The sequence below is a fragment of the Pontibacter actiniarum genome (assembly GCF_003585765.1).
Taxonomy (GTDB): domain Bacteria; phylum Bacteroidota; class Bacteroidia; order Cytophagales; family Hymenobacteraceae; genus Pontibacter; species Pontibacter actiniarum.
The window spans coordinates 3,219,068-3,334,410 of sequence record NZ_CP021235.1 but is presented as its reverse complement, the minus strand read 5'-3'; the positions used below and the strand labels follow the sequence as shown (position 1 = coordinate 3,334,410).

The window sequence follows — 115,343 nt, the reverse complement described above, 5'->3', positions numbered from 1 at the left end:
CGGGTACATGAAGATGATTTCCACATCAAACAGTACAAACAGGATGGCCGTCATGAAATACTTGTAGGAGATAGGGGTACGGGCGTCTCCCACAGATTCGATACCGCTTTCCCAGGCAGCGCCTTTTACCTCGCTATTTCTTTTGGGGCCCAGCAGGTGCGTAAGCGTCAGCGCAAAAATCACAAAGCCCAGGGCTGCCGCAAACTGGATGAGGATAGGTAAATAGTCCGATGGTATGTACTGATGTACAGCTGATTCCATAACTCTTTCGTGCTTTCTTAAATTAGAGAGCAAAATTAGGTATAAATCATCAACAATCAAAAGTATACCATAGGTGTAAAACACGCTGCCAGCGAGGTGTTTTGGGGGATAGAGGTTATTTTTATCGATTCTAAATAACAAAAGTGTGTTTATACATCTTTCAACGCAAGAGGCCGCGTCCTCTGCAGAACGCGGCCTCTGTTACAGCTGTTTTTCAGCGGTGTATATTACTTGTTCTCGCCCAGGAACGGGTAGCGGTAGTCTACCGGCGGAACGAAGGTTTCTTTGATAGAGCGGGCAGACACCCAGCGCAGCAGGTTCAGCATGGAACCGGCCTTGTCGTTTGTGCCGGAAGCGCGCGCGCCACCGAATGGCTGCTGGCCCACCACGGCGCCTGTCGGCTTATCGTTGATGTAGAAGTTGCCGGCCGCCTGGTCGAGCTTCTTCGTGGCGTAGTCAATAATGTAGCGGTCCTGGCTGAAGATGGCTCCCGTCAGGGCGTACGGCGATGTGCTGTTTACCAGCTCCAGCGTGTCGTCGAAGTTGTTCTCGTCGTACACGTAGATGGTGATAACCGGCCCGAAGATCTCCTCGCACATGGTGGTGTACTGCGGGTTGTGCGACAGCAGCACCGTCGGCTCAATAAAGTAGCCTTTGGACTTGTCGTAGTTACCGCCGGCGATAATCTCCACCTCGTTGCTTTCCTTCGCGCCGTCGATGTAGCGAGCGATCTTGTCGAAAGACTTCTCGTCGATCACGGCGTTAATGAAGTTCGAGAAATCCTCCGGTGCGCCCATCTTAAACGACTTCAGGTCCTCGATCACATAGCCTTTTACCTCTTCCCAAAGGTTGCTTGGGATGTAGGCCCGCGAGGCGGCAGAGCACTTCTGGCCCTGGAACTCGAACGCGCCGCGGGAGATGGCTGTTGCCAGTGCCTTGGCGTTGGCAGACCTGTGCGCAAGTATAAAGTCTTTACCGCCGGTTTCGCCTACAATGCGTGGGTAGGATTTATACTTGTGGATGTTGTTGCCAATGGTCTTCCAGATGTTCTGGAACACGCCTGTGCTACCGGTAAAGTGGATGCCGGCGAAGTCAGAGTGGCCGAAAACCACGTCTCCGGTGGTAGGGCCATCTACGTAAACCAGGTTGATAACACCGTCAGGCAGGCCTGCTTCGCGGAACAGCTCCATGATCATGTGCGCCGCGTAGATCTGCGTGTGTGCTGGCTTCCAAACCACCACGTTACCCATCATGGCAACGCAGGAAGGCAGGTTGCCGGCGATGGCGGTGAAGTTAAACGGCGTCAGGGCGAACACGAAACCCTCGAGCGGGCGGTGCTCCATACGGTTCCAAACGCCCGGCGAAGACTCCGGCTGCATCTGGTAGATCTCGGTCATGTAGTGCACGTTAAAGCGCAGGAAATCCACCAGTTCGCAGGCAGAGTCGATCTCCGCCTGGTAGGCGTTTTTAGACTGGCCCAGCATGGTGGCTGCGTTCAGCCTGTCCCTCCAGGGGCCGGCCAGCAGGTCGGCGGCTTTCAGGAAAATGCTGGCGCGGTGCTCCCAGCTCATGTTTGCCCAGTCTTCGCGGGCTGCCAGCGCCGCGTTGATGGCTTGTTCCACGTGGGACGCGTCGCCTTCGCTGAAGTGGCCCAGGATGTGCTGGTGGTCGTGCGGCTGCAGCATCGGCTGCTTGTTATCGGTGTAAACTTTGTCGCCGCCAATGTACATGGGCACATCCAGCTGCTTCGACTTGAGCTCTTTATAGGTGCGCAGCAGGCTCTCCTTTTCAGGTGAGCCAGGAGCGTAAGACTTTACGGGTTCGTTAACAGGGGTTGGTACTCTAAAAAATCCGGTTGCCATTTACGTTATAGTTACAGATTTAAAATAGATGATTCTCTTGGTACCTCTACGGAGGGTACCCTAACAAAGGTAAGGTTATAATTTGATTTTGCTGCATGAAGGGGGAGGGGTTTGGGCAGTTGCCTGCCAGATCGCCTTTCTGCCGTGTTTGAGCCGCCTTTTGGCCTGTGGGTTTCCTGTTGCACCCCCGCCGTGCACAGCTGCCGCCAGGGTAGGCCACTAACGGAGGGGCAGGGCCAGAGGAGCCGAACGTACGGGGTTTGCCGCTCCGTAACATTTTTATTTTCAGCTTGTGATGACTTAGGACCGATATTTGTACCTATGAGTTTTTGCGCTGTCGGATACAGCGCCGCATTTAATACACTGACTATGAGAAATCCCCATACCACATACGCCAAAGTGCTGCTGATCGGCGCGCTGGCATTTTCTTTTGCCGCAGAGGCCGCCCATTATACGTTCGCTGACGCCCCCGCATCTTCTTTAAAGAAGGCTGCGTCGCAGGACACCATGCAGCAGTGGCAGAAGAAGCTGCTGGGCCCGTATGCCAACATTGACATGCTTTCGGCCTATAACCTGCGCTCGGCGTACATTTCGCTGCTCGAGCATGCGCACGCGCAGCACAGCGGCTGGTCCGATGCCGACTGGCAGCAGGCGAAGGCCGTGCTTGATAAGATGGATAGCAAGAAAGGTACCCTCGAGAGCCAGCTGACTCTGGATGATAAGGCCAAGATTAAAGTGATGCAGGCAGAGTTCAGGGCGCTGGAGACGGCGGGCAATGTGAGAGACTAAGTGCCGGTCGGGCATAAAAAAAGGAGACAGGGCTAATCTGTCTCCTTTTTTTATGCCCGAATGTGGCCGCCCGGTTACAGGATCTGCTTTAGTTCGCTCAGGCAGCTGATCTCATAGGTGGGAGCCGGGCGCTTGCGGCCTTTAGACTTCTCCGGGATAAAGTATACCTGGTCTATGCCGGCGTCCCGGGCACCCTCTATATCGCATTCGTAGTTATCGCCGATCATCAGGCAGTCCTCCGGTTTCACCTTTATGCGGTCCAGCAGGTGCTCAAACATACGGCGGTCCGGCTTCTTATAGCCGCAGCACTCCGACGTAATCACCTCCTGAAAGTAGCCATGCAGCTTGGAGGAGTTCATCTTTACGTGCTGCACCTCCCTAAACCCGTTGGTAATGATGTGCAGGCCGTACTTCGGCTGCAGGTAAGCCAGCACCTCATGCGCATGGGGGAATAGCGCTGTCTTGGTCGGGCACATCTCAATATAGGCTTCGGCTATGCCCTCCGGCAGTTCATGCTCCGCCAGCCCCAACCCGAGCAGCGTTTTAACGAAGCGGTTCTCGCGCAGCTCCTTCTGGTTAATTCTTCCTTTATTATAGAGGTCCCAGAGGCGGGTGTTAACGAACTTATACTTGCGGTAAAACGAGTCGCAGTCGAACTTGCCGTGCCTGCTAAGCTCAAACTGGTCGTACAAAGTATAAAGCGTTTCCTCGGAGTTCTTCTCAAAGTCCCAAAGCGTGTGGTCCAGGTCGAAGAGGATGTGGGTGTATGTCTTCATGTGCATGATAACGGGGTCAGGTAAATGTAGAACGGGCAAGCAGGCCGGATGTTGTGGCAAGCCCGGAAGGGGAGGCCGCGCGGAACTGTAATACTAAAAGCCGGGTTCGGGAGTTATACCTGGCGTGGCCTTTAGCTTGTTAGATCGTGGTCCAGCGCCGGTTCTGTAGTTTGGTCACCGCCAGCTCGCGGTTGGAGTGCAGTATTTCATACACCTCCTGGTCTTTTTGCAGGGTGGTGTCGCGCTCCATGTACGCCAGAATCTGGTTCACGAAGTCAGCGCCCTCCTCTTTGATGGAGTAATACACCCACTGGTCGAGCTTTCGGGGCACCACCAGCCCGGCGTTGCGCAGGTAAGAAAGGTGGCGCGACGTCTTGGTCTGTGTGAAGTCCAGCACCTGCTCCAGGTCCGAAGTGCACATCTCTTTGTTGCGCAGAATCAGGTGGAGGATGCGAAGCCTCGATTCATCGGCCAGTGCTTTGAGCACCTGCTGTCCGAAGGCCAGACTGAAGTGTTTTAGTCTCATAATGTGTAGGTAGTAGCGGCAGGCAGTGTGAACAAAATTAGACAAAAGCTGCTACTATAAAAGAATAAATAAGTATAATTGTATCATATGACGCTTTCCCTCCGTACGCCTGCTTCTCTTACCCAACTGCCAAAGTGGATGCTGTTTCCGTTGCTGGGCCTGCTGCTCTTTCTGCTGATGCCAGGGCAGGCGCAGGCGCAGACGAAGCAGCGTGTGGTGCAGCTGTCGGGCTTTGTGGCCACCGGTGACAGCCTCTACGGAGTGGCCGGGGCCGGCGTGTATGTGCCGGGCACTACGCGAGGCACGATCACCAACGAATACGGCTATTTCTCCACGCCGGTGCTGGCCGGCGACAGCGTGCTTTTTAACTCCCTTGGCTTTAAGCCGCAGTACCTCATCATCCCGCAGGACTACGAGAGCCAGAGCTACTCCATTATTATGCAGATGCAGGAAGACCCGACCGAGCTGCCAACGGTAGACGTGTTCCCCTGGGCGACCGAGCGCGACTTTAAGGAGGCGGTGGCAAACGTGCGGATACCGGAGCCCGGCAACGCCATCCTGACCAAGAGCCTGGACCCGCGCTACCTCGACGAGCTGGCCCGGATAACCCCGATGAGCGATGCCCAGAACTTCCGCTTCTGGAACCAGCAGCAGGTACAGCTGCAGCAAAACCGCTACATGTTCCCGTCGCAGGTTAACATGATGGCCATCCCCGGCCTGCTGAAGTCGCTGCTGAACGGCGACTTTAAAAAGAGCGGCAACTGAACCCGGCGCCCGCGGTGTGCAATTTGCTTGCCGTCCGGCATGCATCCATAAGTATGATTTGTGCCGCTGCAGTGCGCTGCAGGAGGCTTTTGGCAACTAACAAATGTGCGCTGCGTTATTTGCCAATGTAGTGTTTTGCGTATACATTACAATGCGACGGTGTCATTCTATTGGCCTTGCCGTTGCCAACACTAAACAGATCATACTATGCTTGAACCAGAACAATTATCCCTTAATATACCGGATACCACAAAGCCGCGCGTCGTTATCATTGGCGGGGGCTTTGGGGGTATAAACCTCGCTAAGAAGTTATCGGGCAAGGATTTTCAGGTGGTGATGTTTGACAGGCAGAACTACCACGGCTTCTGGCCACTGCTCTACCAGGTGGCCACGGGCGGCCTGGAGCCCGACTCCATCGCGGAGCCGCTCCGCAAGATGTTCGGCTCCGACGACTACGAAGACTTTCACTTCCGCCTGGTGAAGGTAACACAGGTTCACCCGGAGACAAAAACCGTGTCTACCATCATCGGAGACATTGCCTACGATTACCTGGTGATTGCCACGGGCACCAAGCCAAACTACTTCGGCAACGACCAGATCAAGAAGTTTGCTTTCCCGCTCAAGCAGGTGCCGGAGGCGCTGAACCTGCGCAGCCAGGTGCTGCAGTGCTTTGAGCAGGCCAACATGACCAAGGACCCGGCCACCCGGCGCAGCCTGATGAACTTTGTGATTGTGGGCGGAGGCCCAACAGGGGTGGAGCTAGCCGGTGCCCTGGCCGAAATGCGCAAGCACGTGCTGCCCACAGACTACCCGAGCCTGGACTTTAACCAGATGAAGATCATCCTGGTGGAGGGCATGGACCGCGTGCTGCCGCCCATGTCGGAGGAGGCCAGCGCAAAGACCTATAAATACCTGAAGGAGCTGGGGGTAGACATGAGGCTGGGCACGCTGGTACAATCTTACGACGGGCAGGTGGCTACGTTCAAAAGCGGGGACCAGATCGAAACCAACACGCTCATCTGGGCTGCCGGTGTAGCCGGAGCCCTAATAGACGGCCTCCCTGAGACGTCGGTGGAGCGGGGGCGCATCCTGGTAAACGAATACAACCAGGTGCTGGGCTTCGATAACATCTTTGCCATCGGCGACATTGCCTTCATGAAGACGCCGGAGTACCCGAAAGGGCACCCGGGGGTGGCGCAGCCGGCGATTCAGCAGGGCAAGCTGCTGGGCAAGAACCTGAAGCGCATCCTGCGCAACGAACAGCCGGAGCCGTTTAAGTACAAAGACAAAGGCTCCCTGGCTATTATCGGGCGTAACCGCGCCGTTGCCGACCTGCCGGGGAACACACACTTCGGGGGCTTTCTGGCCTGGTTTATCTGGCTCTTTGTGCACGTGATGGCATTAGTGGGCTTCCGTAACAAACTGGTCGTGCTCAGCAACTGGGTGTATAAGTTCTTTACCTATGAGAACGGCACCCGGCTGATCATTCGCCCTTTCTACCGTCGGGACGAGCGCTCTAAACGTAAGTTCTTCGAGAAGTACGACGCGGATTAAGCGGCGCACCAGGGCTACGGCAAAACAAAAAAGGCCTGCAGGTTTGTCCTGCAGGCCTTTTTTGTTTTGCCGTCGGAAGTATAAACTACCTGCCGCCGCTGGTGGTGTTGCGGCTGCTGGTAGCGCGCTCGCGCTGCATTGGGTTTTTATTGTCTTTCTGCTGCTGGAAAATCTCAAAGCGAGACGGAGCCATGCGGCGAGGGAAGTAGTTGTTCGACAGGTCCGTGTCTGCCGTCTGCAGGTACGGGTCCAGCTCAAAGTTTACTACCGGCTTTTCCGTAATAAACACCTTGGTGATCTCTTCGTTGTTGTAGCGCCAGATCTCGGCCGGGATGTTCACAACTTCCTCTGAGCCGTCCTCATACTGCATGCGTACAATCAGCGGCATTACCAGGCCTCCCTGGTTCTTGAAGCCCACCTCGTAGAAGTTCAGGCCTGAGTTCAGGGTCTCTTTTTGCTCCGGCGTCAGCTGGCTCATAAACTGCTTGTAGCTCTGCTCATCGGCGGCAGTTGTCGCCAGCGGATCATAGCTGTTGTAGAAGTCCTTCAGCTGCGGCTTCATCTCCACCAGCGTTTTCGGGATGTCCTTCAGGTTGCGCTGCTGCGAGAGGGTCTTAGGAGCCTTGTTCTGCTGCTCACGCACCTGTGCATTCACAAAAGCAGGGTCCTGCGAGTCGATTGTGTACCATTTTACGTCGTCAATGGCAATGTCGGTGTGGTCGGTGGTGTAGAACCAGCCTCTCCAGAACCAGTCCAGGTCCACGCCGGAGGCATCTTCCATCGTGCGGAAGAAGTCGGCCGGCATCGGGTGCTTAAAGGCCCAGCGGTTGGCATACTCCTTAAACGCGTAGTCGAACAGTTCGCGGCCCATTACGGTTTCGCGCAGGATGTTCAGGGCTGTGGCAGGCTTGCCGTAAGCGTTGTTGCCGAACTGCAGCACAGACTCTGAGTTGGTCATGATCGGCACCATGGTGTTCGGGGCGCTTTTCATGTACTCTACGATATCCTGCGGTTCGCCGCGGCGCGATGGGTAGTTGCGTTCCCATTCCTGCTCCGAAAGGTACTGCATAAAGGTGTTCAGGCCTTCGTCCATCCACGTCCACTGGCGCTCATCGGAGTTGATGATCATCGGGAAGAAGTTGTGCCCTACCTCGTGGATAATCACTGAGATCAGGCCGTACTTGGTGCGGTCAGAGTAAGTGCCGTCAGCCTCCGGGCGATAGCCGTTAAACGACAGCATCGGGTACTCCATGCCGCCTACCGGGCCGTGTACCGAAATCGCCACCGGATAAGGGTAGTCAATGGTGTGCTTTGAGTAAGTTTTCAGGGTGTGGCCTACCGCCTCGGTAGAGTACTGCCCCCAAAGCGGGTTCGCCTCTTTCGGGTAGTAAGACATGGCCAGTACGTTTTTGCCGCCCACGTTCACGTTCATGGCATCCCAGATAAACTTGCGGGAGCTGGCCCATGCGAAATCGCGCACGTTATCGGCCTGGTATACCCAGGTTTTCTTGTTTGTGGCTTTGTCCTTTTCGGCTTTCGTCGCTTCTTCCTGCGTTACAATTACCACCGGCTTATCGCTTTTGGCGGCTTGTGCCCAGCGCTTCTGCTGTGTAGAGGTAAGTACCTGACTGGCGTTCTGCAGTTCGCCGGTGCCGGCCACCACGTGGTCGGCAGGCACGGTAATGCTTACTTTGTAGTCGCCGAAAGGCAGGGCAAACTCACCGCTGCCCAGAAACTGCTTGTGCTGCCACCCGTTCACGTCGTCATACACGGCCATGCGGGGGAACCACTGCGCCATCTCGTACAGGTAGTTGTCATCTTCCGGAAAGTACTCGTAGCCAGAGCGGCCGCCCAGTGTTTTCTGGTTGTTGATGTTGTGCTTCCAGTCGATGTTGAAGGAGAAGCTCTGGTTTGGCTTCAGCGGCGAAGGCAGGTCTACACGCATCATGGTGTTGTTGATGGTGTAGTGCAGCGGTTTGCCGCTGCGGTCGGTTACCTTGCTGATCTTAAAGCCGCCGTCAAACTTCTCACGCGTCATGTACTCCACGGCGCGCAGCGGTATATCCTTCTGCAGCTCCGCCGTGCGCGTCAGGTTGCTCATGGAGTTCGGCTCGAAGATGTTCTGGTCCAGCTGCACCCACACGTAGCTCAGTACATCCGGTGAGTTGTTGGTGTAGTTGATGGTTTCAGAGCCGGTGATGGATTGGTTGGTATCGTCCAGCTCCACTTTTATAGTATAATCGGCTCGTTGCTGCCAGTACTGATGCCCCGGCGCACCCGATGCGGTGCGGTAGGTGTTCGGTGTCGGCAACTCCTGCCCCAGTTGGGCGAATTTGGTGTCCTGTGCCAGTGCCGCTAACGGGCCTGCCACCAAGCCAGCCATCGCCAAACCTGCTATAAATTTCCTCATGTGGTTTCGGTTAAGGTAGATTGCTATGGTTGTAAAAGTAATAGTTGCTACAGTGCGTGTATAAACGCTAAAATATACTGGTTTCCATCATCAAAATCAAGGAGATGCCAGCTGCCGCACTGGACAAAACCATGATCCAGTCGCGTTTTTTTGCCCTGAAAAGGTGCATAGCCAGGAAGCCTAGTACAAGAATGATGCCTACGATCAGGAGCTGGCCCAGCTCAATGCCGATGTTAAAGGCCAGCAGCTGCTGCCAGATGTTGCCGTTGCGCCCGAGCATCTGCCGCAGGAAGTTTGAGAAACCCATCCCGTGGATCAGCCCGAAAAAGACCGCCATCAGGTTGTGCAGCGAAAAGATGGTAGGCTGTTTGGCGGCGGCGCCCTTCAGCTTAAAGAAATTGGTAACGCAGGTGAGAAGGATGGTTACCGGTATCAGGAACTCGATAAGTGCCGTGTCGAACTGGATGATCTTGAAGGTCGCCAACGCCAGGGTAATGCTGTGCCCGATGGTGAAGCTGGTGACCAGGGCAATCACCTTGCGCCAGTCCTGCAGGGTGTAAATTGCGCTCAGGGCCAGCAGGAAAAGCATGTGGTCGTACGCCTTGAAGTCGAAGATGTGGTGAAACCCCAGCTCGATGTAGGTAGAAAAAACAGATGACACCGTAACGGTTAGTTTAGATTTAAGATAAAGGTAAGTGGCAAATTACGCAGGAGTGCTTAAACATGCAACGCACAAGTGCGTTAGTATGGCTGCACCTGCGCATTGCCTGCGTTTAAATCGACGAACAGGGGATTTTGCTCTATTAGCTGGTTTATGATTATTGCTTGCCGCTGGTGAGGTAGCAGCCTCTGCCTCTTACGGGGGCTGGTGTCGTAGTTTTTTTGTACTTTAAGTTCACGGTTTCAGAACCTTGAGCCTCTCGCTTTCGCTGGCAACAACAAAAAGCGCTCTTGCTTTATACACAGGTAAACGGCTACAGGCCACTTGCGGCAGGCAGGGGCGGCTGTGTTGCCTTAGAAGTATTTTTATACCTTTAGCACAGTATCATCTCATCTGCCTTGCTTTAGGTGCCGGAGCGTTTTTTGCAAACAACCGAAGCAGGCTACACCATGAAACAACCTCACATGCAGAAACCCTTTAACCAAATCCAAAGAAACCTTGTACACAGAGCAGCGCTGGGCCTGACTGCCCTTGCCCTGGCCTTTAGCGGTTGTACAGCAGCCAATGACCAGCAGGCAGCAGCAGCGGTAACTGAACCTGAAACGATGAAAACAGCTATGGTCTATGTTGGCACTTACGCCGAACCCGATGCCGAGAGTATCTTTCTGTACAGCCTTAACCCGGAGACGGGCGAACTGACGCGTGTGCGCGGCATGAAAGGCGGCGAGAACCCGTCGTACCTGGCGCTCAGCCCCGACAAGCGGCACTTGTACGCGGTAAACGAAACCACGGAGTATGAGGGGGAGAAGAGCGGAGCCGTGAGCGCCTTTGCAGTGGGAGAGCAAGGCGACAGCCTACACCTGCTAAGCAAAGCCGCTTCGAAGGGAGGCGCACCGTGCTATGTGTCCCTGCAGGGGAACACGGTGCTGGTCGCCAACTACGTGGGCGGTAATGTAACGGCCTACCCGGTGCAGGAGAACGGACAGCTAGGGGAGGGGAACACTGTGCAGCACCAGGGTACCGGCCCTAACGCCAAGCGGCAGGATGCGCCACATGCCCACTTTATTGCACCGAGCCCGGACGGGAAGTACAGCTTTGCCGTGGACTTAGGGGCGGATAAAGTGTTTGCGTATAAGCTGCAGGAGGGCCGACTGGTGCCGCATGCGCCTGCCGTAGCCTATGCCGCGGCACCCGGTTCCGGACCGCGCCACCTGGCGTTCCACCCGAACGGCAAGTACGCTTACTTAATTCACGAGCTGAACTCGACCGTAACCGCACTGGCGTACAATGCTGCGCATGGCACCTTTACTGAGCTGCAAACGCTGGGTACGCTTCCTCCGGACTTTGAGGGCGAAAGCTACCCGGCCGCTGTCAAAGTATCCCCGGACGGAAAGTTCCTGTACGGCTCCAACCGCGGGCACAACAGCATGGTGGTGTATGCCATCGACGAAGCAGCGGGAAAACTGACGCTGGTGCAGCATGTGAGTACCGGTGGCGACTGGCCCCGTGATTTCTCAATCGACCCCTCCGGCCGGGTATTGTTGGTGGCAAACCAGCGCTCCGATAACATCACCTCCTTTAAAATAGACACGGCCACCGGTAAGCTAACGGCCACCGGCCACGAAGCGCAGGTGCAAAAGCCGGTGAACCTGGTGTTTCGGTAACTAAAGTGAAGCACAGCAGAAATAAAAACGGCAAAGGCCAGCTATTGCAGCTGGCCTTTGCCGTTTTTACAAATGTATGTCTGAGGCTTTAATTTCCTGGCGGCTTCTCTGTGCAGGAGGAGTTTGGTGGCCTTTGCGTACTCTGGTGGAGGTTTATTTTAGAACGCGCTGCAGGGTGGTTCTTGTCTGGCCGTCTTTGGTGGCGTGTATCATCCTGTCGGCACCGTCCCACGAAACCAGCGCGGTGTCTATGTGGGTGCCGTACCGGATGCTGAGGATCTGGCTTTCCGGGTTGTAGTAGTAGCCCCCGTGCAGGCCCCGGCCATCCGGGCCCAGCTCCATGGTAAACTGCCCCGACTCCTCAAACACAAACCGCATCGTACTTTGGCGCAGGGTGCTGTCGATGTCACTGTCGGCCTTTGCCTGTGCATCGCTGCCAATCTGCATGTCCACCAGCTGCCAGCTCCCGACAATGGAGTAGCTCTGTTGCTGCCCGGGAAAGGTAAAGCCAGCGAAAGTGCAAAGTATAAAAAGGGCGGCAAACGGTAGAAAAAGCTTCATGAAGGGGTGTGTATGATAAACAGCAGCTGCTGTATGGTAGTATAAGCGTTTTAACAGCCTTTCGGGTTCCTCGCCAGAGAGCCCCGGTGCAGGCTGTGGTTTTGCATAAGTGCGTACTAAACTTACGTAAGTATAGCTGTTGCTATCGGGAGTTGCTGGGTTTTATTTTAAAACGCGGTGCGCCGGCTCTGGAAACTCCTCCGGGGCAGAGGCTGGCAGCGCCGCAAAACAACAAAGGATATTATGCTGGAAGTACTGAAAGAAACAGAGGGAGACATGCTGGCCGTTCGGGTGAGCGGCGAACTGACCAACGAGGATTTTGACCTTTACCGCGAACTGATCCGTGACAGGATGAAGCGGTACGGAAGCGCGCGCTTATACTATGAAATGGTGAGCCTAAGCTGGGTAAAGCCTGGCGCAGCGCTGGAAAACGGCTTGTTCGACGTGGTGCACGGGCGGGAGTACGGCCGCGTGGCCATGGTTGGCGAGAAGGTATGGCAGGAGTGGGCGGCTAAGCTCATCAGCCCGTTCAAAAAGAAGGGCGTGCAGTACTATGACCTGCACGAACGGGAGCAGGCCATGCGGTGGGTGCAGGAGGGGGAGTAGGCTTTCTATTCCCCTCCTGCACCAGGTGGTGCTTTACTGGGCCTGGCTTGAAAGAGCCGTAGCCGCGGCGGCCTGCGCTTTCTGGAAGAACAGCAGGTGGTACTCCAGTGCATTACTCCAGTAGGCCCAGGAGTGAGCGCCGGGGCGTTCGATGTAGTCATGCGGGACTTGCTCATACACCATGCGCCGGTGCAGCTCGCGGTTGTCCTCGATCAGAAAGTCATCCACGCCGCAATCAATAATAAACTGCACGCCGCTGGCCTTTAGCTGTGGCACCATGTGCACGACAGAGTTTTGGCGGAAGCGCTCTGTGTTGTCTTCCTTGGGGCCGAGTACCGCCTCCAGGCTGGGCTTCAGGTTCTGGCGCTCTATACCGGCAATGTTTACCGAGCCGCTCATGCTACCGGCGGCCAGGTACAGCTCGGGGTGGCGGGCGGCCAGGTAAAGCGCCCCGTGCCCGCCCATGCTCAGGCCGGAGATAAAGCGCCCTCCTTTTGCCGGGATGGTTTTATAGGTGGCGTCCACCTCCTGCACCAGCTCTTTGGTAATGTAGGTTTCGTACTGGCTCGCCTTGTCAACGGGGCTGTCAAAATACCAGCTGCTGTAGCTGCCCTCCGGCGTTACAATAATCAGGTCATACTTATCTGCCATTGTTTGCAGCAGGTCTTGCGGCTTGGTTACTTTTAGCCAGTTGCTGAAGTTGCCGCTGTACCCGTGCAGCAGGTACAGCACCGGGTAAGGGCCGTTCTTCTTCTTGCCGTAGCTTTTAGGGGTCACCACGCCTGCTTTCAGCGTTTTCTGCATCGAAGGGCTCTGGATCGCCAGTGTATCGACTTTCGCCTGTGCCGTAAGTACAGTTAAAGTGAGGAGGAGTAGAAGGGTGTAGCGTATTTTTTGCATCGTGTTGGAGTTGTTGCTGCTGCAAAGTATAGAATTCTGTTACCTGTTTCAAGCTTTTAGCCGGCGTTACTTTGCAATGCCGTGCGTAGGCTACTCGCCTCACACAAAACCACTGGCTGAAAGCTCACGGCAGCGGGCACCTAAAAACAAAAAGCCACACCAAACGGTGGGGCTTTTGCTCAACTAAACTCTAAACTTAATCTACTTTTATCGCTCTGTCGGAATTTCGACGTCGATGTTATTAAAACGAATCTTGCCGCCGTCTAGTACCGCCTCGACCACAGAATCTTTGTTGATCTTGCCGGACAATATCTCCTTAGACAGCTCGTTGAGCACCTGGCGCTGAATAACGCGCTTCAGCGGACGGGCACCAAACTGCGGGTCGAAGCCCTGCTCGCCCAGGTAGTCCAGCACCTCGTCGGTGGCCACCAGTTGTATGCCGGCTTCTTCCAGGCGCTGCTGGATGTGGCGGAACTGAATGTTGACGATCTTGCGGATATCGCCGCGGCTCAGCGGACGGAACATCACCAGCTCGTCGATACGGTTCAGGAACTCCGGCCTCACCGACTTCTTCAGCAGATCAAACACTTCCTCTTTCGTCTGCTCAATCACCTCGTCGTGGTTCAGTGGCGTCATCTTCTCAAAATTAGATTGGATGATGTGCGAACCGATGTTCGAGGTCATGATGATGATGGTGTTCTTGAAGTTCACCACGCGGCCTTTGCTATCGGTCAAACGGCCGTCGTCGAGCACCTGCAGCAGGATGTTGAACACGTCCGGGTGCGCTTTCTCAATCTCATCGAGCAGCACCACAGAGTACGGCTTGCGCCGGATTGCCTCCGTCAGCTGGCCACCTTCATCGTAGCCCACGTATCCCGGAGGCGCTCCGATCAGCCTACTTACCGCGTGGCGCTCCTGGTACTCACTCATGTCGATGCGCACCATGGCGTTGTCGTCGTTGAACAGGTAATCGGCCAGCGCCTTGGCCAGCTCGGTTTTACCCACACCCGTGGTACCCAGGAAGATGAACGAGCCGATTGGGCGTTTCGGGTCCTGCATACCGGCACGGCTGCGGCGCACGGCATCGGAAATGGCCTCGATCGCCTCCTCCTGGCCCGCTACGCGCTTGCCCAGCTCCTGCTCCAGGTGCAACAGCTTTTCGCGGTCGCTTTGCAGCATTTTGCTAACCGGGATGCCTGTCCATTTGGCCACCACCTCGGCAATATCCTCCGCGTTTACCTCCTCTTTCAGCATCGGGTTCTCGCCCTGCATCTCGCGCACCTGCTCCTGCAGCTGCTTCAGCTTGGCCTCGGCCTCCTGGATTTTGCCGTAGCGCAGCTCCGCCACACGGCCATAGTCGCCGCTGCGCTCTGCCTGCTCGGCCTCCAGCTTATAGTTCTCGATGTTCTCTTTCTCTTTCTGGATGCCCTCGATGATCTGTTTTTCGTTCTGCCATTTGGCCTTTAGGTCATCGCGCTTGCCGCTCAGGTCGGCAATCTCCTTCGAAAGAACCGACTCTTTATCCTTGTCGTTCTCACGGCGGATAGCCTCCCGCTCAATCTCCAGCTGCATGATGCGGCGCTGCAATTCGTCCAGCTCCACTGGCAGCGAGTCGATCTCGATGCGCAGTTTGGCTGCCGCCTCATCCATCAGGTCAATGGCCTTGTCTGGCAAAAAGCGGTCAGAGATGTAGCGGTTCGACAGCTCCACAGAGGCAATGATGGCATCGTCCTTGATGCGCACGCCGTGGTGCAGCTCGTACTTGTCTTTGATACCGCGCAGGATCGAAATGGCATCCGGCACGCTCGGCTCGTCCACCATCACCGCCTGGAAACGACGCTCCAGCGCTTTATCCTTCTCGATGTACTTCTGGTACTCTTTGAGCGTCGTCGCACCGATGGCATGCAGCTCACCGCGCGCCAGTGCTGGCTTCAGCAGGTTGGCAGCGTCCATGGCGCTCTCACCGCCGGCTCCGGCTCCGATCAAAGTATGGATCTCGTCGATGAAGAGGATGATCTCACCCTCGGCATCTGTCACCTCTTTGATCACAGCCTTCAGGCGCTCCTCAAACTCTCCTTTATACTTGGCACCGGCTACCAGCAGGCCCATGTCGAGGCTCATCAGCGTCTTGTTCTTCAGGTTTTCCGGCACGTCGCCAGACACCATCCGCTGGGCCAGGCCCTCCACGATGGCGGTTTTACCCACACCGGGCTCACCCAGCAACACCGGGTTGTTCTTGGTGCGGCGGCTCAGGATCTGCAGCACGCGGCGGATCTCCTCATCGCGGCCAATCACCGGGTCGATTTTACCGGCGCGGGCCAGCTCGTTCAGGTTTTTAGCGTAGCGCTTCAGCGAGTTATACTTGGCTTCTGCATTCTGGTCGGTTACCTTGGCACCTCCGCGCAGCTCTTTAATGGCTTTTTTGAGGTCTTTCTCGTTAAAGCCCACATCCTTCATCAGGCCCGCCACTTTATCGCGGCCAGCCAGCAGGCCCAGCAGCATGTGCTCAATGGCTACGTACTCGTCGCCAAACTCTTTCAGGTAAGCTGTGGCCTTCTGTAAAGCCGCCGCTGCATCGTTCGCCAGGTAGGGGCTGCCGCCGCTCACTTTGGGGTAAGCCGCTACAACCTCATCCAGCTTGCTGTGCAGGATGTTACCGTTGATGTTCAGCTTCTGGAGCAGGAAATTGGTTACGTTCTCGTCGGTCTCCAGAATAGCTTTTAAAATGTGCCCGGTCTCGATAGCCTGCTGCTGGTTGCCGCCTGCTATCTCAGTGGCCTTCTGGATGGCCTCCTGGGCTTTGATGGTATAGTTATTAAAGTTCATAATTCCCTTTGTCTGTTTTCCTTTGTTCTAGTTCTACGAGCTGTATAGCAAAGGATACACCAATGGTACTTTCAGGTGGTTTTGCTGTAATTATGTCATGTTTATGCGTGGTGTTTTAAAGGAAACCAGCCAAAATGTCTGAATCAGGATTCGCGGGATGGGGAAGGATAGGCAGGATTAGTTTGGATGAAAAGGAAGTCATCAGGATGATTTAAACTGATTATTGAACACTTTCTTGTACTGAAGACTGAGGGCACCGAAATTTATGAGCAGGCCAACAGGAAAGTTATAGGCGACGGTGTAGTTTTTAGCTTGTGCTAAGTGAATGTTTTCCAGATTGACTATCGCTTTTAATTCTACCACAATTTTGTTTTCGACGATAAAGTCAGCCCTTCTGCTCCCTACCTCTACACCATTATAATGTATCAACTGCTCCTTTTCCCGTTCAAAACTCAGTCCAGCCTGCTGCAGTTCAATAGCAAGACAGCGTTGGTAAATCACTTCCTGAAACCCACTGCCAAGCGAGTTATGCACTTTCATGGCACATCCTATAACCCTATAAGTTACCTCGTCTAACTCCATTATGTGTTAATAACTTATCGAATCCTCCAAATTACTTCATCTCATTAAATCCTGCTTATCCTTCCTCATCCTGCAAATCCTGATTCAGACATCCTTCTTGAACACTGCCGCATAATGGTCTGCCAGTCGGGTTGGCTCGGGCAGTTTATACTTGGTGGCGCAGTTTAAGGCGATTTCTGTGGCTGATTGCAGGTCCATTAAGTGCCCCGGCGACACGAACACAGGCTTAATGTTGTCCTTTGTCCGAAGCACGTTGGCGACCACCTCGCCTTTGTGCTCCAGCGGCGCGACTGCCCCCTTGGCTGTGCCCGGCTCTTTGTACTTGCCCACCAATACTTTCTTGGCCACACCCATGGTCGGTTTGTTCAGTTGCAGGCCCAGGTGCGTGGCAATGCCCAGGCGGCGCGGGTGCGAAATGCCGTGGCCGTCTACCATGATCAGGTCTGGCTGCTGCTGCAGCTTTTCGTAAGCTTTGAGCAGGTTCGGGGCCTCGCGGAAGGACAGGAAGCCGGGAATGTACGGAAGCTCCACCGGGCCATGGTGCCACACCTTCTCCACCACCTCCAGCTCAGGGTAGGTCAGCAGTATAAAGGCAGAGAGTATCGTGTCTTCGCCTATAAAGGAGGAATCGCAGCCGGCAATCAGCTTCAGCTCAAAGTCGGGTTTCTGGAGGATGATACGCTCCTGCATCTGCCGCTGCTGCTCTGTCAGCGCCTGCAGCACCTTTGGGTCGGGTGGGGGAGCATCGAATCTTCTGTAGTAAGCCATCTGTTTAATTATGAATGATGCATTAAAAATCATGAATGGTGTACGGAGGAACGCCATACTTGCTCATAAGTTGAGATCTTATCCACTCAACCACTCATTCAAAACTCAGTCATTCAGTTATTCAGAATTCCAATCACGCGCTGCAGGGCACGCGGAGGTCAGCGAAGAGGAGCCGCCAGCGGCCGTTGCGGTAGCCGAAGTGGAAGCGGTAGGAGGTGCCGGTGTGCAGTACCGTTGCCTCTACCTGCTGCTGCATTTCCTGCACTTGCTGCGCCTGCTGCTCGGTAAGGTTGGCGTACTGCCACATGTCCGAGTTTTGGAAGCCGGAGGTATTGGTGGTGTAAAAGCATCCATCTTCGGCGTAGCCCGAAGCGCCCTGGTCCATGTCGGCGCAGTCAAACTCCGGGAATGCCTCGCGCTGCTGCAGCTGGCACTGCTTTAGCTGCTGGTTTATACTTGTAAAAGGCCGCTGCTGGTACTGCCGCTTTACCTCCTGCACCTTACTAAAGTGGGTGTAAGACGGCAAGGCGCCCGGCTGCTCAATCAGCCACAGGCCCTGTTCCGGGTCTATAAAAGCATTTAGGGCCGCCGTGTCGCCGGACTGCAGCGCGTTAAAGAACTGGTCGAAAGCCTGCTGGAAAGCCGCCGTATCGGGCGCTGCGGTGTTTTGCTGCCTGACGGGCTCTTCCTGCACTGCCTCCAGCGATGCTGCGTGTCCATCTGCCGTAGTGCCGTTGTTTTGCCCGCCGTTGCCGCAGCTGCAAAGTATACAGGCCAGGCCAAGGAGTGTGAGTAAGTGTCGCATAAGTATGTGTCGCCTTTCTTGGAAGTACGGTGCGCCGGCACCGGAGAGTTATACTTTCTGAACTTTGGCTATGCCCGGTCGTAGTTCTTAGTAGGTAACCAGAGGGTTTGCCTGCAACAACAAAAACAAGTTATGACAAACTATAATACTTTCAACGACAGCGTCCGCATTGATGTGCAGGGCGTTTCCCTGGTGGGTGATTTGGCTATTCCGGAGGGAGCCTTCGGGTTGATTATTTTCTCGCACGGCAGTGGCAGCAGCCGCCTTAGCCCCCGCAACCGCTTTGTGGCCGAGCACCTGCAGCGGTCGGGCTTTGCCACGCTGCTCTTCGATCTGCTGACGGAGGAGGAGGACCAGGACACCCGAAACCGCTTCGATATACCAAAGCTGACCCAGCGCCTCATCGACACTACTTATTGGGTGCAGAAAGACCCGCGCACGCAGGACTTGAACATCGGCTTTTTCGGGGCCAGCACCGGTGCCGCCTCTGCCATAGGTGCCGCCGCCGGCGAGGGACCTGACATCATCAAAGCCGTCGTGAGCCGCGGTGGCCGCCCTGACTTGGCTGATACCGTATTGCCCGACCTGATGGTGCCCACACTGCTGATCGTGGGCGGGAAAGACGAGTCTGTGCTGGAGATGAACATGCAGGCGCAGAACCAGATGCGCTGCATTAAAGACCTGGAGCTTGTGCCCGACGCCACGCACCTGTTCGAGGAGCCCGGCGCCCTGGAGATGGCGGCGCAGCTTGCCACCGACTGGTTCCGCAAATACCTGAAGCCCGACAAGCAGCAGCCGCTGCACCAGAACAGGCCGTGAGCGAACTTCGGATTCTGAAAAGGTGAATGACTGCATCGGTAAAGAACAAAAACTCGCAGGCCTTTGCTCTTCATACTTTAAGCGCAGCGAAGGAGCCCTTTAGCGTGTGGTTTCCCCTTATTCAACTATTCAAAATTGAGTTACTCAAAAACTGAACGAATATGGAGCAGATCAGAAACAGAAAAGAGGCCGCAGAACTCCTGGCGCAGCGACTGGAGAAATACAGGGGGGAGCAGGGGGTGGTGCTGGCTATTCCGCGCGGGGGCGTACCCATCGGGGCGGATATCGCCAGGAAGCTGGGGATGCCGCTGGAGGTTACCTTAGCCAAAAAGATCGGCCACCCCATGAACGCCGAGTTTGCCATTGGCGCCGTAAGCCTGGATAGTGTGGCGGTGGACGAGCGGGCAGAGGTGCCGCAGGAGTACATCGACGCCGAGGTGGGGCGTATCCGGCAGAGCCTGAAGCAGAAGTACGACCTGTTTATGGGGAACCGCCAGCACATTCCGCTCAAAGGCCGCGTGGTGCTCATCGTGGACGACGGCATTGCCACCGGCAAAACGCTGGAGGCCACGATAAAGCTGGTCGGGAAGGAGCAGCCGCGGAAAATTGTGGTTGCCGTGCCTGTTGCCCCGCCTGCCGCCGCAGCACACTTTAGCCAGCTGGCCGACGACTTTGTGTGCCTGCTGGTGCCGTCGTCTTTCCAGGCGGTAGGGCAGTTTTATGAGGAGTTCGGGCAGGTGAGCGACGACCTGGTGATAAAGCTACTGCAGGAGCAGGATGCCGCCTAGGCTAGCGCTCCACAATAAACTCGCTCTGGAACGTCTGGCTTTCCGTGGCAATGCGCACCAGGTACAGGCCGGCCCCCGCTAACCGGTGGATGGGGATCAACGCGCGGATAACGCCGTTGACGCTCCTGATATCCTCCTGCAGGTGCACCAGCTTCCCATCCGAGGTAAAAACGTGCAGGTCGGCATCCGTTGTGGGGTCGCTGTGCTGCAGGTGGAGCGAAACGCTGTGCCCTCCGTTGCTGCTGGTTGGGTAAACCTGTAAGGCCTGCGCCCTTTCCGGCACCTGTACCTGCACTACTTTGGAGGTGCTGCTGGTGCCGTCCGTATCCACTTGCTTTAGCCTGTAGTAGGTGCCTCCTTCGGTGGCGGCCGAGTCGGTAAACGTGTAGTTTGTAACGGAAACTGTTGTGCCTGCGCCTGCTACGCGGCCTATGGCTGCGAACGCTCTCCCGTCTGTAGAGCGCTGCACCTCAAAGTAAGCGTTGTTTTTTTCGGTGGCCGTTTGCCAGTGCAGCTGCACGTGCCCTTCGGAGGCCAGTTGTGCACTGAAGGAGGAGAGCTCGACAGGGAGTGGTGTAATGGCTTCCTGTATGGCGCCAAACCAGATTTGCGCCATCTTCTCTTCACCGCTTGCGTTAGGGTGTACGCCGTCCCAGGTGTCTACCCCGGTGGTGGCGTCAAACCCCGTGTTCTGGTCTACCACTACAACACGAGAGGTCACAGTGCTTAGCTCTTCTGCCAGCGCCGGAATCCTTTTGTTCAGTTCACTAATGTTGGAGGCTGTTTCGGGCCCTACTTTCTGATCATAAGCAGGAATTAGCTGTGCAACCAGTACGATGACGTTCGGGTTCTTTTCCTGTATCTGCTGTATAACCGTTTTAAGCTCGTTTATGGTCTCCTGGTAACATGCTTTGTCAGGAGATACGCCGCCACTACACTGCTTAAACATATCGTTGGTGCCCAGGTGCACAAGTGCAATGTCAGGGTTGTACGACTGCAGCCACTGCGTGAGGTTGCCTTTTCCGTCTCGGCCGTTAAGTACTTCATCGGCGGTCCAGCCCCAGTGGCCTTCGTTGCGGTTGGTATAGGTCTGGCCCCTGTACACGGTGCCTTTCACAGCTGGTGTGCCTCCTTCGTTCACATCGTGGGAGCCAACCAGCTCTATGCTGTTCCCTTTATCGAGCAGCTTTTGCCACAGCCTGTACCGGTATCCCGGGTTCTCCAGGTTACCCTGCGTAATGGAGTTGCCCAGGCACATGATCTTATACTGTGCTGTGGAGGGGATAGCGATAGAGGCAAAAAAGAAGACGAGCAGGTACCGAAACAGGTAAAAGTGTATGAAAGAGAAAAGTGGTGCCATGTAGGATGCGTTATTATCGTATACTCAAGCTTAGCTCGACGTTGATACTACGGTACTGTTTCATCTGCTGTTATATTTTGAGCCAGTGCATTACCTGGTAAAGGGAACATGCGGGGTAATTTTGGGCAGGCACCTGCGCCCGGCGTACGGCGCGAAAGCCCGATGCCGCACTAACCTTTCTCAAAAAAGACTCTTATATTTGCTAATAACTTGAGTTCACTTCCCTGGTTGGAGGTAGTATAACCTATAACTGAAAGAATAAAATGACTGAAAAATCAACAAGAATTATTTATACCATCACGGATGAGGCGCCAGCCCTGGCAACGCGTTCTTTCTTACCTATCGTTCAGACTTTCACAAAGGCTGCCGGCATCGAGGTAGAAACAAGAGATATTTCACTGGCAGGCCGTATACTCGCTACTTTCCCAGAGAAGCTTTCAGAAGAGCAGAAGCAGAGCGACGACCTGGCTTACCTGGGCGATTTGGCTAAAACTCCAGAGGCGAACATCATCAAGCTTCCAAATATTAGTGCTTCTATACCTCAGCTTACTGCTGCTATCAAAGAGCTGCAGGAGCAAGGATACAACATTCCTAACTATCCATCTGAGCCTAAAAACGACGAAGAGAAAGAGACGAAGGCACGTTATGCTAAGATTTTAGGTAGTGCTGTAAACCCTGTGTTGCGCGAAGGTAACTCTGACCGCCGTGTGGCTGATGCCGTGAAGCAGTATGCCAAGAGCCACCCGCACTCTATGGGCGAGTGGTCATCAGACTCTAAAACGCACGTGGCTCACATGGAGAGCGGCGACTTCTACGGCAGCGAGCAGTCTGTTGTGGTAGATAAAGCGACAGATGTACGCATTGAGTTTGTTGGCGCTAACGGCGAAACAAAAGTACTGAAAGAGAAAGTGGCGCTGAAAGCAGGAGAGGTAATGGATTCTTCTGTGATGCATGTAAAGGAACTGAACGCCTTCTTTGAAAAAGCAATTGCCGAGGCGAAGGAGCAAGGTATACTTTTATCGCTGCACCTGAAGGCTACTATGATGAAGGTGTCTGACCCTATCATGTTTGGCCACGCGGTTAAAGTTTTCTTTAAAGACGTGTTTGAGAAGCACGGCGCTACATTTAAAGAAATCGGCGTTGACGCGAACAACGGTCTAGGCGATGTGTACAACAAAATCAAGAGCCTGCCAGAAGATAAGCGTGCTGAAATAGAAGCTGACATCAAAGCGGAGTATGCGAAGCGTCCTGAACTGGCGATGGTAAACTCTGATAAAGGCATCACTAACCTGCACGTACCAAGCGATGTGATCATCGACGCATCTATGCCTGCAGCAATCCGTTCTTCAGGCAAAATGTGGGGCCCGGATGGTAAACTACACGACACAGTGGCTATCATACCTGATCGTTCTTATGCCGGTATTTACCAAGAGGTGATCAAGTTCAACAAAGAGAACGGAGCCTTCGACCCAACAACGATGGGTACAGTGCCGAACATCGGTCTGATGGCGCAGAAAGCAGAAGAGTATGGCTCACATGACAAAACTTTCGAGATGACTGCCGCTGGTACTGTACGCATGGTAGATGCTGACGGAAACGCGCTGATGGAGCAGAAAGTAGAACAGGGCGATATTTTCAGAGCTTGCCAGACGAAAGACGTAGCGATTCAGGACTGGGTGAAGCTGGCGGTAACAAGAGCCCGCATTACGAATACGCCTGCAATCTTCTGGCTTGACCCGCAGCGCGCGCACGATGCCAACCTGATCAAGAAAGTAGAGAAGTACCTGCAGGACCACGACACAAACGGCTTGGAGATTAAGATCATGTCTCCGGTTGAGGCTATGCGCTATACGTGCGAGCGTGCTAAAGCTGGTAAAGACACTATCTCAGTAACTGGTAACGTGCTGCGCGACTACCTGACGGACCTGTTCCCGATCATCGAGTTAGGCACAAGTGCTAAAATGCTGTCTATCGTTCCGTTGCTGGATGGCGGTGGCCTGTTCGAAACAGGTGCCGGTGGATCTGCACCAAAGCACGTAGAGCAGTTTATTGAAGAGAACTACCTGCGTTGGGATTCTCTTGGCGAATTCCTGGCACTGGCAGTATCGCTGGAAGACCTGGCTTACAAAACCAACAACGATAAAGCAAAGGTACTGGCTGAGGCCTTGAACAAAGCAAACGCTGAGTTCCTGGAGAAAGACAAATCGCCTTCTCGTAAAGTAGGCGGCATCGACAACCGTGGTAGCCATTTCTACCTGGCGCTGTACTGGGCTCAGGCGCTAGCCGAGCAAAACGATGATCAGGAGCTGAAGGAGCGTTTCTCTAAACTAGCAAAAGAACTAGGCGAGAACGAGCAGAAAATCGTTGACGAGCAAATCGCAGCACAAGGCAAGCCTGTTGACATCGGTGGTTACTTCCACCCAGATGAAGAAAAGACAAGCAAAGCCATGCGCCCAAGCGAGACGCTGAACAACGCTTTAGCCAGCTTCTAATCTGAAGTATAAAGTATAAAAAGGAAAGGCTGCCTGAGAGATCGGGCAGCCTTTCCTCTTTATACTTTTGCTTGTCCTTGACACTCCGTATGCCGCAAGTTTAGCGGAGCGTAACTTGTGGCTATGTATGATGCCAGTTTGTAACTGGTGCATAACTAAAACTGAATCTTTGCCAGTTACAAACTGGCACTATATTATACCACCAGTTACCGCTGCGCTCAAACTGGCGGTATGGTTAGCTTAGAAGTATGATATCAACCATGCCCTTCTCACCTGCATAGTCTATTGCACTGCTATAGGGATAATTCTGCGGCTCCCACACGAAACCAGCTTCCACAGGATTTTGATGGATGTAATCTAGCTTCTGCTCTATTAGAGAATTTGAATTTAGCTCGATAGGCTGGTTGTGCTGCTGCCAAAACTGAAAAGTCTGATTGTTGCTGTTTAGCCTTCCGGCACGCTCAAACATCCAGAGCATCCATTCCTTACGACTTTCCTGCGGGTTATCGGCAATAGCTTTGAGTATAGTTTTAGAGGTGTGCTTTTTAAGGTCGCGGATAATACCTGACTGGTTTTCTGTTGTGAACCAATAATAAGATGAACGTGATTGGACATAAGGCACCAGGCGTACACTTCTAAGCCTTTGTTCCGAACACAGTAGTTCAGGCTATCAACTACAATGGCCTTATAGGCAGGTCTGGTAAAGACATCTATCCAATTTACAGTGGCAAATGAAATGAAGTGCAGTTGGCTCTGGTCGTTGATCTTGTAGTTTCGGCTCATGATAATCTATACGAATACACACGAACATACCGCCAGTTTGAGCGCAGCGGTAAAGGTAGTTGGTATGAGGCCCGTTTGTAACTGGCACTAATCCACATTTATTCTTTCGCCAGTTACAAACTGGCATCATACGTAGCCACAAGTTGCGCGGCATGGCAGGTTGCAGCCCTTCTACCAACAACCTTTCCCGCACAACGCTGTTACAGCAAAGGAACAGAGAGGCAAGTATGGAAATTGAAAATACAGCACAGCAGGCAACAATAGTACTAGCGGGAGCCACCGGTGACCTAGGTGGCCGTATCGCCCAGGCGCTTCTGGAGCGTGGGGCAAATGTGAGGGTACTGGTGCGACCTAGCAGTAACAAGGAGAAAGTAAAGGCACTAAAGCGGGCGGGTGCCAGTATTTATGAGGTTGATTTTCATAATGCAGCTGAGTTGGCAAAGGCTTGTGAGGGTGCTAGCTGTGTTGTTTCTGCATTATCGGGGCTGCACTATGTAATGGTGGGCATACAGAAGCTGCTATTGGATGCAGCCGTAACTGCTGGAGTGCCACGATTTATACCTTCTGATTTTTCGATAGATTTTACAAAGCTCCCTTACGGCAACAACCGCAACCTTGACTTGCGGAAGGAGTTTACAGAACGTCTTGATAAAGCCCCTATTGCGGTTACTTCTATCCTGAATGGCATGTTCACAGACTTGCTGACGGGGCAAGCGCCGGTTGTGCTTTTCCCAATAAAGAGGGTGATGTACTACGGCGATCCAAACCAACTCATGGATTTTACTACTATTCAGAATACAGCTGATTATACTGCGGCTGCGGCCCTTGATCCGGCCACGCCACGGTACCTTCGCATTGCAGGCGACGTACGCAGTGCCGAAGGGTTAAAAGAAGCTGCCAGCCAAGTAACCGGAGAAGAGTTTAAGCTGCTTCGGGTTGGTGGAGTAGGTATGCTTACGACTATCAGCAACATCACGAAAGCCCTTACTCCTAAAAGTAAAGAGGTGTTTCCCGCTTGGCAAGGCATGCAGTACATGCGCGATATGTTCAGCGGCTTACCAAAGCTGAAGCCCTTGGATAATGATCGCTACCCGGAGATTAAATGGACCAGTGTAACCGAAGTACTTGAAAAGCGATAACTGGAAAGACATTACAGGTTATACACTGTATGCTTGTATTTCTTATGCAACCAGCTGCTCTTACATTAGCTGGCGCGAGCTTGCAGCTCGTGCCTTCTCTTATGAATAACTGGGCAGTACGAGCTACAAGCCCGCACTAGCATAAAGCAAAAGGGGGCAGCCATACTTGGCTGCCCCCTTCGTTTTTAAGTCTAGCATCTAAGTACTAGCATCTAAAGTCTAACCTTAGTATCCAAAAAGCTCTTCCAGCTTCAGCTGCTTTACCTTTCCGTACTTCTCCAGAGCCTTGAAGTTCAGCTTGTCTTTTGAGCCGATCACAAGTATAGCCTGTGGCTGGGCCTTTACATATTTCTGCTGGAACTCCTGCAGTTGGTCAAAGGTCATGCTGTTGGCGCTTTGGTACACATCCTGGCGGATATCGTAGTTCAGGCCAAGCTTTTTTGCGCGCTCGTAGTCGAACAGGATGCCTGCTTTGGTGATGCGCTCCGTAGAGATGCTGTTGCGCAAGGAGGCGCGTGCGTTCTGGAAGTTGGCATCAGCGAGCGGCATGTCCGTCAGCAGGGTTTGCATGCCGGCCATGGCCTCCTCCAGCTTATCAGACTGTGCCCCGATGTACGAGATCAGGTAATTGGCGCGGCCTTTCTTCGTGGCGGGGCTGTAATAAGAGTAGGTAGAGTAAGCCAGTGCTTTAGACTCGCGCAGGTCCTGGAACACGATGCCGCCCATGTACTCGTTGTACAGCCTTACCACAGGCACAATATCCTTGTTATAAGGCACAGACTTGCTCAGGAACAGCATCTCGGCCTGTACCATATCGTAATCCGCCCAGTAAACGGTTGGCTCTTTGAAGTCGATCTCGGCATACACCTTCTCAGCAGGTACCGGCTTCAGGGTGGCTGGTACGGTGTGTCCCTCGTTCAGCGCGGCAATCAGGTTGTCGGTTTCACGTGGACCATAGTACAGCACGCGGTGCTCATAGGTAGGAATGCTCTTGATGATGCTTACCAGCTCCTGCGGTTTCACGGCCTTCAGCTCCTTCTCGCTTAGCAGCGTGTTGAACGGGTTCTTTTTGCCGTACTTGGCATAGTTAACCATGGCCTGCTGCAGAATGACGCCCTTGTTTTTCTTGGCGTCGGCACGCGCCTTCAGCATGCCCGCCACCATGTCGTTCAGGGCCTGCTGGTTTGGTTTGGCGTTTGCCAGCACACTCTCAAACAGGTTCAGGCCCTGCTCAAAGTTTTCGTCAAGACCTGTCAGGCTCACGTACACCTGGTCGCCGGAAGAGAACACGTCAAACGAGGTGCCCAGCTTGTAGAACTCCTTCTGAAGCTCTTCTGCCGTGTACTTATCGGTGCCCAGGTACTTGAGGTAGTTCACGGCCATCCCCAGTTTCTGGTCGTTATTGGTGCCCATGTCCAGGATGTAGTAGAGCTGGAACAGGCCATTGTCCTTGTTCTGGGTGTACAGCAGCGGAATATCCTGCTTCAACTTTGTCTCCACCAGGTCTTTGGTGTAGTCGACAAACACAGGCTGTAGCGGCTGCACATCCTTCGCCATAAACTCTTTGTAGTAGTCCGACTGCGCATCGCGGTTAACGGCTACCGGCGTAATGGCGGGCTTTTCTACCTTCTGCGCGTTCGGGTCTTTGCCGTTGCGCTTGTACACCAGCACATAGTTGTTGTTGAAGTACTTTTTGGCCACATCCATTACCTCCTGCTTTGTGATGCGGGCAAACTCGTCGCGGCGGTTCACAAACTTCTGCCACGGCATGTCATAGATAAAGGCTGTCACGAAGGCATCTGCACGGTCGCTGTTGTCTTCGTAGGCTTTCATGGTGTTGATCTTGTCGTTGTTCACCACCGCCTGCATCAGCGACTCATCAAAGGCCCCTTTCTTGATCATATCAAGCTGCTGCAGCAAGAGGTCGCGCACCTGGTCCAGCGACTGGCCCTGGCGTGGCATGCCCGTCATCCGGAAGGTGCCGTAGTCTTTCATGGGGGTGTCGTACGCATACGATTGCAGCACCTTCTGCTGCTGGTTCAGGTTCAGGTCTATCAGGCCCGCCTGTCCGTTGTAGAGCAGGTTGCTGATCATCTGCACCACCAGCGCCTCGCGCTCGTTAATGCCCGGCGTGCGGTAAGCAAGCGATACGCTTTCGGCGTCAGGGCCCAGCACTTCGCGCACAATCGGCTGCTGGATCGGCTGCTCCTGTGCCACGGTAAAGCTCGGCACCTGGCGCTCCTCAATGCCCCCCCAGTACTTGTCAATCAGGCGGATGGTCTGGTCAAAGTCAATGTCTCCGGACATAGCAATGGCCATGTTGTTGGGCACATAATACTTGTCGAAGTAGTTTTTGATGGCTGTAACAGACGGGTTCTTCAGGTGCTCAACGGTACCGATGGTTGTCTGCGTGCCGTACTGGTGCGTCGGGAAAAGCTCGGTGTTGATCACCTCGGCTACTTTGCGCCCGTCGCTGTCCAGCGTGCGGTTTTTCTCCTCGTACACTGCCTCCAGCTCCGTGTGGAACAGGCGCGGCACCATCTCCTGGAAGCGGTCTGCCTCCAGCTCCAGCCAGCGCTCCAGCTGGTTGCTCGGGATGTCGTTGGTGTACACCGTCTGGTCTACCCAGGTATAGGCGTTCGTGCCTTTCGCGCCGATAGCCGTCAGTAGTTTATCGTACTCGTTGGCGATGGCATAGGTCGCGGCTACGCCGGAAACAGAGTCGATCTGGTGGTAAATCTGCTTGCGGGCAGCCTCATCCGAGGTGTTTCTGTACTTCTCGTACAGCGCCTCGATCTTGGCCAGTTCCTCCTGCTCTTTCTGCCAGTCGGCCGTGCCCAGCTGGGTAGTGCCTTTAAACACCATGTGCTCCAGGTAGTGGGCCAGGCCGGTGGCATCGGCAGGGTCGTTTTTGCTTCCGGCACGCACGGCAATAAAAGTCTGGATGCGCGGGGCCTCCTCGTAGTCCGACAAGTATACCTTCAGGCCGTTGTCCAGGGTATAGATGCGGGCGTTTAGCGGGTCACCGGGCACTGTTTCGTAGGTGTACTCTTTCTCGGCAGGAGCCGTGGAGGCAGCCGCCGTCGCGTCGGTGGCAGACTGCTGTTGGTATGTCTCGTTCTTGCACTGCGTGAATGTGAGGCCCAGCGCAAGCAATAACAAAGAGGAACCTCTTTTTATAGCCATAGTTTTGATTGTAGTTTACTTATAAATATAGTGTAAATTTTAATTTAATGAAACTTTGAGCACCGGTTAGTTAGCTGCCTGAACTGGCGTAGCGGCTGCCGGTGCGGGCCTGCAATTAGTTTCTGCAGCCGTTGCCCGGTATAACTCCTGCGCTGCAGGTAAAAGCTGCTCCTGCCCATAAAGCAGCCGCCCCTTCTCCTAAAGAAAAGGGGCGGCTGCTTTGTACGTATGCTGCCTTGTGTCTTAAAAATCAGCATCGAGGCCGAAACGCTGCTTCAGGTCTACGAGCACGGGGTACTTTTCGGCAAGGTAGTTAAACTTGTCTGCTGACGTGTAGAGCTTGCGGCCCTCGTCCTGCGGCTCCACCACCTCGGCGGTCAGCTTTATACTTCTGTTGCCCAGCTGCTGCTTCAGCTCCCGCAGGATGTCCGGGCGAAGCGCCGTGAACTGGTCCATCATTACGTGGTTCTCCAGGTGAAGTATAACCTCGTTTTCGGGGCCGATGTGGTACTGGCGGTTGAGGAGCGTAAACTCCATCATGTTCTCGGCTTTCTTGCGGCGCAGGATGGCATGCCACACATTCTTTAGCCTTGCCTCGTCTACCGGCACAACGGCGCCATAGTTCGTGTCTTCCTCCTCTTCGGCTACGGCTACCTCGGCCACAGCGGCCTGTGGGCTCTGGAGGTCCTTCAGGCTCGGCAGCTTGCCTAGCTTCTTTGGGGGCGGCAGCTGCAGGCCTGCCCGCGGTTTATCCGGGGCAGCGGCAGGCATAGGGGGCGCCACTGCCTTCGGTGGCGAGATGTGCGCATCGGGCGTTACTTCCTGCTGCTTCGGAGGCTGTTGCAGGCCCTCCGACGGCAGGCGGTTCTGCTCATGGGGCTGCTGCAGCCGCTCCGACGGTACTGTGCCGGGGCTAGGCTGCTGCATGTCCTGCGATGGAACAGCGGCAGGGGCATGCGGTGCTTGCATGGCTGCTGCTGGTGTAGTGGCACCTGCTGAACCGGTAGCGGCTGGCGCCGGAGCCGCTACCTTAGCTTTTTTTGACCCTTCTCCCTCCTGGGCAAAACTCAGGGCTGCATTCAGGTGCGCCATCTTCATCAGGCACAGTTCCACGTGCAACCGCTGGTTTTTGCTGCTCTTGTAATTGGTGTCGCAGGTGCTAACCAGGTTCAGCCCGGAAAGCAGGAACGATACGCTGGCTTTCTGCGACTGCTCGGCATACTTGGCCTTGATGTTATCCGACACCTCCAGCAGCTGCACCGTTTGCGGGTCTTTGCATACCAGCAGGCTACGGAAGTGCTCGCCAATGCCGATCAGGAAGTTGTGGGCGTCGAACCCGTTCTTCAGAATCTCGTCGAACAGCAGCAGCGAGCCCGACAGCTGCTGTGTTAGCAGGTGGTCGGTCAGGCGGAAGTAGTAATCATAGTCCAGGATGTGGAGGTTCTCCACCGTAGACTTGTAAGTAACGTTGCTGCCCGAGAAGGTCACCATCTGGTCGAAAATCGACAGGGCGTCGCGCAGGGCTCCGTCGGCTTTCTGTGAGATCAGGTGCAGGGCGTCTGGCTCGGCCTGTATACTTTCTTTTTGGGCGATGCTGCCCAGGTGGCGCACCATGTCCTCGATCCTGATCCGGTTAAAGTCGAAGATCTGGCAGCGCGAAAGTATGGTCGGGATGATCTTGTGGCGCTCTGTGGTGGCCAGGATGAAAATGGCATAGGAAGGCGGCTCCTCCAGCGTCTTCAGAAAAGCGTTGAAGGCCTGGTTCGAGAGCATGTGCACCTCATCTATGATATAGATCTTGTACTTGCCCGTTTGCGGCGCGTAACGCACCTGCTCCACCAGGTTCCGGATATCCTCCACCGAGTTGTTGGAGGCGGCATCGAGCTCATGGATGTTAAACGAGCTGTTGCTGTTAAAGCTGCGGCAGGATTCGCACTCGTTGCAGGCTTCTATCTCCGGGGTGATGTTCTGGCAGTTGATGGTCTTGGCCAGGATACGGGCACAGGTGGTTTTGCCCACCCCGCGTGGCCCGCAGAAAAGAAAGGCCTGCGCCAAATGGTGGCTGCTGATGGCGTTCTTAAGGGTATTGGTTATATGATGCTGCCCCACCACGCTGTCGAACGTGGTCGGACGGTATTTACGCGCTGATACTACAAAATTTTCCATTACTACAAAGATAATCAATCCGAAGCTGAGATGGGAGTGCTTTTATCCAGTACTTATCCAGATACTTATCCACCAATCACTGTAAGTATAACAGTAGGTGTATGGCGTTTGGTTTGGTTCCGGGTCCTGTAAAAGGAAGCTTTTTGGAGCAGGGCGGTTATGAGCAGGCAAAGGAGTGGGGAAGCACGGTAGGGCAGGCGCAACAGGCGCTGCTTGTGCTGGTTTGTTAAATTGGACTATAGTGGTGCCGGAAAGTTGTGATAACATTGGGGTTTACACAGCGAAGTACAAGCCGTGTTGCGTGTTTATGGTGTGTAACAGCTGTGTGAAGCTTGTTTGTATCCGTATATATAGATGTTCTGTAGCTGTATGTAAGGTAGGTGTAAAATAGAAATAAAGCAATAGGTGAAATCGTGTTTTTGGCTATAACTATACTTTAATACAGGACGTACACAGTTGAATTAATCCTAGTTAAACTATATCCTGTCAAAATTATGGGCAAAAATCTACGCGCGTACACGCGGCTGGCTCTTGTAGTGGCCATGCTGTTCGGGAGCATTGTTTCTTATGGCCAGGGAAACAGCAAATCCGAGAAAAAACAAGTGCCACAGGCTGCGCTTGATCACATCAAAAAAAACAAGCAGAAACTGGAGGTAACCGAGGAAGACATTGCGGACCTGGAGCTGAGCAGCGAAACGCAGAGCAAGAAGAGCGGCGTGAAGCACCTCTACGTCAAGCAGCTGTACAAGGGCATCGAAATCCACGGGGCCGTCAGCAACATCAGTATGGGAAAGGACGGCCGGGTGATTACCATGGGCAACCGCTTCCACAAAGAAGTGGGCAAGAAAGTAAAGGCAAGCCAGGCGCAGCTGGATGCGGAGAGAGCCGTTATGGCCGCTGCCAGGTACCTGAACACCTCCCTGAAAGAGCCGCTTAAAGTACAGGAGAAGAGCTCCGGGCCCAACAAGGCGGTTACCTTCTCGAAGGGCGGCATCTCGCTGGAGCCCATCACGGCCAAGCTGATCTACCAGCCTATGGAGGACGGCAGCCTGAAGCTCGCCTGGGAAGTAGCCATTTACACGCTGGACGCACAGGACTACTGGCTCCTGCGGCTGGACGCCGACTCCGGAAAGGTGCTGGACAAGGACAACCTGGTGGCCCACTGTAACTTTGAGAACAACGGCCCGGAGGGCAGGGCGCTGCACGAGAGCCACAGCCCGCAAGCGGCCATTCCGTTTGCCCCTGAGGCAGTGGTAGCCGCCGCACCACTGGCTGCTAACTACTATAACGTCTACCCGATGCCTGCCGAAAGCCCTAACCACGGTAACAGGGTGCAGGTAAGCAACACCGCCGCTGACCCCGTCGCCTCTCCGTACGGCTGGCACAAAGTTGGGGCAAACACCTACAATACCACCCGGGGCAACAACGTGTTTGCCTACGAGGACCCGGACAACACCGGCTACGTGGGCGCTGCGCAGGAGGTGTACGGCTACAGCCCGGACGGCGGCTCAGAGCTGGTGTTCGATTTTCCGGTGGATTTTACCAAAGCACCCGTTACCTACCGCGACGCGGCTATTACCAACCTGTTTTACTGGAACAACCTGGTGCATGACGTGTGGTACCAGTACGGCTTCGATGAAGAAAGCGGAAACTTTCAGGCCGACAACTTCGGCAAGGGCGGTACGGCAGGCGACCACGTGATGGCGGAGGCGCAGGATAGCCGCAACATCCCGGCTACCCGGAACAACGCCAACTTCGCCACCACACCTGAGGGGCAGCGCCCCAGAATGCAGATGTACCTGTGGAGCGGCCTCCCGGACCAGGATATGTTTAGAGTGGCCTCGCCGGCAAGTATAGCCGGTAGCTACCCTGCGGTGCAGGCGGTTTTTAGCAAGCCGCTGAACTCCACCCCGCTCACCGGTAAGCTGGTGCTGGTAAACGATGGCTCTGCCAACCCGGCTGAGGGCTGTGCCGCTTTGGTAAACGCTGCCGAGGTAGCAGGCAACATCGCTGTTATCTACCGGGGCTCCTGTGGCTTTGCCGTCAAGGCCGAGCTGGCACAGGCCGCAGGAGCGGTTGCGATGCTGGTTATCAACAACACTTCCGGCGCACCGATAGCAATGGGAGGTACTCCTACTGTGCCTATCAACATACCTGCCGTGATGGTGAGCGACGTAACCGGTGCCAGTATAAGGGCGCAGCTGGACGGCGGCCAGGAGGTAAGCATCGTGCTGAAGGATGATGGCTCCGGCCCGGAAGTGGACGGTGACCTGGACAACGGCATTATTGTGCACGAGTACGGCCACGGCATCTCTAACCGCCTGACAGGCGGGCGCCTGCTGGTTAACTGCCTTAACAACGCCGAGCAGATGGGCGAGGGCTGGAGCGACTGGTTTGGCTTGATGATGACCATAAAACCGGGCGACACAGCGGAGAAGAGCAGGGGGATAGGCACCTACGCCAGCCTGGAGCCAACCACAGGGCAGGGAATCCGCCCTGCGCCGTACTCCCCTGACTTTACGGTGAACGGCTTTACGTACGGCGCAACCAACAACACGGCTATCAGCCAGCCGCACGGGATAGGCTTTGTGTGGGCTACCATGCTGTGGGACATGAGCTGGGCGCTGATCGAAAAGTATGGCTACGACGAGGATATCTACAACGGCAGCGGAGGCAACAACATAGCCATGCAGCTGGTAATCGACGGGCTGAAGCTGCAGGAGTGCAGACCGGGCTTTGTAAACGGCCGCGATGCCATACTGCTGGCCGACAGGATAAACAACGGCGGTGCGAACCAGGAGCTGATCTGGAGCGTGTTTGCCAAGCGTGGCCTGGGCTTTAGTGCCAGCCAGGGGTTAAACACCAGCAGAACCGACCAGGTAGAAGCTTTCGACTTGCCAGCTTCTTATGCTTGCGCTACCCCGCTGACGGTTACGGCTGTGCCTATGTCTGACGTTTACACAGGCGGTGTCGCTACGAACCTGTACCTGGGCTACGGCCCGCAGCAAGTGACCCTGCAGGCAAGCGGAGACGCAACAAACAGCTACTCCTGGAGTGGCAACGGGGAAAGCGGGCTGAGCGATAAGTACATTGCCAACCCGGTGTTTACGCCTACACAGGCAGGTACGTACACCTTTACTGTGGAAGCAGTTAACGAGGAGCAGTGCACCAAGCAGGCAACCATCGTTATAAATGTGGTGGATGTGCGCTGCGGCGATAAAAAGAAGCGTGATAAGGTACTGGTGTGTGTGCAGGGAGCGAGCAACTGCGTGGACCCTAACGCGGTGCCAGCCTTGCTGGCCAGCGCAGGGGCCAGGTTGGGTGACTGCAGCATGAGTATCAGCGTACCGGCTACTGCGGTTGCTGCCACTGGTTTAGACGATGCCAGCGATATTGCCGTGAGCTATCCGAACCCGTTCTCCGAGAGTACCACCATCAGCTTTAAGGCAAAAGAGTCGGGTTACACAGTGCTGCGCGTGTATGATCTTACCGGCCGTGTGGTAGAAACCCTGTTCGAAGGAAACGTCGAAAGCGGGGTGACTTACAACCACAGCTTTAAGGCAGCAGGCAGGAAAAGCGGCGTGTATGTTTACAGAATCATGAATGGTGGCACGACCCGCTCAGGCACCATGTTGCTGATGAAGTAAGCCGCCTCCCTAACCTTTAAAAAGCCCGGCCACAGCAAGTACGCTGTAGCCGGGCTTTTTTGTCAAGGTTTGTATGCCACACTAAAAGTAAAGGCAGCCCTATCAGCGGCTGCCTTTACTTTTAACGCGGTGCAGTTACAGGATTAGTACTGCTTTCCAGGGTGCGATTTGGTCTGTGCATCTTCCACAGCCTCTTCGCCGGTAACGTTGCCTTCAGGCCCGTCGGTGCCCTCCGACATGTTTTTCTTCATCTTCATCATTTTCTCCGTCATCATCTTAATGCCTTCCGCCACTCTGCGGCCGTAGTCCTCGTCAGCCTGGGTAAAATACTCTACCATCTTATCCTGGATGCGCTTATCGCAGGAGGCCAGGTCGTTGGAGAGGTTGTTGATCAGCTCATCGCGTTCCCAGTCTTCAAAGTTGCGGTACGTGTCGCCTGCCTGGCCGAAATGGTTGGTGCGGTCTATGTGCTGGCGTGTCAGGTTCGCCTCGTAGCGTGGCATGTAATCTTTGCCGGGCTTAGGCGCTTCTGATAAACCTCCTAAAACGGACGGCTCATAGTTGACGTGCTTGTTCTGGCCTGGGGCAAAGTCTGTTTTAAAGGCCATAGCACCACCGCGCTGGTTAGTATACACCTGCTTTTTAGGTGCGTTGATTGGCAACTGCAGGTAGTTGGCTCCCACACGGTAGCGCTGGGTGTCGGAGTAAGAGAAGGTGCGGCCCTGCAGCATTTTATCGTCTGAGAAGTCCAGGCCGTCTACCAGTACACCGGTGCCGAAGGCCGAAAGCTCCACTTCGTTGAAGTAGTCTTCCGGGTTTCTGTTCAGCGTCATTTTGCCGACCGGGTACCACGGGAACTGCTCTCGAGGCCACAGCTTGGTATCGTCCAGGGGATCAAAGTCCAGCTCCGGGTGTTCATCATCACTCATGATCTGAACGTTCAGCTCCCACTCCGGGTAGTCGCCGCGCTCGATGGCCTCGTACAGGTCTTGTGTGGCGTGGTTAAAGTTCTTGGCCTGGATTTCCTGGGCCTCTTTCTGGGTAAGATTGCGGATGCCCTGCTTCATCGGCTCCCAGTGGTATTTCACGAGCACGGCCTCACCGTCTGCGTTCACCCACTTATAGGTGTTCACGCCGGAGCCCTGCATCTGGCGGTATGTAGCCGGAATACCCCACGGCGAGTACAGGAAGGTAACCATGTGGGTCGCCTCCGGTGTGCCGGAGAAGAAATCGAAAATGCGCCCTGCGCTCTGAATGTTGGTGATCGGGTCCGGCTTCTGCGAGTGAATCAGGTCCGGAAACTTCATGGCATCGCGAATGAAGAAGATCTTAAGGTTGTTGCCAACCAAATCCCAGTTACCGTCTTCGGTGTAGAACTTCACGGCAAAACCGCGCGGGTCGCGTAGTGTTTCGGGAGAGCCGGATGGGTGGCCCACAGTGGAGAAGCGGACGAAAACCGGCGTTTGCTTTCCTTTTTCCTGAAACAGTTTGGCGCGGGTGTACTTGGAGATCGGGTCGTCGCCCACTTTTCCGTAGGCTTCGAACACCCCATGTGCACCGGCACCTCTGGCATGCACGACACGCTCCGGAACACGCTCCCGGTCAAAGTGCGAGATCTTTTCGATGAAGTGGTAGTTCTCCATGGTCGCAGGGCCACGGTTACCAACGGTTCGAATGTTCTGGTTATCGGTTACAGGGTGACCTTGGCGGGTAGTAAGTGTTCTTTTGTCGTCTGCACCGTTTCCTGAGGCTGCAGTGCTCTTGTTCTGGTTATCCTTCATAGCGCGTTGCCAGTTTGATTGGTTAGATAATGGTTTACACTATAGCTTTATACTCTATCTGGAAAGCTTTAGTTTATAGGTTTCATCTATGGTTTAACAGAGAAAGTTTATAATGTGCGCCCATAAAAGTAATATGCGTGCCCCAGCCGCCGCGTCACCCGAAACAAAAGGGAAAGAAACGCGCACAACTCTCCGCAAAGCTACCTGACAGGCTCATAGCCCCCGGGGATGCCCTGCCTGGAGAGCACGATCTGCCAGAGCTGGTTGTGGCGGGCCCGGAAGGAGCCGGCGCTGGAGAGCAGGTAATACTTCCACATGCGGTAAAACCGCTCCCCGTAACTGCCCTGGAGCTGGCCCCAGCTGGTGTCGAAGTTTTGGAACCAGGCCAGGAGCGTCGGGTCATAGTCGGGGCCGAAGTTGTGCCAGTCCTCCGCCACAAAAACATGCTCCATGGCCGCCCCGAGCTGTTTTACGGAAGGGATAAGGCAGTTTGGAAAGATGTAGGTGTTGGTGAACGGGTCGGCGGAGGTTCTGGAGTAGTTAACGCCAATCGTGTGCAGCAGGAACAGGCCGTTGTCCTTCAGGCAGCGCGCGGCGGTTTCGAGGTAGGTGCGGTGGTTCTTGTAGCCCACATGCTCGGCCATTCCGACCGATACCACATGGTCGAACTGCTCGTTCACATCGCGGTAATCCTGCAGGCGCAGCTCCACAGGCAAGCCTTTGCACAGCTGGCGGCCCAGCTCTACTTGCTCTTTCGATACCGTGACGCCTACTACCTCGGCACCGTACTTCTCGGCGGCAAACTTTGCGAAGCTGCCCCAGCCACAGCCGATGTCAAGCACCCGCTGGCCCGGTTGCAGCCGTATTTTGCGGCAGATCAGATCCAGTTTGTTTTCCTGCGCCTGGTCCAGGGTATCGGCACCTTTCCAGTAGCCGCAGCTGTAGGTCATGCGCTTGTCGAGCATTAGCTGGTACAGGTTGTTGCCGATGTCGTAGTGCCGCTGTGCGTTACGGACGGCCTTGCCTTTTGCCTGCATGTTCAGGAGCCTGGCCAGCAGCGTTTGCAGCACTGCTTTCCAGCCGAAGGCCGCTTGCTGGTAGAGGTTGGCGCGCAGTGCCCGGAAAATGAAGGCATCAATGCGCTCGCAGTCCCACCAGCCGTCCATGTAAGACTCGCCGAGCCCCAGTGTTCCCTGTGTTAATACCCGCTTATAGAACCTGGTGTCGTGCACCTGCAGGTCCCACGGGTCAGGGCCGTTTATTTTGACATCGGCCGCCGCTAAAACCTTCGCCACGGACTGCTGTAAGCCTGGTGTGCCCATCGTGCTGTTTGTGAAGTATAAGTTGTTTATATAGATGTGTTTATGCTTATACTTGCTATGAACGGAAGCAGGGGAGAATGGTTAAAAAAGGAAAGGCCGGCACAGCGCTTCGCAGTAGCTGCAGGGCACCAGGTGCCGGGGCCTCTTGCCGCGCGCAGCAGGCACAGACAGCGCTGAAAGTAAAAGAGAGAGCCGCGACAGCCTAAAGCGAGAGCCTAAACACCGTGCCTACGCCTTCTTTGCTTTCTACCTGTATGCTGCCCTTGTGCAGCAGCATAATGTGCTTGGCCAGGCTCAGGCCAATGCCGGAGCCGTCTTTGTGGGAGGTGAAGAAGGGGATGAAGATGCTCTCCAGCAGATCCTCCGGAATGCCGGCCCCGTTATCCTGTACTTCGATAACGGTCTTGCCGTTTTCCTGGCCTGCGGTAAGTATAACCTTTGGCTCCGGGCGCCCCAGTACGGCCCGCTTGGCGTTCAGGATCAGGTTGATGAGTACCTGCTCCAGCAGGTTCACGTCGCCGTAAAGCGTCAGGCCGGGTGGCGTTACGTGGCAGCGCAGTTCCACGCCAAGCTCCTCCAGTTGCGGCCGCATCAGGCCGGTTATACTTTTAAAGAGCTCCTGCACGTACACCGTCGTCAGCAGCAGCTCCTGCGATTTGCTCAGGTTGCGGTAGAAGTGGGCGAAGCGCAGCAGCCCTTCGCTTCGCTTTTTGATAATGGTGATGCCTTCTTCGGTATCCTGCAGCAGTTCCGGGTCCGGGGCGGCGGCTGGTTCCTGCGCGTACTTTTCCCGCTCCAGGTGCAGGTGGCGGCCCAGCGTGTCGGCCAGCGAGGCAATGGGAGCCACCGAGTTCATGATCTCGTGCGTCATCACGCGCAGCAGCTTTTGCCAGGCCTCTGTTTCGGTGGCGTCCACGGTGGCGCTTACGTTTTTAAGGGCAATCAGCAGCAGCTGGCGGCGCTGCATGGTAAAAGCCGTTGCCGATAAAAGTAGCTGAGACGTGCCCTCCTGCAGCTTTAGTTTGAGGAGCCGGCTGTGGCCCGGCTTTATCGTCTGTAGCGCCTCGTGCAGCAGGGGGTAGCGCGGCTCCAGGCTGTCGATGCTTTTGAGGTAGGGCAGGTGCAGGATCTTCCGGAACGCATCGTTTACCCACTCCACTTCCCCCGTCTCCTCGTCCACGGCCATAATGCCGGTGTCGATCATCCGCAGGATGGTTTGCATGTACTGGAACTGCGCCTCCTGCTCTATGTGCAGCTGCTTGTAGGTATTGTTGATGAGGTTAAAGGCATAGTGCAGCTGCCGCAAAGAGCTGTTGGTGGTGTGCTCGTTAAAGCGCTGCGAGAAATCACGCTGCTTCACCGCCTCCAGGAAGCGGGCCAGCTCGTTGTTGCTGCGGGTAACGTAGGATGCCAGCTCCCACAGCTGCGCCAGCATAACCAGTACGCCGGAGCTAACCTGCAGCCAGGTAAACTGCGCCAGGTAGTACACCGTCACGAACATCATGCCCAGCAAAAGTATAAACCGGACGAATAGCCCGAACTCGAGGCGCTTAAATATCATGCTTGTTCAGTCGGCGGTAGAGGGCGGTGCGGGTAAGGCCCAGCTCTTTGGCGGTGCGGGAGATGTTGCCTTTGTTCTTCTCCAGTGCCCGCACAATCGTTTCGCGCTCAATTTCGCTGAGCGGCACGGGTGTTTCCGGGGTGTAAGCGGCGGCAGGGGCAGCAGGCGCCATTTCCACTGGCGAAAAGCTGAAGTCCTGGGGCTGCAAAGTATGGCTCTCGGCAAGTATGATGGCCCGTTCCACAGCATGCTGCAGCTCGCGTACGTTGCCCGGCCAGCTGTGCTGCTTCAGTTTCTGCAAGGTGGCCGCAGCAAACTCAGGTACAGGTTTGTGGTTCTTCTGGGCGTACACTGCCGCAAAGTGGCGGGCCAGCAGCTCCACATCGCCGTGGCGCTGGCGCAGCGGCGGAAGCATAATCTCTACGGTGTTGATGCGGTAGATAAGGTCTTTGCGGAACTGGTTGCGGGCCGCCAGCTCATAAATAGGCTCGTTGGTGGCCGAAATCAAACGAATATCTACCGGCACAGGCGTGTTGGAGCCCAGCGGCGTTACCTGGCGGTTTTGCAGCACCGTGAGCAGCTTGGCCTGCATGGCCGGCGAAATATTACCGATCTCATCCAGGAACAAGGTGCCGCCATTTGCTGTCTCAAACCTGCCGGCTCTGTCTTCGCGGGCATCGGTAAAAGCGCCTTTCTTAGATCCGAACAGCTCGCTTTCAAATAGTGAGTCGGTGAGTGCCCCCATGTCTACGCTTACAAAAGGGTTGGCTGCCCGGAATGATTTCTCGTGCAGCGCGCGGGCCACCAGCTCTTTGCCGGTGCCGTTTTCGCCAAGTATAAGCACGTTGGCCTCGGTGGGTGCAATCTTCTCAATTTTGTAGAGCACCTCTTTGATGGCGTCGGACTCGCCAAGTATGCTGGTGCTGGTGTTTTTAGGCGGGGCGGCAGCGGTACGTGGCTTCTGTTGCCTCCTATCGAGGGTATGGTGCAGCGTTTCCAGCAGCTTATCGTTGTGCCAGGGCTTCACGATAAAGTCGGCGGCTCCCTCTTTCAGCGATTTGACGGCCAGCTCCACATCGCCGTAGGCGGTAATCAGTATAACTGAGGCGCCTTTGTCTCTCTCCAGGATCTGGCGCAGCCAGAAAAGCCCCTCGTTGCCCGTGTTCAGCGCGCTTTTAAAGTTCATGTCCAGTAAAATGGCATCGAACTTCTGCCGCTCCAGCAGGCCCAGCAGGTTCTCGGGGTTCTTTTCGGTAACTACTTCTTTTACCTCTGTCTTCAGTAGCATTTTCAGGGCGAACAGCACGTCCGTCTCATCGTCTACCACCAACACACGGGCATTCCTTACAGTGGCCATAGGGAGTAAAATTCTGGTTGAGAAACCGAATATACCAATTCTATCTGATAAAAATAAAACCAGGCAACGTTGGCCTAGGCGGGCGGGCGCGTGCTGTGTTTGTACCTGTAACGGAAGCGCACAGGTGTATCCCGTGCAGGTGTATCAAAAGCGTACACCTGCGCCTGGGGTTGTTTTGGTAAAATGCTTAAAAACAGAGTTTTGGGTTTTTGGCATCTTAATTTCTAGGAGGATTTGTGTACAGAGATATATTTCCTTAGAAAATTTTCAGCGCCACAAGCAACACCTAAAACTATGCTAAAGAACTACTTCAAAATGGCCTACCGCAACCTGATGCGGCACAAAGTCTTCTCGCTGATAAATGTGCTGGGCCTGGCACTCGGCATGACCTGTAGTATACTTATTTTGCTGTGGGTGCAGGATGAGGTGAGCTACAACCGCTTTCACAGGAACATCGATGACCTGTATCGGGTGATGGTTGTGCAGCATTATCCCGGAGGAGATGATTTTATAGGAGACGCAAACCCGGGGCCCTTAGCCGAAGCAATTGAAGAGGAGCTCCCGGAGGTAAAGCGGGCAGTTAGAATGACGAGCTGGGAGTGGAAGCAACTATTTGCTTATGAGGGGAAAGCTTTAAAAGTTAACGGCCGCTACACTGATGAGGAGTTCTTTGAGATGCTTTCTTTTCCGCTTTTACACGGAGATGCCCGGCACGTGCTAGCCGAACCAAACTCTGTGGTAATTTCGGAGAAGGTGGCGCGGCAGTTCTTTAGCTCCCCGGAAGAGGCGATGGGGAAGGTCTTTAAAATCGATAACAGCAAGAGCTATAAGGTAACCGGGATAATGGAGGACGTGCCCCAAAACTCTTCCATGCAGTTTGACTATGTGATGCCGGTAAGCGACTGGATTAACAGCCCCGGAAGCGAGTGGCTGATGAAGTGGGGCAACTATGCGCTGCGCACCTTTGTGCAGCTGCAGCCGGGCACCGACGTAGAAGAGTTCAACAAGAAGATCCGCACCGTTATCATCAACCACGAGAAGGAGTCAACGACAGAGGTGTTTGTGCAGGCCGTAAGCGACATGTATCTCTACAGCGATTTTCGGCCCGGTAAAGTTGGCGGCGGCAGGGTAGAAATGGTGCGGCTGTTTACGGTAGTGGCCATATTTATACTTGTTATTGCCTGCATCAACTTCATGAACCTGGCAACGGCCCGCTCGGCCAAGCGCGCCAAAGAAGTAGGCGTGCGTAAAGCTATCGGGGCGAACAAGGCGGCATTGGTTCGCCAGTTTATGGTGGAGTCGGTACTTATATCGGTACTGGCGCTGTTCGTGTCCGTGAACCTGCTAGGTATCCTGCTGCCCCACTTCAACGACCTGACCGGTAAGCTTATCGTGCTTGATTTTGCCGACCCATGGCTCCTGCTGATGCTCTTCGGCGTAGCAGTGCTAACGGGCGTGCTGTCTGGTAGCTACCCTGCCTTCTTCCTGTCCTCCTTCGACCCGGCGGTGGTGCTGAAAGGCACTGTGAAGCTAAGCAAGCGTGTCTCCGTGTTCAGAAAGGGCTTGGTGGTGTTCCAGTTTGTGCTTTCGGCGCTGCTGATCATCAGCACGTTGGTCGTGTACCTGCAACTGCACTTTATCCGCACTAAAAACATTGGTATGAACCGGGAAAACGTGGTGCTGCTGCCTATAGAAGGGGAGCTGAGTAAGCGCTACGATGTGATGAAAGAAGATCTGCTGAGGTTGCCCGGGGTAACAGAGGTTACCGCAGCAAATCAGAACCCTTTGATGGTCGGCAACTCCTCGGGTGGCATTGAGTGGGAGGGGAAAGACCCTAACACCGACATTTTGTTCAGCGTCCTAAAAACCGACTACGACTTTCTGGAAACAATGCAGGTGCAGCTAAAAGCTGGAAGAGCGTTTTCGGAGACGTTCGGCGCGGAGGAGACAAAGGCGATTATAAACGAAGAGGCTGCCAGGGTGATGCAGTTGCAGGAGCCTGTAGGGCAGTGGCTTAATGGTTGGGGCGATCGCTACACGATTGTAGGAGTCGTTAAAGACTTTCACACCAGCTCTGTGCACGCGCCTAAGCAGCCGCTTGTCATGATGCTGAACCGAGAGGAAGTAACCACAATTTTAGTACGCATTGCTTCCGGGCAAACGGCCGAGGTGCTGCCTGCCATGGAGAGCGTACTGAAAAAGCATAATCCGGCCTATCCCTTTGAGTACCACTTCCTGGATGAAGATTTTGAGAAGATGTACAAAGCAGAGGCTGTAATGGGCCAGCTAACGAAGTATTTTGCGGGCATTGCCATCTTTATCTCCTGCCTTGGCCTTTTTGGGCTAGCCTTATTCACGGCAGAGCAGCGCACCAAAGAGATAGGCGTGCGCAAAGTACTGGGAGCCTCGGTAGCAAGCATCGTTTACTTGCTCTCCAAAGACTTCCTGAAACTGGTGCTCATCGCCAACCTGGTCGCGCTGCCGCTGGGCTGGTACTTTATGAGCGGCTGGTTAAACGACTTTGCTGACCGCACTGATTTAAGCTGGTGGATCTTTGCGGTGGCCTTTACTGCTACCATCATCATTGCCATTCTTACCCTCAGCTTCCACGCCATTAAAACCGCTATCGCTAACCCGGTTAATTCACTCCGATCCGAATAAAGCAAAAGAAAATCTACTACTACAAAATAAAACTATAAACACATGATTCCTCAACTTAAAGCCTTGCCCCTTGCCGCTGTTATGCTGGTGGGTGGTGCAGCAATAGTACAGGCACAGCAGTTGCCAACCATCAAATCTAATGTGGAAAGCATTAGCTATGTACTCAACGGTACCGACAGGCACCCTGATTGGAAAATCTCGCCGAACCTGAAGCCGGACAGGCTGGAGGTGGAGTGCAAGCAGAAGAAGACCAAAGTCTCTTTTGTGACGGATGTTGACTCGATTGAATTTAACATCAAAGTAGGGGACACCGTGCAGTTTTACGTGCAGCAGGCAGGCCGGGAAAAAGCGCTGACAGAGATTGTTGGGTTGCCTAAAAACGTGAACTTCTCGAAGAAGTATATCCGTGAGAACGAAGGGAAGTTTGCGGTAGAGGTGCCGGAGGTGCATGAGCTGGCCAACATCCTGGTCGCTATTTCTACGGTAGGGCAGCAGGACTCTAACATGGTAGACATGACCACGCCCTACTACAAAGAGGTGATGGCGCACTTCGCACCATACAAAAACCACCCGGTAATGGAGGTGGTGAACAAGCACATTACCAAGCCCTTCGATAACAACAGCTACTGGTACTACTACGCCATGAAAATGAACGCCTGCGCGTACTCGTTCGACAAACAGGACAAGATCAAGAACGATGGTGTTATCCTCAAGATGGGGTTTGGTAACCAGGCTGATCCTATTGTAGCTAACCTCGCCTTGATTGAGGACTTTGCCAAGAAATCTAATTTCAGAGCGTTTTATCAGCAGCACCAGCCATATTATAACGAGTTGTTGCAGACTTACCGCACGCAAAACCCGATAGACCAGATGCAGGCCTGGCTGGAGAGCAAGTTTAAATTTAAGTATGGGAATTACCGCGTTACGTTCTCCCCGTTGATAGGTGGCGCGCACTCTACCAACCGCTTCGAAGATAACGGCTTTAATCAAACGATAATGTTTGTGCGCAGGGCTGACCTTGAGCCTACGTATAACGAGAAGGTAAACGAGATGCGCAACTCGCGTGTGGTGTTTACAGAGATCGACCACAACTTCATAAACCCAGTTTCGGAAAAGTATTTAGCACAGATAGACGAGGTGTTTGCCGACAGGGCAAAGTGGGTGAACGAAGTACAAGGCACCAGCGCCTACAGCTCTCCTTACAACGTGTTCAATGAGTACATGACCTGGGCGGTTTACTCGCTCTACTGCCTGGATAAGTTCTCTGCCGAGGATAATGCCTCTTTTATCCCTACCATGGAGTGGCAGATGGAGAACAGCCGCGGCTTTAAGAGGTTCGGGGACTTTAACCGGCAGCTCATCTCGCTCTACAAGGCAAACCCAAACATCAGCATGGATGAGTTGTACACCCAAATGCTAAGCTGGAGCAGAAACTTGCAGGCAAAGCTATAGCTGAACAAAAGCAGATGCTTTCCATTGTATCAAAGGCTTGGGAGCATCTGCACATTCATACTTTACCAGGCAGTAAAAGAGCACATTTACTGCATCCCTGCTGCTCTTCAACAAATCACAAATCTTGCAACCAATCAACAACTTGAAATGAAACTGACCCAAATTCCTTTCATTCTTCTACTTCTCTTGTGCGCTAACTTCGCCTATGCCCAAACCTGTGACTGTGAGTCTAACTTTGAGTGGGTGAAAAAGACGTTTGAAGAGAATGATGCCGGGTTTCGTTATGCCCTGGAGCAGAAAGGAACACAAGCCTACGAAGACCATAACAAGCGGACGTTAGCCAAAGTAAAGGCTGCCAAATCTCTCCCCGACTGTACGCCTATTCTATACGAGTGGCTGAAGTTTTTTAGGTCGGGCCATATCTCCATCCAACTGAAAGAAAACAGCAATAGCAACGCTACTGCCTCACAAACCAGCTTTGATAACTGGGAAACGCTGAAGGTAGATGTGCCGAAGTTTGAAAAGTACCTGGAGAAAAAGAAGCAGCACGACTACGAAGGAATATGGGTATCAGAACCGTACAAGGTAGGCATCAAGAAAGTGAAGGACGACTATATTGGTTTTATCATAGCGTCAGGTGCCGATACTTGGAAGAAAGACCAGGTGAAACTAAAAATCTCTACCAAAGATGGAAAGACAAAATCGACCTTCTACATGCGAGACCACAGTGCGGTGGAGTCCGACAATGTTGAAATGCTTGGCAAAAATGTACTGCAGCTCGGAAACTCTACGCTGAAAAGGGTGCTTCCGAAACTGGAGGATGAGAAAGAAATGGCAGACTATTTAAAATTGGTAGCAGCAAAAAAGCCTTACCTGGAAAGCCTGAACAGCCAAACGCTTTACATTAGAATCCCTTCTTTCAGGATGGAAAACAAGAAAGCCATAGACAGCCTGCTGCTGGCAAACAAGGACAAGCTACTGCAAACGGAAAACCTGATACTCGACATCAGAAGCGGAACCGGTGGCAGTGATGCCAGCTTTGCCGAGATCCTGCCGTTTATCTATACTAACCCAATCAGAACAGTTGGTGTTGAGTTTCTGTCCACGAAGCTAAATAACCAACGCATGCTCGACTTTGCCAATGACCCTAAGTATGGCTTAAGCGAAGAGACTATGAAGTGGGCAAAAGAGGCTTATGGAAAGCTGGTGGAACATCCTGGCGAGTTTGTTAACCTAAACGAGAACGTAGTCAGGGTAGAGAAGCTGGATACGGTTTATGCATACCCAAAAAATGTAGGAATCATCATTAACAACGGCAACGGCAGTACAGACGAGCAGTTTTTGCTGGCCGCCAAGCAAAGTAAGAAAGTGAAGCTCTTCGGCACCACTACTTTTGGGGTGTTAGATATATCAAACATGTATTTTGTTGCGTCGCCTTGCAAGGAGTTTGAACTAGGCTACAGCCTTTCCAGGAGCAGGCGCATCCCAGACTTCACAATTGACGGAAAAGGAATTCAGCCAGATTATTATTTAGATAATTCGATACCAAAGTATAAATGGGTGGAGTTTGTGAGCGGCGTTCTAAACGGGAAATAGGAGCAGCTGCCAGTTGCGGGTGCCGGGCGTTTTTCGTGCCGCCGGAGCCAGGCAAATGCAGGGAAGAGGTGGGGCGCTTGCAGTAAATTCTGGGTGCACATGAAACCCGCAGCGGTTGTATTGTGTTAAAGATGTACTTACACGGAAGGAAGTGTGCCATAAAATGTATACCTTTGTGGCATACTTCTTGAAGTATAAAACACAAGAACATCGTTCTTTAACTTAATGGGGATGACCGGAATTGACAGCTTGCGCAGATTGCGTGTAAGCATGCCGGGTGATGAACGTACCACCTGTCAAAAATTCGTTCGAACAATAACTGGCGAATCTAATTACGCCATGGCTGCCTAGTCTAGGTACTAAGCAATTGCCATAGTCTCGTGCAGGTTTCGTGAAACTGCTTGCACATTAGAGGCTTCGACTCGTTTTACTAGTCTGTGTAGCGGTGTGATGCACAGGCGAAACTTAAGCATCTAAGGAGTGCGCATAGGCTTGACCTAGGCCCGCAAACTCCCGACAATCCAACTAGCGTCTAAGCATGTAGAAAGCCCGACGATTTCCTTGTCTGGACCAGGGTTCGAATCCCTGCATCTCCACAACTATTTTAAAAAAGGGGCTCTTACGTAATGTAAGGGCCCCTTTTTGTTTTCTGGGTAAATCTATCCTGCGTGATGCGCAGGTCCACTAGGTAGAGGTTGTCGATCTAGCGTGTATCGCGCAGCACCAGGTGGTAGTGGCAATCTTCAGTAGCTGCTGAAGGTTCTCTAGTGGTAGTTTAGGTGATGCAGCCGTTAGCAGCTTGTGCGCCTCCTCCGGCTCCTACTCAAGCTTCTGCAGCGCCTCGTACGGCACCATCGGCTTCCGCGCTGGTCATCCTATATGTAGCCGTAACTCACACCGTACTGGCGGAAGGTCTGAACGAAGTTAGTCAGCACAAGCAGCATCATCTCGGCACTGCCCTTGCGGAAGTCGGAGAGTTTGTAGGCCGGTAATCCGCAGCCATCGGCCACCTCACCTTCGAAAAGCTCTTGGAGGGCCTTCTTTGATCAGGCGCTCCACCTCCTCCAGAAAAGGCTGCCGTATCTAGTCTTTATCACACATAAATTAGACTATCCTTATTAGACTACAGACTGCCCCAAACTTTTTGAAAAGTAGCGTTGTATCCATCTTGGATATATTGAGGCAAATCTGTTTCCTTAATCAAATCAAACTGTACAAAACAGTCGCTATATATAAGCATGTGGTGGTTATGAAGCCTGTCTTGCTCTTTGCTTTCGTACTTTGCTTTCTCTCTCGGAAAAATTCTATAGGTCTGTTTTAATCTCCTGTAGTGCTTGATAAAAAGCTTTCATTTTTCTGACTATTCCTTGCCATGTATTGCGTCGGTTGTATTGTCTGAATTGTTATCTATTGTTATTGCCAAAGTTAAGCCCCTGCTCTCAACAGAGGGGGAGTCTCCTTTTTCTAAATATGGTTAAGGATAGCTTGAGGCTATTCAGTCGGCTTTGCCTTTTTCATCTCCGTTTTTTCCTCTGCTATACTGACTACACTTTTTAACATTTCCTCTCTATCGTGTCTATTTATGTACCAGTCCTTGATAAGTATCTCAATCAAATTAATTAATACCTGTGCCTCTTTCGAGTCTACATCAACGATTACGTTGATGTCCTTCTCCATATGAGCTCCGATGTTTCCAATCTTCCTCGTCGCATCGATAGATGCCCATGTCATAGGATCTACTTTATCTTTTATTGCTTCAATCTCGTCGAAAAGTGTCCGTTTACTTACTCCGTAAAAGTTACGGATCATGCCTTGCAAGCACCTACGAGCAAGTGTGGCAGATGCTTTGGGGCTAAGATTACGAATTGCACAAGCTTCGTTATAGTCTTCTCTTACACCTAGAGGGACGTATTCTGGGAAAACCTTTGCAGAAGACTGTGGAACTAGCGGCCATGTTTGGAGAAGTTCTCCTTGTAACCATTTGGTCGCTTGTGGACTCCACACTTGAGCGTGTAGGATTGTGAAGAGTGAGTACTCTTTACATGTGTCATTAGGGCAAACAATCCATGCTGTTGTGAGCTGCCTCCTCCCGTGCTTATTTTCAATTAAAAGCGTAGACACACTTTCATAATAGTTAGCCTTATCAATGAAAACTTTATGGTCGCAAAACGGACAGGTCCATCTCATATGTTGTTAGTTAAGTTTGTTTTAAATATTTGGAAAGACTTAAAGTTGATTTTTTAATTCTAAAACAAATAGAGTTAAGTCTTCTTCTTTGCTAGCTATTATAGCGGAAAAGCCAGCGGCAAAAGATAAAGCAGGAAACCAAACTTGTGGAACGCGATGCCATCACAAAGCTTTACTTGTTAGGGGTGCCAGCATACAGGCGAGTCCTAAACAAAGTAGAGGTGCTGGTAGCTATAGGCTTGCTAGGACGTTAGCCGCACCGCTAGTCGCGCCAGGGCTTGTGCTTTTCCTGGAGCGTAAGCCTTATAGTGTAGGCAAAGTGCGAATCTGTTACTTGACCTATGTTTAGCGTCCTAATGTCTTCGATTCATACGTGGTATTTCCATATATTAGAAATCTGCTCAAACTCGTGTATAGATAGCTCTGTCGTATCAGCACCTATCTTCTTGATATAAGTTACTATTCTAACTTCTGGTTATTCTTCTGTCATGAAAGATGTTTGTTTTATAGCTGGAACAATATGTATAGCAATATATGAAATATCATTTATTGTTGTGGTGCTTTTTTTAGTTAAAGCCCGCCGGCGTGTTTAAGAACAAGTACTTTTCTCAATTCGATTTTCGTGGAGACATCAACACAAACGCACCCCGCCTGCACCGGCTTTCGTTACTAAAATCCAATCAAACTGACGCACTGCATGCCGTACAAACCAACCAAGGACGAACTGGCCGCCGCTGTAGGGCTAACAGTGCCCGATGTAATTGCCCCGGACCTGAAGGTGCTGTTCTGTGGCATAAACCCGAGCGTGTACACAGCTGTGGTGAAGTACAACTTTGCGCGCCCCGGCAACCGTTTCTGGCCAACCCTGTTTGCCGCTGGCTTTACCCCCAAACTGTTTCTGCCGGAAGAGCAGCAGGAGCTTTTGCCCCTGGGCTATGGCATTACCAACGTGGTAGACAGGGCCACCGTAGCCGCCGCCGATCTGAGCAAAGAGGAGCTGAGGCTGGGAGGGGAGCAGCTGGTGCAGAAGGTGCACGAGTATAAACCGCAGGTGCTGGCCCTGCTCGGGATCTCCGTTTACCAGGCAGCCTTCGGGCAGAAGAGCAGCGGTGTGGGCCTGCAGGGGCTGATGATCGGTACCACACAAGTATGGGTGCTGCCTAACCCCAGTGGCCTCAACGCACATTTCCCGCCCCGGCGACTGGCCGAAGTATACCGTGAGCTGCGGGCGTATGTGGGGTAGGAGGGGGTAACGAAGCACAAAAGGCGCTTGGCCGGGTGCCCGCGTATTTTGGGTAAAAGAAGCGCCCGCACACCTTGGCCCCGGCTGAGCAGGGCAATGTGTGCGGGCGCTGTTGCTGAGCGTGTATGCGTTAGGCTACCGCTGTGGCTTTGTCCAGGCGGGCCAGCAGGAGCTGGTCTTCGGCCTCCAGCAGCTCGTCCAGCATAATCACCTGCCGCTCCAGCTCGCCTTTAAAGATGGCGGGCAGTTGCTGCTTGTAGTACTGGATGCCCTGCTGCAGGTTCTCCCAGAAGGCCTGCAGAGACTTGTACTGTTTGTCGGTAAGGGTATGTAACTGCTCCTCCTTCTTATTCTTCCAGTAGGCAATGTACATCTGCAGCTCGTTTACAAACATGTGGGGCCGGTACGTGCTGTTCAGGGCGTTGAAGCGACCGTAAATGTGGCCCACCATCTCCTGCAGCTTAAAGATACCCGAAAAGTAAGCCAGGTTGGGGCCGGGGCAGATGGAGACCGCTTTGGTTGCGGCTTTTTTGCTGATGTTGTACAGCTGCGCCGCCGAGTTGGCCAAGCCTTCGCAGAGGCACTCTTTGGCCAGCACCTTGGCTTCTTCGGTGATGTAGGTAAGGGTATCGAGCTGCTGGGCCTGCAGCTGCTCCAGCTTGCGGCGCTGGTACTTGCGCGAAGCCGTGCAGATGGGCTCTTCCGTGAACTCGGTGCTGGACACCAGGTGCTTTTTTACGCAGGGGCTGCCCGGCTTTCCGCGCTCGGCACGCTCCTTTTTAAGGAGCTCGTTGGAGCTGTTGCGGAGCGTGTTGAACGGCACCCCCAGCGGGGAGATCGGGCTTAAGTACAGGTCTTCTGCCTTCGCCGCCGCCAACTGCTGCAGGGTGGGCTCGTCCACGGTGGTTGCCTCCGGCACAAGCAGGAAAGGCGTTCCCCAGCCGGTGGCGTCGGCCCCGTAGTGCTCCTTCAGAAAAGTATGCTCCTCCGCCGTTCCAATGCCGCCCTGCACCGTTAGCTTCTGCGCCGGGATATCGACCGGCACGTGCATGCCTTTGGCTGCGAGTGCAGCGCTGAACAGGCTGTAAAGCTCCAGGCGCAGCGCCTCGCGGTTCTGTTTAAACTCCTCCAGGATGGGGCCGATCAGGTAGCCGTCGGTGGCAAAGGCATGGCCGCCGCAGTTCAGGCCCGACTCCACCCTGAACTCCGACACCCATAGGCCCTTTTTCGCCAGTATCTTGCCCTGCACCATCGCCGAGCGGTAGTCGCTCACCTTGATCACTATCTTTTTGGCCAGCGTACCTGCCGCGTCAGGGTAAAAGCAGGGGAAGTGCTCCATGTAGCCGTACAGCCGCATGTTCATGCCCGCCGAGAAAACGACAGAAGAGCGCACTGTGCTGTTCGCAAAGCCGCGCAAGCCCGCCATGGCGTCCGAGTACTCCTGTGGCAGCGGCTCTCCGTCGGCGCCGTAGTTGGTTTTGTCCAGCTTCGTCATGATGTTCACATCTATGCTCCCGGGCACCAGGCTATCCACCAGCTCGCCCTGCAGGTGCGCCCTTCTGAACGGGTCGTTGGTGTAGAGCATCTCCAGGTAGTGTTCCTTTTGCATAGCGCTTTTCGGGAGCATCTGGAAGTACTTTGTCAGGTCAGAGTCAGGGGTAAACTCCTGGTCCGCCATTTCAACCATTTGCTGTGCAACAAGCTCATCCAGCAGGTTGAGGTAAGCCGTTACACGTTTTGCGCGGTAGTCCTCCTCTTTGGTGGTGATGGGCACGAAAGGCTTTCCGTACTTGCCGCTGTAGTATTCGCGCATCTGCTCCAGCAGGCCGTCGTCGCTGAGCGATACCACCGAGGAGATCCCGAAGCGCGCCACCTTCAGCGGTGAGTCAACTGAAAAAGCAAGGCCCATAACGGGTATGTGAAATTCATGAGGTGAGGTGTGTGCCATGTCGTGTACTGGTAAAGTGTAATGGTTTTTGAGTTTTAGCGAAGCCCCCGCCTGCTGCAGAGCAGAAAGGTGCCACAGGGCAGCTGCCAGAAGCATGGCAGAATCTCTCTGTCTGCCCCGGCACTTTTTACAGCGCTGGGGCCCGAAGCTTCAGTAGCTGGAAATAAAGCTGAAAGGTATAGCAGGCAAAAGTGCCGGGGTATGAGCAGGCTCAGCTGCAAACATGATCTGCATCATTGCCAGTTAGCAAAAAGCAGCTATAGCACAGGTAAGGAAGGGCTTCGGATGTAAGAAACGCGCAGGCTGGGGGAGGAGAATAGCGGCGTAAAAAGCACTGCATCGGGTGGTCAGGGCGCAGCAGGGAAAAGAGTTTGGAGAGGCAAAGGCAATGTTTTGGAAGGGAAAGCCGTGCATGCTTGTGCTGTAGGCAGGCGACAAAGCAGAGGGGGAGCTGCTTAGCTCCCCCCTTTGTTGTTCTGCGCCCATTCCAGCAGCTGCCGGCAGCGCGCGCTCAGCCATGCGTGGCCGCTGCCGGAGGTAGTGTCGGGTTCAAACAGCTTAGAGCCGAGCCCCACCGCCTTCACGCCGGCGGAGAACCACTCGTGTATACTTTCGGCCGTGGGCGCCACGCCGCCGGTAGGCATAAACAGGAGGTCCGGGAACAGGGCTTTGATGGCCTTCAGGAACTCCACGCCCAGCACACTGCCCGGAAACAGTTTCACCAGCTGTGCCCCGGCCTTCTCTGCCTGTGCAATCTCCGTGGGAGTCATGCAGCCGGGTATCCAGAGCAGTTCGTGGCGCTGCACGGTCTGCGCAACGGCGGCATCCATAATGGGGCACACGATGAAGTCTGCACCTGCCGCTATGTAGGCCTCTGCCCTGGCACTGTCTTTTATGGTGCCGATGCCCAGCTTCAGGTCAGGGTAGCGCGCCTGGGCCAGTTCTTTTAGTACCTTAAAATTATCGAGCGCCGCTGCGCCCCGGTCTGTAAACTCAAATACCCGGATGCCGCCTTCGTAGCACGCGCTAAGCACAGCCTTGCACTCCTCCGGATTGCTGTTATAGTACACGGGTATGGTGGGCGTTGCCAGTATCTGCTGCAGTGCCTGTCTTGTATCGGTTGCCATAGTTGATGAAGTATAAATTGTTAGGCCTCGGCAGAAGCCATGTGTGCTTTTATTTGCGTTACGGTGTGCTTGCCAAAGTCTCCGGAAACAAAGAGCTTCTGAAACGCGGCGGAAGTGGCAAAGTCAACCACGGCCTGGCCGTCCAGCTGCTGGTAGAGGCCGTAAATCAAACCTGCCATAAAGGCGTCGCCGCTCCCGATCCGATCCACCAGCTCCTGTGTTTCGTGCGTTGCGGAGGTGTAGTGCCGGGTGCCGTGGTGGTAGGTGCCGTAAAAGAGGTTGTGGTTCGGGCTGTCCATAAACCGGAAGGTGAAGGCCACATGCCTGCACTGCGGAAACTGCTGCTGTATGTCGGCGGCGGCCTGCGCTGCATGCCGGAGGTAAGTCTGCTGCTCTGTTTCGCGGCCTAGGCCTGCGGCAAGGGGAGTGCCCAGCATGGTGTGGGCGGCCCAGATGTTGCCCATAACCACATCACACAAAGCCACCAGCTCCGGCATAACCTCCCGCGGCGATTGGCCATAGTCCCAGAGGCGGTTCCGGTGGTTGAGGTCCACTGATACCGTCAGCCCCAGTTTCCTGGCGGCGGTAAGCGCCTCCTTGCACAGGGCCGCCGTGTTTGCGTTAAGGGCAGGGGAGATGGCGCTCCAGTGAAACCAGGTATAGCCTTGCAGCAGGCTTTCCCAGTCGAGCTGCCCGGGCGCGAGCTGGCTGAAAGCGGAGTGCTTTCTATCGTACACCACCTGCCCGGTGCTCAGGCCGTTGGCTGTCAGCAGAAAGTACAAGCCCATGCGGTCTCCCTGCCTGAGGACCGGGCTGGTGTCAACGCCGCAGTTCGCCAGCTCGGTGAGGGCCCTGGTGGCCAGCTCGTTTTCAGGCAGGCAGCTAAAGTAAGAGCAGGGCAGCTGCCAGCGGCCCAGGGCGGCCGCCACGTTGGCTTCTGCGCCGCCCGGGTGCATCTGCATCAGGCCCTCCGTGGGTTCCTCTGCACCCTTGGCTGCGGAGGCCACGCGCCAGAGGAGCTCCCCGAAGGTCAGTATCTTTCCATTCTTCATGTATAGGTCAGTTGGAGTGGGGTAAAAACAGCGGGAGCCTGTGAGGCACTGCCAGCGTAAACCTGACCGGCCCTACAGGCTCCCGCCGATATGTCATTTAAAAGGCTGTTGCCTTGTTTGCAGCAGGCCTATACGTTGCTTTGGCCTGCCAGAGCGGGCTCCTCTGGTACCAGCTCTGATTTTTTTCTCCAGAGCGCCTCCATGTCTTCCAGCTTCCGGCCCTTGGTTTCAGGCACAAACTTCCAGACAAACAGGATCGTTACCACGCACATCGCGCCGTACAACCAGAAGGGGAAACCACCGTGGAAGTTGTCCATCAGGAAGGAGTTGCCCATCATCATCGGGAAGGTTTGGCTAACGGCGAAGTTGGAGATCCACTGGGCCGCCACCGCAATGGCCATGGCCCTGCCGCGGATCTGGTTCGGGAAAATCTCCGAAAGCAGCACCCACACCACCGGGCCGAGCGACAGCGCAAAGCTGGCGATGTAGCCCAGCATGAAGATCAGGATCCAGCTATCGGTAATCTGCAAGTAGGCGGTGGTGCCCACTGCCGTAATACAGATGCCCATGCCCAGCGAGCCGTAGATCATCAGCGGCTTTCTGCCCAGGCGGTCCACGGTAAGTATGGCTATCACGGTAAAGACCAAGTTAACGGCGCCTACCACAATGGTCTGCAGCAGAGCAGTGTCTGTGGTGCCTCCGCCCAGCTGGCTAAAGATTCTTGGGGCATAGTACAGGATCACGTTTATACCTGTGATCTGCTGAAAAACGCTCAGCATGATGCCGATAAACACGACCCAGCCGAAGCCCTGGCCAATGATCCTGACCTTAGGCAGGGCCCGGTCCTGGTGCAGCGAGTGCTTGATCTCGGCCAGCGCTTTCTTGGCGTAGCCCGGGTTCATGATCCTGGAGAGCACCGTGTCTGCCTGTTGCTCCCGGCCCACCAGCATAAGCCAGCGCGGGCTCTGCGGCACAAACAGCAGCAGCAGGAAAAACAGGGCGGCAGGGATGGTTTCGCTGCCGAACATCCAGCGCCAGCCCGTTTCTACGTTCCAGGCGGCATCGCCCTGCATGGCGATGCCGTAGTTCACGAAGTACACCACCAGCATACCGAACACAATGGCAAACTGGTTAAGCGACACCAGCCGGCCGCGCAGGTGCTCCGGTGCGATCTCGGCAATGTACATCGGCGACAGCATAGAGGCGATACCCACGCCCACCCCGCCTATGATGCGGTAGACAATGAACTCGGTGAAGGTGTCGGGAATGGCGGAGCCGATGGCTGAGATCGTGAACAGCAAAGCCGCTGCAAGCAGGCCGGGCTTACGCCCAAACCTGTCTGCGAGCCAACCTGCTATGGCGGCACCTCCAATGCAGCCCACCAGCGCGCTGGACGCTGCCCAGCCTTCCTGCACATCGTTCAGGTCAAAGTACGTCCTCAGCGACCCGATGGCCCCCGAGATAACGGCGGTGTCATACCCAAAGAGCAGCCCGCCCAGCGTTGCCGCCAGCGTAATGCCCACGATGTAGGGCAGGTTCATGGCGGTGTGGTTCGATTGGTTTTCCATAGAGGAATCTTTTTATGGTTACAGTATGCCTACAATGGCTTAGATGTACCTGTTGATCAGGTTTTCCAGGTACTCCTGGCGGCCGCTTCTTACTTCTGGCTCGCCCTGCTCCGCCGCATAGTTGCGCAGGTCCTCCAGGCTCAGCTTGCCTTCTTCAAACGCTTTGCCCTTGCCGCTGTCGAAAGAGGCGTAGCGCTCCTCGCGGATCTTTCTGTAGTCAGACTTCTGCAGGATGTTGTCTGCCGTGATCAAGGCTCTGGCGAAGGTGTCGGCGCCGCCGATGTGGGCATAGAACAGGTCGGCAGGGTCTGTGGAGTTTCGGCGGATCTTGGCGTCGAAGTTAATGCCGCCTCCTTTCACGCCACCGGCATCCAGGAACACCAGCATGGCCTCCGTCAGCTCGTTGAGGTTGTTGGGGAACTGGTCGGTGTCCCAGCCGTTCTGGTAGTCGCCGCGGTTGGCGTCGATAGAGCCCAGCAGACCGGCGTCGGAGGCCACCTGCAGCTCGTGCTGGAAAGTATGGCCGGCCAGCGTGGCATGGTTCACCTCGATGTTCAGCTTAAAGTCGTCCAGCAGGTCGTACTGGCGCAGGAAGCCGATTACCGTGGCCGCGTCGTAGTCGTACTGGTGCTTGGTTGGCTCCATCGGCTTCGGCTCAATAAAGAAGGTGCCTTTAAAGCCTTGTTTGCGCGCATAGTCCTTGGCCGTGTGCAGGAACTTGGCAAAGTGCTCCTGCTCGCGCTTCATGTTCGTGTTCAGCAGCGTCATGTAGCCTTCGCGGCCACCCCAGAACACGTAGTTCTCGCCGTTCAGGGCAATGGTGGCATCCAGGGCGGCTTTCACCTGCGCCGCCGCATGCGTCAGCACATGGAAGTCGGGGTTGGTGGAGGCGCCGTTCATGTAGCGGCTGTGCGAGAACACGTTGGCGGTGCCCCACAGCAGCTTTACCCCGGTCTCCTGCTGCTTCTGCTGCGCATATTCCACCATCGTCTGCAGCCTGCGCTCGTTCTCGGCAACGTTGTCGGTGTAGTCCACCACGTCCACGTCATGGAAGCAGTAGTAAGGCATGCCTATTTTGGTGATGAACTCGAAGGCCGCATCCATCTTGTCTTTGGCTCTGGCGATCGGGTCCGCCTTCTCGTTCCAGGGAAACTTAAGGGTCGGGCCGCCGAAAGGGTCAGAGCCGTCTGCGTTAAAGGAGTGCCAGTAGGCCACGGCGAAGCGCAGGTGGTCTTTCAGGGTTTTGCCCGCCACCATGCGGTTCTCGTCGTACCAGCGGTACGCCAGCGGGTTGTCAGACTCCGGGCCCTCGTACTTAATCTTGTCAATGCCCTTGAAGTATTCTGTCTGGGTTAAGGTGTTATTTGCCATAAAGTTAGATAGTTTACCTTGTTTTATAGTTGAGGTTAGTTTTGATTCAGTTGTTTCTCCAGCAGCGCTTTCCACTCCTGGTAGGCCGGTTCGTACTGCTCCATCGCCCGCGGCTCGACCACCTGCAGCTTCTTGCTGTTGGTGAAGGCCTCTTCCTCAGAGCTGAAGGCCTTTACGCCGATACCGGCGCCCAGGGCGGCGCCCACGCTGCCGTCGTTCTGGTACAGCTCCACCGGCACGTGGGTGGCGTTCACAAAGGCCTCTGTAAAGGTCTTGCTCAGGAACAGGTTGGCTTTGCCCGCCCGGATAATGCTCGGGTTCATGCCGCTCTCGCGCATAATGTCCAGCCCGTAGCGGAAGGCGAAGGCAATGCCCTCCTGCACAGCCCGGAACATGTGCGCCCGGGAGTGCAGGTTCAGGTCTATGTTGTGGAAGTGCGTGCCGACGATCTTGTTGTTGAGCATGCGCTCAGCGCCGTTGCCGAACGGGATGACCCGCAGGCCGTTGCTGCCGATGCTGACGCTGCCGGCCAGCTCGTTCATGTCGCTGTAGCTTAGGCCTGCACCGGCCGTGTTCCTGATCCAGCGGTTTATGCTGCCCGTGCCGTTGATGCAGAGCAGCACGCCCAGGCGCTTTTGCTGCTCCCCGTAGTTTACGTGGGCAAAGGTGTTCACCCGCGACTGAGGGTCGTAGATCAGTTTGTCGCTCACGCCGTAGATCACGCCGGAGGTGCCGGCCGTTGCGGCTACCTCTCCCGGCTTCAGCACGTTGAGCGAAAGCGCGTTGTTCGGCTGGTCGCCGGATTTGTAGGTAACCGGTATGCCTGCCTTCAGGCCCAGCTCGTCTGCCACATCCTGCTGCACCGTGCCGTGCTCCGAGAATACCGGGTTGATCTCCGGGATAAGGGACTTCTCAAATTTATAGTAGTCGAGCACATCGCCCGAGAGCTGATCCTCCTTGAAGTCCCAGAACACACCTTCCGAGAGCGCCGAAACGCTGGTGGTGATGCTGCGGGTCAGTTTCATGGCCACAAAGTCGCCGGGGAGCATGATCTTATCGATGTTGTAGTACAGCTCCGGCTCGTTTGCCTTTACCCACGCCAGCTTGGAGGCCGTGAAGTTGCCCGGTGAGTTAAGCAGGCGCGACAGGCTTTTCTCTTCGCCGATAGCCTTAAAGGCCTTGTTACCGATCTCCACGGCGCGGCTGTCGCACCAGATGATGGAGTTGCGCAGCGGCTGCTGCTCCTTGTTCACCACCACCAGGCCATGCATCTGGTAGGCGATGCCAATGGCGCCAATGTCCTTTGGGTTGTACACGCCTGTGGCATTGGCTTTGTGTATGGCTGCCTTGGCGTGTTCCCACCACATCTCCGGCGATTGCTCGGCCCAGCCCGGCTTGGGGGAGATAATGTCCGACTCCTCTTCGGGGTACTGCGCCGAGGCCAGGCAATCCTGTGTTTGTGCATCTACCACAGATACTTTGATAGATGATGTTCCTATATCTATACCTAATAAAAGCATATACTATTGAGCAGGTGAGTTTGTAGAGACAGAGTTTAATACCGCTTCAAAGGCCGGTTTCGGGTTGTAGTTGCGGTCAAAGAGCAGCGGATGGCTGGTGCGCCCCTGTATGGGCCAGTCGTTCAGCCAGGAGTTCGCATCGGTCACGCCCCAGAAAGTAACGCGGCTGATCTTGTCGCGGTGCTTGTGAAAGAGCGCAAAGATGTCGGCGTAGCGCCGGGCAAGTTGCTGCTGCACGGAGTCCGGCAGGCCGTTGGTGTACACGTTATACTTCTCGTCGAAGTCGAAGGTCGCGTCGATGTCGGCGCCGTTGCGGTTGCTTGGGTTCGGCAGCACGTCGATGTCGAGCTCTGTGATCATTACCTTCCCCAGCTTTGAGAAAGCCAGGATGCTTTCCTCGATCTGCCCGATGGAGGGATGCTCCAGCCCCCAGTGCCCCTGCATGCCGATGCCGTCTACCTGCACGCCTTGGCGCTGCAGGTGCTGCACCAGGCGAATGGCACCGTCGCGCTTGGCCGGTTTCCAGAGGTTATAGTCGTTGTAGTAGAGCTCCGCGTCCGGGGCGGCCTTATGTGCCAGGCGGAAGGCCTTCTCCAGGTACTCCTCCCCGATGATGCTGTGCCACTTGGATTCGCGCAGGGTGCCGTCGTCGTTCAGTGCCTCGTTTACCACATCCCAGCCGTCGACCCTGCCTTTGTAGCGTCCGGCCACGGTGTTGATGTGGTCTTCCATGCGCTGTAGCAGGGCCTCTTTGCTGGCGGGCTTGCCCTTGCCGTCTTCAAACACCCAGTTCGGCGTCTGGTTGTGCCAAACCAAGGTATGGCCCACGACGAACATGTTGTGCTTCTCGCCCAGGGCCACGTACTCGTCGGCTGGCCCAAAGGTATACTCCCCCGGCTGCGGGTGCACAGAGCCCCACTTCAGCAGGTTCTCCGGGCTGATGGTGTTAAACTGCCGGGTAATAATAGCGGTGGCTTTCGCGTCTTTGCCGCTGGCCTGGTAGCCGTTGAGCGCCGCGCCCACATGAAAGTCCTGCTCAAAAGCATCCTTTAGGGAAGCAGGCGCGGTGGCAGCCTGCTCCTGTGCTGCTTCCTCCGTGGCAGCAGGCTGTGCCTCTGTGCAGCCGAATGCGATGGCCGCGAGCAGAAGCGAGGAGGCGAGTAAGGCGTTGTGTTTTTTCATGATCCGGTTTTGAACGGTGAAAGACAGGGTAAAAGCAGGCGGTAAGCTACCGGGGCAAAGCATGCCGCTTTGCAGCCGGTAGCGTGCGGTTACAGCGCTAAAACCCGATCGAGTTGCCCCCATCTACAGGAAGCACGGTGCCTGTTACGTACCTGGCGCCCTCTGTGGCGTAGTAGTAAACGGCTTCTGCCACATCGGCTGGTGTGCCTAATTTGCCCATCGGCGTGCGCGACAGCACCTTGTTCTTGCGCTCCGGGTCGTTGTCAAGCGCCTTGGCCGACATGTCGGTGGCGATAAAGCCGGGAGCAACGCAGTTTACCCGTATGCCTTGCGGCGACAGGTCCACGGCCATGGAGCGGGTCATGCCCTCGATAGCCGTTTTAGAGGCCGTGTAGGCGATCACTTTCGGAATGCCGTACTGGGCCGCCATGGAGCTGATATTGACGATTGCCCCGCTCTGGTGCGGCAGCATGGTTTTTACCACCTCACGGCTGAGGGCAAACACGGCTGTCACGTTGGTAAGTATAATCCGCTGGAACTCTTCGTCGGTTACCTCTGTAAATGGCTTCTTCATGTTAATGCCCGCGTTGTTGACCAATATGTCGATCTTGCCGTGCTCCTGCTCCAGGTTGGCAACGAGGGTCGGAATCCCTGCCAGGTTCGTCAGGTCGAAAACGACATAAGAGCACAGGCTGCCGAACTTCTCCTTGGCCGCCTGCAGCTTCTGCTCGTTTCTGCCGATGATGATCGTGCGGATATTTTGCTGCACAAATTTCTCTGCGATGGCATAGCCCAAGCCGGATGCCCCGCCTGTTACAAGGGCCGTTTTCGTCGCTGCGTTAGAATTAGAATCCATAGATAAGTGTGTTGTATGTTTATATGCCCGGAACAAACTGCGGGTCCAGGCTCATGTAGTAGTCCAGGGTATGCGCCGGTTTTTCCAAATCCTGCGGTATCGGCCTTTTAGAGAATGTCTGGAAGTACAGCAGGCAGGCATCGCGCCACCACGCCGCCTCCTGCTCCTGTATCGCCAGGAACTGCTTCACATGCGAGAAGCGCTCCCGGTCCACCATGCCCTCCAGGCTGTCCCATGTCTTTTGCATCTGGCGCACCGAGTCTACGCCGCTGCTGTAGCGGTAGCAGAGCTCGTTCCAGAGCGTTCTGCCCGAGTTTACCTGATGGTCCCAGTCCACGTGGTGGAACCAGAGCAGGTACTTTTCGGGGCACCGTTTCAGGCTGCCAAACTCTTTGGCGACAGGGGGGAAGTACTGGTTGACGGCGTTGCTGCCGGAGGCAGTGCGGTCAAAACCGATCCCCTTTTCGTCGGCGCGGTGGTAGTACACGGAAGTCCAGTCGGCGCGGTGCTTGTCCTTGATCCAGGGACCGGGGCCGTAGTGGTGCGACCAGCCCATGATGTGGTGCAGCCCAAGCGGGGTCATGTAGTTTACCACGGCCTCATGCGAGTTCATCATCATGTTCTTTACCGGTGCCACAAACTCCTGCTCGCCGGTGAAAGTCATTTTGATCCACTCGTCTGCAATGGCTTCGGGGGAGAGGGCATGGTCCCAGGCGAGGCGGCCGAAGGAGTACCAGTTGGCCTGCCCGAACTGGTGGCCGGTCCAGTTGCGGTCGGTGCCGATGTTGGCTACGCCTGCTATACCGGTCAGCCGATGCTTGTCAACAGAACCGTCGACCACTTTGGCAACCGTGGTGCCTTTGCCCTTCGCGTAGGTGTCAGACGCCAGCGTTTCTTTGTACATGGGGGAGAGGTAGGCCAGCGTGGTGCCCTGCCCCAGGTACTCCTGCGTGATCTGCAGCTCCAGCATCAGCGGTGTCTTCGGCATAGCGCCGAAAAGCGGATGGAAGGGCTCGCGCGGCTGAAAGTCGATGGCCCCGTTCTTCACCTGTACCAGCACATTGTCTCTGAACTGGCCGTCCAGCGGCTTAAACTCGTTGTACGCCTGCTTGGCGCGGTCATCGGGCTCATCTTCGCTGTAAACGAAGGCGCGCCACATCACAATGCCCTTATGCGGGGCGACGGCATCGGCCAGCATGTTGGCGCCGTCTGCGTGTGTTCTGCCGTAGTTCTGCGGCCCTGGCTGCCCCTCTGAGTTTGCCTTCACCAAAAAGCCGCCGAAGTCCGGGATCAATGTATAAATCTCGTCTGCCTTCTGTTTCCACCAGGCCTGTACCTGCGGGTCCAGCGGGTCGGCCGTTTTCAGGCCGCCGATCTCGATGGGGGCGCTAAAGCGGGCGGTTAAGTATACTTTCAGGCCGTAGGGGCGGAAGGCGTCTGCCAGTGCGGCTACTTTTTTAAGGTAATCCTGGGTAAGCACCAGGGCGTTGGCATTCACGTTCGTCAGCACAGTGCCGTTGATGCCGACAGAAGCGTTGGCCCTTGCATAGTCGAGGTAGCGCTGGTCTATGTAGCCCGGGAGGCGGTGCCAGTCCCAAAGCGAAAAGCCGGAGTAGCCGCGTTCTACGGTTCTGTCCAGGTTGTCCCAGTGGTTCAGCACGCGGTGTTTGATTTTAGGGCTGCTCGCGAGCGATAGCTTCCCGATGTCCTGCTGTGTCTGTAGCAGCCGCAGAAAATGAAAGCTTCCGTACAGCACGCCGATGTCGGTGTTGGCGGCGATAACGGTGTACTGCTTTCCGTCTTTAGCGGTGGTGAGCAGCAGGTAGCCTTCCTCCCCGAGCGGCTTTAGCCTGGCCGCTGTGGCCAGTTCTTTTACAAGGGCAGAGCCGGAAGGGGTGCCGGCCACCAGTATGTTTTGCTTCGTGGGGCTCTTTACAGCCGCTAATGGCTGGCCCAGCAAGCTGCTAAGCCCTGTTTGCAGTTCCTGTTGCGCCACCGTAAGGGTGGGCGAGTTCCCCTGTACAACCAGTTCGTTCAGTGCCTGGCGGTAGGCCTGCAGCCGGGCGGCATCCTGCACCTGCTCATACCTTTGCCACAGCCTATAGCCATCTTCGGCCAGCAGCCGGTGGTTTGCGGATAACAAAAATAACAGGAGCAGTAAAAGGGAAACAGGCTTTCGCTTCATGCTGTGTACGTTTGGTAGTGAAACAAGGGGTTTAAGAGCTGCACAGGGGGCTTAGGGCGCAACAGCGCCTGTCGCCCCGGTTCTTGTCGTGGACTCGCGCACAACCAGCTCGGAACGGAGCGTGATCGTGTTCGTGAGGCTTACATCTGACATGCCGTCCAGGTAGTTGATAAGGCTCCTGACGGCTACTTCGCCCATTTCATTGCCCGGGTAGTCCACGGACGTCAGGTTTGGTTCAATCACCCGGGTAATGGGGTCGTTGTTGAAGCCTACCACGGCGATGTCTTCGGGTATGCGAACGCCGGCTTGCTTGAGTGTCTTCACGCAGCTGACGGCGCAGTTGTCGTTGGCTACAAAAATGCCGTCCGGTCTCGGGTTCATCTGCAGGATCTGCTTGGCAGCCTGTATGCCCGCCTCTTCGTTTAGGTTCGTTGTGATAACGGAGGACTCGCTGAAAGGCAGGTCGCTGTCCATTAAGGCGTACTTAAAGCCCTTGAGTCTGTCTTTGTATACATTCACCTTCAGGTTGCCGCTGATGTGCACGATATTGCTGCAGCCCTGCTCCACCAGGTGGGCGGTGGCCTTGTAGGCGGCCTGTATGTTGTCTATCACGATGCTGGTGCACTTCTTATGCTCCGGCACCCTGTCGTAGAAAAGCACCGGAATGCCCTTGCTGAAGAAAGGCTCAAAGTGGTCTATGTTCTCTGTGTCGTAGGCAATGGACACCAGCAGGCCGTCTACCCGGTTGTCGAACATGGTTCTCGCGTTGGCGATCTCCTTCTGAACCGTTTCCAGTGACTGGCTTATGATCAGGTTGTAGCCTGCCTCGTTCGCCACCTTCTCCATGCCTGCCATCACACAAGACTGAAAGTTACTGTCCAGCCGGGGTACGATCACCCCAATCGTGTTGGTGCGCTGCTTTCTGAGCTTGCTGGCAAAAGTGTTAGAGCGATACCCCATTTGGCTGGCCACGTCAATAATCTTCTGCTTTGTGTTCTTGTTAACCGCAGGGTGGTTGTTCAGGCCTCTACTCACCGTGGTGGGGGAAATGGACAACTCTTTTGCTATATCATAAATGGTTACTTCTTTCTCCATGATAATTTTTTTGTAACGATGCCTGCCGAATTTAAGTAATGCAACCGATTGCAATGCTATTCTGCGATATAATCCGTAATTAATCGAGTTAAAGTTGCGACAGTGAGCGCTTAGTCACCACAATGTACAGCATTTTTTTTGCAATGCGTCATTTTTGGGTAGAAAAATATACTTATGCGGTCATGTATTCCTGTTTTCTGATGCTGGCTTGGTATTAAAGAAGGTGATTTTGATACTTTTTGCAGCTTGTACGGCTTTGTTGGAAAAAAAAGTTTCTGCAATCGGTTGCGAAAGTAAAAAATATGTTTGATGTTTACAGTGTGGTAAGGAAGCACTCACTACTAGTTGAGCAGTAGAGTGCTTCGGTAAGTACGAAGAGGATTGGCTCCCTTAAATCGGTTCTCTTTGCAGTGTGAAGAAACAGGCAATGCTTTGATGTGTAGCCTGTTGCGGAGCAAGACACCATAAAATGATCTGAAGCTAAAAGTTGATAAACGAAACGAAGTTGGCGAAGACAGGAAAAACAGCATTGACAGGAGGAGTGGCTCGGAGCCTAGCATGCGTACTTGCGCTTTTGTTCGCAATCGGGTGCAGGGCGCAGGAGCTGCCTGTTTACAAAGATGTGTCGAAGCCCGTGGACCTGCGGGTGAAGAGCCTGCTCTCACAACTGACGCTTGAGGAGAAGGCGCAGCAGATGACCAGCAGCTCGCCTGCTGTTGAGCGCCTGGGGATTCCTGCCTATGACTGGTGGAATGAGGCGCTGCATGGCGTAGGGCGCGCAGGTGCGGCCACTGTGTTTCCGCAGGCCATTGGCCTCGGGGCCACCTTTGACGAGGACCTGGCCTTTAGAGTGGCCAGCGCTGTTTCGGATGAGGCGCGCGCCATGTACAATGCCGCTGTGGCACGCGGCCATCGCCAAAAGTATGCCGGCCTGACCTTCTGGACCCCCAACGTGAACATCTTTCGGGACCCGCGGTGGGGAAGGGGGCAGGAGACGTACGGCGAAGACCCTTACCTTACCTCCGTGCTGGGTGTTGCCTTTGTGAAGGGCCTGCAGGGGACGGATCCCAACCATTTAAAAGTGGCGGCCTGCGCCAAGCATTACGCCGTGCACAGTGGGCCGGAGCGGCTGCGGCATGAGTTTAACGCGCAGGCATCTGTCAAGGACATGCGCGAAACGTACCTGCCGGCTTTTAAGGCCCTGGTGGAGGCAGATGTGGAGGCTGTAATGTGTGCATACAACGCCACCAACGGGGAGCCTTGCTGCGGAAACGACTTTTTGCTGAATGATGTCCTGCGCCGGGAGTGGGGATTTAAGGGGCACGTGGTTTCAGACTGCGGAGCCCTTGCTGACTTTTATAAGGGCCATGCTGTTGCCGCAAACGCTGTAGAGGCGGCGGCCCTGGCACTGAAAAGGGGGGTAAACCTGAACTGCGGCGATGTATACCCCAGCCTGGTGGAGGCTGTAAAGCAAGGGTTGGTCACAGAGGAGGAGATTGACGGGGCTCTGGCCACGCTCCTGGCGACGCGGTTTAAGCTGGGCATGTTCGACCCGGCAGGCACAAATCCTTATGAGAGCATCCCAGCAACCGTAGTAAACAGCAAAGCCCACAGGGCGCTGGCCAAGGAGGCAGCCCTGAAGTCTGTGGTGATGCTGAAGAACAATGGCGTGCTGCCGCTGCAGAACAACCTGCCGCGCTACTTTGTGGTTGGCCCCAACGCCGCCAGCATCGATGCACTGCTCGGCAACTACTATGGGGTTAACCCTAACATGGTTACCATACTGGAGGGGCTTACGGCGCAGATCAGCCCCGGAAGCCAGCTGCACTACAAGCCGGGCACGCTGCTGGACAGAGAAAATGTAAACCCGGTGGACTGGACAACAGGCGGGGCAAAGACATCCGACGCTACCATTGTTGTGCTGGGGCTTACAGGGGTGCTGGAAGGGGAGGAAGGCGAATCCATTGCTTCGCCCCACTACGGTGACCGCCTGGACTATAACCTCCCGGAAAACCAGCTCGACTTTCTGAGGAAGCTTCGCGAAGGACATACAAAACCAATCATAACAGTTATTACCGGGGGTAGCCCCATGAACCTGTCGGAGGTGCACGAGCTTTCGGACGCGGTGCTGCTGGCGTGGTACCCGGGGGAAGAAGGCGGCAACGCCGTAGCGGATATCATCTTTGGGGCAGCCTCCCCCTCTGGCAAACTGCCGGTTACCTTTCCTAAATCGCTGGACCAGCTGCCGGCTTACGAAGACTACAGCATGGCAGGCCGGACCTACCGCTACATGCAGGCAGAGCCAATGTATCCTTTTGGCTTTGGCCTGAGCTACGCCAGCTTCAGGTATAGCGACATGAAACTGGCGTCCGCCAAAATCAGGAAAAACCAAGCCCTTACCCTGGAAGCCACGGTGACAAACGACGGAGAACACGAAGGAGAGGAAGTCGTGCAGCTTTACCTGACTGATGAGCAGGCAAGCGCTGCCGTGCCGCTCTACTCCCTGAAGGCTTTTCGGCGGGTGAAGCTGGAGCCTGGGGCCTCTGCAAAAGTGGCCTTTACCGTTACGCCGGAAATGATGGAGATGGTGGATGAGCACGGGCAGCGGAAAATAGAGCCGGGGCGGTTCAAGGTTTTTGTGGGCGGCGCGGTACCCGGCAAGCGCAGCGAGGCCCTCGGGGCAGGCAGGCCGGCAGAAGCGACTTTTACTGTGAAATAACTACATGCGGCATAGCACGGCCCTCTCCGTTCGGTGGTGCCTGCTAGGAGAAACTATACACCTTAAAGCAGTTCTAATCAAAATTCTAGCACTTATGAAATGTGATTTTACACTAAATCTCAAACTGTTGACCAGGCGGGTACGTGTACCGGAGGTCATAAAACTTGCGCTTGTGCTGCTTGCCTATGTTGCGGTAAGCTCCCAGGTAATGGCGCAAAGCGGCTCTTTCAGCGTGTCGGGGCGTGTGACGGACGCTGAGGCGGGCGTAGGCCTGCCCGGGGTAACGGTCCTGCTGAAAGGCACCACCACGGCAACCCCTACGGATGCGCAGGGCAACTATACGCTAAACCTGCCGAACGGTAGCGGTACGCTTGTATTTACCTACATCGGGTACCAGTCGCAGGAGGTGCCTGTAAATGGTAAGTCAACGATCAACGTAGCTTTGGGTGTAGATGCGAAGGCGCTTGAAGAGGTAGTGGTTATTGGCTATGGTGCGCAGCGGGCAGAGGCTGTAACAGGCTCTGTTGCTTCCATCAGTGCAGACGAGATTACCCAGGTGCCGTCAGGAAACATTACGCAGGCTTTGCAGGGCCGTTTGCCAGGTGTGGAGTTCTCGCAGTCATCCTCTCAGCCGGGTGCCTCCATGCAAATCCGGATTCGCGGTACGCGCTCTATCTCCGGCGGAAACGACCCGCTGGTGGTGCTGGACGGAATTCCTTTTCCCGGGTCTGTCTCCGACATCAACCCCAGCGACATTAAGAGCATTGACATCCTGAAGGATGCCTCTGCGACAGCTATTTACGGCTCGCGCGGTGCGAACGGCGTTGTGCTGGTAACAACCAAGTCGGGAAAGGCAGGGCAGAAGCCACAGATTAGCTACAACAGCTTTTTCGGCGTGAAAGACGTTTTTGCACGCTACGACATGATGAGCGGACCAGAACTCCTGGCCCTGCGTGAGGCTTCCGGCCCCGCGCAGCTTGAAGGGAAAATGGGCCTGGACGAGGCGGAGGATATCGACACAGACTGGCAGGACTTGCTGTACAGAACCGGTATCACCACAAGCCACGACATAGGTATTTCGGGTGGTACAGAGCAGGGGCACTATAACTTTAGCGCTGGCTACTTTAAGGATAAGGGCGTGGTGCCTACGCAGCAGTTCACGCGTTATTCTATCCGAGGCAGCTTTGACCAGGGACTTGGGAAGTATGTGCGTGTTGGGATCAACTCATACAACAACTACAACGTTACCGAAGGGTCTAATGTGGGCTTGTACAATACCCTGAGCCTGTCGCCGCTTGCCAACCCGTACAATCCGGACGGTACACTGAAAAGAGTGGTGAAGATGCCGCAGGATGATTACTGGGTTTACACAAAAGACAGAGTAGAGGACTTAGAGGATGAGTGGTTGAATGAGACCAGGGCCTTTGCCACCTACAACACCCTGTACGGCGAAGTGCAAATACCGGGAGTGGAGGGCTTGAAGTACCGGGCTAACCTGGGCTTAAACTACCGCCAGAGCCGCAACGGAGCCTACACAGGGCGCGGAATAAACACCGCTGACTCAACAGCCGTTTCAACTGCTTCTCTTGGCAACACGGTGACAACCAACTGGACCATTGAAAACCTGCTGACCTACGACCGCACCTTTGCGGGGAAGCATAACGTGAACGTCGTGGGCCTGTACTCTGCCTCGCAAGAGCAGTATGACAGATCCCTCATAGCGGGAAGAGACATCCCGACAGACGCTTTCCAGTTCTACAACATAGGGCGTGCCGCTGACGAAATCATCGTTGACCCTGATGAGCAAATATACACACAGTGGGGCCTGCTGTCGTGGATGGGCCGCGCGATGTACTCCTACGACGACCGTTACATGCTGAGCGTAACCGTACGTTCCGATGGTTCTTCCAGATTGGCACCGGGGCACAAATGGCATACTTATCCTGCTGTGTCGGCTGGCTGGAACATCGCCAGGGAGTCGTTTATGGAGAATGTCGGCTTAGTAGACATGCTGAAACTGCGTGCAGGCTACGGACAAACCTCTAACCAGGCCATCACACCATACTCTACGCTTGGGCTCTTAGCCACCAGACCTTACAACTTTGGCCCCGATGACTTCACAACCGGGTACTATGTATCGCAGTTGCCTAACCCTAACCTGGGTTGGGAGTACTCCAAAACATGGAACTACGGAGTGGACTTTGCGATCCTGAATAACCGCCTATCGGGTACAGTAGAGTACTATGTAACGGATACCGAGGATATTCTGCTGAGCCTGGGGCTGCCCCCTACATCGGGCGTGGACAGCTACACGGCTAACATAGGGTCGATGCAGAACAAAGGCCTTGAGCTCTCGCTCAACGGGGTGATCATTGAGAACGCAAACGGCTGGACCTGGGAAGCTGGGGTAAACATCTACGGCAACCGCAACAAAATCACCTCGCTTGCCTCGGGGTCGGATGAAGACAAGGCCAACTGGCTGTTCGTTGGGCATCCTGTCAACGTTATCTACGACTACGAGAAGGTTGGCCTCTGGCAGGAGGGCGACCCGTACAGAAACATTCTGGAGCCAAACGAAAAAGACCCTAACGCCACCCTTGGTATGATCAAGGTGAAATACACCGGCGGGTATAACGAAGACGGAACGCCGGTACGGGCTATCAACGCGGACGACAGACAGATCATGAACGCGAACCCTGATTTCCAGGGCGGTTTTAACACCCGCGTAGGCTACAAAGGCTTTGACCTGAGCGCTGTGGCGGCTTTCCAGAGCGGTGGTATTCTTAATAGCACACTCTACGGCGCGTCTGGTTACCTGAACATGCTGAACGGGCGCCGCAACAACGTGGCTGTGGACTACTGGACACCGGAGAACACCGGCGCAGAATATCCAAACCCGGCAAGCCTGAGAAGTGGCGACAACCTTAAGTATGCCAGCACGCTGGGCTACTTCGACGCGTCATACCTGAAGATCCGCACGATCACACTTGGCTATAACTTTGAGAATAACAACTGGCTGGGGAAAGTGGGCATTCAGAACCTGCGGGTTTACGCCACTGCGCAGAACCCGTTTGTGCTGTTCTCACCTTACCACAAAGCCTCAGGCATGGACCCTGAAACTAACTCCTATGCTGACCAAAACGTGGCGTCAACCGGTAACGGTGTTCCGAGCCGCCTGCTGACGATTGGCACGAACGCGCCTTCAACGCGCAACTACCTGGTTGGTCTCAATGTCACATTTTAAGTAAAAGACAAAGATGAAACTTTTTAGGAATAAAGCATTTATAGGAACAGCCTTGATGGTGGCGCTGTCCCTGACCTCTTGTGAGGATATTCTGGAAGAACAGCCACGCAGTATTTACGAGCCGGGTTTCTTTAAAACCGAGAGAGGCATTTATGGTGGCGTAAACTCTATGTATGCCCACCTGCGCTACGTCTACGGGCAGGCTTACTACTACAACACTACTGAAACCGGCACCGATGAGGTAACCTACGGCCAGAGTGCAGACCAGAACTTTAAGGTGATGGACGTCTCAGGCGAGGGTGAGATCACGCCTACCGACAGCCGCGCCGACGTGCTGTGGGGTGCCGCGTTCTCTAACATCAACACTGCCAACGGGGTTATCGAAAACGCATCCGAGCTGGGAACTGTGCCTGACGCGGTTATTGCCGAAGCAAGGTTCTTCCGCGCGTTCGACTACTTTATGCTGGTGCAAACGTTCGGGGGCGTGCCGCTGGACCTGGGTGCGGGGGAGCTGAAGTTCAACAACAACCCTGTGAGGAGCTCTGTGCGCAATACCGTGCCAGAGGTTTATACCAAAGCGATCTTCCCGGACCTGAGACAAGCGGTGGAGGACCTGCCGCTTAAAGGCCGTGTAACCGGTGGCGTAACAAAAACACTGGCACGCCTTTACCTGGCCAAAGCGTACCTGACCTACGGATGGTGGCTGGAAAACCCGGATAACATTCCGACCTACCCGGAGGCGCCCCGTACGGACCCAGACGGACAGAGTGCCCAGTGGTATTTTCAGCAGGCATACGATGTGGCAACAGCCGCCATCGACGAGCCGGGGAATTTCCGTTTGATGGATACCTACTATGATGTTAACGTCGCCTCAAACGACCGCAACATGGAAATCCTGCTGTACGCAGACCACACCGAGTCGAGCGAGTTCTACAACGGGTCCAGCCTGAGCTGGAGTAACGGTACCGCCCCTGAGAACTTTGCCGGCTGGATGATGACCTGGAACTACACCAACATCAGAAGCGCTACAGATCCGAAGTGGCAGTCTACTATAAGCTCTGTGCAGCGGGAGGCGGATCAGGCTTTGGGCCGCCCATGGACACGTATGGCACCTACAATTGGTGCCATCACCAACACTTTTGCCGACAAAACCAACGATTCGCGCTACGACGGCACCTTTACAACCGTGTACCGTGGCAACTGGCCTAAAGGCGGGGTTAACGCACCTGTTGTGTACAATGCCAACGGCTTGCCGGTTTCTCCGGGTGGTGCCATCCTGACTTTTCTGGACGAAGAACCAACGGCGCAGATTAACTACCCTGCCCCTGGTGAGGGAGGTAAGAGCAACGTAGGTGCGGGAGAGCTACCGGGCAGGTCTGACTTTGTGATAGCGCCAAGCGGCATTAGCAGAATTGTGTACCCGGGGCTTTGGAAGCTTGGCCCTTACCGCACCGACAATGGTAATGGCCTGGGCCAGCCGAATGCTGCGAGCACGCGTCCGTTTAACATTGCCAAATTCTCGGAGCTGTACTTTATCGCGGCCGAGGCGGCCGTGAAGGGAGCAACGGGCAGCAGAAGCGCCAGAGAACTGATCAACGTGATTCGCGCCCGTGCCGGCAAGTGGCGCTGGGATAACAACGGAAACCAGCCTAAAATGGAAGACCATAGCGCAGAGCTGGTGGCTGCCACTCCGGCAACTATTGATATCGATTATATCCTGGCTGAGCGTTCGCGCGAGTACTATGGCGAGGGCTATCGCTGGTATGACCTGATACGCACCCAGAAGTGGGAAGACCTTGCGTCTACTTACAGAATTGGCGGAATCCGGTACGGAGACCATACGCCTCAAACCGTGACACGCAACATTCAGCCATACCACTACCTGCGCCCTATTCCGATAAACCAGCTGGATGCCATGGATCTTTCTCCGGCAGAGAAAGCGGCCTATCAGAATCCGGGGTACTAACCAAACTGGTAGAGTAAGGCTTGGCGGGTAGCGCTCAGGTTGGGCGGAAACCTGCCAAGCTTTGCAAACCAGCGCCGTAACACAGGCAGCCGACGCCGTGCACAGAGGCTACAGCAAGAGAGCCTTTTACGGCGCTGCTATCACGCCAACAGAAAGAAATGGTTGATTAATTTTAGTTTAGAGTGAGTGAGGTAAAAGGGCGCTGCTGGCTCCTTTTTACCTCTATTTTGCTTAGGCGCAGCTGTGCCTGTAGTGCCACGGCGCTGCCCTGAGCTAACAAGAAAATGCCGCTGCTGAGGCAGCATAAAACCTAACTACAGAAAAATACTATGCCCCTAATACAAAGCTGGAGATGGTACGGCCCCAATGACCCGGTTTCCTTGCAGGATGTAAAGCAAGCCGGCGCAACGGGTGTCGTGAGTGCCCTGCACCACATACCGCATGGCGAAGTATGGCCCGTAGCGGAAATACAGGAACGGAAAAATATAATCGAAGCCGCCGGCCTGCAGTGGGTGGTGGTGGAGAGCGTACCGGTGCACGAGGCTATCAAAACCCGTAGCGCTGACTGTGAAGTATACCTGGATAACTACCGCCAGACGCTCCGAAACCTGGCAGCTTGTGGCATCTCCACTGTCTGCTACAACTTTATGCCCGTGCTGGACTGGACCCGTACGAACTTGGCCCTGGAGCTATCGAACGGAGCAAAGGCGCTATACTTTAACTGGGCTGACCTGGCCATGTTTGATATGTTCATCCTGAAGCGTGAAGGTGCTGAAAACGACTATGCAGCTGAAATAGTAGCCCAGGCAAAAGAACGGCATGAAAAGGCTACCGAAGAGCAGCTTGCTGCCCTGAGTGATATCATCCTGATGGGCGTGCCTACAGAGGGTAGCGTAATGATACCGCAACTGCTGCAAAGTATAGAAATCTACAAGAGCATTGGGCACGAAGGGCTGCGGGAGAATCTGGCTTACTTCCTGGAGTCCATCATGGATGTATGCGAGGAAACAGGCATCAACATGACCATTCATCCGGACGACCCGCCTTATGCTATACTTGGCTTGCCGCGCGTTGCCAGCTCCAAAGAAGACCTGCTGCACATTATTAACAGAGTGGATCGCCCGGCCAATGGTATCTGTTTCTGCACGGGCTCCCTCGGCGCAGGCGGCCACAACAACCCCGTTGAAATTATAAAGGCAGTAGGGCACCGGGTATACTTCGCCCACCTGCGCAATGTGCTGAAAGATGAACAGGGCAATTTCTACGAGTCAGACCACCTGGCTGGCGACGTGGATATGTACGGCGTGATGAAAGAGCTGATCGCCATTAACCAGCAGCGTGAGCTGCCTATCCCTTTCCGCCCCGACCACGGCCACCAGATGCTGGACGACCTGGTGAAAACGACCAACCCTGGCTATTCTGCCATTGGCAGGCTGCGGGGCCTTGCGGAGTTGCGGGGCCTGGAGATGGGAATAGAGAAATCGCTTTTTAATAATGACTTACATGATCAAAAACACACCTTTACAGGAGCCCGCTAGTAAAAAGCTGTACCCGCAACAGGCAAACAGCTTTTTGAGCGACGACTTCCTGCTACAGACAGAGACAGCCCGGCTGTTGTACCACGAGTACGCCAAAGGGCTGCCTGTTATCGATTACCATTGCCACCTGTCGCCGGAGGTGATCGCTAAGAACGAGAACTTCCAGAACATGACACAGATCTGGCTTGCCGGCGACCACTACAAATGGCGCGCGCTGCGCACGCTGGGCATCGAAGAGAAGTATATTACCGGAGATGCCAGCGACGAAGAGAAGTTTGTGGCCTGGGCAGAGGCCGTGCCTTATACCATGCGTAACCCGCTCTACCACTGGGCGCACATGGAGCTAAAGAACCCTTTCGGGGTTACAGACCTGCTGACAGGCGAGAATGCCCGCGAGGTGTACGCGCACTGTAACAACTTGCTGCAGCAGCCAGGCTTTACACCGCAGGGCTTGCTGGAGCACTACAATGTAGAGATGGTCGGCACCACGGACGACCCCGTGGATACCTTGGCTTATCACCAACAGATCGCAAGCTCTGGTTTAGGTGTAAAAGTACTTCCTTCCTTCCGCCCCGACAAAGCGATGAACCTTGGCGGGGGCGACAGCTTCAGAGCCTACATCAAACAATTGTCAGAGGCAAGCGGCGTGGCCATCACAAGTATAGACACCCTGCTGGAGGCGCTGCAGCAGCGCGTAGAGTACTTCCACCGCAACGGGTGCCGCGTGTCGGACCACGGCCTGTCCTGCCTGCCGCTGGCGGGTAAAGGCAAGGCAGGATTGGAGCAGGACTTTGCCGCCGTGCTGGCCGGTAACGACGACAGTGCCGCTGCCAGCCAGGATGCGTTTTGCCACTTTGTTTTGCTGGAGCTGTGCAAAATGTACTACCAGAGAGGGTGGGTGCAGCAGTTCCACGTGGGAGCTTTGCGCAATACCAACACCCGCATGCTGCAGGCAAACGGCCCGGACACCGGCTATGATTCGATAGGCGACTTCCCGCAGGCGGTTACCATGGCTGCTTTTTTCAATGAGCTGGAGGCAGCCGGGCAGCTGGCGAAAACGGTGATCTACAACCTGAACCCCGCCGATAACGCCGCTTTCGCCACGATGATCGGCAACTTCCAGGGCGGTGGCATTAGAGGCAAAATGCAGTTCGGCTCGGCCTGGTGGTTCCTGGACCAGCTGGATGGCATGAAGGCGCAACTGGACACGCTGTCGACCATGGGGCTGATCAGCTGCTTTATCGGTATGCTGACGGACTCGCGCAGCTTCTTGTCTTACTCGCGCCACGAGTACTTCCGAAGATTGGTTTGCAACGTCTTCGGTAACGATGTGGAGCAAGGCCTGCTACCTACCGACCTGCCCTGGATCGGTAAGATGGTGCAGGACATCTGCTATAACAACGCTAAAAATTACTTTCCTTTTAACTAGCACTAACCCCATGTAACCTCCCCAACTATGAGCTCACCTCTTATGTCTAAACCAACCACAGAAAGGGTAAAGATTGGCTCTTACCGCTGGACCATTTGCGCCTTAGTGTTTTTTGCTACCACCATCAATTACCTCGACAGGCAGGTAGTGGGCATTCTTAAACCCGTGCTCGAAGAGCAGTTCAACTGGACCGAGAGCGACTACGGCGCGATTGTAACAGCCTTTACCGCCTCGTATGCCCTGGGCATGGTTGTTTTTGGGAGGATCATAGACAAGGTGGGCACCAAGGCCGGCTATTCGCTTTCCATTATCGTGTGGAGCCTGGCCGCCATGGCGCATGCGGTGGCACGGTCTACCTTCGGTTTTGCCGTGGCACGTGGCGCGCTGGGCGTGGGGGAGTCGGGTAACTTTCCGGCTGCTGTTAAGACCGTGGCAGAGTGGTTTCCCAAAAAAGAAAGGGCACTGGCGACAGGCCTGTTCAACTGCGGCGCTAACGTGGGGGCTATCGCTGCCCCGATCCTGGTGCCCTGGATAGTGGTTACCTACGGGTGGGAGGAAGCGTTTATCGCAACCGGCGCCATCGGTTTTGTGTGGCTGGTGTTCTGGTTTATATTCTATGAGGTGCCCGCAAAGCAAAAGCGCCTGGGCAAGGGGGAGTACGACTACATCCACAGCGATAACGACGAGGCCCCTGCCGAGGAAAACCAAAGGCCTCTGAAGTGGTCGAGGCTGCTGTTCATCAGGCAGACCTGGGTGTTTGTCTGCGGGAAGTTCTTCACAGACCCTATCTGGTACTTCTTCCTGTTCTGGCTGCCGTCCTACTTTAGCTCTACCTTCGACCTGAACCTGAGCAGCCTCGGCTTGCCGCTGGCCATTGTATACACCGCTACCACCATCGGCAGTATCGGCGGAGGCTACCTGTCGTCGTACTTTATCCGGAAAGGCTGGCCTGTGTTCAAGGCCCGAAAAACAGCCATGCTCATAATCGCCCTGCTGGTAGTGCCGATTATGCTGGCCCGTTATACTTCTGATATGTGGGTTGCCGTTGGCTTAATAAGTATGGCCGCCGCCGCGCACCAGGCCTGGAGCGCCAACATCTATACCATCGTGTCTGACATGTTCCCAAAGCGTGCCGTGAGTTCTGTGGTAGGTATCGGAGGCATGGCAGGCTCCCTGAGCGGAGCGCTTTTCCCGCTGTTCATCGGCTTTGTGCTGGATTACTACAAAGTGCTCGGCAACCTGACGGCGGGCTACAACATCATCTTCCTGATCTGTGGCAGCGCCTACCTGGTGGCCTGGCTGGTGATACACTTCCTGTCTCCTAAAATGAAGCCTGTTGCGCTTTAGCATAGCAGGTAACCCCGCCTGTAGAAAAGCCATTAACCTCTGTAAACAACGCATCTTATGAAGTACTCTCTTTTAGCTACTACTTGTAAAACGCAGAAAAGGGCAAGGCGCCTGCCGTGGGCGAAGCATGTGTATGCCTTACTGCTGGTGTTTGGCTTTGTGCTGATGCCGCAGTTAACACAGGCTGCTGCCAATGGCGATACCTACATCTCCTCAACCAATAGCAAAGGTTCCTTTGCGCTGGCAGCATCTGGCAAGGCGGCTCCTCTGTATGTGAGCAGCGAAGATTTTGCCGGAGTAGTCAGAGCGGCTAAAGACTTACAGGCAGACGTAAACCGTGTAACCAAGGTGCAGCCAAACTTAACGATAGACAAAAAAGCTCCAAAGGCAAAGCAAGTAGTATTAATTGGTACACTTGGCAAAAGTCCAGTAATTGATAAGCTGGTAAAGAGTAAAAAGCTCGATGTATCGGGTATAGCCGGCAAGTGGGAAACCTACCTGGTACAGGTAGTAGACAAGCCAATGCGCGGGGTAGACCAAGCGCTGGTAATTGCCGGTAGCGATAAGCGTGGTACGATCTTCGGTATCTATGATGTGTCTGCACAAATCGGTGTATCGCCATGGTATTATTGGGCGGATGTGCCGGTAAAGCAACAGCAAAACTTATACGTAACGCCGGGACGTCATACTGATGGGGAGCCAAAAGTAAAGTACAGAGGCATCTTTATTAACGATGAGGCCCCCGCTTTGGCAGGTTGGGCTACAGAAAAATTCGGTGGCTTTAACTCTAAGTTTTATGCCAATGTGTTTGAGCTTGTACTTCGCCTGAAAGGTAACTACCTATGGCCAGCTATGTGGGGAAGAGCTTTTTATGATGATGATCCTAAAAACCCGGAGTTAGCCAACGAGTATGGCGTAGTGATCGGTACTTCCCACCACGAACCACTTTCCCGTGCCCACGACGAGTGGAGACGCTTTGGAACTGGCAAGTGGAACTATCAGACCAATAAAGAAAACCTGCAGAAGTTTTGGAGAGATGGTATAGCACGCATGGGCAAGAACGAGAGCATCGTAACAATAGGCATGCGTGGCGACGGTGATGAGCCAATGAGCGAAGACAGCAACATCGCTCTGCTGGAGCAGATTGTAGATGACCAACGCAAAATTATAGCTGATGTAACTGGCAAACCTGCTTCTGAAACGCCACAGATATGGGCACTTTACAAAGAGGTGCAGGATTACTACGACAAAGGCATGCGTGTGCCAGATGATGTAACGCTACTTTTAGCAGACGATAACTGGGGTAACCTCCGTAAACTGCCTAAGGCAGGAGCAAAGCAACATGCAGGCGGTTTCGGGGTGTACTACCACTTCGATTATGTAGGTGGCCCTAGAAACTATAAGTGGATCAACACGAACCCGCTGCCACGTATCTGGGAGCAGATGCACCTGGCGTACGAGCATAACGCTAACAAAATCTGGATTGTGAATGTGGGCGATATTAAGCCAATGGAGTTTCCGACATCCTTCTTCCTGGACTATGCCTGGAACCCTGAAAAGTGGCCGGCAGAGCGCCTGGATGAATACACAAAGCAGTGGGCAGCACAGCAGTTCCCGCAGCAGTATGCAACAGAGATTGCGGAGCTGCTAGCTAAGTATGGCAAGTATAATTCGCGTCGTAAACCTGAGCTTTTATCACCAGAAACCTATAGCCTTACAAACTATCGCGAAGCAGAAAGCGTGGTAGCTGAATACCTGCAACTGGCCGAGAAGGCAGAGCAGCTTTACAAGAAGATGCCGCAAGATTATAAAGATGCATACTTTCAACTGGTGCTGCACCCGGTAAAAGCAAGCGCTAATTTAAACGCTTTATACTTGGCAGTAGCGAAAAACAGACTTTACGCTAAGCAAGGCCGTGCTGCTGCAAACAGTTATGCTACAAAGGCTAAAGAACTTTTTGATGTAGACCAGGAGCTTTCCAGAATCTACAACGAAGACATTGCGAACGGTAAATGGAGCCACATGATGGACCAAACGCACATTAGCTATACTTATTGGCAGCAACCAGATAAGGATGTATTGCCAGAGGTGAAAGAAATTACACTTCCTGCTGGCTCTGAGATGGGCGTGGCCATAGAAGGATCAGAAAACTGGTGGCCAAATGCTAAAGGCGAGGCAGTGTTACCTGAATTAACTCCTTTTGGACAACAGTCTTACTACATCGAGATCTTTAACCGTGGGCAGAAGCCATTTACCTATACCGTACAAACAGGAGCAGAGTGGCTGCAGGTAGACCAGAAACAAGGCGCAGTAAACGACCAGCAGCGCCTGTTTGTGAGCGTGAACTGGAAGCAGGCACCGAAGGGTAAGCAGCGTGTGCCAGTTACTATTACCGGTCCTAATGGCAAGCGTGTGGTAGTACAGGCAGTAGTCAACAACCCGGCTAACCTTACCGCTGACAATGTAAAAGGCTTTGTAGAGAGCAACGGCTATGTAGCCATGAATGCTGAGAATTTCTCTCGCACTATAGAGGCTGGCGATGCACAATGGAAAGTTATTCCTGACCTGGGCCGCACAGCATCAGCAGTGGCTCCTTTTCCGGTAACTGCAAAATCCAAAAAGCCAGGATCAGATAGTCCACGACTGGAGTATGACATGTACCTGCTCAACAGCGGTGAAGTAAACGTGAAGCTACTGGTATCACCAACACTTAACTATAACGAATCGGATGGCTTGCGTTATGCTGTGGCTATCGATGATGCAGCGCCGCAAATCGTGAACATTCACAAGGACAACACCACACAGTCTTGGGACGAGTGGGTAGGTAACAACATTATCGTGACGCAGTCGAAGCACAAGGTGGAGAAGCCAGGACAGCATGTATTGAAAGTATGGATGGTAGACCCGGGAGTGGTGCTGCAGAAAATAGTAGTGGAAACAGACGGTGCTAAACCTAGCTACCTTGGCCCACCAGAGAGTGGCCGCCCGGAAACAGCAACATCAGCAGTAAAGTAAGTCGTTATTCCGTATCAGAAAGTATAAAACTATGGCTAATTACAGCAGCGCATTAAAAAGACTCAGTTTTGCAGCAGGAGTCTTTGCCTGTACTTTGTTAGGGGCAACTTCGGCAACGGCACAGGAGAAGTTTACAAACCCGATACTGCCCGGCTTCTACCCAGACCCAAGTATATGTAGAGTAGGCGAGGATTATTACCTGATCACCTCTACCTTTTCCTACTACCCTGGTGTGCCTATCTTCCACAGCAAAGACCTTGTAAATTGGAAGCAGATTGGTAACATTCTGGACAGGCCTGAGCAACTGGACACGGAAGGGCTGGGCGTATCGAGAGGTATTTTTGCCCCGGCAATTGCGCACCACGATGGTACGTTTTATATGGTAACCACTTTGATTGATAAAGGCGGAAACTTCGTAGTAACGGCTAAAAATCCGGCGGGTCCTTGGTCAGACCCGGTATGGTTGCCGGAGGTAAATGGCATAGATCCATCGTTGTTTTTTGATGAAGGTGGCAAAGCTTATATCATTTACAATAGCGAGTCACCAGATAACAAGCCGCTTTATGATGGGCATCGTACCATCCGTATGCAGGAGTTTGACTATAAAAACCTGAAGACGGTAAGTGCTCCAGAAATACTGGTAAATGGTGGTGTAGACCTTTCCAAAAAGCCAGTTTGGATCGAAGGCCCGCACATATACAAGCACAACGGTTACTACTATTTAATGGCTGCAGAAGGTGGCACAAGTGTGAATCACTCTGAAGTTATCTTGCGAAGCGAAAAGGTAAATGGACCGTATAAGCCTTACGAGAAAAACCCGATCCTGACGCAGCGCCACCTGCCAAACGACCGCCCTAACCCAGTTTCTGCCACAGGCCACGCTGACTTGGTGCAGACGCAGAACGGAGAGTGGTGGGCAATCTTCCTGGCTACACGCCCTTACGATACAGAAGATCACTACAACATCGGTCGTGAAACGTTCCTGGCACCTGTTACCTGGAAAGATGGCTGGCCGATTATCAATGCTGAAAGTGACCTGGTAAAGTATTCCTATACCCGCCCGAACCTGCCACAGGGGCAGAAGAGTGACTTCCCGCTGAACGGAAACTTTACCTATAGAGAAGACTTTAAGGAGAGTAAGCTGCCGATGTACTGGCTAACGCTGCGCACGCCTCAGTCTGACTGGTATAGTTTGACTCAGCCAAATGGCAGCTTGACGCTTAATCTTCGCCCGGAAACGCTGTCAGGAAAAAGTAATCCATCATTTGTTGCCAGAAGGCAACAGCACCTAAACGGTAGCGCCAGCACTAAAATGGAGTTTAAACCAGCCAGCGAGAATGAATTTGCAGGTATAGCTGCCTTCCAGGGAGAGAAGAACTACTATGCCCTAGGCAAAACACTATCGGGTGGCAAGCAGGTGGTGCAGCTAAAGAAGGCTGATGGCACTGTGCTGGCAGAAACACAGCTGAGCAAAAAAGAAAGCAAACAGCCGCTTCTGTTAAAGGTAGCCTTTGATGGCGGTAAGTATAATTTCTTTTATGCCACAAAAGAAGGTGACTGGAAGTTGCTAAGAGATAATGTAGACGGCACCTACCTGAGCACACGGAAAGCAGGCGGTTTTGTAGGCACTACCATCGGTATGTATGCCACATCGCAAGACAAACCATCTACCAGCCAAGCTACCTTCGATTGGTTTGACTACACCGGAGATGATGCCATTTATAAAGATGCTGCTACATCTATGAAGCAACAGAAGTAAAATTGATAACCTTACTAACAACTATAAATCTAACATGATCGCAAAAAAGACTCTCAAGCACTCGGGTTTTGCGTTGCTGGTTGCATCGCTGCTAGCTACCGGTTGCCAAAGCACCAGTACCGAAGTTCAAACCGAAGAACCAGTTGCAGAGGAAACTTCACCTATCTCTCCGCTGGTAACTGAAATCTATACGGCCGACCCATCTGCGCATGTGTTCAACGGTAAAATCTACGTTTACCCATCACACGATATAGATGCAGGCATTCCTGAGAAAGACGATGGCTCTCACTTTGCGATGAGAGATTACCGCGTGATGTCGATGGACAGCGTGGGTGGCAAAGTAAAGTTGCATGATGTGGCACTTGATATCAAGGATGTGCCTTGGGCTGGCAGACAGATGTGGGCTCCGGATGCAACTGAGAAAGATGGTACCTATTACCTGTTCTTTCCTGCTAAGGATAAGCAGGACGTTTTCAGAATTGGTGTGGCTACAAGCTCTTCTCCAACAGGACCATTCAAAGCGCAGCCAACCCCGATAGAAGGCAGCTATAGTATAGACCCAGCTGTTTTCAAAGATGATAACGGTGACTACTACATGTACTTCGGTGGTATCTGGGGTGGCCAGCTGCAGCGTTGGAGCAGCGGCGAGTATAATGAGAAAGATGAGTATCCTGCTGATGACCAGCCGGCGCTTAGCCCTAAAGTGGCTAAACTGAGCAGCGACCTGATGAGCTTTGACGGCGAGGTGAAGGACATCCAGATTCTAGATAAAGATGGTAAGCCCCTGCTAGCGAAAGACAACGAAAAACGTTTCTTTGAGGCGGCGTGGGTGCATAAGTATAACGGCAAGTATTACTTCTCATACTCTACCGGCGATACGCACAACATTGCCTATGCCATCGGCGATAGCCCTGTTGGTCCGTTTACGTACCAGGGCGTAATCCTGAAGCCTGTTCTTGGCTGGACTAACCACCACTCTATCGTGGAGAAAGATGGTAAGTGGTACCTGTTCTTCCACGACAGCTCCCTTTCTGGTGGTAAGACGCCATTGAGAAGCGTGAAGGTAACGGAGCTGAAGTATAACCCAGATGGCACAATCCAAACGATAGATGCTATGGTTGCACAGCCAGAAGTGTAGCGGCCCCAAAGCCGCCTAAAGCAGTAGCCCCCTTACAAGCCAGTTGTAAGGGGGCTACTGCTTTTTAGCAGGTGCCTGTTTTTGCTTATGCTTTTGTTACATGCGGCAGTCTTTTTTGAACTAAACCGTGAGTAGGCTAAGCTCAGGAATGTTTTTTAACTAAAAAGTTACATCTTTTGGGCAGCTTATGCAGTATGTATGAAATAATAAAATGACTTGTTACCGGGTTGATGATGAGAATATTAAGTATAAAATGTCGCATATAAAAATCCCAAACTATGGCCAGTACTGATATTACACGCCCTGGAGTAGCGCATGAGGAGCATGAGGAGCATCACCACGATCAGAATTTTTTCGAGAAGTACATTTTCAGCCAGGATCACAAAACGATTAGCAGGCAGTACCTGTTCACTGGTATGGCCTGGGCGTTTATAGGCAGCTTTCTCTCTATACTTTTCCGCCTGCAGTTGGGCTGGCCCGAGGCCACCTTCACTTTCCTGGAGCCGATCCTGGGTAACTGGATCGAGAACGGCAAACTGAACCCGGAGTTTTACCTGGCGCTGGTAACGATGCACGGCACCATCATGGTGTTCTTCGTGCTCACGGCCGGGCTGAGCGGTACCTTCTCCAACTTCCTGATTCCGCTGCAGATCGGTGCCCGCGACATGGCCTCCGGCTTCATGAACATGCTCTCTTTCTGGATCTTCTTCCTGTCCAGCATCATACTTTTCGCCTCCCTCTTTATTGATACGGGCCCTGCAGCCGGTGGCTGGACGGTGTACCCGCCGCTGAGCGCCCTGCCGCAGGCTATCCAGGGCTCCATGTCCGGCATGACCATGTGGCTGATCGCGATGGCGCTGTTCATTGTGTCGCAGCTGCTGGGCGGGGTGAACTATATCACCACGGTAATCAACTTGCGCACAGAGGGCATGGCCATGTCGAAGCTGCCGCTGACCATCTGGGCGTTCTTTTTTACGGCTATCCTGGGGCTGCTGGCCTTCCCGGTGCTGTTCTCCGCCGCGCTGCTGCTGATCTTCGACCGCAGCTTCGGTACCAGCTTCTTCCTGTCCGACATCTACATTGCAGGTGAGGCGCTGACCAACACAGGGGGAAGCCCGATCCTGTTCCAGCACTTGTTCTGGTTCCTGGGGCACCCCGAGGTATACATTGTTATACTTCCGGCGTTCGGAATCGTGTCGGAGGTGATCGCCACGAACGCACGTAAGCCGATCTTCGGCTACCGCGCCATGATCGGCTCTATGATCGGCATCTCCGTGCTGTCTTTTGTTGTATGGGCGCACCACATGTTCGTAACGGGCATGAACCCGTTCCTGGGGTCCGTTTTCATGTTCCTGACCCTGATTATTGCCGTGCCTTCGGCGGTGAAGGTGTTTAACTGGCTGGCCACTCTGTGGCGGGGCAACATCCGTTTCACAACGGCGATGATGTTTGCGATAGGCTTCGTGTCGCTCTTTATCTCGGGCGGCTTAACGGGCATTATCCTGGGTAACTCCTCTTTGGATATTCAGCTGCACGACACATACTTCGTGGTAGCCCACTTCCACCTGGTAATGGGGGCGGCGGCCTTCTTCGGTATGTTTGCAGGCGTTTACCACTGGTTCCCGAAGATGTTTGGCCGCATGATGGATGAGAAGCTGGGGTACGTGCACTTCTGGCTGACGTTTGCCGCTTCATACCTGGTGTTCATGCCCATGCACTACATGGGTATCGCCGGTTTCCCGAGAAGGTACTATAACTGGACGGGCTTTGAGACCTTCAATATCTTTACCGATATGAACACCTTTGTAAGTATCGCTGCCATCATGGCCTTTGTGGCGCAGTTTATCTTTCTGTTCAACTTTATCTACAGCATTTTCCGTGGGCGCAGAGCTACGGCTAACCCTTGGCACTCCAACACGCTGGAGTGGACAACGCCCGTACTGCCCGGGCACGGCAACTGGCCTGGCAAGATACCGGTTGTCTACCGCTGGCCTTATGACTACAGCAAGCCCGGTGCTGTGGAAGACTACATTCCACAGCATGTGCCTTTCTCCCAGACAACCTCCTCCAACATGCCACGGGAAAGAGAGCTGGAGTAGCGGGCATCTGCAGCATAGAGACAAACCAAAAGCGCAGGGCAACGGCCCTGCGCTTTTGGTTTGTCTCGCGTCCACAGTTTCCCGTTCTGGAGAGTCGTGCCTCGCGGCGGCTACAGAGCCAACTACAGGTCGCGCCGCTGTATTTCCTGCGCCAGAAACGATAGCTCACGGCTCATTTGCCCGGCGATGGAGGTGTTCTCCTCGGCGCGGCGTATCAGGTAGGGCACTGTGGTTGCCACCTCCCCGTAAGGCAGGTACTTGGATACGTTGTAGCCGGCGTCGGCCAGGTTAAAAGTCAGGTTATCGCTCATGCCGTAGAGCTGCGAGAAATGGATGCGCTGCAGGTGGTTCTTGATCTCGTCTCTCTGGATGCGCTCGGTCAGGTAGGAGATGCTCTCCTGGTTATGGGTGGCGGCGCACAGCTCTACCCTGTCCAGGTTGTCCAGGCAGATGTCAATGGCGCGGTTAAAGCTTTTGTCCGTTTCCTCCTTTTTCGTGAACACGGGGCAGGGGTAGCCGTGCTCTTTCGCCCGCTCCTGCTCCTTTTCCAGGTAGGCGCCGCGCACGAGTTTCACCCCCAAAAAAACAGGCTCCTGCGCAAAGCGCGCCAGGCAGTCCTGCAGGTAGCTGACGCGGTCGGTGCGGTACATCTGCAGGGTGTTAAACACGACGGCGTGCCCGGTGTTGTAGCGGCGCATCATTTCCTCGGCCAGCTCATCCATGGGCCGCTGCAACCAGCACTCCTCCGCATCGATGTATACTTTCAGGTCGGCTCCGGCAGCTGCTTTGCAAATGCTGTCCAGCCTCTTTTCCGTTCTTTTAAAGGCCTGCTGCTCTTCCTGGGTCAGGGCCTCCTGTTTGTGCAGCTTCTCAAACACCTCGTTCGGCCCGATGCCAGTTAGTTTAATGCTGATGTAGGAGAAGGCCTTCGTGTCGCGGGCCAGCTCAATGTTGTTTAGAATCTCCTCTTGCACGGCATCAAAGCCCGCCTCTGTCTCCTGCGCTTCGGCGGCATAGTCCAGCACGGTGTGCACGCGGGCTGCGGCCAGCTTCTCTATAACCTGCTGGGCCTCCTGCACGGTCTCTCCCCCGCAGAAGTGCCTGTACACCGTGTTGCGGATGAGCCCCTTGATAGGCAGCCCCAGTTTGAGCGCCCAGACCGTGGCCAGGCCGCCGGCCTTTACCAGACCGGGCTTGCCCATCATGTTGAAAAGCCAGTACGCGAGCTTAAGTTCTTTATTGGATTTTGTGCTGAACGTCACCTGCAGGTTGTTCGGGTCAAAGAAGCCGGCAGGCTGTCGGAAGGTGGCAGTTTGTTTCATATTGCTAGGGCTTACGTGTTTCTCATCTTCGCTTTGGCTTATTCTGCTTGTTCGTAAACTAGCTGGTATGAGTTTTCCTGCCCGGGGATATTTTGAACGTTTCATAGAATAGCACCAACCAGTATGGCTGTAAGTCATATTCTGGTAAAGGCAGCCGGAAGGGGTGGCAGAAAGGCTCCAGCCGCGAAAAGGGCACCCTTTCTGGCTCTCCCGGCGTAAGGGATGGCTGGGCTTATTTAGGATAAAAGCGAGGAAACTGACATTAATCATTTTATACCTGTCTGCTTTCCCTTATACTTGTGCAGGGGAACTCCCACACTGGTGGCGGCCCCGCTTATGTTTGCCCCTTTCAGGAAAGTCAGCGCCGTTCGTTCGACTGTCAGTCGGTTGCACTGCCTGTGTGCCGGCCGGCTGGTAGTGGCTACGCCAGAAGAGAGGAGGCGCTTTGCCTGTTACGGCAAGAGTAGTTACCTTTATAAAAAAGCTATACTTTGGAAGACTCCTTGCAAAACCGCTACAGAAACGTTGACGACCAATCGCGCCTGAAAGCGATCATAGAGACCGCCGTAGACGGCATTATTACCATTGATACAGAGGGCAGAATGGAAAGCGCGAACCCTGCTGCGGCCCGTATCTTTGGCTATGAGCCCGAGGAGATGATCGGCCGGAATGTGCACATGCTCATGCCCGAGCCCGACCATGGCCTGCACGACGGCTACATCAAGCGGTACATGCAGACAGGCGAGGGGCAGATTATTGGCAAAGGCCGGGAAGTGCTGGGCAAGAAGAAGGACGGCTCCCTCTTCCCTTTTTTCCTGAGTATAGCCGAGGTAAAGCTGCAGGACAAAATCATCTTCACGGGCATTGTGCACGATATCTCCGACCTGAAGAAAACCGAGGAGGCCCTGCGCGAAAGTGAGAGCAAGATCAACTCTATCATACAAACCGCGGTCGACGGCATTATTACCATCGATAGGCGGGGCGTGATGGAGATGGTGAACCCCGCGGCCGCCAGGCTCTTTGAGTACGAGGAGCACGAGCTGATCGGCAGGAAGATAAACATGCTCATGCCTGAGCCCGACCAGAGCCTGCACGACAACTACATGCACCATTACCATGAAACGGGTGAGAGGCGCATCATCGGCATAGGGCGTGAGGTGTCGGGGCTGAAGAAGAGCGGCACCATCTTTCCGCTGTACTTAAGTATAAGCGAGGTGCAGCTCACCGACCGCAAAGTATACACAGGCTTTATACATGACATTACGCAGCAGAAGCTGAGCGAGGAGCGGCTGCGCCGCTATGCCGCCGAGCTGGAGCGCAGCAACCGCGAGCTGCAGGACTTCGCCTACGTGTCTTCGCACGATTTGCAGGAGCCGCTGCGCAAAATACAGGCCTTCGGCGACAGGCTGAAAACAAAGGAGTACGAGAAGCTGAGCGACCAGGGCAAGGACTACGTAGACCGTATGCTGAACGCCGCCTCGCGGATGCAGAACCTGATCAACGACCTGCTGGACTTCTCCCGCGTCACCTCCAAGTCGAAAGCCTTTGTGCAGGTGTCGCTGGACAGCGTGCTCACGGATGTGCTCTCGGACCTGGAGATTACCATCGAGAAGACAGGGGCGCAGATACAGCGCGCGCCGCTGCCGCACATAGAGGCAGACCCGACCCAGCTGCGGCAGCTGTTCCAGAACCTGGTGAGCAACGCCATCAAATTCAGGAAAGAGAATGAGCAGCCGCAGATCAATATATTTGCCAGAGAACTGCAGGGCAAGGCCCGCATGACCTCCACCCCGGGCGATGAGATGGTGGAGATCCATGTGCAGGACAACGGCATCGGGTTCGACGAGAAGTACCTGGACCGCATCTTCAACATCTTCCAGCGCCTGGAGGGGCAGAAGTATGAGGGCTCGGGCATTGGCCTGGCCATCTGCCGCAAGATTGCCGTGCGGCACGGCGGCGACATTACAGCCCACAGCCAGGCGGGCATAGGCACCACTTTTATAGTAACTTTAGCAAAAAGACACCTTCAGGATTAAGCAGTAGCACCATGAGCGCAAACAGAAAAACCATTATCATACTTATTGCCGACGACGACGCCGAGGACCGCATGCTGGTAAAGGAGGCCCTGGAGGAGAGCCGCCTGACCAACCAGATGCAGTTTGTGGAGAACGGCGAGGAACTGATCGACTACCTGCACAACCGCGGCAAGTACACGGATAAAGAGAAGTACCCGACCCCGGGCCTCATCCTGCTGGACCTGAACATGCCTAAAAAGGACGGCCGCGAGGCGCTGAAGGAGATTAAGGAGGACGAGCACCTGCGGGTGATACCGGTGGTGGTACTGACCACTTCCAAGGCAGAGGAAGATGTGCTGCGCACCTATGACCTGGGCGTCAGCTCCTTTATCACCAAGCCGGTAACTTTCGCCTCACTGGTAGACGTTATGAGGACGCTGAGCAAGTACTGGTTCGAAATAGTGGAGCTCCCCAAGCCTTGAATGGCAAAAAGGGGGGCGGCAGAGCGCTAGCAGCACCATGCGTTGCCCCCGCCTCCCTGCCTTTGTAGCTCCCAGTTTTTAACCCTTTCCCTTTCCTATGGCTGAGAAAATCAAAGTTCTGCTGATCGACGACGACGAGGATGACTACATCATCACCCGGGACATTATGGACGATATCCCGAGGCGCAACTATGTGCTCGACTGGACGTCGTCGTTTGAGGAGGCGCTCGCGCTGATACGGGAGGGGAGGCACGATGTGTACCTGGTGGACTTTTACCTGGGCGCGCAGGACGGCCTGCAGCTGATTACCCGGGCGGTGCAGGAGGGGGCAAAGGCTCCTTTTATTCTGCTGACCGGGCAGAGCGACCTCGAAACCGACGAGAAAGCCATGCGGGCCGGTGCGCTGGACTACCTGGTGAAAGGCACCTTCAACCCCTTCGACCTGGAGCGCTCCATCCGCTACAGCATTGAGCACGCCATGAGCCTGGCCGAGATCCAGACGCTGAACGAGGAGCTGGAGCAGCGCGTGGAGGCACGCACGCAGGAGCTGGCCGAGGCCATCCGAAAGCTGGAGAACACGAACAGGAGCCTTTATGAGGCGCAGCAGGAGATACACAAGGCACTGCAGAAAGAGAAGGAGCTGCACGAGCTCAAGTCCAGGTTCGTGACCATTGCCTCGCATGAGTTCCGGACGCCGCTGAGCACCGTTCTCTCTTCCGCCTCGCTCATCAGCAAGTATAAAACAGAGGCCGACGACGAGAAAAGGCAGAAGCACGTTGAGCGGATCAAGTCCTCGGTGAGTAACCTGACCAACATACTGAATGATTTCCTCTCCATCAGCAAAGCGGAAGAGGGCAAGATATACAACGTGCCCACCACGTTTAACCTCAAGGCCTTTGCCAAAGAGGTGGTGGAGGAAATGCAGGGCTACCTGAAGGCTGGGCAGCAGATAGCCTACCAGCACGAGGGAGAGGAAAGGACCGTCAACATCGACAAGCAGTTACTCAAAAACATACTGCTCAACCTGCTGTCGAACGGCAGCAAGTACTCGGCGGAAGGCAAAACCATCCGCTTTACGACAAGTATAGCAAACGGAGCGGCGCTGGTGGCGGTGCAGGACCAGGGCATCGGTATCCCAAAGGCCGATCAGGCGCACCTGTTTACGCCGTTCTTCCGGGCTCAGAACGTTACCAACATCCAGGGCACAGGCCTGGGGCTGAATATTGTAAAGAAATATGTAGAAGTGATGGACGGCAAGCTGGAGTACCAGAGCGAGTTAGGCGAAGGCACCACCTTCACCATCACCATTCCAAACACAGCTGAAGCATGAAAAAGATATTGTTGATAGAAGACAACCACGAAATCAGGGAAAACACAGCGGAGATTCTGATGCTGGCCAACTACGAGGTGGTGGAGGCCGATAACGGCAGAACCGGCGTGGACCTGGCCCGGAAAGAGCACCCCGACCTGATTGTGTGCGATATCATGATGCCGCAGCTGGATGGCTACGGCGTGCTGCACCTGCTCAGCAAGAACCCCGACACCGCCGGCATCCCCTTCATCTTCCTGACAGCCAAGTCTGAGAAAGAGGACTTCCGGAAAGGGATGAACCTGGGTGCCGACGATTACCTGACCAAGCCCTTTGACGATGTGGAGCTGCTGGATGCCATTGAAATACGCCTGAAGAAAAACGAGATCCTGAAAACGGATTTCCAGAAGAACGTGGAGGGGCTGAACGGCTTTATTGAGGAGGCCAAAGGCTACGAGGAGCTGGAGAAGCTGATCTCCGACAACCGCAAACTGACGACGCTGAAGAAAAAGCAGTTCCTGTTTATGGAGGGCAACAGGCCCAACGCGCTGTACTTCCTGAGCAAAGGCAAGGTTAAGGCCTTTAAATCGAACGAGGAGGGGCGCGAGTACATAACCAACCTGTACAAAGAAGGCGACTTTATCGGCTACCTCGACCTGCTGGAGGACACCACCTACCGCGAGTCGGCCATGGCGATGGAAGAGGCGGAGATATACATTATTCCGCGGGAGGATTTCTTCTCGCTGCTGGACCGTAACCGCGATGTGGCCAGCAAGTTCATCAAAATCCTGTCCGACAACCTGGCAGACCGGGAGGAGCGCCTGCTGAAGCTGGCCTACAACTCCGTGCGCAAGCGCGTGGCCGAGGCCCTGCTGCTGGTCGACAAGCAGTATGAGCGGGAGGAGCACGCCACTAAGCAGATCTCCATTTCGAGGGAGGATCTGGCTAGTATCGTGGGGGCCTCCAAAGAAACTGTGATCCGCACGCTGGCCGACTTCAAAGATGAGAAGCTGATCGATAGCCAGGGCAGCCGCATCACCATCCTGAACCTGGACAAGCTTAGCCGCATGCGCAACTAAAGGGTTGGTGCTGCAGGCTTTGCCGTGTTCCGGCGCCAGGGCAGCGGGAGAAGTGACGAAGGTCTTGCCAAGAACTGACGATTGTCATGTTTCTGGACGTCAGAATTTTAGAATTTTGCATAGTATTTAGAGAAAGACCATGCAGAACAGATTCAAGGTACTGACCTTATCCTACAAAGACGCCCCTATTGCCGTTCGTGAAGCCGTATCGCTAAACGAGATAGCCTGTAAAAACCTGCTCGACAAGATACAGGAGTTTACCGAGGCTAGCGATGTGCTGGTGCTCTCCACCTGCAACCGCACGGAGGTGTACTACGCTGCTGCGGAGGATCTTTCTCAGCAACTGATCAAACTTATCGCCATCGAGAAGGGCTTTATCGCCACCAGGGAGGTTTCGCCTTACTTTAGAAGTATAACCGCGCACCAGGAGGCGATAGCGCACCTGTGCTACGTGGCGCTGGGCCTGCACTCGCAGGTGGTGGGCGATATGCAGATCCTGAACCAGGTAAAGAAGGCCTACCAGTGGACGGCCGACGCCAACATGGCCGGCCCTTTCCTGCACAGGCTGCTGCACACCATTTTTGCGGCCAACAAGCGCGTTGTGAACGAAACAGCCTTCCGCGATGGCGCTGCCTCCGTGTCGTACGCGGCGGTGGAGCTGGTGGAGGAACTAACAAGAGGGATAGAGAACCCGCGCGTGCTGATGATTGGCGTAGGGGAGATCGGCGCCGATGTGTGCGACAACTTCCAGAAATCAACGGTACAGAACATCATCATTGCCAACCGAACGCACCACAAAGCCCTGGAGCTGGCCCTCCGCACGAATGCTACGGCCGTGTACTGGGAAAACGTGTGGGAGGAGATTGAGAAAGCGGATGTGGTGATCTCCTCTGTGCCCGGCGATTGCTTCTACATCAGCAAGAAGAGCCTGGAAAGCCATACGTTGCATACCCCCAAGTTCTTTATCGACCTTTCTATGCCGCGCAGCGTTGACCCGGAGCTGGAGACGCTGCCAGGGGTAAAGGTGCGCAACATCGATAACATCCGTAGCCGCGCCTCCGCAGCCCTGGAAATACGCCTGGCCTCCGTGCCGCAGGTAAAAGCCATTGTGGCGGAAACAGTAGCCGATTTTATGGCCTGGGCCAAGGAAATGGCGATGTCTCCGGCGCTGCAGCAGTTTAAAAGTAAGCTGGAGGAGATCCGCCAGCAGGAGATGGCCCGCTACCTGAAGAACCTCGGCGAAGCAGAGCGAGCCGCTGTGGAGGCTGTTACCAAAGGCATGCTGAACAAGATCGTGAAGCTGCCGGCGCTGGAGCTAAAGGCAGCCTGCCAGCGTGGCGAGACAGAGGCGCTGCTGGATGGCCTGAGCGCGCTGTTCAGTCTCGAAACGGAGAATGCCTAGTTCCCGCCCTTCCTAAGGCAGGCTACCCCGTGCTGCTTCCTGCGCTATCATAACGACTTCGCTTACCTGCCTGTGACCTTTAGCCGGGCGCCGTGGTAGGGGTGGCGCATGCTGTTGCCTCTGTTTCCCGGCCCCCGTGCCTGCTCTGCTGGCTTTTAGGCGGCAAACACTCCATTTTACCAAAAATGAGGCAATCCTTGTTATACACGGCTGTTTTGCGTTCACTCCCATAAAAGCTACTCCCACACCTGCTGAACATCCCTTCACTTAAAAGTAAGGCCTCGTTTTGCTGCCATTGTTCTCAGTGCGTTTAAATGAATCGACAAAGTTTTGTTAAATCATTTAAAAAGGAGGACAAATGTTTTACCACGTAAAGGAGTTACAGTTCAACGCCAGAGTCTCTCGCCCCGACCCAGCTTTTGCCAGTATGTTGCTGGAGCAGTTTGGTGGCGCTAACGGAGAGTTGGCAGCAGCTATGCAATATTTTACGCAGGCGTTCGCGATGCGGCAGCCACACCCGGATAAGTATGACATGCTGATGGACATCGCCACAGAAGAGTTCAGCCACCTGGAGATTGTGGGTGCCACCATACAGATGCTACTGGGCCCGATCAACGGAGAGCTGAAGAACGCTGCCGAAGAGTCTGAGATTATGCAGTTGCTGGACGGAAAGGCGAAGAAAGAGGAATTCATACACAGTGCCATGATGAACCCGCAGTTCCTGGTGCTGAGCGGCGGCGGCCCGCAGGTCGTTAACAGCCAGGGGGTGCCTTGGTCAGGTACGTACGTGAACGCGAACGGCGACCCGACTGTAGACCTGCGCTCTGACATGGCTGCTGAGTCAAGGGCCAAGATTGTGTATGAGTACCTGATGCAGTTTACGGATGACCCTTACGTGAAAGAGACGCTTACCTTCCTGATGACTCGTGAGGTGGCGCACTATGAGATGTTCGATGCTGCCCTGAACACCATACAGCCTAACTTCCCGCCAGGGGTGCTGCAGGGTGATCCGCGCTACAGCAACAAATACTTCAACATGTCGAGCGGCGCTGACGCCAGAGGCCCTTGGAACGAAGGAAAGACGCCGAACCTTGGTGAAACTTGGCAGTATATTGAGGAGCCGTTCAGCCACGTGGTGGAGTCAAACGGTATGATTTCGCATACGGAGCCCAAAGGTACAGACCGCACAATGGCCGGTGTTCACGCAAAAGACAAAGCTTTAAGCGAAGAACGCAGCAAAAAAGTGAAAGCTGCCGTACCAAAGGGAGAAAACCATTGGTGTGAATATCCCAACAACTGCTAACAGCAGCGGGAGTAATAGAAAAGAATGATCGATAAAGAGAACAAACAAGAGAAAAACCAAGAAGCAGGGTCGGTGGAGATTGAGGTCTACACCGACCCTCTTTGCTGTTGGAGCTGGGCTTTTGAGCCCCAGTGGCGCAGGCTGCGCTTCGAGTACAGCGGCAAAGTAAAGTGGCGCTACATTATGGGCGGCCTTATTGCCAACTGGGACAGCTTTAACGACCCGATGAACTCCGTGAACCGACCCCTGCAAATGGGGCCTTTGTGGCTGGAGGTAAAGTATAAATCCGGCATGCCCATCCAGGATAAGGTGTGGTACCAGAACCCGCCAAAGTCGTCGTACCCGGCCTGTATTGCGGTAAAGGCCGCTGAGATGCAGTCGCCGACGGCAGCAGAGGTTTACCTGCGCAAAGTGCGGGAGGCGGTTATGCTGCACGGCAAAGACATCTCGGACTGGGAGGTGCTGCAGAAAGTGGGGCATGAGCTGGCAAAGGCGCAGCCCGGCCTGCTGGACGGCGAAAAGCTGCAGCAGGACATGGGCAGCAAAGATGCCCGCAGCGCCTTTGAGCAGGACCTGCAGAAGGTGCGCCTGCACGGCATCAGCCGCTTTCCGACCCTCACCATCAAAAAAGCAGGGGAGGAGAACGGGGTGATGATAGTGGGTTACCGGCCTTACGAAGCACTGCAGACAGCACTGGAGCAAGTTGAGCCGAACCTACAGCCCACCAAACAGGCTACCGACGAAGAGGCATACAAAGCCTACTGGCATGATGCCACAGCACGCGAAGTGCAGGAAGCGCTGGGAGCCGGTGTTGCTTAAAAAGAAGCTTACACAAGAAGTATAAAGTACAGCAGCAAGCGGCTCTTGCGGGCTGTAGCTACCATGGCTACAGCCCGCAAGAGCCGCTTGCTACTTAAGCGAGAGGTGGCAAAGAGTTCTGCTGCTGCTAAAGCTGCACTATAAGGTGGTTGCCCTGAAGGGGAAGGTTTTTGAAGCTGTGGTTGTCTTGTGTTATGAAGAAGAGAGGGATGAGGAGAGGCAAGGGAAGCGGCATGGCTTGCTACTCCTGGTAAATATCGGAAATATCCACCATCTCCAGGTATGGCTGCAGCCCCACCTGGTTACTGAGGATGCGCACCAGTACAAACCTGTCTCTGCGCGGCTCATACCACACTTCTGCAAAAGACTGCCCCACGTAATACAGGCGGATAATGTACTGCGACCTATACCGCACCGCCAGGTACACGCCGTGCTTCAGGATGATGTCCGCGCGTTGCTCCAGGGGCTTCTTGTTGAAATGGGATAGGTTCATGGAAAGCTGTCAGTAAGGTTACAGGTCAGGGTGGTCCCGATCCTCCTGCTTATTTATACTTACCTCTTGATCTATAGGTTTTTAATTGCCTTAAAAAGATCCGTGCCTGCCTGCACCTGCCCTTTTGCCGTGGCGTGCAGCTTGTCCTGGGGGTTTAATTCATACTTTCGCGTGTCGATCAGAGACAGTGTTTTGGCATCTGAGGAGGCGCGCTTGGCCTTGGCGGCGTTCACCTTGTCGGCATAGGGCATCACGCTGGGCTCCGGGAAAAGCTTGTACACAACGCGCTTGGCGCTGTGCAGGTAAGGGGTCTGGTCCAGAAAGGTAAAGAAAGCCGCCTCGTTCTGGCCGTAGGCAGCAGCCTTTTCCGAGCTTTTGGCGTCGTTCTCGCCCTGCCACCAGGTCACACTTTTAAAGACCGCCGTTTTGCCCTCCGCTTTAAGGGCCTGCTGTGACTGCTCCAGCACCCGTAGCACCTCCTGGGTGAGCTCATGCGAGTCCGCGTTCCAGTCCGGTTCGCTGCCGGAGCTGTAGAGCTGCGTGTTGCCGTACCCGGCCACCACAAAGTATACTTCGCGCTGCTGGTGATCGCGCAGCAGCTGTGCCGCCTTTACAACGGGGCCGAACTGCCCTGCCTGCGACTGTGTGTTAACGCCAGCCTCTATCACCTCAAACCTCTTGCGCGAAACGTTATAAATGTAGCAGCTGTCCAGCGGGGCGCGCAGCTCCCTGGGTAGCTGGCTGGCGTAGGCGCGGCCAATGCTGTTAGACTGCCCAAGTATAACATGAACCGCTACCTCGTTCTGTGGTGCGGGAGCGTGCTGGCTACAGGATAGGAACAACGCACCGCCGAAGCAGATTAGGAGTAAATAATTTAGCTGTCTCACAGGTACAATTTTTCTTCTTTTGAGTTACCTTGCCCTCCATACCGCCTGTATTCGTTTGCTGTAACGGATTATGGTTATATTAGTTTGTATTTTAAGCAGAACGCTGCCTCCGGCACAGTACTGGCCGTTATTAAAGGGCCAATGTTGGGCACACAAGGTATGCTCTGTTTCTGCGTTAAGCACTCGAAATCTTTTAGCTACTTTATGAAATATACTTTAACGAAGGCCCTTTGGGTGCTGGGGCTGGCGACGGTGCTGTCGTCGTGCGTGGTGCACCGTAAATCAGATAAGAAGGTAGTGGTTGTGAAGAAAGGCAGCCATGACAACGGCTTGCACAAAGGCTGGTACAAAAACAGCAATAACCCGCATCACCCCCGCACGACCAACCCTGGCCACACCAAGCACAAGGGCAAGGGCAACACCACTACCATCATTGTGAAGGAACAACACGGGAAAGGCAAGAAGGGAAAGCACTAGGCTAACCTCCTCCCTCCCCAAGGATAGAGCTACAGAGGCTGCAGGAGCGGCTACTGTAGCTCTTTTTTATGAGCGGCTACCATGCTTTTGCTGTTCCTGTATGGAGGTGAAGCCCGGGCTCCGGGGCAGTGCAGGCGGAGTTGCAGCTTTTTGTGTGAAGAATGAATTTATCAAGTAAAAATTTGTGTTATAAGCTAACAGTGGGAGTGCTTGATTGAAACACCCATGTAAACCTGTTTAGTTATGGCCAAAGTACTTGCTATTGCCCTTGCATTCTTTGTCTCAGCGCTTTCCGCGCCGGCTTTTGCCGAGGCTCCCGCCAAAGGTGGTCCGTTCACGGCGCTGAAAATCTTTTCGGGGAAAAAGTCTGCCAAGTCGCTCAGGAAGCAAAACAAAAGAACGAAGTACTACCGCGCGGCGGCCAAGAAACAGCGCAAGGCACAGTGGCAACGCCACTCGCTTCTGCGCCCCGGCAGCAGCTTCCGGCGGTAACATACTTTTAGGTGCTGCCCGCGTATAAGCGCGTATGGCAACAAACGAATCACATTATACCCGCACTCCCCGTTCTGAAAGGCTCAAGTGGGTGGAGCACATGGTACACCTGATGGATAACCAGTTCAGGGTGCCGGGCACGCGCTTCCGCTTCGGGCTGGACCCGCTGTTGGGGCTGCTACCGGTTGCCGGCGACCTGGCCTCTTTCGCCATGTCGGCCACTCTGGTCATGACCATGGCCCGCCACGGGGCCAGCGGCAAGTTGGTCGCGCTTATGCTCATCAATAGCGCACTGGATGCCCTGATTGGCAGTATCCCGATCTTGGGCAACATTTTCGACTTCTTTTTTAAGGCCAACGAGCGTAACGTGCGGCTTTTGCGCAGGCACTACGAAGAGGGCAAGTACCAGGGCAGCGGCAAGAATGTAGTTATTGGCGTAGCCGTTGCCGTTGTGGTGCTCTTCGCGCTGTTGCTGTGGGCGCTGTGGGAGCTGGCGGATTGGGTGTTCAGCTGGCTGGCCTCATACTTTTAGCCGGTTCAGGGCTTTTGCCACTTCCAGTGCTTTCAGGGCGCTTTCTTCTTTGTCTTTGATCTCCAGCATAATGTCCATGTCCAGCCCCTGGGTTTCGGCCATGAAGTCATGGAAGAGCTGCTCCTCTATATGCTGCACATGCTTGCCCTTCCGTTCGCCGGGTGCCTGGGAGCTGTAGTCCATCATCAGAATGCCGTCCTTTTCGGCATCCCAGGTGGCCGCGGCCATCTGGACAGCCTCACGCATCGGCTCCCCGTTGTTCACGCACTCGTGGTGCAGGTTATCAAAAACCACGGGCATGCCTGTCAAGGTGTGCAGCTCCAGGCAGTCCTGCAAAGTATAGGTGCGGTCATCGTTCTCCACGCAAAGGCGTGCCTTCACCGCATCGGGCAGCATGGTGTGGTATACTTCGGCGAAGCGCTGAATGGCCGCGGGCTTGTCTCCGTAGGCACCGCCGCCGTGGATCTGCAGTTTGGCAGTGGTGTCCAGCCCCATCAGGTCCAGTACCGTGCCCTGGTAAACGAGCTCTGCAATGCTGTTGCGCACCGTTTCCTCCTTCGGCGAGTTTAGAACCACGAACTGGTCGGGGTGCATGGAGATGCGCATGTTGTTGCTTTTTATATAGCTGCCCAGTCGCCGGAAGGTCATCTTAAAGTGTTCTTGCCAGTTGTACTGGTTTACCGCGTGTGAGGCGAAGGGCACCAGGTCGGAGGTGAGGCGGAAAAACAGCAGGCCGTGCTGCACATTGTACTCCAGTATGCGGCGCAGGCAAGCCAGATTCTGCTCCACGGTCTCCACCAGGCGCTCCTCGGAGTAGGAGGCCAGGCGGAAAGTGCGGGAGGAGCTACAGTCGAGGGTTTCGTTTATGCAGGGGTATCCAATCTTCATCGCTAAAGTGTTTGTGTAACTTTAACTTACGCAGCAGGCTATTGTTCGGACGGCCTGCCGTAGCCGGTGCTGGGGCGGCGGCGTTACCAAGCCTGCGCCGGCTATACTTTTGCCGACGCATTTTGGGGCAGCGGCTACCTGTAACGTTCCTCCGGAGGCTACAGGCGGGCACCCTGTAAAGCAACTTCGCCTGCAGTGCAACACTGCAGGCGAAGCCGGGCTACTGGTATCCCTCGTTGTTTTTAAAGTACTTGTTGTATTCCTGCTTTTCCTTTGCCTGTTCCTTTAGCTGCCGTTCTGCCTCCAGCCGTTGCAGGTACTCCTGCAGTTGGCGCTTCTGCTTGCCTTCGCTGGAGAACATGTCGTACATCAGGTTTAGCGGGTTGAGTATGGTAGGCGCGGGCGGCGGTGGCGGTGGCGGCAGTTCCGGCAACGGTACAAAGTTGGGGTTCTTGGCCTGGCTGGTCCGCTCGCGCTTCATGTTGCGCAGGGCACGGTCTATCATTTCTTTGGAGGGGCGGCTGGTAACTTCCACCTCGCCCAGCATCACACTATCCTCCTGCAGCACAATATTTACGCGCAGCTCTGACACGGGCAAGGCTTTGGGCAAGTACAACAGCGGCTTAAACCCCAGGGCTCTGATCATCAGTGTGTCTGTCTGGGCGACATCAATCAGAAACTTGCCCTGCTCATCCGAAACCACCCCCATATTTGTGTTCACCTTTACGATGGTAGCACCGGGGATGGGGGTTGTGCGGTCGGGCTGCAGCACTGTTCCACTTATCCGGATGCTTTTCTGCGCTACGGCAGGCTGGCAAAATGCGAGCAGCATCAGGGTTAGAATGTACAGGAGTGGGGGTCGGTGCATGTAAAGTGTTCGTGTTGCTGCGGCTTCTGCCTTATTACTACGCCCCAAGCGGCCAAAAAGTATGCCAACCGCCAAATATATAGAACAAGGGCTATGTAAAAGTACAAACTAAATGGCAGCAGTGCTAAAAAAGTAAAAGCCTGCAACAGTTACGCCGCAGGCTTTGGTATGTTCCGGGGGTACGGAGCTTAGTCTGGTAAAGAGCCAACCGGAACAGTAGCGGCACCGACCTCTGTCGTGTCACCTACGTCTGTGCCGGATTCCTGTACGTTGGCGGCCGGGCGCGAGGCTGTCTGTCGGTTGTATTTTACATCCAAATCACTCAGCTGCCTTTCCGGGTCGTAGTATGTCTGCACCATCTCCACAGCCACCTGCCCATCCAGCTCCTGTCGTACCTCTGGCGGTAAGTTGGTCGTGCTGAAGGCGTAGTACTGGTTTGGCTTCGGGGCTGGGCGGCCGCTGTCCAGATCTGGCTCTCTGTTGCCATAGCCACGGATGTGGAGTGGGTTCACACTCTCGTCGGCATTCGAGTTTATTACCTCTGTGGTAGTGCCTGTCTTGTCGTAGCCGCAGGACGTGGCAAAGCACAGAGACGCTATCGTAAGTACCGGAATGATTTTTTTCCTCATAACAATATAGGGGTGTTTGGTGTAATGCACCCTCTCAGACTCTTGGTCTTGGGCGCAAAAGGGTTCAACTGGTATTACGGGGGCGCAGGTTTTAATGTTCAGCAGGGCCAGGCGGAGCTGCGCAGCACGGCTATAAACCAGGCTGCACTAGGCTCTCTTAAGCTCAAACACCGTGATCTCCGGCAAGAAGCCCACACGGCCGGGATAGCCCAGGAAGCCTAGGCCTGTGTTCACGTACAGGTGCTGGCGCCCTCTTTTGTACAGGCCCGCCCACTGCTTGTACACGTACTGCACCGGGCTCCACTTCAGGCCGGGGATGTTCACGCCAAACTGCATGCCGTGGGTATGCCCCGAAAGCATGAGGTCGATGTCGTTGTACTTTTGGTTTACTTCCCCATCCCAGTGCGAGGGGTCGTGTGAGAGCAGCACCTTGAACGGCACGTTTTCAGTGCCGCGGTAGGCGTCTTCCAGGCGGCCATACTTGGGGAAACCAGCCCGGTTGCCCCAGTTCTCCACACCAAGCACGGCAATCTGCTCCCCGTCTTTTTCGATGATCCTGTTTTCGTTGAGCAGGATTTGCCAGCCCATCTGCCCGTGGCTGTTAATGAGGGTGCGCAGGTTCTCCCGCTTCGCCTCCTGGCTTGGCCAGGCCACGTAATCGCCGTAGTCGTGGTTACCCAGCACGGAGTAGACCGCTGTTTTGGCCTTGATGCCACTCAGTGTACTGAGGTGCTCCCGAAGCTCCGACGCCACATTGTTCACCAGATCGCCGGTGAAGAACACCAGGTCTGCCTCCTGCTTGTTAATAAGCTGCACGGCCTCCTTTAAAGGGCCGGTGGAGTTAAAGCTTCCGGTGTGGAGGTCTGAGATCTGGAGCATTTTATAGCCTTCAAAAGCAGCGGGAAGGTTTGGGAAGCGCAGCGTTACACGCTTTACACGGTAATCGTAGGCGCCCTTCACCATGCCATATATAAACGCTGTGAAAGGCACGGCTGCCACCAGCAGGCCCATCTGGTTCAGGAACTTGTTGCGGGACGGGTCAAAGGCGGCCTCGCCGTTGGTGGAGTTCAGCACCATCTTGCCCACCCGTACCGCATCATCCAGCAGCAGGAAAAGCACCACCACCAGCTTAGAGGCAAAAATGATGAACAGCGTGCTCGCCAGGTACGTCTGAAACGCACTGGGCGGGGTGCCGCGTGTGGCAGAGGCCAGCGTGAACGTGCCTGCGGTAATAACGAAAACAGCCCAGTAAAGTACAAAGATCACCCGTTGCGTAGTGGGGGCCAGGTTTTGGGTTACGGTTTTGATGGCCTGAAACACGTACAGGTCCACCAGCAGCAGGAGCAGTACAACCACTCCAAAAGATAAGTATCGTCGCATATCGATGTTTAACCACATTTTGCCGCTTTTGTTTGGCGACAGTGGTTTTATTCCTAAAGTATGAATTTGTTAAAATACAGGGTGCAAACTGAACTATTTACAGAATAAAGTGCTTGCACTTGCATCTTCTGTCATATCAAAATCTGTACCGTAAGTGAAAGAGAACGAAGCCACTGCCGCCCTGCCATACCTGCAGCCGCTCAACATTAAAACCTGGGCCGAGGAAGACCGCCCGCGGGAGAAGCTCCTGCTAAAGGGGAAAGCCGCCCTTTCGGATGCCGAGCTCATCGCCATCCTGATCGGCTCTGGTACCGCCAGGCTCACAGCGGTGGATGTAGGGAAAATCATACTGGCGGCCGTGGGGAACGATTTAAACGAGCTGGCCAGGCTAAGTGTGAAGGACCTGACAAAGCACCCGGGGATAGGGGAGGCCAAAGCTATTTCTATCGTGAGTGCGTTGGAGCTTGGCCGCCGCCGTAAGGAGACTGTGTCCGCTGCCAAAAGCCGCATCACCTGCTCGACAGATATCTACAACTACATAAAGCCGCAGCTGCTCGACCTGCCGCACGAGGAGTTCTGGATCATACTGTTGAACCGTGCCAATGTGGTGATGAAAAAGGAAAGCATCAGCTCAGGAGGTGTGGCCGGCACCGTGGCCGACCCGAAGATCATCTTTAAGAAAGCGCTGGAGCAGCTGGCAAGCTCTATTATACTGGTGCATAACCACCCCAGCGGCAACACCAAACCCAGTGCCGCCGATATCGCCTTAACCAAAAAAATGAAAGAGGCAGGCCAGTTCCTCGACCTCCCCGTGCTCGACCACATCATCTTTACGGAAAACGACTACTACAGCTTTGCCGATGAAGGCTTGCTGTGAGCCCCTGCCTTGAGCAAGGCTGTCGTTTTGGCTACCGCTGCGCCTGCTGACTGGTGCAGGCAAGGGGGCCTTTAATCTTCCGGAAGGATTTCCTGCACACGACCTACTTCGCCGGTCTCCAGCCTTACTTTAATGCCGTGCGGGTGCGTGGGGGAGTTGGTGAGGATGTCCTGCACGTAGCCTTCAGTGAGGTCGCCGGAGCGCTGGTCCTGCTTTTGCACAATGTTGACATGGGTGCCGGGCTTAATATTGGCGCGTTTTTTACCGTCCATGAGTAAGTATAGGTATAGTTAAGGCTGCAAGATACGCAGTAAAAGCGAGGGAGTTCTATACATACGGTTGGGAAGGTGCCGCTCCGCCCGGTGTGCGGGCGCAGGCTTACTTGTTCTTCAGCTGCTGCGCCGTATTTTTCATGGCCTTCTGCCGCTGCTCCAGGCTGTTGATGTAGCCCATGTGCCTGAAGATGCCGGTTGCGCCCAGCACGAGGCCCGCCAACATCAGGTAAAGCCCCAGGTAATTGTCAGAGAGCTGCAGTATGCGGACAAGGGTTCCGCAGATAACCAATAGGGCTGCAGCTTTGTAAAGCAGTTTCTCAATGGTTCTGTCTTTCATCTGGCAATGGTTTAAAGTATGCAATAGCGCTGCCCTTGCTGGCTTTTGCAATGGCCGGAAGGGCAGCGCTGAAGTATAAATCAGAAGGTGCTACACAGCCGAGGCCATTTGCGTAGGAGTGCCCAGCTCAATCTTAGCGCCAAGCACATCCAGGAACGCACGAATAAACTTCGGGTGCCCGGGCCAGGCAGGAGAGGTAACCAGGTTTCCGTCTACCACAGCCTCGGTTGGCTCTACGGATACGAAAGTGCCGCCGGCCAGTTCCACCTCCGGCCCTACGGCAGGGTAGGCGGTCAGGCGGCGGCCCTCTACCACACGGGCAGCTGTGAGGATTTGGATGCCGTGGCAAACGGCCGCAATCGGCTTGTTATGCGCTGCAAAATGGCGGGTCACGTCTATCACCCCCTGGTGCAGGCGCAGGTACTCCGGGGCGCGGCCGCCGGCAATCACCAGCCCGGCGTAATCAGACGGGTTCACCTCCGAGAAAGTGTAGTTAAGCGTAAAGTTGTGACCGGGCTTTTCGGTGTAGGTTTGGTCACCCTCAAAGTCATGGATGGCCGTTTTTATAGTGTCGCCCTTCTTCTTGTCGGGGCATACCGCGTGCACCTCGTAGCCTACCATGAGCAGCATCTGAAAAGGCACCATGGTTTCATAGTCTTCGGCGAAGTCACCGGTCAGGAAAAGGATTTTCTTTGCGTTTTCCATCGTCTGTATCTGTTTTACGTGAGGTGTTGAAGCGCACTAGCCTTCACGGCAGAAGCGCCTCAACAGAAGAAAGGTATAAAAAAAGTTTTGGAAAGTACAGTAAAAGTCGGTGTTTTTGCATCGCAAGCGGTTGATAATTAAAATATTACCCCTGTGGCAGGTCCTTGAGGTCTGTGATGTGCAGGCTGCGCAGCATGGAGGTTTTCTTGTTCTGGTGCTCCTGCATACGCCCAAGTATGTCGTGCAGCATCTCGATGGCCTGCACCACGTGTGGCCCTTTGTTCAGCATAACGCAGTCAGCCCGCTGGGCCATGGCTGCGTCGGTGATCTCGGCTCTGGACGGCCTGCCTTTTTTTGCCAGCGTTTCGAGTACCTGCGTCGCCCAGACCACCGGTAGGTGCGCCGCCTCGCACAGCCAAAGGATCTCCTCCTGTACCTCCGCCAGCCGCTGCCACCCGCACTCCACGGCCAGGTCGCCGCGGGCGATCATGATACTGGCGGGGTAGCTCTTCATAACGGTGAGGAGCAGGTGCGGCAGGTTCCGAAAGCCCTCTTTCGTCTCAATCTTGAGCATTACGCCCAAGTCCTGCGCCTTCAGCGCCTTTAGCTCACGAAAAAGCGCCTCCACGGTGTTGGCGTGGTTCACGAAGGAGAGGTTAACAATATCGGCATGTTTGGCAACGAACTTCAGGTCCTGCTGGTCCTTTTCCGTCAGGCCGTCGAGGTGAATCTGGCTCTCCGGCAGGTTAATGCCCTGGTCGGCCCGGAGCTTGCTGCCGCTGGCGCTGGCGTAGGTAATCTTAACCAGCAGCCTGTCCGGGTGCACCTCCTGTAGCTGCCCCTCAATTTTTCCGTCGTTAAAAAGTATGGGCTGGCCTGCCTTGGTCTGAGTAAAGGCCTCGGGCAAGGTGCAGGAGATATGCGCCGGCCGCTCTACGTGCCCGGCTGCGTTATAGGTGGCAGGCTCTCCTGGTATGGGCTCCCGCGTCAGCACCAGAAAGCTGTCCTTCTTAAGCACGATGGGCAGCTCGAGCGCTTTCAGGTCGCCGACGGTAGCCGTGCGCTGGGTGGAGTTGTCGCCTTTCAGGCTGAGGGTTGTGCCGGTGGTGATGTAGGAGGTTTTGAGCAGGTGCGCGAGCAGGCCGTTCCGTTCTTTTTTGATGACTGTGAGCGAGCGCTTGCGGCTGCGTGTGTCGGTAAAGTACAGCCTGTCGCCTTCCTGCAGCTGCGCCAGCCAGTCCGTCTCCACGGGGAGCCAGGCATCTGCCTCCTTCGGCGGGAGAGCGGCGGGCGGGGCAAGCCATACTTTGGCAGCCTCGGTGGTTTGCCCCAGGGTGTTGTGCGCCGGGTGTATCACCAGCAGCTTGGGGCCCTCCTGCAACGGCCCTGTCCGAAGCTTGGGCCCCATCAGGTCCATTAGAATCTTACAGGGGATGCCGGTTTCCTTCTCTGCCTCTTTCACGTTGCGGATCATCCGCAGCCACACGTTTTCGTTATCGTGTGCGCAGTTGATGCGGGCGCAGTTCATGCCCGCCTTCAGCAGGCGCGGCAGCAGCTCGTAATGGTCGGCAGCCTCGGAGGGCAGCGTAACCATGATGCGGGTGCTGCGGTTCTGCGGCTTTGGCCCCAGCAGCGCCTTAGTGTGCGCGGCCAGCAAAGTGCGGTTCTCAAAAAACGAGACAGCCAGGTGCTGCGGTGTGGCGGCGCAGTCTGCCAAGTGGCAGAGCTGCTGGCGCACGGCCTGCAGGCTTGCCAGCACGTGCCCCTCCGCCCGCCCCAGCGATGAAAGGCCCAGCTGCGCCAGCTGCTCCTGGAGCTCCCGGATGTCGTGCTGGCGCAGGGCGAGGTAGTGCAGCAGGTTCTTGGCGCTCTTGCGGAACCTGGGGTGCACCGACTTCACGGCCGGGGCAAACTTCTTCTCCAGCGCTACGGCATCCTGGTGCAGTTGGTCGAGCTGGGAGATCAGGCTTTCATACGGTTGTTGTGGCTGTGGCATAGGCTGAAAGAGTTTAAGGCTATAGGCAGGGAAAAGGGGCGAGGCCTGTGCGGCGGCGCTACATGCTAAACCTTACTGATGAAGTAAAACAGGGCAAAGCCAAGGTAGAATATCCCCGCCACAACCATCATAAAGTTGGTGAAGAAGCCGGGGGCGAGCGCTTTCGGAAGCCTCTGGTGGTTCAGGTACAGCGTCAGGAAAACCACAATGGGTGTGTGCGCGGTGGCCACTGCGCCTCCTATCGAAAGAATGGCTACCGGGTCCTGCACGATAAAGAGCAGCGCAACAGGGATGGCAGCACAAAAGACGATGGCATAGGCGTTCTTTAGCTGCCGCCGTTTGGTGACAAGGTCATAGAGCCTCTTTTCCTTTCCGTTGGCCTTATCAGAGGGGTGGATGTCGCGGCGGTTGTTGTAGGCGACTTTATCCGTTTTCCTGAACCAGGGTGCCAGCAGGATAAGGGAGGCATCTGCAAACATGCGCCCCCAGCCGTCCTGGTTGGCTAACACCGTGCCGCCCAAAGCAATGACAATGGCTGTAATAAGCAGCCAGAAACCGGCCCTGCCCCAGACCTCCGACAGCAGGCGGGTAAGGTCTTCGGCTACCTGTATGCCTTGGGGCACTATGCCTTTTGGGGCCAGCAGCTCCGCGCCCAGTGTCATGAAGGCAACGATGATAAGCCCGCCGCCTGCAACACCAATGGCCGCTGTGGTACCCATAATCCGGAACCACTCTTTCAGGCGCCCGGCGCGCTCCTGCTCTTCGCCGGTGTCTTCCGGGATATGCTCCACGTCTTCCGGCGATGCCTGCGGGCCGCCGTACTCGCGGGCCACCACCCAATAGGAGAACCACATGATACCGGCCGCCCCGGCAAGTATAAACCCCACCCACGGCAGCACAAACTGTATGTCGAAGTTCTGGGGGATAGACGGAACCGCGCCCGACAGCAGTGCCTGGCCCGAGGGTATCACCTTAACCGCTGTAACGACCACAATGAGCACCAGGAGCGCGGCCAGGGCGTTTGTGGCCCGCTCCACCCACCGGTACCGTCCCGATACCACCAGCACGATTGAGAACACGATCAGGCTGATCGCATAAAGCAGCTGGCTGCCGGGGAGGGCGATCATCAGGGCGCTTCCGGCCAGCGCAGCGATACCGGCTATCGTGACGACGGCGGCCACGAGCTGGGGCACAAAGATGAGCCAGATGGCCCAGCCGCTGCTGCCCGACAGGTCGTGGAACCCGTCGAGAATGGACTTGCCGGTTACTACGGTGTAGCGGCCCACCTCCCGGATCATCACCCACATAAGTATAAACACCACCAGGGCTACCCAAAGCAGGGAGTACTCGTAGCGGGAGCCGATGCGCGGCGTAAACAGCACAGAGCCTGAACCCACCGACGAAAGCATCCAGATCAGGCCCGGTCCATACCACTTCCAGCGGTCTTTGCCCTTGGGCGGTGCGGGAGTGGAGGCGCGGATTTCTTTTTTCTCGTCTTTTTCTGCGTCTTTTGTTTTCATAGCAAGTGGCAGGTTTTACCCCATACTTACTAAGTTGCCGCAGGGCAGGTTCTTGTACAACAGGTGTTTAGGGCGAAAAGTGAGTGCGTTGCCGCTAACAAGCAGTGAGGCGCTGCATTTGGTGCAGCGCCTCACGTTTTATGGCCTTGGCTAAAGCTGCCCTTGCTGCGGGGCCTGCTCCTGGTCTGTTCTGAAAGGGGAGGCGGGTAAGCCCTCCTTGTTGTACAGGTTGGCGCCTTCAGGGTTGTCTGACCAGGCGTAGCGAACAGCCACAGGGTGGGAGATGCTGTCGCTCCAAACGGTTACTTTATTCCCCTTGATTTTGGCTTTTGCCCAGGTAAACTGCTTGTCCGGGCCCGCTATGGCGAACCGCTTAAGTTCCCCGCCGCCTTTTGCCACCAGGCCGCTGCCTGTGTTCTCAAAGCTCAGGATAATTTTGTTGCCCTTCTTCTGCATGGAGGTGTAGGTGGGGCCAGCGTGAACGACGTTATCGCCGTAGGCCACCTTTTCGGCGGCGAGCGCCAGCCTTTGCCCCACCTCCTTTTTGCGCAGGGGGTGTATGTCGTTCCACTCCCCGAGGTCTATGGTTACCGCCATTCCGGTGTTGGGGAGGGCGAGCGCCTGCTGCTGCGCCTCGCGCAACATGGCCCAGCCACTTTCGGAGGGCTTGTCTTTTGCCTCCATGTAGTTGGCCAGCTGCACAAACAGGAACGGAAACTCTCCTTGGTTCCACTCGGCTCTCCAGTTTCGGATAAGGGCCGGGAACAGGGTGCGGTACTCTTCGGGGGTGTCAGCGTTAGACTCTCCCTGGTACCATATCACGCCTTTAATGCTGTAGTTGAGGAGCGGAGAGATCATGGCGTTGTACAGCCCCGTCGGTTTCCAGCGGACAAACGTTTGGCCGCCGAGCGGCTCCATAGCTGCCCCAAGCTTGTACTGCCAGTCCCCTTTCAGGTCGATGGCCTGTTTGCCGACCGTCAGCTGGTAGGGCTTGTCCAGCACGAACCCACCCTTGCCAGACTCGTTGATGATCCGGATTGCAATGGTGTTCTGGCCTTCTTTCAGCACGCCTGCCGGCACGTTGTACCAGCGGGGAGGGTACTGGTAGCCGGTGGTGCCAACAAACTGCCCGTTCACGAAAACCGAGTCAGCGTCCACAATGCGGCCCATGTTCAGGTCTGCGGGCTTCCCGGCCATGCTGGCAGGCAGTGTTACCTCTTTCCTGAACCACACAACCCCGTTCTCCTGCCCAAGCGCTGCGTCTGCCCAATAGCCCGGCACCTGCATGGTTTTCCAGTCGGAGGTGTTCAGGTGCGGGACATACCACTTTTGCTGCCCCTGGTGGCCTTTGTCTTTTTGGTTGAGCTGCGCATACCAGGCATTCCGCCGCGCGTTGTCCTGCTGCTCGATCCGGGTAATCAGGGTGCCGTCCTTAAAGCGCTGGGCCTCCTGGTAGTGCTCCGGAAAGGCTTTCAGGGCGTCTTCGCTGATCCAGGCCTCTGCCGGAGAGCCGCCCAGGCTGGCGTTTATCAGCCCAACCGGTACTTTATACTTGTCATGCAGCTCTTTTGCGAAGAAGTAAGCTACCGCCGAGAAGCCCTCAACACTCTCCGGGGTTGTCTTCTGCCATTGCCCTGCCTCCAGGTCCTCGCGCGCTGTGTTGAAATCATACTTCTGGGGCACGGCAAAGTAGCGGATGTTGTCATTGGAGGCGTTGGCGATCTCCTCTCCGTAGAGCGGCCGCACGCGCCGCATAGGCAGCTCCATGTTCGACTGCCCGGAGCAAACCCACACATCGCCAACCAGGATGTCGTTGAGTGTGATCGTGTTGCTGGCCTCCACCTTCAGGGTGTAGGGGCCGCCTGCAGGCAGGTCCTTAAGCATGATTGCCCAGTCGCCCGCCTCATCTGCCACGGTTTTGTACTTGTTGTTCCGGAAGCTCACGCTGACTTTTTCGTGGGGAGCGGCCCAGCCCCAGATTTTGACCTCGGCGTTCCGCTGCAGTACCATGCCGTCGCCGATCAGCTTCGGGAGCCTGGCCTGCGCGAAGGCTGTGCCTGTTAAAGAGAGAAAGAAGAGTAATGCTAGGTTAAGCTGTTTTGGTTTAAAGAACATGGCGAAGTAAGGATGGGTCAACAGATAGTTTATACTTGCCGCCGAGCGGTTTTGGCTTGTACTACGGAAACCGGCCGCCCGCAGAACGACTTATCTAGTTATGCAAATATTCGCAAAAACACAACCGGCGCCTCCAGGAAGCCGGCGGCGCGCTACTTTCCTCTCTAAAAATTTCCGACCTTTGCAGAAACAAGAAAACGGAGTTTTATGCAGAGACCGCTGAAACTGATACTGCTGGCCGGCCTGGCGCTGGTGCTCATCTACATCGCAAAAGACGCCTTCTTTAACGATGACAACTACATACAGCCCCTGCTAAAGGAGCGGGAGGAGAAGGATCTCTCGTTCAGGAGCCGCGCCAACACCCCCTTCGACGACGAAGGCCGGCGCGCCTTTAAAAACCTGGTGTACTACGAGCCGGACCTGGCGTACCGGGTAAAAGCCAGGGTAGAGAAACTGGCGCAGCAGGACACCCTGCTCATGCCGCTTACCAACGGCAGCTACGAACCGTACCTGCGCTACGGAGTGGCAGCGTTCGAGCTGCAGGACAAGCCCTACAAACTGACCCTGTACAAGAAACTGAGCGAAGAAAAAGACCAGCTCTTTGTGCCGTTCACCGACAAGACCAACGGCTTTGAGACGTATGGCGGCGGGCGGTTCATGGATGTGCCCTTCGAGGAGGGGAACGAAACGGTGATGCTGGACTTTAACCGCGCCTACAGCCCTTTCTGTGCCTACAACCCTGATTATGTGTGCCCCGTGCCGCCCAAAGACAACCGCCTGGACATCGCTGTTCCGGTAGGGGAAAAAACGTACGAAGGAACGCATTAAAGCGGGCTGTGAGACGAAGGGGCTCAGGGCAAAAGATAAAACCGGGACAAGGGCTGGCTTAGGGCCAGAACGTTTTATACGGTAGTGGTAGAGGCCTGCTAGATTCCGGGTTCCCCAAGTCTTTTGTCTAATTGTCTTTCATTCTATAACAGAATTATCCTTAATTTTGAAAAACATGGGCCCTCAGAAAAGGCCCTACCATAAAGATCAACAGAAAAGAATATGCTGATTTCATTCGACTGGCTGAAACAACTCATACATATTGATAAAAGTGCTGAAGAAACAGGTGCGCTGCTAACCGGTGCCGGGCTAGAGGTGGAGGGAATCCACACCTTTGACGTGGTGCAGGGAGGCCTGGAAGGTATTGTGATAGGAGAGGTGCTGACCTGTGAGCGCCACCCGGACGCTGACCGCCTGAACATTACCACCGTAGACATCGGCGCGGCTGAGCCAAGCCAGATCGTGTGCGGTGCGCCAAATGTGGCCGCCGGGCAGAAAGTGGTGGTTGCCACCGTAAACAGCACGCTTTACCCTGCCGGAGGAGAGCCCTTCAAGATCAAGAAGTCCAAGATTCGCGGGGCAGTGTCCGAAGGGATGATCTGCGCCGAGGATGAGATTGGTATCGGGGCGTCGCACGCCGGCATCATGGTGCTGGACACGGACCTGCCGAACGGTACGCCAGCCGCGGAGTTCTTCGGCCTGGGCTCTGACAAAGTGTTTGAAATAGGGCTGACGCCCAACCGCGCCGATGCCGCCTCGCACTTCGGGGTGGCCCGCGACCTGCAGGCCCTGCTGCATGAGCAGGCGCAGCTGCCAAAGGTGGGCGATTTTAAGGTAAACAACACCTCCCGCCCGATTGCGGTGGAGGTACAGGATGCAGAAGCCTGCCCACGCTATGCCGGCGTAACGGTGTCAGGCATAAAAGTTGGCCCGTCGCCGGAGTGGATGCAGAAACGCCTGCGCGCCATCGGCCTCTCGCCCATCAACAACGTGGTGGACGTAACCAACTATGTGCTGCACGAGCTGGGGCAGCCGTTGCACGCCTTCGATGCCGATAAAATCACAGGCGGTAAGATTGTGGTGAAAACGGTGGAGGCAGGCACCACCTTTAAGACACTGGACGGTGTGGAGCGCAAGCTGCATGCCACAGACCTGATGATCTGCAACGCCGAAGGGCCGATGGCCATTGGCGGCGTGTTCGGGGGCGAGGAGTCCGGCGTAACCGACGAAACGAGCAGCATCTTTATCGAGAGCGCCTATTTCTCGCCAGGCTGGGTGCGCCGCACCGGCATGGCCCACAACCTGAAAACCGATGCCTCTTTCCGCTTTGAGCGCGGCACGGACCCGAACATGGTGATCCTGGCCCTGAAGCGCGCGGCCCTGCTGGTGCAGGAGGTGGCCGGCGGTGAGGTAAGCTCTGAGCTGGTGGATGTGTACCCGGAGGCTATCAAGGACGCTGAGGTGCTGCTGAGCATTGAGCGCACGCACCTGCTCATCGGGCAGCACATTGGAGCAGAGCGCATCAAAGCCATACTTACAGACCTGGGCATCCAGGTTACGAACGAGACAGAAACGCACCTGACGCTGTCGGTGCCGCCTTACAAGGTGGACGTGACGCGCGAGGCCGATGTGGTGGAAGAGATTCTGCGCATCTACGGCTTCAACAACATTCAGATGGACGAGAACCTGGCCACCACTTTTCTGGCGAAGTTCCCGAACCCTTACGCAGAGGATGTAACGGAGGCCATTATGAGCTACATCGCGGCGAACGGCTTCCACGAGATCATTACCAACTCCATCACCAACTCCAACTACTACCAGCCTGCCGGAGAGGCAGAGGTGGCCAGCCTGGTAAAGGTGGTTAACTTCAACTCCGAAGACCTGGACGTGATGCGCAAGAGCATGGTGTTCTCTGGCCTGGAGGTGCTGCGCCGCAACATCAACCGCCGCCAGCGCGACCTGAAGCTGTTTGAGCTGGGCAAAGTATACGAGCAGCAGGACGGGGAGTATAAAGAAAGCCGCAAGCTGTCGCTGTACATGGTGGGCAACGTAACGGCCGAAAGCTGGAAGCAGCCAAGTATAAAGTCCGCCTTCCACGATTTGGCGGGGGTGGTGCAGAACGTGCTCCGCAAGCTGAACGCCGGCGACTTCGAGGTGCAGAACCTGGAGAACAACGGCTACATGCGCCAGGGCATCGCGTATGTGAAAAACGCAACCGTGGTAGCCGAGCTGGGCGTGCTGGATGCCGGCGTGACCCGCTTTATGGAAGTGAAGGAGCAGGTGTGGTATGCCGAGCTGAACTGGGACTACCTGCTGAAGAAGTATAAAGACAAGCTGGTGGCCGAGGAGCTGCCGAAGTTCCCGGAGGTGCGCCGCGACCTGTCGCTGGTGGTAGACAAGAACGTGACCTTTGACCAGCTGAAGAAGGTGGCCTTTAAGGTGGAGCGTAAACTGCTGCAGGGCGTGAACGTGTTTGACGTGTACGAAGGCGATAAAATAGAGGCAGGCAAAAAAGCCTACGCCCTGAGCTTTACCCTGCAGGACAGGCAGCAAACGCTGACCGACAAGGTAATCGACAGCACTATGAACCGCCTGATGCAGCAGTTTGAGAAACAATTGGGAGCTTTTATCCGCAAATAGTGTTATGCCAAAGGAAAAGCAATTACAACAACTCCAGCATATTGAGGATAAACTGCGAAAGCTCATTCAGCGCCATACAGAGGTGCAGCAGCGGCTCGTGCGCGCACAGGAGCAGCTAAAGCAGCTGGAGGGTTTGCTGGAGGAGAAAGATGAGCAGATAAAAAATTTTCAAAATCAAGAGAATATTGCTAAAATTGTAGATACGATAGCAGGAAACACTGCAAATTCGACAGAGTTAAAGCTCAAGCTGAACGAATACATCAGAGAGATTGATAAGTGTATTGCTTACCTACAAGACTAAGTACGAGTGCTGTATGAACTCAGAAAGGACGGGTAAGCGTAACCATAACCAACGCAACGGATGAGTGAATTATCGATAAAGATTCGCATCGCGGAACGCGAGTATCCGATGCGGGTGAAGGAAGAGGAAGAGGAGAGAATCAGAGCAGTCGGAAAGATCCTGAACGAGCGCTTGCGCTTTTTCAAAGATCAGTTTGGTATACAGGACAAGCAGGATCTATTGGCTATGGTGGCGTTTGAGACCATGGTGGAGAAGATGAAGCTGGATGAGGAAAGAGCCTCGCATGTATCCCAGGTAGACCAGCAACTTAATCTTCTGGACGATCTCTTATCATCAGTTAATAAATAGGCAGCGGCCGCAGGCGGTCCTGTTTATACTTCGTTTAGGGCTAAAAGCCGCACACACTGTTCCCTTTGCAGGCACTTGCTATACGTGTTATAAACCATAAACGCTTATAGTTATGCCCGATATCCTTTACATTTTACTAACAGCTCTTGTAGCGCTCGGAGTGGGCGTGTACATAGGGCGCTCCCTGCTGCAGAAAGTATACAAGCAGCAGGAGGAAGACGCGCGTCAGCGCGCCAAGAACATTGTTCGCGAGGCAGAGATCAACGCCGAGAGCATCAAAAAAGACCGTATTCTGGAGGCGAAGGAGAAATACCTGAAAATGAAGTCTGAGTTCGAGGAGGAGACGAACAAGAAGAAGAACATCATCATCCAGAACGAGAACAAGGTAAAGCAGCGCGAGCAGCAGGTACAGAAGCAAATGGAGCAGGCCAAGCGCCTGGAGGCCGATCTGCAGAAAGAGAAAGACGGTTTGCAGGCGCAGCTGGATAAAGAGCGAAACAACCTGCAGGCGCAGCAGGAGCAGCTTAACAAGCGCAAAGAGGAGGTAGAGCAGCAGCACCAGGAGATCGTTGGCCAGCTGGAGAAGATTGCCGGCCTGACAGCCGCCGAGGCCCGCGAGCAGCTGGTGGAGGCCCTGAAGAATGAGGCCCAGTCGCACGCTTCGTCGCACATCAAAGATATTGTGGCGCAGGCAAAGCTTACCGCTACCAAAGAAGCCAAGAAAATCGTTATCGAAACCATCCAGCGGACTGCCGCCGAGCACGCCATTGAGAACTGCGTGTCGGTGTTCAACATCGAGAGCGACGACATCAAAGGCAAGATCATTGGCCGCGAAGGGCGTAACATACGTGCCTTAGAGGCTGCCACGGGTGTGGAGATCATCGTAGACGACACGCCGGAAGCGATCATTATCTCTGGCTTTGACCCGGTTCGCCGCGAAATCGCACGCCTGTCGCTGCACCGCCTGGTGGCCGACGGCCGTATTCACCCTGCCCGCATTGAGGAGGTGGTGACCAAGACCCGCAAGAACATTGAGGAAGAGATTGTAGAGATCGGTGAGCGCACCGCCATTGACCTGGGCATCCACGGGCTGCACCCGGAACTGATCAAGATGGTGGGCCGCATGCGATTCCGCTCTTCTTATGGCCAAAACCTGCTGCAGCACTCGCGTGAGGTAGCCAACCTTTGCGCCACCATGGCCGCCGAGCTTGGCCTGAACGTGAAGCACGCCAAGCGCGCCGGTCTGTTGCACGATATCGGTAAGGTAACCCCGGACGAGCCGGAGCTGCCGCACGCGATCATCGGTATGGAGCTGGCCAAGAAGTATAAAGAGCACCCGGATGTGTGTAACGCCATCGGTGCCCACCACGACGAGGTGGAGATGACCGCAATGGTGTCTCCGCTGGTACAGGCCTGCGACGCCATCTCCGGTTCAAGACCGGGTGCCCGCCGCGAGATCATGGAGTCGTACATCAAGCGCCTGAAGGAGCTGGAAGAAGCCGCTGTTTCTTTCGACGGTGTAAACCAGTGCTACGCCATCCAGGCTGGCCGCGAGCTGCGCGTAATGGTAGACGCCGACAATGTAACAGATGAGAAAGCCGCACAGCTGTCCTACGACATCTCGCAGAAGATAGAGAAGGAGATGCAGTACCCGGGCCAGATCAAGATTACAGTTATCCGCGAGATGCGCGCCATCAGCTACGCCAAATAAGCAGTATACTTGATTATTAAATAAGGTTAAACCGCCTGCTGCATTTGTGGCAGGCGGTTTTGTTTTGCAGGTACGCTTCTGTGATACAGGCTAACGGCCACCGCTATTGCCCCTGCGGCGCATCATCGAAAGGGTACTGCTGCCAGCAGATGGCTGAACAAAGTTAGGTGTTAGGGTGGTGGCTTTTGGCTATGTACAGTGGAGAAAGCAGGAGAATGACCACCGCCATCACCTCCAGGCGCCCTACCCACATGAGTCCCGTCAGGAGGAGCTTGGCACTGTTTGGCAGGTCGGGCCCTGTGAGGCCGGAGCTAAGCCCCACATTGCTCAGGGCAGAGGCCGAGTCAAATACCACCTGGTCGAAGGTGTACTGGTCGCCGACAAGCACCGACAGGCACAACGTGCCTACTGTAAGGGTTGCCATCCAGATAAAATAAATAACAGCAGCCTGCTCTATGTTTCTATCTGTTACCTTGGGCTTCTTCGCCTCCTGATCAAAGTAGAGCGGGGGCTCCTCGTCCTCCGGCAGCCATGCCTTTTTCGCGCCCCTCCAGATCCCCTTCGTAAACCACGCCACACGCTCCGTTTTGATGCCCCCGGCAGTAGAGCCAGCGTTACCTCCAAAGAGCATCAGAACAACTAACAGAAAGAGGGGAGCCATGGCCCAGGTGCTGAGCTTTGCGGTGTTGAGCCCGCAGGTTCCTAAGGCGGAGGCAACCTGAAACAGGATGTCGATAAACGGTGTGTCTGGCTTTATCAAAACCATGGTAAGCAGGGCTACGACCAGCAGTGCGGCAAAGTACCGCAGCTGCGTCTGCTTTAACACGGACTTGATATCGCGCCGGAAAATGAGCAGGTAGTGCGCTTTAAAGTTTATCGCTCCTACAACCATAATAACAACTGCCAGGGCCTTGATCAGCGAAGAGTAATCGGTGAAGCTTCTTGGTGTAACGGAAAAGCCACCTGTGCCGATGGCCGTCATGCCGTGGTTTAGCGCCTCCCAGAAAGGCATGCCGGCAAGGTAAAAAGTAAGGATGGAGGCGACTGTGTATGCCACGTAAATCCACCATATCTTTTTGATGGTGGCTGTGGCGGGAGCGTCATCTATGGTCCATTTTCTTGTTTCGGCATGGTACAGTTTCCCTTTGTCGTGGTTGAAGCTTAACAGCATGGACGCAAGCATGATCACACCAACGCCTCCTATCCACTCCATAAACGATCGCCCCCACTGCAGGGTGTAGGGCAGCTGGCTGGGGTTCTTTACCATGGTGAGACCCGTTCCGGTAAAGCCAGACATGG

The 115,343-nt window shown here is 54.8% G+C and carries 87 protein-coding genes and 1 other RNA gene (2 of these 88 running past the window's edge); 42 read left to right on the top strand and 46 right to left on the bottom strand.

The features are described from left to right. Together CA264_RS14250 and pruA are read right to left on the bottom strand one after the other, a co-directional pair. A protein-coding gene (locus tag CA264_RS14250) for an NADH-quinone oxidoreductase subunit A (RefSeq protein ID WP_025608067.1) crosses the window boundary here: on the bottom strand, positions 1-261 show its 5' portion. It extends 120 nt beyond the left edge of the window; only the first 261 of its 381 coding nucleotides appear in the window; it begins with the start codon at positions 259-261; its stop codon lies off the left edge, out of view. Positions 262-488: 227 nt separating this feature from the next. Further along, positions 489-2,123 (bottom strand): L-glutamate gamma-semialdehyde dehydrogenase, encoded by a 1,635-nt coding sequence (pruA, locus tag CA264_RS14245; protein ID WP_025608066.1) that lies wholly within the window; start codon positions 2,121-2,123, stop codon positions 489-491. Positions 2,124-2,492: 369 nt separating this feature from the next. Here pruA and CA264_RS14240 point away from each other — a divergent pair, with 369 nt between their 5' ends. Beyond that, complete coding sequence (locus CA264_RS14240; RefSeq protein ID WP_025608065.1) at positions 2,493-2,912, top strand: hypothetical protein; 420 nt, start codon at positions 2,493-2,495, stop codon at positions 2,910-2,912. A gap of 74 nt (positions 2,913-2,986) precedes the next feature. Here CA264_RS14240 and CA264_RS14235 read toward each other — a convergent pair whose 3' ends face one another. Next, a complete protein-coding gene (locus CA264_RS14235; protein ID WP_025608064.1) occupies positions 2,987-3,688 on the bottom strand; it encodes a YjjG family noncanonical pyrimidine nucleotidase in 702 nt (233 codons plus the stop codon). 139 nt (positions 3,689-3,827) lie between these two features. Continuing rightward, complete coding sequence (locus CA264_RS14230) at positions 3,828-4,214, bottom strand: ArsR/SmtB family transcription factor (RefSeq protein ID WP_025608063.1); 387 nt, start codon at positions 4,212-4,214, stop codon at positions 3,828-3,830. An 87-nt stretch (positions 4,215-4,301) separates the two neighbouring features. Between CA264_RS14230 and CA264_RS14225 the strand changes: the two genes are divergently transcribed. Beyond that, complete coding sequence (locus CA264_RS14225; RefSeq protein WP_237151123.1) at positions 4,302-4,979, top strand: carboxypeptidase-like regulatory domain-containing protein; 678 nt, start codon at positions 4,302-4,304, stop codon at positions 4,977-4,979. Positions 4,980-5,186: 207 nt separating this feature from the next. After that, positions 5,187-6,533, top strand: a complete 1,347-nt coding sequence (locus CA264_RS14220; protein ID WP_025608061.1) for an NAD(P)/FAD-dependent oxidoreductase — start codon at positions 5,187-5,189, stop codon at positions 6,531-6,533. Between the two features lie 85 nt (positions 6,534-6,618). Here the strand turns inward: CA264_RS14220 and CA264_RS14215 are convergent, their stop codons facing one another. Together CA264_RS14215 and CA264_RS14210 are read right to left on the bottom strand one after the other, a co-directional pair. Beyond that, positions 6,619-8,943, bottom strand: coding sequence for a M1 family metallopeptidase (locus tag CA264_RS14215; protein WP_025608060.1), 2,325 nt, complete (start codon positions 8,941-8,943; stop codon positions 6,619-6,621). Positions 8,944-9,010: 67 nt separating this feature from the next. Next, complete coding sequence (locus CA264_RS14210) at positions 9,011-9,604, bottom strand: HupE/UreJ family protein (protein WP_025608059.1); 594 nt, start codon at positions 9,602-9,604, stop codon at positions 9,011-9,013. Between the two features lie 464 nt (positions 9,605-10,068). On the opposite strand from CA264_RS14210, the gene CA264_RS14205 reads away from it, so the two are divergent. Beyond that, positions 10,069-11,268: a lactonase family protein gene (locus CA264_RS14205; RefSeq protein ID WP_211332054.1), complete on the top strand. Its 1,200-nt coding sequence runs from the start codon at positions 10,069-10,071 to the stop codon at positions 11,266-11,268. A gap of 153 nt (positions 11,269-11,421) precedes the next feature. On the opposite strand, the gene CA264_RS14200 is transcribed toward CA264_RS14205, so the two are convergent. Beyond that, positions 11,422-11,829: a hypothetical protein gene (locus CA264_RS14200; RefSeq protein ID WP_025608057.1), complete on the bottom strand. Its 408-nt coding sequence runs from the start codon at positions 11,827-11,829 to the stop codon at positions 11,422-11,424. A gap of 243 nt (positions 11,830-12,072) precedes the next feature. On the opposite strand from CA264_RS14200, the gene CA264_RS14195 reads away from it, so the two are divergent. Beyond that, positions 12,073-12,435, top strand: coding sequence for a SpoIIAA family protein (locus CA264_RS14195; protein ID WP_025608056.1), 363 nt, complete (start codon positions 12,073-12,075; stop codon positions 12,433-12,435). A 33-nt stretch (positions 12,436-12,468) separates the two neighbouring features. On the opposite strand, the gene CA264_RS14190 is transcribed toward CA264_RS14195, so the two are convergent. The 5 genes from CA264_RS14190 to CA264_RS14170 form a co-directional block, all read right to left on the bottom strand. Further along, positions 12,469-13,335 (bottom strand): alpha/beta hydrolase, encoded by an 867-nt coding sequence (locus tag CA264_RS14190; RefSeq protein ID WP_025608055.1) that lies wholly within the window; start codon positions 13,333-13,335, stop codon positions 12,469-12,471. Positions 13,336-13,542: 207 nt separating this feature from the next. Then, positions 13,543-16,161, bottom strand: a complete 2,619-nt coding sequence (clpB, locus tag CA264_RS14185; protein ID WP_025608054.1) for an ATP-dependent chaperone ClpB — start codon at positions 16,159-16,161, stop codon at positions 13,543-13,545. Positions 16,162-16,362: 201 nt separating this feature from the next. Beyond that, on the bottom strand, positions 16,363-16,743 hold the full coding sequence (locus tag CA264_RS14180) for a GxxExxY protein (RefSeq protein ID WP_025608053.1): 381 nt from the start codon (positions 16,741-16,743) through the stop codon (positions 16,363-16,365). 84 nt (positions 16,744-16,827) lie between these two features. After that, positions 16,828-17,511 (bottom strand): deoxyribonuclease V, encoded by a 684-nt coding sequence (gene nfi, locus CA264_RS14175; protein WP_025608052.1) that lies wholly within the window; start codon positions 17,509-17,511, stop codon positions 16,828-16,830. 133 nt (positions 17,512-17,644) lie between these two features. Further along, complete coding sequence (locus CA264_RS14170) at positions 17,645-18,316, bottom strand: hypothetical protein (RefSeq protein WP_025608051.1); 672 nt, start codon at positions 18,314-18,316, stop codon at positions 17,645-17,647. Positions 18,317-18,448: 132 nt separating this feature from the next. On the opposite strand from CA264_RS14170, the gene CA264_RS14165 reads away from it, so the two are divergent. Next, positions 18,449-19,135, top strand: coding sequence for a dienelactone hydrolase family protein (locus CA264_RS14165; protein ID WP_025608050.1), 687 nt, complete (start codon positions 18,449-18,451; stop codon positions 19,133-19,135). A 161-nt stretch (positions 19,136-19,296) separates the two neighbouring features. Beyond that, positions 19,297-19,923, top strand: a complete 627-nt coding sequence (locus tag CA264_RS14160; protein WP_025608049.1) for a phosphoribosyltransferase — start codon at positions 19,297-19,299, stop codon at positions 19,921-19,923. A gap of 1 nt (position 19,924) precedes the next feature. Here the strand turns inward: CA264_RS14160 and CA264_RS14155 are convergent, their stop codons facing one another. After that, entirely contained in the window at positions 19,925-21,283 is a 1,359-nt protein-coding gene (locus CA264_RS14155; protein ID WP_025608048.1) for a GDSL-type esterase/lipase family protein, read from the bottom strand. A 263-nt stretch (positions 21,284-21,546) separates the two neighbouring features. Here CA264_RS14155 and CA264_RS14150 point away from each other — a divergent pair, with 263 nt between their 5' ends. Continuing rightward, complete coding sequence (locus tag CA264_RS14150) at positions 21,547-23,775, top strand: NADP-dependent isocitrate dehydrogenase (protein ID WP_025608046.1); 2,229 nt, start codon at positions 21,547-21,549, stop codon at positions 23,773-23,775. A 235-nt stretch (positions 23,776-24,010) separates the two neighbouring features. On the opposite strand, the gene CA264_RS22455 is transcribed toward CA264_RS14150, so the two are convergent. Both CA264_RS22455 and CA264_RS22450 read right to left on the bottom strand, forming a co-directional pair. Then, entirely contained in the window at positions 24,011-24,334 is a 324-nt protein-coding gene (locus CA264_RS22455) for a transposase (RefSeq protein ID WP_335682979.1), read from the bottom strand. Beyond that, positions 24,220-24,558, bottom strand: a complete 339-nt coding sequence (locus tag CA264_RS22450) for a transposase (protein ID WP_335682335.1) — start codon at positions 24,556-24,558, stop codon at positions 24,220-24,222. Before CA264_RS22450 ends, CA264_RS22455 begins: the two co-directional genes overlap by 115 nt. 227 nt (positions 24,559-24,785) lie before the next feature. Between CA264_RS22450 and CA264_RS14140 the strand changes: the two genes are divergently transcribed. Further along, a complete protein-coding gene (locus CA264_RS14140; RefSeq protein WP_025608045.1) occupies positions 24,786-25,697 on the top strand; it encodes an NmrA family NAD(P)-binding protein in 912 nt (303 codons plus the stop codon). Between the two features lie 225 nt (positions 25,698-25,922). Here CA264_RS14140 and CA264_RS14135 read toward each other — a convergent pair whose 3' ends face one another. Beyond that, positions 25,923-28,883, bottom strand: coding sequence for a M16 family metallopeptidase (locus CA264_RS14135; protein ID WP_036776228.1), 2,961 nt, complete (start codon positions 28,881-28,883; stop codon positions 25,923-25,925). A 243-nt stretch (positions 28,884-29,126) separates the two neighbouring features. Then, positions 29,127-31,049, bottom strand: a complete 1,923-nt coding sequence (locus CA264_RS14130; RefSeq protein ID WP_025608043.1) for a DNA polymerase III subunit gamma/tau — start codon at positions 31,047-31,049, stop codon at positions 29,127-29,129. Between the two features lie 101 nt (positions 31,050-31,150). Between CA264_RS14130 and CA264_RS22395 the strand changes: the two genes are divergently transcribed. Both CA264_RS22395 and CA264_RS14125 read left to right on the top strand, forming a co-directional pair. Further along, positions 31,151-31,279, top strand: coding sequence for a hypothetical protein (locus CA264_RS22395; protein WP_257791725.1), 129 nt, complete (start codon positions 31,151-31,153; stop codon positions 31,277-31,279). Positions 31,280-31,543: 264 nt separating this feature from the next. Then, complete coding sequence (locus CA264_RS14125) at positions 31,544-34,696, top strand: T9SS-dependent M36 family metallopeptidase (protein ID WP_025608042.1); 3,153 nt, start codon at positions 31,544-31,546, stop codon at positions 34,694-34,696. A 143-nt stretch (positions 34,697-34,839) separates the two neighbouring features. Here CA264_RS14125 and CA264_RS14120 read toward each other — a convergent pair whose 3' ends face one another. The 4 genes from CA264_RS14120 to CA264_RS14105 form a co-directional block, all read right to left on the bottom strand. Continuing rightward, the gene (locus tag CA264_RS14120; RefSeq protein ID WP_025608041.1) at positions 34,840-36,477 is read right to left on the bottom strand and encodes a catalase; all 1,638 of its coding nucleotides are present in this window, start codon (positions 36,475-36,477) and stop codon (positions 34,840-34,842) included. 200 nt (positions 36,478-36,677) lie between these two features. Next, positions 36,678-37,799 carry a cyclopropane fatty acyl phospholipid synthase gene (gene cfa, locus CA264_RS14115; protein ID WP_025608039.1) on the bottom strand — a complete coding sequence of 374 codons (1,122 nt, stop codon included), beginning with the start codon at positions 37,797-37,799 and terminating at the stop codon, positions 36,678-36,680. A gap of 202 nt (positions 37,800-38,001) precedes the next feature. Then, positions 38,002-39,360, bottom strand: a complete 1,359-nt coding sequence (locus CA264_RS14110; RefSeq protein WP_025608038.1) for a sensor histidine kinase — start codon at positions 39,358-39,360, stop codon at positions 38,002-38,004. Beyond that, positions 39,350-40,717: a sigma-54-dependent transcriptional regulator gene (locus CA264_RS14105; RefSeq protein WP_025608037.1), complete on the bottom strand. Its 1,368-nt coding sequence runs from the start codon at positions 40,715-40,717 to the stop codon at positions 39,350-39,352. The genes CA264_RS14110 and CA264_RS14105 overlap by 11 nt, the downstream gene beginning before the upstream one ends. A gap of 294 nt (positions 40,718-41,011) precedes the next feature. Here CA264_RS14105 and CA264_RS14100 point away from each other — a divergent pair, with 294 nt between their 5' ends. From CA264_RS14100 to ssrA, 4 genes are all read left to right on the top strand, one after another. Next, positions 41,012-43,378, top strand: coding sequence for an ABC transporter permease (locus CA264_RS14100; protein WP_025608036.1), 2,367 nt, complete (start codon positions 41,012-41,014; stop codon positions 43,376-43,378). Positions 43,379-43,420: 42 nt separating this feature from the next. Continuing rightward, the gene (locus tag CA264_RS14095) at positions 43,421-44,830 is read left to right on the top strand and encodes a DUF4932 domain-containing protein (protein ID WP_084196237.1); all 1,410 of its coding nucleotides are present in this window, start codon (positions 43,421-43,423) and stop codon (positions 44,828-44,830) included. 147 nt (positions 44,831-44,977) lie between these two features. Beyond that, on the top strand, positions 44,978-46,426 hold the full coding sequence (locus CA264_RS14090) for a S41 family peptidase (protein WP_036776223.1): 1,449 nt from the start codon (positions 44,978-44,980) through the stop codon (positions 46,424-46,426). A 227-nt stretch (positions 46,427-46,653) separates the two neighbouring features. Next, positions 46,654-47,025, top strand: a transfer-messenger RNA (tmRNA) gene (gene ssrA, locus CA264_RS14085). An 892-nt stretch (positions 47,026-47,917) separates the two neighbouring features. On the opposite strand, the gene CA264_RS14080 is transcribed toward ssrA, so the two are convergent. Beyond that, positions 47,918-48,613: a DUF4145 domain-containing protein gene (locus CA264_RS14080; protein ID WP_025608033.1), complete on the bottom strand. Its 696-nt coding sequence runs from the start codon at positions 48,611-48,613 to the stop codon at positions 47,918-47,920. Between the two features lie 697 nt (positions 48,614-49,310). Here CA264_RS14080 and mug point away from each other — a divergent pair. Next, complete coding sequence (gene mug / locus CA264_RS14075) at positions 49,311-49,856, top strand: G/U mismatch-specific DNA glycosylase (RefSeq protein WP_025608032.1); 546 nt, start codon at positions 49,311-49,313, stop codon at positions 49,854-49,856. Positions 49,857-49,986: 130 nt separating this feature from the next. Here mug and CA264_RS14070 read toward each other — a convergent pair whose 3' ends face one another. From CA264_RS14070 to CA264_RS14025, 10 genes are all read right to left on the bottom strand, one after another. Beyond that, positions 49,987-51,804 carry a nitronate monooxygenase family protein gene (locus tag CA264_RS14070; protein WP_025608030.1) on the bottom strand — a complete coding sequence of 606 codons (1,818 nt, stop codon included), beginning with the start codon at positions 51,802-51,804 and terminating at the stop codon, positions 49,987-49,989. Positions 51,805-52,259: 455 nt separating this feature from the next. Next, complete coding sequence (locus CA264_RS14065; RefSeq protein WP_025608029.1) at positions 52,260-52,931, bottom strand: beta/alpha barrel domain-containing protein; 672 nt, start codon at positions 52,929-52,931, stop codon at positions 52,260-52,262. Between the two features lie 20 nt (positions 52,932-52,951). Next, positions 52,952-53,983: a sugar kinase gene (locus tag CA264_RS14060; RefSeq protein WP_025608028.1), complete on the bottom strand. Its 1,032-nt coding sequence runs from the start codon at positions 53,981-53,983 to the stop codon at positions 52,952-52,954. A gap of 128 nt (positions 53,984-54,111) precedes the next feature. Further along, on the bottom strand, positions 54,112-55,551 hold the full coding sequence (gene xylE, locus CA264_RS14055) for a D-xylose transporter XylE (protein WP_211233400.1): 1,440 nt from the start codon (positions 55,549-55,551) through the stop codon (positions 54,112-54,114). Positions 55,552-55,590: 39 nt separating this feature from the next. Next, positions 55,591-56,922 carry a xylose isomerase gene (gene xylA / locus CA264_RS14050; RefSeq protein WP_025608026.1) on the bottom strand — a complete coding sequence of 444 codons (1,332 nt, stop codon included), beginning with the start codon at positions 56,920-56,922 and terminating at the stop codon, positions 55,591-55,593. Positions 56,923-56,957: 35 nt separating this feature from the next. Next, positions 56,958-58,442 carry a xylulokinase gene (locus CA264_RS14045; protein ID WP_025608025.1) on the bottom strand — a complete coding sequence of 495 codons (1,485 nt, stop codon included), beginning with the start codon at positions 58,440-58,442 and terminating at the stop codon, positions 56,958-56,960. 3 nt (positions 58,443-58,445) lie between these two features. Next, positions 58,446-59,624 carry an endo-1,4-beta-xylanase gene (locus tag CA264_RS14040; protein ID WP_025608024.1) on the bottom strand — a complete coding sequence of 393 codons (1,179 nt, stop codon included), beginning with the start codon at positions 59,622-59,624 and terminating at the stop codon, positions 58,446-58,448. A gap of 97 nt (positions 59,625-59,721) precedes the next feature. Then, complete coding sequence (locus CA264_RS14035) at positions 59,722-60,480, bottom strand: SDR family NAD(P)-dependent oxidoreductase (protein WP_025608023.1); 759 nt, start codon at positions 60,478-60,480, stop codon at positions 59,722-59,724. A 19-nt stretch (positions 60,481-60,499) separates the two neighbouring features. Continuing rightward, entirely contained in the window at positions 60,500-62,665 is a 2,166-nt protein-coding gene (locus CA264_RS14030) for an alpha-glucuronidase family glycosyl hydrolase (protein WP_025608022.1), read from the bottom strand. Between the two features lie 51 nt (positions 62,666-62,716). Beyond that, positions 62,717-63,760 carry a LacI family DNA-binding transcriptional regulator gene (locus CA264_RS14025; RefSeq protein ID WP_025608021.1) on the bottom strand — a complete coding sequence of 348 codons (1,044 nt, stop codon included), beginning with the start codon at positions 63,758-63,760 and terminating at the stop codon, positions 62,717-62,719. 574 nt (positions 63,761-64,334) lie between these two features. On the opposite strand from CA264_RS14025, the gene CA264_RS14020 reads away from it, so the two are divergent. The 10 genes from CA264_RS14020 (at position 64,335) to CA264_RS13975 (ending at position 84,014) form a co-directional block, all read left to right on the top strand. Beyond that, positions 64,335-66,479: a glycoside hydrolase family 3 N-terminal domain-containing protein gene (locus CA264_RS14020; protein WP_119570447.1), complete on the top strand. Its 2,145-nt coding sequence runs from the start codon at positions 64,335-64,337 to the stop codon at positions 66,477-66,479. Positions 66,480-66,651: 172 nt separating this feature from the next. Continuing rightward, on the top strand, positions 66,652-69,723 hold the full coding sequence (locus CA264_RS14015) for a SusC/RagA family TonB-linked outer membrane protein (protein WP_237151122.1): 3,072 nt from the start codon (positions 66,652-66,654) through the stop codon (positions 69,721-69,723). A gap of 13 nt (positions 69,724-69,736) precedes the next feature. Next, positions 69,737-71,689: a RagB/SusD family nutrient uptake outer membrane protein gene (locus CA264_RS14010; protein ID WP_025608017.1), complete on the top strand. Its 1,953-nt coding sequence runs from the start codon at positions 69,737-69,739 to the stop codon at positions 71,687-71,689. Positions 71,690-72,018: 329 nt separating this feature from the next. Beyond that, complete coding sequence (gene uxuA, locus CA264_RS14005; RefSeq protein ID WP_025608015.1) at positions 72,019-73,227, top strand: mannonate dehydratase; 1,209 nt, start codon at positions 72,019-72,021, stop codon at positions 73,225-73,227. Further along, positions 73,193-74,656 carry a glucuronate isomerase gene (uxaC, locus tag CA264_RS14000; RefSeq protein ID WP_025608014.1) on the top strand — a complete coding sequence of 488 codons (1,464 nt, stop codon included), beginning with the start codon at positions 73,193-73,195 and terminating at the stop codon, positions 74,654-74,656. The genes uxuA and uxaC overlap by 35 nt, the downstream gene beginning before the upstream one ends. 27 nt (positions 74,657-74,683) lie before the next feature. Beyond that, entirely contained in the window at positions 74,684-76,003 is a 1,320-nt protein-coding gene (locus CA264_RS13995) for an MFS transporter (protein ID WP_237151121.1), read from the top strand. A gap of 57 nt (positions 76,004-76,060) precedes the next feature. Then, complete coding sequence (locus tag CA264_RS13990; protein WP_025608012.1) at positions 76,061-79,018, top strand: glycosyl hydrolase 115 family protein; 2,958 nt, start codon at positions 76,061-76,063, stop codon at positions 79,016-79,018. Positions 79,019-79,049: 31 nt separating this feature from the next. Beyond that, positions 79,050-80,777: a glycoside hydrolase family 43 protein gene (locus CA264_RS13985; protein ID WP_084196236.1), complete on the top strand. Its 1,728-nt coding sequence runs from the start codon at positions 79,050-79,052 to the stop codon at positions 80,775-80,777. A gap of 34 nt (positions 80,778-80,811) precedes the next feature. Beyond that, a complete protein-coding gene (locus tag CA264_RS13980; protein WP_025608010.1) occupies positions 80,812-81,915 on the top strand; it encodes a glycoside hydrolase family 43 protein in 1,104 nt (367 codons plus the stop codon). A gap of 278 nt (positions 81,916-82,193) precedes the next feature. After that, positions 82,194-84,014, top strand: a complete 1,821-nt coding sequence (locus tag CA264_RS13975) for a cytochrome c oxidase subunit I (RefSeq protein ID WP_025608009.1) — start codon at positions 82,194-82,196, stop codon at positions 84,012-84,014. 122 nt (positions 84,015-84,136) lie between these two features. Here CA264_RS13975 and CA264_RS13970 read toward each other — a convergent pair whose 3' ends face one another. After that, on the bottom strand, positions 84,137-85,336 hold the full coding sequence (locus CA264_RS13970) for a proline dehydrogenase family protein (protein WP_025608008.1): 1,200 nt from the start codon (positions 85,334-85,336) through the stop codon (positions 84,137-84,139). Between the two features lie 491 nt (positions 85,337-85,827). Between CA264_RS13970 and CA264_RS13965 the strand changes: the two genes are divergently transcribed. From CA264_RS13965 to CA264_RS13935, 7 genes are all read left to right on the top strand, one after another. After that, positions 85,828-87,372 (top strand): sensor histidine kinase, encoded by a 1,545-nt coding sequence (locus tag CA264_RS13965; RefSeq protein ID WP_025608007.1) that lies wholly within the window; start codon positions 85,828-85,830, stop codon positions 87,370-87,372. A gap of 11 nt (positions 87,373-87,383) precedes the next feature. Further along, complete coding sequence (locus CA264_RS13960) at positions 87,384-87,833, top strand: response regulator (RefSeq protein WP_025608006.1); 450 nt, start codon at positions 87,384-87,386, stop codon at positions 87,831-87,833. Between the two features lie 97 nt (positions 87,834-87,930). Continuing rightward, entirely contained in the window at positions 87,931-89,163 is a 1,233-nt protein-coding gene (locus CA264_RS13955; protein WP_025608005.1) for a hybrid sensor histidine kinase/response regulator, read from the top strand. Then, positions 89,160-90,221 carry a response regulator gene (locus CA264_RS13950; protein WP_025608004.1) on the top strand — a complete coding sequence of 354 codons (1,062 nt, stop codon included), beginning with the start codon at positions 89,160-89,162 and terminating at the stop codon, positions 90,219-90,221. The genes CA264_RS13955 and CA264_RS13950 overlap by 4 nt, the downstream gene beginning before the upstream one ends. A gap of 139 nt (positions 90,222-90,360) precedes the next feature. Beyond that, a complete protein-coding gene (gene hemA / locus CA264_RS13945; protein WP_025608003.1) occupies positions 90,361-91,623 on the top strand; it encodes a glutamyl-tRNA reductase in 1,263 nt (420 codons plus the stop codon). A 358-nt stretch (positions 91,624-91,981) separates the two neighbouring features. Next, complete coding sequence (locus CA264_RS13940) at positions 91,982-92,926, top strand: manganese catalase family protein (protein WP_025608002.1); 945 nt, start codon at positions 91,982-91,984, stop codon at positions 92,924-92,926. Between the two features lie 24 nt (positions 92,927-92,950). Further along, the gene (locus CA264_RS13935; protein WP_025608000.1) at positions 92,951-93,745 is read left to right on the top strand and encodes a DsbA family protein; all 795 of its coding nucleotides are present in this window, start codon (positions 92,951-92,953) and stop codon (positions 93,743-93,745) included. A 241-nt stretch (positions 93,746-93,986) separates the two neighbouring features. Here CA264_RS13935 and CA264_RS13930 read toward each other — a convergent pair whose 3' ends face one another. Both CA264_RS13930 and CA264_RS13925 read right to left on the bottom strand, forming a co-directional pair. Next, a complete protein-coding gene (locus tag CA264_RS13930) occupies positions 93,987-94,238 on the bottom strand; it encodes a hypothetical protein (RefSeq protein WP_025607999.1) in 252 nt (83 codons plus the stop codon). 71 nt (positions 94,239-94,309) lie between these two features. Further along, a complete protein-coding gene (locus CA264_RS13925) occupies positions 94,310-95,125 on the bottom strand; it encodes a sialate O-acetylesterase (protein WP_162912086.1) in 816 nt (271 codons plus the stop codon). 204 nt (positions 95,126-95,329) lie between these two features. Here CA264_RS13925 and CA264_RS13920 point away from each other — a divergent pair, with 204 nt between their 5' ends. The 3 genes from CA264_RS13920 (at position 95,330) to CA264_RS13910 (ending at position 96,626) form a co-directional block, all read left to right on the top strand. Further along, positions 95,330-95,602: a hypothetical protein gene (locus tag CA264_RS13920; protein ID WP_157593705.1), complete on the top strand. Its 273-nt coding sequence runs from the start codon at positions 95,330-95,332 to the stop codon at positions 95,600-95,602. A gap of 243 nt (positions 95,603-95,845) precedes the next feature. Beyond that, a complete protein-coding gene (locus tag CA264_RS13915; protein WP_025607995.1) occupies positions 95,846-96,094 on the top strand; it encodes a hypothetical protein in 249 nt (82 codons plus the stop codon). A 34-nt stretch (positions 96,095-96,128) separates the two neighbouring features. Next, positions 96,129-96,626 carry a DUF4112 domain-containing protein gene (locus CA264_RS13910; RefSeq protein ID WP_025607994.1) on the top strand — a complete coding sequence of 166 codons (498 nt, stop codon included), beginning with the start codon at positions 96,129-96,131 and terminating at the stop codon, positions 96,624-96,626. Here the strand turns inward: CA264_RS13910 and uvsE are convergent. The 4 genes from uvsE to CA264_RS13890 all read right to left on the bottom strand — a co-directional run bounded on the left by uvsE (position 96,615) and on the right by CA264_RS13890 (position 100,391). Beyond that, positions 96,615-97,514, bottom strand: coding sequence for a UV DNA damage repair endonuclease UvsE (gene uvsE / locus CA264_RS13905; RefSeq protein WP_025607992.1), 900 nt, complete (start codon positions 97,512-97,514; stop codon positions 96,615-96,617). The genes CA264_RS13910 and uvsE overlap by 12 nt on opposite strands. A gap of 220 nt (positions 97,515-97,734) precedes the next feature. Then, positions 97,735-98,382, bottom strand: a complete 648-nt coding sequence (locus tag CA264_RS13900) for a carboxypeptidase-like regulatory domain-containing protein (RefSeq protein WP_025607991.1) — start codon at positions 98,380-98,382, stop codon at positions 97,735-97,737. 188 nt (positions 98,383-98,570) lie between these two features. Next, entirely contained in the window at positions 98,571-99,011 is a 441-nt protein-coding gene (locus tag CA264_RS13895) for a hypothetical protein (RefSeq protein WP_025607990.1), read from the bottom strand. Positions 99,012-99,158: 147 nt separating this feature from the next. Then, positions 99,159-100,391: a metallophosphoesterase gene (locus CA264_RS13890; protein WP_025607989.1), complete on the bottom strand. Its 1,233-nt coding sequence runs from the start codon at positions 100,389-100,391 to the stop codon at positions 99,159-99,161. A 154-nt stretch (positions 100,392-100,545) separates the two neighbouring features. Here CA264_RS13890 and radC point away from each other — a divergent pair, with 154 nt between their 5' ends. Continuing rightward, positions 100,546-101,268 (top strand): RadC family protein, encoded by a 723-nt coding sequence (radC, locus tag CA264_RS13885; protein ID WP_084196234.1) that lies wholly within the window; start codon positions 100,546-100,548, stop codon positions 101,266-101,268. Positions 101,269-101,339: 71 nt separating this feature from the next. Here radC and CA264_RS13880 read toward each other — a convergent pair whose 3' ends face one another. The 6 genes from CA264_RS13880 to CA264_RS13855 all read right to left on the bottom strand — a co-directional run bounded on the left by CA264_RS13880 (position 101,340) and on the right by CA264_RS13855 (position 108,216). Further along, positions 101,340-101,540, bottom strand: a complete 201-nt coding sequence (locus tag CA264_RS13880) for a YwbE family protein (protein WP_025607988.1) — start codon at positions 101,538-101,540, stop codon at positions 101,340-101,342. A gap of 106 nt (positions 101,541-101,646) precedes the next feature. Beyond that, the gene (locus tag CA264_RS13875) at positions 101,647-101,880 is read right to left on the bottom strand and encodes a hypothetical protein (RefSeq protein WP_025607986.1); all 234 of its coding nucleotides are present in this window, start codon (positions 101,878-101,880) and stop codon (positions 101,647-101,649) included. A gap of 90 nt (positions 101,881-101,970) precedes the next feature. Beyond that, positions 101,971-102,585: a DJ-1/PfpI family protein gene (locus tag CA264_RS13870; protein ID WP_025607985.1), complete on the bottom strand. Its 615-nt coding sequence runs from the start codon at positions 102,583-102,585 to the stop codon at positions 101,971-101,973. 145 nt (positions 102,586-102,730) lie between these two features. After that, positions 102,731-104,581, bottom strand: a complete 1,851-nt coding sequence (locus tag CA264_RS13865; protein WP_025607983.1) for a pyruvate kinase — start codon at positions 104,579-104,581, stop codon at positions 102,731-102,733. A 65-nt stretch (positions 104,582-104,646) separates the two neighbouring features. After that, complete coding sequence (locus CA264_RS13860; RefSeq protein ID WP_025607982.1) at positions 104,647-106,101, bottom strand: Nramp family divalent metal transporter; 1,455 nt, start codon at positions 106,099-106,101, stop codon at positions 104,647-104,649. A gap of 150 nt (positions 106,102-106,251) precedes the next feature. Further along, on the bottom strand, positions 106,252-108,216 hold the full coding sequence (locus CA264_RS13855; protein WP_025607981.1) for a sialate O-acetylesterase: 1,965 nt from the start codon (positions 108,214-108,216) through the stop codon (positions 106,252-106,254). Between the two features lie 207 nt (positions 108,217-108,423). Between CA264_RS13855 and CA264_RS13850 the strand changes: the two genes are divergently transcribed. From CA264_RS13850 to rny, 5 genes are all read left to right on the top strand, one after another. Continuing rightward, complete coding sequence (locus CA264_RS13850; RefSeq protein WP_025607980.1) at positions 108,424-109,044, top strand: DUF1684 domain-containing protein; 621 nt, start codon at positions 108,424-108,426, stop codon at positions 109,042-109,044. 222 nt (positions 109,045-109,266) lie between these two features. Beyond that, complete coding sequence (gene pheT / locus CA264_RS13845) at positions 109,267-111,684, top strand: phenylalanine--tRNA ligase subunit beta (RefSeq protein ID WP_025607979.1); 2,418 nt, start codon at positions 109,267-109,269, stop codon at positions 111,682-111,684. Positions 111,685-111,688: 4 nt separating this feature from the next. Then, the gene (locus CA264_RS13840; protein ID WP_025607977.1) at positions 111,689-111,985 is read left to right on the top strand and encodes a hypothetical protein; all 297 of its coding nucleotides are present in this window, start codon (positions 111,689-111,691) and stop codon (positions 111,983-111,985) included. A 60-nt stretch (positions 111,986-112,045) separates the two neighbouring features. Beyond that, on the top strand, positions 112,046-112,333 hold the full coding sequence (locus tag CA264_RS13835) for a cell division protein ZapA (RefSeq protein ID WP_025607976.1): 288 nt from the start codon (positions 112,046-112,048) through the stop codon (positions 112,331-112,333). Between the two features lie 112 nt (positions 112,334-112,445). After that, positions 112,446-114,044 carry a ribonuclease Y gene (gene rny / locus CA264_RS13830; RefSeq protein WP_025607975.1) on the top strand — a complete coding sequence of 533 codons (1,599 nt, stop codon included), beginning with the start codon at positions 112,446-112,448 and terminating at the stop codon, positions 114,042-114,044. Between the two features lie 163 nt (positions 114,045-114,207). On the opposite strand, the gene CA264_RS13825 is transcribed toward rny, so the two are convergent. Next, a protein-coding gene (locus tag CA264_RS13825; protein ID WP_025607974.1) for a TrkH family potassium uptake protein crosses the window boundary here: on the bottom strand, positions 114,208-115,343 show its 3' portion. It continues 352 nt past the right edge of the window; the window shows 1,136 of its 1,488 coding nt (coding positions 353-1,488); the start codon falls outside the window, past its right edge; it ends in the stop codon at positions 114,208-114,210.

What these genes read in the sequence shown, in the direction of transcription:
- pruA (WP_025608066.1), bottom strand. Translation starts at nt 2,123, where the DNA reads ATGGCAACCGGATTTTTTAGAGTACCAACCCCTGTTAACGAACCCGTA.
- CA264_RS14240 (WP_025608065.1), top strand. Translation starts at nt 2,493, where the DNA reads ATGAGAAATCCCCATACCACATACGCCAAAGTGCTGCTGATCGGCGCG.
- CA264_RS14235 (WP_025608064.1), bottom strand. Translation starts at nt 3,688, where the DNA reads ATGAAGACATACACCCACATCCTCTTCGACCTGGACCACACGCTTTGG.
- CA264_RS14230 (WP_025608063.1), bottom strand. Translation starts at nt 4,214, where the DNA reads ATGAGACTAAAACACTTCAGTCTGGCCTTCGGACAGCAGGTGCTCAAA.
- CA264_RS14225 (WP_237151123.1), top strand. Translation starts at nt 4,302, where the DNA reads ATGACGCTTTCCCTCCGTACGCCTGCTTCTCTTACCCAACTGCCAAAG.
- CA264_RS14220 (WP_025608061.1), top strand. Translation starts at nt 5,187, where the DNA reads ATGCTTGAACCAGAACAATTATCCCTTAATATACCGGATACCACAAAG.
- CA264_RS14215 (WP_025608060.1), bottom strand. Translation starts at nt 8,943, where the DNA reads ATGAGGAAATTTATAGCAGGTTTGGCGATGGCTGGCTTGGTGGCAGGC.
- CA264_RS14205 (WP_211332054.1), top strand. Translation starts at nt 10,069, where the DNA reads ATGCAGAAACCCTTTAACCAAATCCAAAGAAACCTTGTACACAGAGCA.
- CA264_RS14200 (WP_025608057.1), bottom strand. Translation starts at nt 11,829, where the DNA reads ATGAAGCTTTTTCTACCGTTTGCCGCCCTTTTTATACTTTGCACTTTC.
- CA264_RS14195 (WP_025608056.1), top strand. Translation starts at nt 12,073, where the DNA reads ATGCTGGAAGTACTGAAAGAAACAGAGGGAGACATGCTGGCCGTTCGG.
- CA264_RS14190 (WP_025608055.1), bottom strand. Translation starts at nt 13,335, where the DNA reads ATGCAAAAAATACGCTACACCCTTCTACTCCTCCTCACTTTAACTGTA.
- clpB (WP_025608054.1), bottom strand. Translation starts at nt 16,161, where the DNA reads ATGAACTTTAATAACTATACCATCAAAGCCCAGGAGGCCATCCAGAAG.
- CA264_RS14180 (WP_025608053.1), bottom strand. Translation starts at nt 16,743, where the DNA reads ATGGAGTTAGACGAGGTAACTTATAGGGTTATAGGATGTGCCATGAAA.
- nfi (WP_025608052.1), bottom strand. Translation starts at nt 17,511, where the DNA reads ATGGCTTACTACAGAAGATTCGATGCTCCCCCACCCGACCCAAAGGTG.
- CA264_RS14170 (WP_025608051.1), bottom strand. Translation starts at nt 18,316, where the DNA reads ATGCGACACTTACTCACACTCCTTGGCCTGGCCTGTATACTTTGCAGC.
- CA264_RS14165 (WP_025608050.1), top strand. Translation starts at nt 18,449, where the DNA reads ATGACAAACTATAATACTTTCAACGACAGCGTCCGCATTGATGTGCAG.
- CA264_RS14160 (WP_025608049.1), top strand. Translation starts at nt 19,297, where the DNA reads ATGGAGCAGATCAGAAACAGAAAAGAGGCCGCAGAACTCCTGGCGCAG.
- CA264_RS14155 (WP_025608048.1), bottom strand. Translation starts at nt 21,283, where the DNA reads ATGGCACCACTTTTCTCTTTCATACACTTTTACCTGTTTCGGTACCTG.
- CA264_RS14150 (WP_025608046.1), top strand. Translation starts at nt 21,547, where the DNA reads ATGACTGAAAAATCAACAAGAATTATTTATACCATCACGGATGAGGCG.
- CA264_RS22450 (WP_335682335.1), bottom strand. Translation starts at nt 24,558, where the DNA reads ATGAGCCGAAACTACAAGATCAACGACCAGAGCCAACTGCACTTCATT.
- CA264_RS14140 (WP_025608045.1), top strand. Translation starts at nt 24,786, where the DNA reads ATGGAAATTGAAAATACAGCACAGCAGGCAACAATAGTACTAGCGGGA.
- CA264_RS14135 (WP_036776228.1), bottom strand. Translation starts at nt 28,883, where the DNA reads ATGGCTATAAAAAGAGGTTCCTCTTTGTTATTGCTTGCGCTGGGCCTC.
- CA264_RS14130 (WP_025608043.1), bottom strand. Translation starts at nt 31,049, where the DNA reads ATGGAAAATTTTGTAGTATCAGCGCGTAAATACCGTCCGACCACGTTC.
- CA264_RS22395 (WP_257791725.1), top strand. Translation starts at nt 31,151, where the DNA reads ATGGCGTTTGGTTTGGTTCCGGGTCCTGTAAAAGGAAGCTTTTTGGAG.
- CA264_RS14125 (WP_025608042.1), top strand. Translation starts at nt 31,544, where the DNA reads ATGGGCAAAAATCTACGCGCGTACACGCGGCTGGCTCTTGTAGTGGCC.
- CA264_RS14120 (WP_025608041.1), bottom strand. Translation starts at nt 36,477, where the DNA reads ATGAAGGATAACCAGAACAAGAGCACTGCAGCCTCAGGAAACGGTGCA.
- cfa (WP_025608039.1), bottom strand. Translation starts at nt 37,799, where the DNA reads ATGGGCACACCAGGCTTACAGCAGTCCGTGGCGAAGGTTTTAGCGGCG.
- CA264_RS14110 (WP_025608038.1), bottom strand. Translation starts at nt 39,360, where the DNA reads ATGATATTTAAGCGCCTCGAGTTCGGGCTATTCGTCCGGTTTATACTT.
- CA264_RS14105 (WP_025608037.1), bottom strand. Translation starts at nt 40,717, where the DNA reads ATGGCCACTGTAAGGAATGCCCGTGTGTTGGTGGTAGACGATGAGACG.
- CA264_RS14100 (WP_025608036.1), top strand. Translation starts at nt 41,012, where the DNA reads ATGCTAAAGAACTACTTCAAAATGGCCTACCGCAACCTGATGCGGCAC.
- CA264_RS14095 (WP_084196237.1), top strand. Translation starts at nt 43,421, where the DNA reads ATGATTCCTCAACTTAAAGCCTTGCCCCTTGCCGCTGTTATGCTGGTG.
- CA264_RS14090 (WP_036776223.1), top strand. Translation starts at nt 44,978, where the DNA reads ATGAAACTGACCCAAATTCCTTTCATTCTTCTACTTCTCTTGTGCGCT.
- CA264_RS14080 (WP_025608033.1), bottom strand. Translation starts at nt 48,613, where the DNA reads ATGAGATGGACCTGTCCGTTTTGCGACCATAAAGTTTTCATTGATAAG.
- mug (WP_025608032.1), top strand. Translation starts at nt 49,311, where the DNA reads ATGCCGTACAAACCAACCAAGGACGAACTGGCCGCCGCTGTAGGGCTA.
- CA264_RS14070 (WP_025608030.1), bottom strand. Translation starts at nt 51,804, where the DNA reads ATGGCACACACCTCACCTCATGAATTTCACATACCCGTTATGGGCCTT.
- CA264_RS14065 (WP_025608029.1), bottom strand. Translation starts at nt 52,931, where the DNA reads ATGGCAACCGATACAAGACAGGCACTGCAGCAGATACTGGCAACGCCC.
- CA264_RS14060 (WP_025608028.1), bottom strand. Translation starts at nt 53,983, where the DNA reads ATGAAGAATGGAAAGATACTGACCTTCGGGGAGCTCCTCTGGCGCGTG.
- xylE (WP_211233400.1), bottom strand. Translation starts at nt 55,551, where the DNA reads ATGGAAAACCAATCGAACCACACCGCCATGAACCTGCCCTACATCGTG.
- xylA (WP_025608026.1), bottom strand. Translation starts at nt 56,922, where the DNA reads ATGGCAAATAACACCTTAACCCAGACAGAATACTTCAAGGGCATTGAC.
- CA264_RS14045 (WP_025608025.1), bottom strand. Translation starts at nt 58,442, where the DNA reads ATGCTTTTATTAGGTATAGATATAGGAACATCATCTATCAAAGTATCT.
- CA264_RS14040 (WP_025608024.1), bottom strand. Translation starts at nt 59,624, where the DNA reads ATGAAAAAACACAACGCCTTACTCGCCTCCTCGCTTCTGCTCGCGGCC.
- CA264_RS14035 (WP_025608023.1), bottom strand. Translation starts at nt 60,480, where the DNA reads ATGGATTCTAATTCTAACGCAGCGACGAAAACGGCCCTTGTAACAGGC.
- CA264_RS14030 (WP_025608022.1), bottom strand. Translation starts at nt 62,665, where the DNA reads ATGAAGCGAAAGCCTGTTTCCCTTTTACTGCTCCTGTTATTTTTGTTA.
- CA264_RS14025 (WP_025608021.1), bottom strand. Translation starts at nt 63,760, where the DNA reads ATGGAGAAAGAAGTAACCATTTATGATATAGCAAAAGAGTTGTCCATT.
- CA264_RS14010 (WP_025608017.1), top strand. Translation starts at nt 69,737, where the DNA reads ATGAAACTTTTTAGGAATAAAGCATTTATAGGAACAGCCTTGATGGTG.
- uxuA (WP_025608015.1), top strand. Translation starts at nt 72,019, where the DNA reads ATGCCCCTAATACAAAGCTGGAGATGGTACGGCCCCAATGACCCGGTT.
- uxaC (WP_025608014.1), top strand. Translation starts at nt 73,193, where the DNA reads ATGATCAAAAACACACCTTTACAGGAGCCCGCTAGTAAAAAGCTGTAC.
- CA264_RS13995 (WP_237151121.1), top strand. Translation starts at nt 74,684, where the DNA reads ATGAGCTCACCTCTTATGTCTAAACCAACCACAGAAAGGGTAAAGATT.
- CA264_RS13990 (WP_025608012.1), top strand. Translation starts at nt 76,061, where the DNA reads ATGAAGTACTCTCTTTTAGCTACTACTTGTAAAACGCAGAAAAGGGCA.
- CA264_RS13985 (WP_084196236.1), top strand. Translation starts at nt 79,050, where the DNA reads ATGGCTAATTACAGCAGCGCATTAAAAAGACTCAGTTTTGCAGCAGGA.
- CA264_RS13980 (WP_025608010.1), top strand. Translation starts at nt 80,812, where the DNA reads ATGATCGCAAAAAAGACTCTCAAGCACTCGGGTTTTGCGTTGCTGGTT.
- CA264_RS13975 (WP_025608009.1), top strand. Translation starts at nt 82,194, where the DNA reads ATGGCCAGTACTGATATTACACGCCCTGGAGTAGCGCATGAGGAGCAT.
- CA264_RS13970 (WP_025608008.1), bottom strand. Translation starts at nt 85,336, where the DNA reads ATGAAACAAACTGCCACCTTCCGACAGCCTGCCGGCTTCTTTGACCCG.
- CA264_RS13960 (WP_025608006.1), top strand. Translation starts at nt 87,384, where the DNA reads ATGAGCGCAAACAGAAAAACCATTATCATACTTATTGCCGACGACGAC.
- CA264_RS13955 (WP_025608005.1), top strand. Translation starts at nt 87,931, where the DNA reads ATGGCTGAGAAAATCAAAGTTCTGCTGATCGACGACGACGAGGATGAC.
- CA264_RS13950 (WP_025608004.1), top strand. Translation starts at nt 89,160, where the DNA reads ATGAAAAAGATATTGTTGATAGAAGACAACCACGAAATCAGGGAAAAC.
- hemA (WP_025608003.1), top strand. Translation starts at nt 90,361, where the DNA reads ATGCAGAACAGATTCAAGGTACTGACCTTATCCTACAAAGACGCCCCT.
- CA264_RS13940 (WP_025608002.1), top strand. Translation starts at nt 91,982, where the DNA reads ATGTTTTACCACGTAAAGGAGTTACAGTTCAACGCCAGAGTCTCTCGC.
- CA264_RS13935 (WP_025608000.1), top strand. Translation starts at nt 92,951, where the DNA reads ATGATCGATAAAGAGAACAAACAAGAGAAAAACCAAGAAGCAGGGTCG.
- CA264_RS13930 (WP_025607999.1), bottom strand. Translation starts at nt 94,238, where the DNA reads ATGAACCTATCCCATTTCAACAAGAAGCCCCTGGAGCAACGCGCGGAC.
- CA264_RS13920 (WP_157593705.1), top strand. Translation starts at nt 95,330, where the DNA reads ATGAAATATACTTTAACGAAGGCCCTTTGGGTGCTGGGGCTGGCGACG.
- CA264_RS13915 (WP_025607995.1), top strand. Translation starts at nt 95,846, where the DNA reads ATGGCCAAAGTACTTGCTATTGCCCTTGCATTCTTTGTCTCAGCGCTT.
- CA264_RS13910 (WP_025607994.1), top strand. Translation starts at nt 96,129, where the DNA reads ATGGCAACAAACGAATCACATTATACCCGCACTCCCCGTTCTGAAAGG.
- uvsE (WP_025607992.1), bottom strand. Translation starts at nt 97,514, where the DNA reads ATGAAGATTGGATACCCCTGCATAAACGAAACCCTCGACTGTAGCTCC.
- CA264_RS13900 (WP_025607991.1), bottom strand. Translation starts at nt 98,382, where the DNA reads ATGCACCGACCCCCACTCCTGTACATTCTAACCCTGATGCTGCTCGCA.
- CA264_RS13895 (WP_025607990.1), bottom strand. Translation starts at nt 99,011, where the DNA reads ATGAGGAAAAAAATCATTCCGGTACTTACGATAGCGTCTCTGTGCTTT.
- CA264_RS13890 (WP_025607989.1), bottom strand. Translation starts at nt 100,391, where the DNA reads ATGCGACGATACTTATCTTTTGGAGTGGTTGTACTGCTCCTGCTGCTG.
- CA264_RS13880 (WP_025607988.1), bottom strand. Translation starts at nt 101,540, where the DNA reads ATGGACGGTAAAAAACGCGCCAATATTAAGCCCGGCACCCATGTCAAC.
- CA264_RS13875 (WP_025607986.1), bottom strand. Translation starts at nt 101,880, where the DNA reads ATGAAAGACAGAACCATTGAGAAACTGCTTTACAAAGCTGCAGCCCTA.
- CA264_RS13870 (WP_025607985.1), bottom strand. Translation starts at nt 102,585, where the DNA reads ATGGAAAACGCAAAGAAAATCCTTTTCCTGACCGGTGACTTCGCCGAA.
- CA264_RS13865 (WP_025607983.1), bottom strand. Translation starts at nt 104,581, where the DNA reads ATGCCACAGCCACAACAACCGTATGAAAGCCTGATCTCCCAGCTCGAC.
- CA264_RS13860 (WP_025607982.1), bottom strand. Translation starts at nt 106,101, where the DNA reads ATGAAAACAAAAGACGCAGAAAAAGACGAGAAAAAAGAAATCCGCGCC.
- CA264_RS13855 (WP_025607981.1), bottom strand. Translation starts at nt 108,216, where the DNA reads ATGTTCTTTAAACCAAAACAGCTTAACCTAGCATTACTCTTCTTTCTC.
- CA264_RS13850 (WP_025607980.1), top strand. Translation starts at nt 108,424, where the DNA reads ATGCAGAGACCGCTGAAACTGATACTGCTGGCCGGCCTGGCGCTGGTG.
- pheT (WP_025607979.1), top strand. Translation starts at nt 109,267, where the DNA reads ATGCTGATTTCATTCGACTGGCTGAAACAACTCATACATATTGATAAA.
- CA264_RS13840 (WP_025607977.1), top strand. Translation starts at nt 111,689, where the DNA reads ATGCCAAAGGAAAAGCAATTACAACAACTCCAGCATATTGAGGATAAA.
- CA264_RS13835 (WP_025607976.1), top strand. Translation starts at nt 112,046, where the DNA reads ATGAGTGAATTATCGATAAAGATTCGCATCGCGGAACGCGAGTATCCG.
- rny (WP_025607975.1), top strand. Translation starts at nt 112,446, where the DNA reads ATGCCCGATATCCTTTACATTTTACTAACAGCTCTTGTAGCGCTCGGA.